At 48.1% G+C, this 115,343-nt stretch carries 102 protein-coding genes and 1 riboswitch (2 of these 103 only partly in view); of the genes, 22 read left to right on the top strand and 80 right to left on the bottom strand.

Going from position 1 to position 115,343, the window contains the following annotated elements; genetic code table 11:
- Positions 1-935 carry the 5' portion of a 23S rRNA (uracil(1939)-C(5))-methyltransferase RlmD gene (gene rlmD, locus ACKKE8_RS04285; RefSeq protein ID WP_409177064.1) on the bottom strand. 499 nt of this gene lie to the left of the window's left edge, so 935 of the gene's 1,434 nt are visible here — the first part of the coding sequence; its start codon is at positions 933-935; its stop codon lies beyond the left edge, outside the window.
- 118 nt (positions 936-1,053) lie between these two features.
- Positions 1,054-1,944: a diacylglycerol kinase gene (locus ACKKE8_RS04280; protein WP_409177063.1), complete on the bottom strand. Its 891-nt coding sequence runs from the start codon at positions 1,942-1,944 to the stop codon at positions 1,054-1,056.
- Between the two features lie 142 nt (positions 1,945-2,086).
- Between ACKKE8_RS04280 and ACKKE8_RS04275 the strand changes: the two genes are divergently transcribed.
- Positions 2,087-3,061, top strand: a complete 975-nt coding sequence (locus tag ACKKE8_RS04275; RefSeq protein WP_409177062.1) for an ROK family glucokinase — start codon at positions 2,087-2,089, stop codon at positions 3,059-3,061.
- Between the two features lie 69 nt (positions 3,062-3,130).
- Here the strand turns inward: ACKKE8_RS04275 and ACKKE8_RS04270 are convergent, their stop codons facing one another.
- The 5 genes from ACKKE8_RS04270 to ACKKE8_RS04250 all read right to left on the bottom strand — a co-directional run bounded on the left by ACKKE8_RS04270 (position 3,131) and on the right by ACKKE8_RS04250 (position 6,952).
- Entirely contained in the window at positions 3,131-4,033 is a 903-nt protein-coding gene (locus ACKKE8_RS04270) for a DMT family transporter (RefSeq protein WP_409177061.1), read from the bottom strand.
- A gap of 65 nt (positions 4,034-4,098) precedes the next feature.
- Entirely contained in the window at positions 4,099-5,280 is a 1,182-nt protein-coding gene (locus ACKKE8_RS04265; RefSeq protein ID WP_409177060.1) for an ABC transporter permease, read from the bottom strand.
- The gene (locus ACKKE8_RS04260) at positions 5,280-6,008 is read right to left on the bottom strand and encodes an ATP-binding cassette domain-containing protein (protein ID WP_409177059.1); all 729 of its coding nucleotides are present in this window, start codon (positions 6,006-6,008) and stop codon (positions 5,280-5,282) included. Before ACKKE8_RS04260 ends, ACKKE8_RS04265 begins: the two co-directional genes overlap by 1 nt.
- 28 nt (positions 6,009-6,036) lie before the next feature.
- The gene (locus ACKKE8_RS04255; protein WP_409177058.1) at positions 6,037-6,501 is read right to left on the bottom strand and encodes a hypothetical protein; all 465 of its coding nucleotides are present in this window, start codon (positions 6,499-6,501) and stop codon (positions 6,037-6,039) included.
- 112 nt (positions 6,502-6,613) lie between these two features.
- Positions 6,614-6,952: a hypothetical protein gene (locus ACKKE8_RS04250; protein ID WP_409177057.1), complete on the bottom strand. Its 339-nt coding sequence runs from the start codon at positions 6,950-6,952 to the stop codon at positions 6,614-6,616.
- A gap of 221 nt (positions 6,953-7,173) precedes the next feature.
- On the opposite strand from ACKKE8_RS04250, the gene ACKKE8_RS04245 reads away from it, so the two are divergent.
- Entirely contained in the window at positions 7,174-8,934 is a 1,761-nt protein-coding gene (locus ACKKE8_RS04245; protein ID WP_409177056.1) for an RNA polymerase sigma factor, read from the top strand.
- Between the two features lie 53 nt (positions 8,935-8,987).
- Here the strand turns inward: ACKKE8_RS04245 and ACKKE8_RS04240 are convergent, their stop codons facing one another.
- From ACKKE8_RS04240 to asd, 6 genes are all read right to left on the bottom strand, one after another.
- Positions 8,988-10,646, bottom strand: coding sequence for a YcdB/YcdC domain-containing protein (locus ACKKE8_RS04240; RefSeq protein ID WP_409177055.1), 1,659 nt, complete (start codon positions 10,644-10,646; stop codon positions 8,988-8,990).
- A 19-nt stretch (positions 10,647-10,665) separates the two neighbouring features.
- The gene (locus ACKKE8_RS04235) at positions 10,666-12,225 is read right to left on the bottom strand and encodes a YcdB/YcdC domain-containing protein (protein WP_409177054.1); all 1,560 of its coding nucleotides are present in this window, start codon (positions 12,223-12,225) and stop codon (positions 10,666-10,668) included.
- Between the two features lie 134 nt (positions 12,226-12,359).
- A complete protein-coding gene (gene gatB / locus ACKKE8_RS04230; protein ID WP_409177053.1) occupies positions 12,360-13,796 on the bottom strand; it encodes an Asp-tRNA(Asn)/Glu-tRNA(Gln) amidotransferase subunit GatB in 1,437 nt (478 codons plus the stop codon).
- 4 nt (positions 13,797-13,800) lie between these two features.
- A complete protein-coding gene (gene gatA / locus ACKKE8_RS04225) occupies positions 13,801-15,273 on the bottom strand; it encodes an Asp-tRNA(Asn)/Glu-tRNA(Gln) amidotransferase subunit GatA (RefSeq protein WP_048031142.1) in 1,473 nt (490 codons plus the stop codon).
- Positions 15,274-15,305: 32 nt separating this feature from the next.
- Entirely contained in the window at positions 15,306-15,596 is a 291-nt protein-coding gene (gene gatC / locus ACKKE8_RS04220) for an Asp-tRNA(Asn)/Glu-tRNA(Gln) amidotransferase subunit GatC (protein ID WP_007717539.1), read from the bottom strand.
- 711 nt (positions 15,597-16,307) lie between these two features.
- Positions 16,308-17,153: an archaetidylserine decarboxylase gene (gene asd, locus ACKKE8_RS04215; protein ID WP_409177052.1), complete on the bottom strand. Its 846-nt coding sequence runs from the start codon at positions 17,151-17,153 to the stop codon at positions 16,308-16,310.
- A 156-nt stretch (positions 17,154-17,309) separates the two neighbouring features.
- Between asd and ACKKE8_RS04210 the strand changes: the two genes are divergently transcribed.
- Positions 17,310-18,230: a diguanylate cyclase domain-containing protein gene (locus ACKKE8_RS04210; RefSeq protein WP_409177051.1), complete on the top strand. Its 921-nt coding sequence runs from the start codon at positions 17,310-17,312 to the stop codon at positions 18,228-18,230.
- Here ACKKE8_RS04210 and ACKKE8_RS04205 read toward each other — a convergent pair whose 3' ends face one another.
- The 7 genes from ACKKE8_RS04205 to ACKKE8_RS04175 form a co-directional block, all read right to left on the bottom strand.
- On the bottom strand, positions 18,231-19,034 hold the full coding sequence (locus tag ACKKE8_RS04205) for an MraY family glycosyltransferase (protein WP_409179067.1): 804 nt from the start codon (positions 19,032-19,034) through the stop codon (positions 18,231-18,233).
- A 258-nt stretch (positions 19,035-19,292) separates the two neighbouring features.
- Positions 19,293-20,840 (bottom strand): L-glutamate gamma-semialdehyde dehydrogenase, encoded by a 1,548-nt coding sequence (gene pruA, locus ACKKE8_RS04200; protein ID WP_409177050.1) that lies wholly within the window; start codon positions 20,838-20,840, stop codon positions 19,293-19,295.
- Positions 20,841-21,114: 274 nt separating this feature from the next.
- Positions 21,115-22,182: a CamS family sex pheromone protein gene (locus ACKKE8_RS04195; protein ID WP_409177049.1), complete on the bottom strand. Its 1,068-nt coding sequence runs from the start codon at positions 22,180-22,182 to the stop codon at positions 21,115-21,117.
- A gap of 41 nt (positions 22,183-22,223) precedes the next feature.
- A complete protein-coding gene (locus ACKKE8_RS04190; protein WP_409177048.1) occupies positions 22,224-23,150 on the bottom strand; it encodes a WD40/YVTN/BNR-like repeat-containing protein in 927 nt (308 codons plus the stop codon).
- 20 nt (positions 23,151-23,170) lie between these two features.
- On the bottom strand, positions 23,171-25,186 hold the full coding sequence (gene ligA / locus ACKKE8_RS04185; RefSeq protein WP_173610616.1) for an NAD-dependent DNA ligase LigA: 2,016 nt from the start codon (positions 25,184-25,186) through the stop codon (positions 23,171-23,173).
- A 47-nt stretch (positions 25,187-25,233) separates the two neighbouring features.
- On the bottom strand, positions 25,234-27,579 hold the full coding sequence (gene pcrA, locus ACKKE8_RS04180) for a DNA helicase PcrA (protein WP_409177047.1): 2,346 nt from the start codon (positions 27,577-27,579) through the stop codon (positions 25,234-25,236).
- 101 nt (positions 27,580-27,680) lie between these two features.
- Entirely contained in the window at positions 27,681-28,481 is an 801-nt protein-coding gene (locus ACKKE8_RS04175) for a VanW family protein (protein WP_409177046.1), read from the bottom strand.
- 195 nt (positions 28,482-28,676) lie between these two features.
- Here ACKKE8_RS04175 and ACKKE8_RS04170 point away from each other — a divergent pair, with 195 nt between their 5' ends.
- Positions 28,677-29,726 (top strand): DUF418 domain-containing protein, encoded by a 1,050-nt coding sequence (locus ACKKE8_RS04170; protein ID WP_409177045.1) that lies wholly within the window; start codon positions 28,677-28,679, stop codon positions 29,724-29,726.
- Between the two features lie 107 nt (positions 29,727-29,833).
- On the opposite strand, the gene mglC is transcribed toward ACKKE8_RS04170, so the two are convergent.
- The 9 genes from mglC to ACKKE8_RS04125 form a co-directional block, all read right to left on the bottom strand.
- Positions 29,834-30,853 carry a galactose/methyl galactoside ABC transporter permease MglC gene (gene mglC / locus ACKKE8_RS04165; protein WP_409177044.1) on the bottom strand — a complete coding sequence of 340 codons (1,020 nt, stop codon included), beginning with the start codon at positions 30,851-30,853 and terminating at the stop codon, positions 29,834-29,836.
- A gap of 18 nt (positions 30,854-30,871) precedes the next feature.
- Entirely contained in the window at positions 30,872-32,389 is a 1,518-nt protein-coding gene (locus ACKKE8_RS04160; protein WP_409177043.1) for a sugar ABC transporter ATP-binding protein, read from the bottom strand.
- Between the two features lie 83 nt (positions 32,390-32,472).
- A complete protein-coding gene (locus tag ACKKE8_RS04155; protein WP_409177042.1) occupies positions 32,473-33,519 on the bottom strand; it encodes a galactose ABC transporter substrate-binding protein in 1,047 nt (348 codons plus the stop codon).
- A gap of 125 nt (positions 33,520-33,644) precedes the next feature.
- Complete coding sequence (locus ACKKE8_RS04150; protein ID WP_409177041.1) at positions 33,645-34,631, bottom strand: substrate-binding domain-containing protein; 987 nt, start codon at positions 34,629-34,631, stop codon at positions 33,645-33,647.
- Positions 34,628-36,397 (bottom strand): histidine kinase, encoded by a 1,770-nt coding sequence (locus ACKKE8_RS04145; protein ID WP_409177040.1) that lies wholly within the window; start codon positions 36,395-36,397, stop codon positions 34,628-34,630. The genes ACKKE8_RS04150 and ACKKE8_RS04145 overlap by 4 nt, the downstream gene beginning before the upstream one ends.
- A gap of 3 nt (positions 36,398-36,400) precedes the next feature.
- Positions 36,401-38,005: a response regulator gene (locus tag ACKKE8_RS04140; RefSeq protein ID WP_409177039.1), complete on the bottom strand. Its 1,605-nt coding sequence runs from the start codon at positions 38,003-38,005 to the stop codon at positions 36,401-36,403.
- A gap of 69 nt (positions 38,006-38,074) precedes the next feature.
- Positions 38,075-38,560, bottom strand: a complete 486-nt coding sequence (locus ACKKE8_RS04135) for a tetratricopeptide repeat protein (protein ID WP_409177038.1) — start codon at positions 38,558-38,560, stop codon at positions 38,075-38,077.
- Positions 38,561-38,633: 73 nt separating this feature from the next.
- Positions 38,634-39,872 carry a PqqD family protein gene (locus tag ACKKE8_RS04130; protein WP_409177037.1) on the bottom strand — a complete coding sequence of 413 codons (1,239 nt, stop codon included), beginning with the start codon at positions 39,870-39,872 and terminating at the stop codon, positions 38,634-38,636.
- Positions 39,873-39,908: 36 nt separating this feature from the next.
- A complete protein-coding gene (locus ACKKE8_RS04125) occupies positions 39,909-41,063 on the bottom strand; it encodes a HesA/MoeB/ThiF family protein (RefSeq protein ID WP_409177036.1) in 1,155 nt (384 codons plus the stop codon).
- Positions 41,064-41,563: 500 nt separating this feature from the next.
- Between ACKKE8_RS04125 and ACKKE8_RS04120 the strand changes: the two genes are divergently transcribed.
- Together ACKKE8_RS04120 and ACKKE8_RS04115 are read left to right on the top strand one after the other, a co-directional pair.
- A complete protein-coding gene (locus ACKKE8_RS04120) occupies positions 41,564-42,121 on the top strand; it encodes an RNA polymerase sigma factor (protein WP_409177035.1) in 558 nt (185 codons plus the stop codon).
- Positions 42,118-43,824, top strand: coding sequence for a DUF4179 domain-containing protein (locus ACKKE8_RS04115; RefSeq protein ID WP_409177034.1), 1,707 nt, complete (start codon positions 42,118-42,120; stop codon positions 43,822-43,824). The genes ACKKE8_RS04120 and ACKKE8_RS04115 overlap by 4 nt, the downstream gene beginning before the upstream one ends.
- A gap of 66 nt (positions 43,825-43,890) precedes the next feature.
- On the opposite strand, the gene ACKKE8_RS04110 is transcribed toward ACKKE8_RS04115, so the two are convergent.
- The 3 genes from ACKKE8_RS04110 to ACKKE8_RS04100 all read right to left on the bottom strand — a co-directional run bounded on the left by ACKKE8_RS04110 (position 43,891) and on the right by ACKKE8_RS04100 (position 46,070).
- Positions 43,891-44,586, bottom strand: a complete 696-nt coding sequence (locus ACKKE8_RS04110) for a heptaprenylglyceryl phosphate synthase (RefSeq protein ID WP_409177033.1) — start codon at positions 44,584-44,586, stop codon at positions 43,891-43,893.
- Positions 44,587-44,603: 17 nt separating this feature from the next.
- Entirely contained in the window at positions 44,604-44,894 is a 291-nt protein-coding gene (locus ACKKE8_RS04105) for a YerC/YecD family TrpR-related protein (RefSeq protein ID WP_007717484.1), read from the bottom strand.
- 120 nt (positions 44,895-45,014) lie between these two features.
- Positions 45,015-46,070, bottom strand: a complete 1,056-nt coding sequence (locus ACKKE8_RS04100) for a DUF3048 domain-containing protein (protein WP_409177032.1) — start codon at positions 46,068-46,070, stop codon at positions 45,015-45,017.
- Between the two features lie 176 nt (positions 46,071-46,246).
- Here ACKKE8_RS04100 and ACKKE8_RS04095 point away from each other — a divergent pair, with 176 nt between their 5' ends.
- The 3 genes from ACKKE8_RS04095 (at position 46,247) to ACKKE8_RS04085 (ending at position 50,457) form a co-directional block, all read left to right on the top strand.
- On the top strand, positions 46,247-46,948 hold the full coding sequence (locus ACKKE8_RS04095) for a response regulator transcription factor (protein ID WP_409177031.1): 702 nt from the start codon (positions 46,247-46,249) through the stop codon (positions 46,946-46,948).
- Positions 46,945-48,354, top strand: coding sequence for an ATP-binding protein (locus tag ACKKE8_RS04090; protein ID WP_409177030.1), 1,410 nt, complete (start codon positions 46,945-46,947; stop codon positions 48,352-48,354). The genes ACKKE8_RS04095 and ACKKE8_RS04090 overlap by 4 nt, the downstream gene beginning before the upstream one ends.
- A gap of 603 nt (positions 48,355-48,957) precedes the next feature.
- Entirely contained in the window at positions 48,958-50,457 is a 1,500-nt protein-coding gene (locus tag ACKKE8_RS04085) for an IMP dehydrogenase (protein WP_409177029.1), read from the top strand.
- 46 nt (positions 50,458-50,503) lie between these two features.
- Here ACKKE8_RS04085 and ACKKE8_RS04080 read toward each other — a convergent pair whose 3' ends face one another.
- From ACKKE8_RS04080 to ACKKE8_RS04025, 12 genes are all read right to left on the bottom strand, one after another.
- Positions 50,504-51,595 (bottom strand): endospore germination permease, encoded by a 1,092-nt coding sequence (locus ACKKE8_RS04080; RefSeq protein ID WP_409177028.1) that lies wholly within the window; start codon positions 51,593-51,595, stop codon positions 50,504-50,506.
- 37 nt (positions 51,596-51,632) lie between these two features.
- Positions 51,633-51,866 (bottom strand): hypothetical protein, encoded by a 234-nt coding sequence (locus tag ACKKE8_RS04075; RefSeq protein ID WP_409177027.1) that lies wholly within the window; start codon positions 51,864-51,866, stop codon positions 51,633-51,635.
- A 68-nt stretch (positions 51,867-51,934) separates the two neighbouring features.
- Positions 51,935-53,137 carry a Ger(x)C family spore germination protein gene (locus tag ACKKE8_RS04070; protein WP_409177026.1) on the bottom strand — a complete coding sequence of 401 codons (1,203 nt, stop codon included), beginning with the start codon at positions 53,135-53,137 and terminating at the stop codon, positions 51,935-51,937.
- 50 nt (positions 53,138-53,187) lie between these two features.
- Positions 53,188-54,699, bottom strand: a complete 1,512-nt coding sequence (locus tag ACKKE8_RS04065) for a spore germination protein (protein ID WP_409177025.1) — start codon at positions 54,697-54,699, stop codon at positions 53,188-53,190.
- A 133-nt stretch (positions 54,700-54,832) separates the two neighbouring features.
- Positions 54,833-55,807, bottom strand: a complete 975-nt coding sequence (locus ACKKE8_RS04060; RefSeq protein ID WP_409177024.1) for an aldo/keto reductase — start codon at positions 55,805-55,807, stop codon at positions 54,833-54,835.
- Positions 55,808-55,922: 115 nt separating this feature from the next.
- Positions 55,923-56,282, bottom strand: a complete 360-nt coding sequence (locus ACKKE8_RS04055; protein ID WP_409177023.1) for a hypothetical protein — start codon at positions 56,280-56,282, stop codon at positions 55,923-55,925.
- 116 nt (positions 56,283-56,398) lie between these two features.
- Positions 56,399-56,608, bottom strand: a complete 210-nt coding sequence (locus tag ACKKE8_RS04050) for a hypothetical protein (RefSeq protein WP_409177022.1) — start codon at positions 56,606-56,608, stop codon at positions 56,399-56,401.
- A gap of 300 nt (positions 56,609-56,908) precedes the next feature.
- On the bottom strand, positions 56,909-58,045 hold the full coding sequence (locus ACKKE8_RS04045; RefSeq protein ID WP_409177021.1) for a M20 family metallopeptidase: 1,137 nt from the start codon (positions 58,043-58,045) through the stop codon (positions 56,909-56,911).
- 12 nt (positions 58,046-58,057) lie between these two features.
- Positions 58,058-58,858 carry an ABC transporter permease gene (locus ACKKE8_RS04040; RefSeq protein WP_409177020.1) on the bottom strand — a complete coding sequence of 267 codons (801 nt, stop codon included), beginning with the start codon at positions 58,856-58,858 and terminating at the stop codon, positions 58,058-58,060.
- Positions 58,855-59,697, bottom strand: a complete 843-nt coding sequence (locus ACKKE8_RS04035; protein WP_409177019.1) for an ABC transporter permease — start codon at positions 59,695-59,697, stop codon at positions 58,855-58,857. Before ACKKE8_RS04035 ends, ACKKE8_RS04040 begins: the two co-directional genes overlap by 4 nt.
- A 3-nt stretch (positions 59,698-59,700) precedes the next feature.
- Positions 59,701-60,795: an ABC transporter ATP-binding protein gene (locus ACKKE8_RS04030; protein WP_409177018.1), complete on the bottom strand. Its 1,095-nt coding sequence runs from the start codon at positions 60,793-60,795 to the stop codon at positions 59,701-59,703.
- Between the two features lie 8 nt (positions 60,796-60,803).
- On the bottom strand, positions 60,804-61,922 hold the full coding sequence (locus ACKKE8_RS04025) for an ABC transporter substrate-binding protein (RefSeq protein WP_409177017.1): 1,119 nt from the start codon (positions 61,920-61,922) through the stop codon (positions 60,804-60,806).
- Between the two features lie 201 nt (positions 61,923-62,123).
- On the opposite strand from ACKKE8_RS04025, the gene ACKKE8_RS04020 reads away from it, so the two are divergent.
- A complete protein-coding gene (locus ACKKE8_RS04020) occupies positions 62,124-62,885 on the top strand; it encodes an IclR family transcriptional regulator (RefSeq protein WP_409177016.1) in 762 nt (253 codons plus the stop codon).
- Positions 62,886-63,364: 479 nt separating this feature from the next.
- Here ACKKE8_RS04020 and ACKKE8_RS04015 read toward each other — a convergent pair whose 3' ends face one another.
- Complete coding sequence (locus ACKKE8_RS04015; protein ID WP_409177015.1) at positions 63,365-64,339, bottom strand: hypothetical protein; 975 nt, start codon at positions 64,337-64,339, stop codon at positions 63,365-63,367.
- A 52-nt stretch (positions 64,340-64,391) separates the two neighbouring features.
- Between ACKKE8_RS04015 and ACKKE8_RS04010 the strand changes: the two genes are divergently transcribed.
- The gene (locus ACKKE8_RS04010; protein WP_409177014.1) at positions 64,392-64,844 is read left to right on the top strand and encodes a hypothetical protein; all 453 of its coding nucleotides are present in this window, start codon (positions 64,392-64,394) and stop codon (positions 64,842-64,844) included.
- Positions 64,845-65,526: 682 nt separating this feature from the next.
- Here ACKKE8_RS04010 and ACKKE8_RS04005 read toward each other — a convergent pair.
- A complete protein-coding gene (locus ACKKE8_RS04005) occupies positions 65,527-67,425 on the bottom strand; it encodes a C1 family peptidase (protein WP_409177013.1) in 1,899 nt (632 codons plus the stop codon).
- Positions 67,426-68,301: 876 nt separating this feature from the next.
- Here ACKKE8_RS04005 and ACKKE8_RS04000 point away from each other — a divergent pair.
- On the top strand, positions 68,302-68,838 hold the full coding sequence (locus tag ACKKE8_RS04000; RefSeq protein ID WP_409177012.1) for a hypothetical protein: 537 nt from the start codon (positions 68,302-68,304) through the stop codon (positions 68,836-68,838).
- Between the two features lie 308 nt (positions 68,839-69,146).
- Here the strand turns inward: ACKKE8_RS04000 and ACKKE8_RS03995 are convergent, their stop codons facing one another.
- From ACKKE8_RS03995 to ACKKE8_RS03965, 7 genes are all read right to left on the bottom strand, one after another.
- Positions 69,147-70,610, bottom strand: a complete 1,464-nt coding sequence (locus ACKKE8_RS03995) for a PLP-dependent aminotransferase family protein (protein WP_409177011.1) — start codon at positions 70,608-70,610, stop codon at positions 69,147-69,149.
- Between the two features lie 82 nt (positions 70,611-70,692).
- Entirely contained in the window at positions 70,693-71,400 is a 708-nt protein-coding gene (locus ACKKE8_RS03990) for an ABC transporter ATP-binding protein (RefSeq protein ID WP_409177010.1), read from the bottom strand.
- A 14-nt stretch (positions 71,401-71,414) separates the two neighbouring features.
- Positions 71,415-72,191, bottom strand: a complete 777-nt coding sequence (locus ACKKE8_RS03985; protein WP_409177009.1) for an ABC transporter ATP-binding protein — start codon at positions 72,189-72,191, stop codon at positions 71,415-71,417.
- A gap of 21 nt (positions 72,192-72,212) precedes the next feature.
- Positions 72,213-73,496, bottom strand: coding sequence for a branched-chain amino acid ABC transporter permease (locus ACKKE8_RS03980; protein WP_409177008.1), 1,284 nt, complete (start codon positions 73,494-73,496; stop codon positions 72,213-72,215).
- 9 nt (positions 73,497-73,505) lie between these two features.
- On the bottom strand, positions 73,506-74,552 hold the full coding sequence (locus ACKKE8_RS03975; RefSeq protein WP_409177007.1) for a branched-chain amino acid ABC transporter permease: 1,047 nt from the start codon (positions 74,550-74,552) through the stop codon (positions 73,506-73,508).
- Between the two features lie 60 nt (positions 74,553-74,612).
- The gene (locus ACKKE8_RS03970; protein ID WP_409177006.1) at positions 74,613-75,848 is read right to left on the bottom strand and encodes a branched-chain amino acid ABC transporter substrate-binding protein; all 1,236 of its coding nucleotides are present in this window, start codon (positions 75,846-75,848) and stop codon (positions 74,613-74,615) included.
- Positions 75,849-76,099: 251 nt separating this feature from the next.
- Positions 76,100-77,857: an adenine deaminase C-terminal domain-containing protein gene (locus tag ACKKE8_RS03965; protein ID WP_409177005.1), complete on the bottom strand. Its 1,758-nt coding sequence runs from the start codon at positions 77,855-77,857 to the stop codon at positions 76,100-76,102.
- A 193-nt stretch (positions 77,858-78,050) separates the two neighbouring features.
- Here ACKKE8_RS03965 and ACKKE8_RS03960 point away from each other — a divergent pair, with 193 nt between their 5' ends.
- The 4 genes from ACKKE8_RS03960 (at position 78,051) to ACKKE8_RS03945 (ending at position 80,533) form a co-directional block, all read left to right on the top strand.
- The gene (locus ACKKE8_RS03960; protein ID WP_409177004.1) at positions 78,051-78,590 is read left to right on the top strand and encodes a DUF2892 domain-containing protein; all 540 of its coding nucleotides are present in this window, start codon (positions 78,051-78,053) and stop codon (positions 78,588-78,590) included.
- A gap of 18 nt (positions 78,591-78,608) precedes the next feature.
- Positions 78,609-78,743, top strand: a complete 135-nt coding sequence (locus ACKKE8_RS03955) for an EYxxD motif small membrane protein (RefSeq protein ID WP_409177003.1) — start codon at positions 78,609-78,611, stop codon at positions 78,741-78,743.
- Positions 78,744-78,929: 186 nt separating this feature from the next.
- Entirely contained in the window at positions 78,930-79,313 is a 384-nt protein-coding gene (locus ACKKE8_RS03950; RefSeq protein WP_409177002.1) for a MarR family winged helix-turn-helix transcriptional regulator, read from the top strand.
- Positions 79,314-79,324: 11 nt separating this feature from the next.
- Positions 79,325-80,533 (top strand): MFS transporter, encoded by a 1,209-nt coding sequence (locus tag ACKKE8_RS03945; RefSeq protein ID WP_409177001.1) that lies wholly within the window; start codon positions 79,325-79,327, stop codon positions 80,531-80,533.
- 233 nt (positions 80,534-80,766) lie between these two features.
- On the opposite strand, the gene ACKKE8_RS03940 is transcribed toward ACKKE8_RS03945, so the two are convergent.
- From ACKKE8_RS03940 to ACKKE8_RS03920, 5 genes are all read right to left on the bottom strand, one after another.
- On the bottom strand, positions 80,767-81,612 hold the full coding sequence (locus ACKKE8_RS03940; protein WP_409177000.1) for a hypothetical protein: 846 nt from the start codon (positions 81,610-81,612) through the stop codon (positions 80,767-80,769).
- 77 nt (positions 81,613-81,689) lie between these two features.
- A complete protein-coding gene (locus ACKKE8_RS03935) occupies positions 81,690-82,673 on the bottom strand; it encodes a hypothetical protein (RefSeq protein ID WP_409176999.1) in 984 nt (327 codons plus the stop codon).
- Between the two features lie 306 nt (positions 82,674-82,979).
- On the bottom strand, positions 82,980-84,257 hold the full coding sequence (gene purD / locus ACKKE8_RS03930) for a phosphoribosylamine--glycine ligase (protein WP_409176998.1): 1,278 nt from the start codon (positions 84,255-84,257) through the stop codon (positions 82,980-82,982).
- A 79-nt stretch (positions 84,258-84,336) separates the two neighbouring features.
- Entirely contained in the window at positions 84,337-85,887 is a 1,551-nt protein-coding gene (gene purH, locus ACKKE8_RS03925; protein ID WP_409176997.1) for a bifunctional phosphoribosylaminoimidazolecarboxamide formyltransferase/IMP cyclohydrolase, read from the bottom strand.
- Between the two features lie 181 nt (positions 85,888-86,068).
- Entirely contained in the window at positions 86,069-86,446 is a 378-nt protein-coding gene (locus ACKKE8_RS03920; protein ID WP_409176996.1) for a hypothetical protein, read from the bottom strand.
- A gap of 311 nt (positions 86,447-86,757) precedes the next feature.
- Positions 86,758-86,926, top strand: a riboswitch (M-box (ykoK) riboswitch).
- Positions 86,927-87,220: 294 nt separating this feature from the next.
- On the opposite strand from ACKKE8_RS03920, the gene ACKKE8_RS03915 reads away from it, so the two are divergent.
- Positions 87,221-88,156: a magnesium transporter CorA family protein gene (locus tag ACKKE8_RS03915; RefSeq protein ID WP_409176995.1), complete on the top strand. Its 936-nt coding sequence runs from the start codon at positions 87,221-87,223 to the stop codon at positions 88,154-88,156.
- Positions 88,157-88,217: 61 nt separating this feature from the next.
- Here ACKKE8_RS03915 and purN read toward each other — a convergent pair whose 3' ends face one another.
- The 7 genes from purN to purC are packed head-to-tail and all read right to left on the bottom strand — an operon-like array spanning position 88,218 to position 95,175.
- Entirely contained in the window at positions 88,218-88,826 is a 609-nt protein-coding gene (gene purN, locus ACKKE8_RS03910) for a phosphoribosylglycinamide formyltransferase (protein WP_409176994.1), read from the bottom strand.
- Entirely contained in the window at positions 88,820-89,860 is a 1,041-nt protein-coding gene (purM, locus tag ACKKE8_RS03905; protein WP_409176993.1) for a phosphoribosylformylglycinamidine cyclo-ligase, read from the bottom strand. The genes purN and purM overlap by 7 nt, the downstream gene beginning before the upstream one ends.
- A 30-nt stretch (positions 89,861-89,890) precedes the next feature.
- Positions 89,891-91,309 (bottom strand): amidophosphoribosyltransferase, encoded by a 1,419-nt coding sequence (gene purF / locus ACKKE8_RS03900; RefSeq protein WP_409176992.1) that lies wholly within the window; start codon positions 91,307-91,309, stop codon positions 89,891-89,893.
- Complete coding sequence (gene purL, locus ACKKE8_RS03895) at positions 91,294-93,537, bottom strand: phosphoribosylformylglycinamidine synthase subunit PurL (protein ID WP_409176991.1); 2,244 nt, start codon at positions 93,535-93,537, stop codon at positions 91,294-91,296. Before purL ends, purF begins: the two co-directional genes overlap by 16 nt.
- Positions 93,518-94,210, bottom strand: coding sequence for a phosphoribosylformylglycinamidine synthase subunit PurQ (gene purQ, locus ACKKE8_RS03890; protein ID WP_409176990.1), 693 nt, complete (start codon positions 94,208-94,210; stop codon positions 93,518-93,520). The genes purL and purQ overlap by 20 nt, the downstream gene beginning before the upstream one ends.
- A 4-nt stretch (positions 94,211-94,214) precedes the next feature.
- Complete coding sequence (gene purS / locus ACKKE8_RS03885; protein WP_007717324.1) at positions 94,215-94,463, bottom strand: phosphoribosylformylglycinamidine synthase subunit PurS; 249 nt, start codon at positions 94,461-94,463, stop codon at positions 94,215-94,217.
- Complete coding sequence (purC, locus tag ACKKE8_RS03880; RefSeq protein ID WP_012684340.1) at positions 94,456-95,175, bottom strand: phosphoribosylaminoimidazolesuccinocarboxamide synthase; 720 nt, start codon at positions 95,173-95,175, stop codon at positions 94,456-94,458. Before purC ends, purS begins: the two co-directional genes overlap by 8 nt.
- Before the next feature lie 291 nt (positions 95,176-95,466).
- Here purC and ACKKE8_RS03875 point away from each other — a divergent pair, with 291 nt between their 5' ends.
- Positions 95,467-96,666, top strand: a complete 1,200-nt coding sequence (locus ACKKE8_RS03875) for an iron-containing alcohol dehydrogenase (RefSeq protein ID WP_409176989.1) — start codon at positions 95,467-95,469, stop codon at positions 96,664-96,666.
- Positions 96,667-96,762: 96 nt separating this feature from the next.
- On the top strand, positions 96,763-97,878 hold the full coding sequence (locus ACKKE8_RS03870) for an aminopeptidase (protein ID WP_409176988.1): 1,116 nt from the start codon (positions 96,763-96,765) through the stop codon (positions 97,876-97,878).
- A gap of 39 nt (positions 97,879-97,917) precedes the next feature.
- On the opposite strand, the gene ACKKE8_RS03865 is transcribed toward ACKKE8_RS03870, so the two are convergent.
- The 5 genes from ACKKE8_RS03865 to ACKKE8_RS03845 are packed head-to-tail and all read right to left on the bottom strand — an operon-like array spanning position 97,918 to position 103,941.
- On the bottom strand, positions 97,918-99,024 hold the full coding sequence (locus tag ACKKE8_RS03865) for an ATP-binding protein (protein WP_409176987.1): 1,107 nt from the start codon (positions 99,022-99,024) through the stop codon (positions 97,918-97,920).
- A 42-nt stretch (positions 99,025-99,066) separates the two neighbouring features.
- A complete protein-coding gene (vanT, locus tag ACKKE8_RS03860) occupies positions 99,067-101,220 on the bottom strand; it encodes a serine racemase VanT catalytic subunit (RefSeq protein WP_409176986.1) in 2,154 nt (717 codons plus the stop codon).
- On the bottom strand, positions 101,207-102,004 hold the full coding sequence (locus ACKKE8_RS03855; RefSeq protein ID WP_409176985.1) for a M15 family metallopeptidase: 798 nt from the start codon (positions 102,002-102,004) through the stop codon (positions 101,207-101,209). Before ACKKE8_RS03855 ends, vanT begins: the two co-directional genes overlap by 14 nt.
- 3 nt (positions 102,005-102,007) lie before the next feature.
- On the bottom strand, positions 102,008-103,060 hold the full coding sequence (vanG, locus tag ACKKE8_RS03850; protein WP_409176984.1) for a D-alanine--D-serine ligase VanG: 1,053 nt from the start codon (positions 103,058-103,060) through the stop codon (positions 102,008-102,010).
- 5 nt (positions 103,061-103,065) lie between these two features.
- Complete coding sequence (locus ACKKE8_RS03845; RefSeq protein ID WP_409176983.1) at positions 103,066-103,941, bottom strand: D-alanyl-D-alanine carboxypeptidase family protein; 876 nt, start codon at positions 103,939-103,941, stop codon at positions 103,066-103,068.
- 143 nt (positions 103,942-104,084) lie between these two features.
- On the opposite strand from ACKKE8_RS03845, the gene ACKKE8_RS03840 reads away from it, so the two are divergent.
- Together ACKKE8_RS03840 and ACKKE8_RS03835 are read left to right on the top strand one after the other, a co-directional pair.
- Positions 104,085-105,032 (top strand): helix-turn-helix transcriptional regulator, encoded by a 948-nt coding sequence (locus ACKKE8_RS03840; RefSeq protein WP_409176982.1) that lies wholly within the window; start codon positions 104,085-104,087, stop codon positions 105,030-105,032.
- 65 nt (positions 105,033-105,097) lie between these two features.
- On the top strand, positions 105,098-105,619 hold the full coding sequence (locus tag ACKKE8_RS03835) for a DinB family protein (RefSeq protein WP_409176981.1): 522 nt from the start codon (positions 105,098-105,100) through the stop codon (positions 105,617-105,619).
- On the opposite strand, the gene ACKKE8_RS03830 is transcribed toward ACKKE8_RS03835, so the two are convergent.
- Positions 105,616-106,392: a DUF169 domain-containing protein gene (locus ACKKE8_RS03830; RefSeq protein WP_017249697.1), complete on the bottom strand. Its 777-nt coding sequence runs from the start codon at positions 106,390-106,392 to the stop codon at positions 105,616-105,618. The two genes, ACKKE8_RS03835 and ACKKE8_RS03830, sit on opposite strands and share 4 nt — an antisense overlap.
- A 207-nt stretch (positions 106,393-106,599) precedes the next feature.
- Between ACKKE8_RS03830 and ACKKE8_RS03825 the strand changes: the two genes are divergently transcribed.
- A complete protein-coding gene (locus ACKKE8_RS03825) occupies positions 106,600-107,160 on the top strand; it encodes a hypothetical protein (RefSeq protein ID WP_409176980.1) in 561 nt (186 codons plus the stop codon).
- A 79-nt stretch (positions 107,161-107,239) separates the two neighbouring features.
- Here the strand turns inward: ACKKE8_RS03825 and ACKKE8_RS03820 are convergent, their stop codons facing one another.
- From ACKKE8_RS03820 to ACKKE8_RS03780, 9 genes are all read right to left on the bottom strand, one after another.
- Positions 107,240-108,553 carry a VWA domain-containing protein gene (locus ACKKE8_RS03820; protein WP_409176979.1) on the bottom strand — a complete coding sequence of 438 codons (1,314 nt, stop codon included), beginning with the start codon at positions 108,551-108,553 and terminating at the stop codon, positions 107,240-107,242.
- A 122-nt stretch (positions 108,554-108,675) separates the two neighbouring features.
- The gene (locus tag ACKKE8_RS03815) at positions 108,676-109,350 is read right to left on the bottom strand and encodes a Tad domain-containing protein (RefSeq protein WP_409176978.1); all 675 of its coding nucleotides are present in this window, start codon (positions 109,348-109,350) and stop codon (positions 108,676-108,678) included.
- A complete protein-coding gene (locus ACKKE8_RS03810) occupies positions 109,351-109,752 on the bottom strand; it encodes a TadE/TadG family type IV pilus assembly protein (protein WP_056495069.1) in 402 nt (133 codons plus the stop codon).
- A gap of 34 nt (positions 109,753-109,786) precedes the next feature.
- Positions 109,787-110,509, bottom strand: a complete 723-nt coding sequence (locus ACKKE8_RS03805; protein WP_409176977.1) for a hypothetical protein — start codon at positions 110,507-110,509, stop codon at positions 109,787-109,789.
- A gap of 23 nt (positions 110,510-110,532) precedes the next feature.
- Complete coding sequence (locus ACKKE8_RS03800) at positions 110,533-111,387, bottom strand: hypothetical protein (protein WP_409176976.1); 855 nt, start codon at positions 111,385-111,387, stop codon at positions 110,533-110,535.
- Positions 111,388-111,402: 15 nt separating this feature from the next.
- Entirely contained in the window at positions 111,403-112,524 is a 1,122-nt protein-coding gene (locus ACKKE8_RS03795; RefSeq protein WP_409176975.1) for a hypothetical protein, read from the bottom strand.
- A gap of 30 nt (positions 112,525-112,554) precedes the next feature.
- Positions 112,555-113,988 carry a vWA domain-containing protein gene (locus ACKKE8_RS03790; protein ID WP_409176974.1) on the bottom strand — a complete coding sequence of 478 codons (1,434 nt, stop codon included), beginning with the start codon at positions 113,986-113,988 and terminating at the stop codon, positions 112,555-112,557.
- Between the two features lie 110 nt (positions 113,989-114,098).
- Positions 114,099-114,311 carry a hypothetical protein gene (locus tag ACKKE8_RS03785; RefSeq protein ID WP_016740291.1) on the bottom strand — a complete coding sequence of 71 codons (213 nt, stop codon included), beginning with the start codon at positions 114,309-114,311 and terminating at the stop codon, positions 114,099-114,101.
- A gap of 109 nt (positions 114,312-114,420) precedes the next feature.
- On the bottom strand, positions 114,421-115,343 hold the 3' portion of the coding sequence (locus ACKKE8_RS03780) for a type II secretion system F family protein (RefSeq protein ID WP_409176973.1). The gene runs 13 nt beyond the window's last position; only the last 923 of its 936 coding nucleotides appear in the window; its start codon lies beyond the right edge, outside the window — the gene reads right to left on this strand; the stop codon is at positions 114,421-114,423.

Here is a 115,343-nt window from a genome sequence, read left to right as displayed (position 1 = left end):
GGATTAACCTGATAAAACGAACGCGCCGAAATGGCAAACTTGATCGGACCGATATAATCGTAAATCACATCACTGCCCCAGAGCGTCACGGTCTTTTTGCCAAAAATAACGTTGGTCTTGTCCGGGTTGATGTTCTGCACGATACTCGTCACGCCAGCTACCTGTGCACGAATCGCTTCCACCAGCTGATCGCGTTGCGGAATCTGCTTCTCTGTCGTTACGAGCACGACCATGACTTCCCCCGTCTTGACTCCTACCTTCACAACCACATGACGCAGCAACCCTGTATGACGAGCCTCGTCATATGCCGTGATATCCAGCTTGGTCGCCGCCTGCTTCACGGCTGCCACTGCTTCATCATTCGCCTGATGCTGGATGAGACACTCGTTCATGTCGATGATCGAGTGGGATTTCTCCGCGTAAAAGCCGCCGACCAACGCCCCGTTTTCCTCGCCGATCGGTACTTGCGCCTTGTTGCGATAGCGCCATGGATCACTCATGCCGAGTGTCGGATGAACGGTAATGGCCCCTTCCCCTTCGACTTGGAAGCCGCCAATGCGGCGCAGGTTGTCCCGCACGATTTGCTGCTTGTGCCGCAGCTGCTCCTCGTAAGCGAGATGCTGCAACGAACAGCCTCCGCAACGGTCGTACAGCGGACAGGGCGGCTGGAAGCGGTGGGTACTCGCTTCTACTACTTCTGTCAGCTTGGCAAAGCCGAAGTTTTTCTTTACATGGTCGACGCGCGCATGTACTCGCTCTCCTGCAAGTGCACCATCCACGAACAGCGTATATCCTTCAATCCGGCCGACTCCTGCTCCTTCGTGGTTCAGTCCGGTTATCTCCACTTCCACGGTTTGTCCGACACGTACAGGGACGTCCAGCTCCACTTTGGCTGTCGGGTGCGGACCGCGCCGCTTCTTTGTTGTCTTCGCCACTATCTATTACTCCTTTTATCTTGCTCTATAGGTTTTCGTTTTCGCTCATGGAAGCATACAGGGATGCACAGCGAAAAGCGGCATCCCCACGGCTATTGCTATTCATTTTACTATCTTCTTACGGGACGAACAACTCGATATGCCCCGGCAACGCTTCCACCACGCAAGGCAGCTGTCCGCCCAGCTCTCCGTCCAGATTGAGCTGAACTGTCTCTTTACTCGGTGAAGTGGCTTTGATGTAATCTGCCTGGAAATACAGGATGTTCGGGTCCTTCAAGTGCTCGCCGCGAACTGCCTGTGTCGCCAAACGAATAAACTCTGCTATATTCAGCTTTTTCACGACGATGACATCCAGCTTGCCGTCTGACAAATCGGCTTCCGGAGCGATGTTGTCGAAGCCGCCTACGGATCGGCTATTGGCGATGAGGAACACCATGATTTCTTCATCCAACAGCACCTCTCTGCGGCTCTCCAGACGAACACGGATCGGGTGCAGCGACGGCAGCTTCTCCAACCCCTTGACGTAATACGCCATTTGACCAATCAGCGTTTTCAGCTTGCTCGGGACCTCATAGGTCAAATTGGTCAGCGAGCCGCCACCCGCGATGTTCATAAAATAGCGGTTGTTGATGCGCCCCAGGTCAATCCGTTTCTTTTTGCCCTTGGCGACAATCTCCGTTGCACGCGTGATCGATTTCGGTATACCGACCGCCCGGGCAAAATCATTGCTCGTTCCGCAGGGGATTATTCCAAGAGATGGACGTGCTTTATGCTCTGCCATCCCATTTACGACTTCATATATGGTTCCATCTCCACCAGCGGCCAGGATGACGTCAAAACCGCGAGCTACTGCACGAGCAGCTTCTTCTGTCGCATCATCTTCCCCTTTGGTCGCATAGCATGAAGTTTCATATCCGGCCGACTCCATTAAATCGAGGATTTCCGGCAATCGCCGACGCACGATCTCCCGGCCGGAGCTTGGATTGTAGATTAATCTGGCTCGTTTCAAGGCAGATCCCTTCTTCCTTCCCTCGCTCACGGGGGTACTCTCTTCCATCATATCCTGTATAGCCATTTTTGGGAATCGCTATGCTCCATATCGCGTGATAAGATAGAAAAAGATGGAAAACAAGGAGATAGGGGAGACGCTTGTGAAGAAGATCATCGTGGGAGTAGATGTGGGTGGCACTGCAATCAAGATGGCTTTGATTACGCCAGACGGCGAGCTGGTTACAAAAATGCAAGAACCTACGCCTGTTGCGGACGGCGAGGATGGCATTTTGCAAAAAATCGTAGACATGTCTCATGATCTTCTTGCACAGCATGACTATTCTCTTTCGCAAGTCTGCGGAATCGGTGTAGGAGTACCCGGCCCCGTCGATGGCGGGAAGGGAATCGTCTTTCAAGCAGTGAATCTTCACTGGCGCCAACCCGTTTTATTGAAGGAAAAATTGGAAGCCCTTACAGGTCTGCCAGTCGCGGTCGACAACGATGCCAATGTCGCAGCCCTCGGGGAAATGTGGCAAGGTGCAGGCCAAGGTGCACAAGACCTCGTTCTTATCACACTCGGCACAGGGGTAGGCGGAGGTGTTATCCTCAATGGAAAAGTCATTCACGGCATCAACGGAGTTGGCGGCGAAATCGGTCACATCACCATGACCCCTGATAGCGGTGCCCCCTGCAATTGCGGCAAAACAGGTTGTCTCGAAACATATACGTCTGCCACTGCTATCATTCGTGAAGGGCGATTTGCCGCTACAAACGGATCAAGCCCGGCGCTTGCCTCTGTACTAGCCACCAAAGGAAACATTGCCGCCAAGGATGTCCTCGAAGCAGCCGTAGCAGGAGACGCAGCGGCTCTCGCGATTATCGATCAAGTGGCACTCTATCTCGGTCTCGCTCTCTCTCATTTGGCGAATGTACTGAATCCCGCGAAGTTTATGATCGGTGGAGGCGTAGCTGCAGCAGGTGACTTCCTCTTTTCCCGAATTCGTGAATCATTCAAACGCTTTGTTCCGTTCACCTACGTTGTCGAGTCCACAGAGATCGTTCCTGCACAACTCGGCAATGATGCGGGTGTGTACGGTGCGGGCTGGTTAATCCGGTCACAAATGAACGAATCCTGATCCGCCATAAAAAGAATGGACGCTCCTGCACGTAAAGCCTCACAGCAAGAGCGTCTTTTTGGTATAGCTTTATGAAGAAGCCTGCCTGGGTGCCAGCTCTGGCTCCCCGCCTTTCCCCGAAACAATCAGCGCAGCACCGACGAGCACTGCGCATCCCCCCAACAATTGGAACAGGCTAAAAGCTTCGCCAAACAACATCGCCGAAAACCCAAACGTGACAACAGGCTCCAGCGTGCTTAGTACCGACGCTTTGGTTGACCCGATCAGTTGCAAGCCGCGGAAGAAAAAACTGATAGCGACCACCGTAGAAAAAACAACGATCCCCAGTAGCGCCCACCACCCTTGTACCGCAAAAGACAGATCGACACCTCCGTCTTTTAGCGTAAGGAAAAAGGTAGAAATCGTAGCAAACAGGGCTATGTACGCAGACGTTACATAGGACGAAACACCTTTTACCACTCGATTCCCCACCACAATATACACGGAATAAAACAACGCCGCAGCAAGCGCCAACAGCACGCCAATCGGCTGAATCCCACCAAATGACAAGCCAAGCACCAGTCCAAGACCGATGAGTGTAATCAGCATGGCGATGACAGTCTTTTTCGTCAATCGTTCCTTCTCGACAAAGTAGCTCAGTATGGCAACAAACACCGGAAATGTGTACAGCAGCAAGGCCGCCATTGAGGTCGGGATGTACTGTACCGCCGAGAAAAAGCTAAGAGATTGTAGTGTGTACAAAATCCCGCCGAGACAAACCATCGCGAGCACCTGTCTTTTATCCAAGCGAAGCGACTCCCTGCGCCAGAGCAACAAACCAAAAAACAGAGCAGTAGCCAATAAAAACCGCAAAAACAAAAGCGTAGAAACAGACACACCCGCTTGGTAGGCGTACACAGCAAAAATAGACATGACGCCAAAGCCAGCAGCCGATCCGAAAATATACAGCACACCTACATACAGCGGATTCACAACATTTCACCAGCTTTCTCGAAATGACAGCGACGAGTGACGAGACAGGACTGAAATCTTTACGATCAGTGCTTCAACCCCGCCCCTTCTCTGCGGAATATGCGAGACGCGAGAAAAATAGTGAAAACCACATAGACAAGCAAGGAGCCAATCCCCAGGAGGGCATGAATCGGGTCGACCTTGCCATAAAAGACTTCCTTGGACAGTGCGACACCGTTGAACACGGGCATCACGTAGTAATGCGCAGGGATGTCGACCGGACTGACTGGCATCAGCATATACGACGGAACCATCGCCAAAAATATGACAGCACTCATGTACGTCTGCCCCTCTTTAAAAGACTTGGCAATCGTACTCAAAACTAGCTCCAACCCTGCAAAAAGCGCCGCCAACAACAAAATAGTCACGATGAGCACCAACAAAGTGACAGGCGAGAAGAAGGCGAGTGTAAAATGATCTCCTTCCGTCCCCATTGGTCCCAGACGCATGGCCAGCGTGACAGAAATCAGAGACGCTACTGCCCCCATGGTACTCATGGTCATGACAGCCAACAGCTTTGCCGTGAGGATGTGCTGGGCTGCAATTGGTGCCGTCAACAGCGATTCGAGCGTTCCCCGCTCTTTCTCACCTGCGACGAGATCATTCGCTGCGGCCATTCCCGCGGATGCGAGTGAGACTACCAACATCAACGGAATGATGCCAGCCAGCATCCCTCCCGACTTCCTTTCCTCAGAGGCTGCATTTTGATAGGTGGAGACAATCGGCTGAATTGTCTGCTCAGACAAGCCCGCTTGGTTCAACCTTTTCGCTACAACCTCTTTGCTGTAAGCCTCTACTGTCTGCTCGATTAGCGTACGGGCATAGACAGACTTTTGATTGGTGGAGTCATAGGCAACTGATAGCTGCCCTGTTTTCCCCTCCGCAATCTCTTCATCGAAGCCCGTAGGAATCGTCAAAATGGCGCGCAGCTGACCTGCTTGCAGTGCTTGCTCCGGATTGGATGACTCCAGGATTTGAACGGCAGGATTTTTTTGCAAAGCCGTAATCAACAAGGATGATCCTTGAACGGCTAACGGAATGTACTCCCTCGCTTCTTTTTCCACATTGCTATAGGACGTTCCCAGCAAAAAGAAGACGAACGGAATGACGAGCAATGGCACCAGGAGCGTCCCCATCCACGCCTTGCGATCGCGAAACAAGTCCATCAGTTCTTTTTTCAATACGGTCCAAACGACATGCGAGCCCATCAGCCTTCGCTCCCTTCCACGACAGCCATGAAAATGTCGTCCAGATCCTCTGCCCCAAAATGCTCGCGCAACACATCCAAGCCCCCGGCGAACTGCAGCTTACCCTTGTGCATGAGCGCAACCCTTTTGCACAGCTTGTTGATCTCACCCATGTTGTGACTGGAAAACAGAATCGTCTTCCCCTCTTCTTGTAGCTTTCTGACCATTCTTCGAAAGATTGTGGCAGCCGTTACATCCAGTCCTGTTGTCGGTTCATCCAGCAAAATGACATCCGGATCGTGTACGAGCGTCCGGGCAATCGCTACCTTTTGCTTCATTCCCCGGGAAAAAGCCCCCACTCGCCGATCGATAAAATCGTCCATCTCAAGCATCCGGCTCAGACTGTGGATCCGCTCCTCAAGCCTCGCTTGCTCCAATCCGTATAGACGACCGAAGTACGCGATATTTTCCCGCGCTGTCAAACGGCTATAAAGACCCACATCTCCCCCGAACAAAATGCCGATTCTGCGGCGCACTTCAAGCGGTTGCTGTCGAACGGAAAAACCGCTAATCTCGATGTCTCCCTCGGTCGGGGTCAAAACCGTCGCCATCATGCGCATTGTCGTTGTCTTTCCCGCACCGTTTTCTCCGAGAAGTCCGTATACCTCGCCTGCCTCGACCCGAAACGATACATGCTGGACCGCTGCGATTTCCTTGAATCGCTTGCTAACATCCTTGACCTCAATCAACAGCAGCCCCTCCTCTCCCGTATTTTTACTAGAATCGTACCTTCAGCAAGTACGATGCCCGCTTTTCTCCCGTAAACGTCACCTGTACGACACCCGTCCGCCCGCGCAAAACCCTCGGTATAGCGCCAGTGACATGAAATTCCCGCCGCTTCTCATCGACTCGCGCGACAGACACGGAGCCTGGGGGCGAAAAGACCTTGTCGCCCTCCAGTGTGTAAAACGATAGAGTGATTTCTCCGGGTTGCCCGTGTGCCTCTCCCGAAAAACGGATGATCTCCATCATTCCTGACACTGCTGACACTCCCGTGAGATCAAACAGCGGGTGTCGCAGGTTCGCAAGCGTCTGTCCATTTTTCCAGTCCTGTAAAAACGCATCAAACTCCTGTACAGCAACCATCCACGCCGCCGAGGAAGTCGTAGGGACATGCGAAGGCATTGCACCAAAAACAAGCGCAAAAGACGTCATCACCAGTGGCAGCCAAATAGAAAACATGCTAATTCCCTCCAATAATTGGTTGCCCTTAGCATGCCCTATCAAAAGTTACCCGTATGTGTCTTTGGCGAATCAGAATCTTTTGACTTTGAACACTGTAACTCTCCTAATCCTACAGCGGATAACGCTCTTTCCACTTGGTCAGGGAAAAGCCTTCAAACAGCGCGACGAAAGACTCCGTATCGTTAATATAATGACGGGTTTCTTTTGCCTCTGGATGTTTTTCTAGATACAGAGTCGCTACCAAATGGCTAACAGGAACACCTTCTGCCTCTTGATCGTAAATGCCCCGCTCAGCAAGCACTTTGCCAAAATAACGCACATAGGTGACAGTTATTGTTTTTTCTTGACCATTTTCTTGCCACGTAGAAATGGAACGATCAAATGTATCAGACGGTGAACCACCTTTTCCAGGTGCCACACTTTCTCCTGCGACAGAAATGAGCTTCATGTACTTCCATCCTCCTTTTTCTTCCTGTACGTTCATTATAGGGGAGAGTGGAAATTGTTACAAATCCCCTTGCGTCATCGAAAACCCGCTGCGTTTATTTCTCTGTTACACTAAACAAAACAGTTAAAAAAACTCCGAAATTTTTTTGTATTCCGTGTCAGATAATCCGTGAACCAGAAGTCTACATAGTAAATCAACAATTATCACGAGGAGTTTTTGCGATGGAACACTTGGTTATCAAGCCTAAGACTCATGAGGAACAAGACCAGACAGACGACGAGACTTTGGTAGAGCAGGCAAAAGCCGGAGATCAGGAGGCGTTTAGCGAGCTGGTCAGGCGTCATCGCTCCAAAGTATACGGCTATGCACGGTCGTATACACAAGAAGCCTTTCTTGCCGAAGACATCGTACAAGATGCTCTCATTCGGGCCTTTTTGCACCTTGGAACACTAGTGGACAGCCGACGTTTCCTTCCTTGGCTGCATCGGATTGTACGCAATCAGGCGTACACCCGGCTTTCTAAGGGATCGCAAAAAAGGGAAACCGTCTTCTCGAGTCTGGGCAAACAAACGTATGAGCAGGAACCGACTGACTGGGAGGACCTGGATAGTATCCTGCACAGGCTGGGACGGTCTTGGTCATACGCTGCGCAGAACACCAATCCCGAAGAGGTCATGGTCCGGCGTGAACTGTTTGAGACGATCAGGAGCCTGTTGTACTGCCTCAATCCTCGAGAGAGACGCATTGTGGAATCTCATTTTTTTGATCATTTGGCCCCTCATGAGATCGCCCACATGTTCCAGATGTCCCAGGCGAATGTCTACCAAGTGCTATCGCGTTCTCGCAAAAAATTGATCCAGGAAAAAACTCGTGTCGTTGTTGATCAATACATGAAGACGAGAAAGGTTGCGGGGAGTATGAAACAAGCAGTATTGAATAAACCAGAAGCATTCACGATGCCTACTTGGGTTACTTGCGCAGCAGCATTATATGGTTTGGTAGAATCGACCGAACGCAAAATGTCTTTGCCGATGATCCTTGGCCTGAGCGGTCATGCCTTTCGCTTGACGATCGTTCCTGGAAATATCCATATTGCGGGTCCGACGATGTTTCACTTTCAGCGGGTCTTGCAGCAGAGTTTGAAAAACATCGGCTTTGAATCTCGTGCCGTCACCTCGTATCATCTTTCCTGCGAACCAAATATTAATGCCAATCAAGTAGAACCTTCGTTGCTCAGCCCAGAAGCACGCCAGAAGCGACAGCTGTCTGTCCTCCTGCCAGAAGCATTGGAGCTGGTTCATCGCTCCATCGACAAAGGGCATCCTGTGCTTGCTTGGGACCTGTTCATGCCAGAGTTCGGATTGATCTACGGCTATGATGATGAAGAAAGAGTCTTTTACGCAGGAGACAACTGCCGAAACGACAGTACCATTCCCTATGAAAACTTGGGGCGGGGTATCCTTGAGGAGTTGTTTGTCCTTGCCATCGACCGTGCGATTCCGATCGATCAACGCACGATGCTCACAAATGCCCTCCAATCTGCACTCGTTCATTATCGTGGAGAAGAACCGCAGGACGAGAGCTGCGCCAATGGTCTAGCCGCTTATGCTGCTTGGCAGGAAGCCTATGAAAAGGGAACGGTTGAGCCGAATGGCAACGCGTATACGACCGTGGTGTACGGGGATGCACGTCGCTACGCCTCTCTTTTCTGGAGCGAAATCGTTGATACGTGGACAGATTCCGTGTTTGATGAGGTTCGTCCACTGATGAAAGAAGCGGCTGGCTTGTACGGGGTGATTGCTGATGGCTTTGACACGTTAAGCAAGCTCTTCCCGTTCCCGGCTGGAGGCGAGCCGAATGATGCAGAGCAGGGTAAGCAGGCTATTGCGTTGTTGCAGGCGATTGAACAAAATGAACGTACTGCCGTATCGGTACTCGAACAGATACGAACGGTACTCACTAAGAACCACACGCGCGCATAGACGAGAAAAAATAAAGAACGCAGTCAGACAAGCTGCGTTCTTTTTTGTACGGATTATTCCTCGTATTGATGCCATTCAAGTGTGCCGTTTACAGCATCTACGTAAGGCCAGCCCTTGCTCTTGTCAATCGTATAGACAAGGGTGAGAAAAGGAGCTTGCTTGCCTTTGTAGGTTGGCCAGAAGTAGGACAGCTTTACAGGGAGATTTTTGGCTACGATTTCAGCAGCTTGTTGCTCCGTTACGGATGGCTTCAGGATGGGAAGAGTACCCTCTTTTTCCGGCAAATTCACAATGAAAGTCAATACTTGTCCACTCTCTATATCGACCACCATCCAATAGTGACGGTCGAACACAGGCAAACCATCGTGCAGTTCATGAAACACGAAGGTATACGTTCCTGTTCCTGTGTCCTCCTCCTCTTCACCCTCTCCTTCATTCAACTCGACCATCCAATCGGCCAATTTCGGCTGTTTATATGGATCAAATATCTCAACCTGCCATTCAATAGAGGATTTAGCGACATATGGCTCAATGGCGGAAATTGCTTTTTTCAAGGCTTCTTCTTTCGATAAGGGAACAGGCAAACTTTTTGTTTCCATCGAAATATTCGCACCGATGACCTCTCCCGTAGAAGCATCCACCGAAATGGATACTTCTTCATGCCCAAACTCATCGCTCCAGGAATGTATGAACTCACCATCAACTTCTCCTGTGCTGTATTCTGTGAACATCACCTTCGTATCTACGTCAAACAGGCTCGCCACGACTTTTTCTCCATCTGCCCTGCTTTTGACAATAAGCGGCTCTCCTTTTGGCGATAGCGTAAGCTTCCTCAGATTGGCAGGATTTCTTTTTCCATCCCCCGCAATCTCTGTTCCCTGAATGAAGTCAATCTGCTTTCCTGTCATGGCATCGATGTAAGGGGTATTCATCCATACATATTGCATGCCCGGCTTGGCATCTTTCCCTTCCAGCACATAGCCCAAATCAAGACGCTCAGGAGTGAAATACTGCTTTTTGAGAGTTTCTGGTGTCAGTGCCGTTTTCGGATCTGGTATCTTAGCCTCTTTCAAATCAAGTAGCTCAGTGGATACACCCAAGATATGACCAGCATAATCCGTCGTCACGTATATGCCCGTCCTATTCCCCAATATCTCCAGCCCATTTAGTACAATTGGATAATAAATGGTACGGTATATTCCTGAGGGATCAGTCAAACCTTCAGGGTCTACCTCTTCAACAACTTTGGATAATTGAGGGGAGCCTGTTTGTTTTCTTTTGTCTGCCCCTAATAACTCAAGCACTGCTTTTTCTGCCCGTTGCAAAATAACCTCGTCTGTCGCAATTTCCCCTTGCTTCCAAATATACAAACTAGCGTTATACGTGAACAACTCTCCTGTTTTGCTGTCAAAGACAACAGTGGCACCCATGTCATTGGATTCGGGACTTTCCAGATTGAAGTTTAACAGATTTTCATCCATTTCATTTTTCACAATCGTTCGTTTCGTCAATGCTTTCAATGCAGGCTCCAGTTTTTCTAAAGCAGCTACGATCTGAGTAGCCCGCTCCGGGAGCTTTTCCTCGCTTTTTGTAACAGATGCAATGTGGCTAGGATGGATTTCAGGACTTGCAGCCAAGGCTGTTCCACTTGTTCCTTGCAACATCATTGCTAATGTCAATGCGATTGCTGTACGTTTTCCATTTCGTTTCATTAAAACTCCTCCTTCTTTCTTAATCCTCGTACTCTCCCCATTTAAACGATCCGTTTACGGCATCTACAGTTGGCCAGCCTTTGCTGGTATCGAGTTTGTAAACGAGAATGGGTGCATTCTTCTCTCCTGATCTCGGCCAGATATAGGTCAACTTTACTGGTACCTGTTTGGAAACAATATCTGCTGCCTGTTGGGCTGTTACAGATGGTTTGAGCACAGGATATTTACGATCCTCTGCTGGAACTGATGCCACGAATTCAACGACTTGTCCCTTATTAGGATCAATTGCTACTCCGTAGGAATACTCCATGAGCGGTATCCCATTTTGTTTTTCGAGAAATAAAAATCCGTACTGCTCGTCCTCTTTCTTGATTCCCTCATACATTTCGACTTGCCACTCGGCTTTTTTAGCATAAGGTTCCAGGAACGTAATCGCCTTTTGCAAGGATTGCTCTTTTGTTAGGGGCACTGAGAGATTTTCGATATGTGCCCATTTTACGTATCCGCCGATATCGCCAGTCACTTCGTTCACCATAATAGAGGCGCGATTATAATCGTTAGTGTTCAACCAATTATACGTGATTTCACCCTGCTGTTCGTCTTTTCGATAGCTTGTATACAACTTCTTGGTATCAACCCCAAACAAGTTCTCTAAAATTTGCTGATCCGTTGCGCCTTTTGCAATGAATGGCTTCCCTTGGGGTTTCAAAGAAATGTCCTTGATATCAGATGTATGGAGTTTTCCATCCCCTTCTTCTGCTCTCCATTCCACTTCGATCTGCTTTCCCGTCAATGCATCAAAAACAGGCGACGTTCTCATGGTATATTCAATACCGGGTTTCCCATCTGTTCCTTCCCATACATAGCCATAACGAAGGCGTTCGGGTGTAAATATTTGCTTCTGAATCTCTTCTTTTGCCACAGCTTTTTTCGGATCAGCCACCTGTATACCCGTCAAATCTAGCGGTTGAAAAGATAGGCCCAACAAATGCCCGCCTGAATCCATGTCCACATCGATACCGTAGCGCGTTTCGTCTATTTCCAGACCATTTAGCAGAATCGGAAAATACACATTCGGGTATATAAACGACTCTTCTTCACCGTATACCGTTTTCGACAATTGTGGAGCATCCGTCATGCTTCTCTTCTTTTCTCCGAGCAACTCTTGCACAGCTTTCTCAGCTTTTTGCACGATGGCTTCGTCTGTTACTTTTTCATTCTCGTCCCAAATGAATTCAGAAGCCTCGTAACTAAGCAATTCACCGCTATGGCGATCAAAAATCAGATATGCACTCTTTTCTGTATCGTCAGGAAGACTCATAAACAAATCCACTTGGTTTTCATCGTAATCAGAACTAACGATTTCCCGGTATGTCAGAGTTTTTAAGGCAGGCTCCAGCTTCTCCAGCGCAGCGACAATCTCGACCGCGCGCGCAGGTAGCTTGACCTCGCCTTTGGATGGGGTTTCTGCATTTTTCAAGATCATTTCCGGGCTTGCAGCAAATGCCTGAGCACCCGTTCCCAACAACATGGTTGTTACTGCAAAAGCAGCCGTCGCACTCTTCCAATTCTGTGTCATGAACATTTCTCCTAATCAATTATGATGATAGCTACGCATTCTATCTTACTTTTTTTCCACTATTTAGCATAGCTTAGAGCACAAAAAAAACAGCACTCTCCCCATATAGAGAAAGTGCTGTCGTATGTTTTGCCCTACAGGCTGCTCAATACTTCCTGAATCAACTTGTTTACCATTCCCGGGTTTGCCTTACCTTTGGTCTGCTTCATAACCTGACCAACAAAGAAAGCAGCTGCTTTTTCGTTCCCGGCCTTGAAGTCTGCCACGGCTTGCGGGTTGGAATTGACCGCATCGACGACGACTTGACGCAGAGCGCCTTCATCGCTAATTTGGACAAGTCCTTTTTCTTCGACGATCTGCTTCGGCTCTTTGCCAGTCTCCACCATCTCTTTGAAGACGGTTTTGGCGATTTTGGAGGAAATGGTTCCGTCCTCGATCAGCTTGATCATCTCGCCCAAGCCTTTTGGTGTCATTTTCACATCAGCAAACACCAGATTGTTGGCGTTGAGGTGTGCCAACAGGTCAACCATCAGCCAGTTCGCTACTGACTTCGGCTCTGCTCCTGTTTTCACAGTCTCATCAAAGAAATCAGCCGTCTCCTTGGAGATTGTAATGACTCCGGCATCATCCTTAGACAAGCCAAACTCGTTCACATAGCGCGCCTGACGAGCATCTGGCAGCTCTGGAATGGTTGCGCGAACCGCTTCAATCCACTCCTCGGAAATCTGCATGCGAACCAGATCCGGGTCTGGGAAGTAACGATAGTCATGCGCTTCCTCTTTGGAACGCATCGTCAACGTCTTCTTGTTCGCTTCATCCCAACGGCGCGTTTCCTGAACGACCTTGCCACCGGAAGAAACTAACTCGGTCTGACGCAGTACTTCATACTCCAAGCCCATTTGTACGTTGCGGAAGGAGTTCATGTTTTTCAGCTCAGCCTTGGTTCCGAATTCTTCTTGACCATACGGGCGGATGGAAACGTTAGCATCGCAACGCAGGGAGCCTTGTTCCATGCGAACGTCAGATACTTCGGTGTACTGGATGATCGCTTTCAGCTTTTCCAGATACGCACGTGCTTCTTCCGGTGTGCGGATGTCTGGCTCAGAAACGATCTCGACGAGCGGTACCCCGACACGGTTAAAGTCTACCAGAGACTCTCCGCCAAAATCGCTGTGCGTCAGCTTGCCCGCATCCTCTTCCAGATGCAGACGAGTGATCCCAATGCGCTTCGTCTCACCGTTTACTTCGATGTCGATCCAGCCATTGTAGCCGATTGGTTGGTCAAACTGCGAGATTTGGTACGCTTTTGGCGAGTCTGGATAAAAGTAGTTCTTGCGGTCGAACTTGGTCTCGCGGGAAATCTCGCAGTTGAGGGCGAGTGCTGCTTTCATCGCGAATTCTACCGCTTGCTTGTTCGTTACAGGCAGTACACCTGGATGTCCCAAGCAGATCGGGCATGTATGTGTATTCGGCGGTGCACCAAATTCAGTCGGGCAGCCGCAAAAGATTTTACTGTTGGTCGATAGCTCGGCGTGAACCTCCAAGCCGATGACTGTTTCGTACTTGCTCATGCTCTTACCCCCTCACCCATTCCGGTTTGCGCCCGTAGAAGCCTGCGGTTTGCTCATACGCATGGGCTACACGCAATACGGTGGATTCGTCAAATGCACGACCTACGATCTGCAAACCGATCGGCAAACCGTTTTTGGAGAATCCGCACGGCACGCTGATTGCTGGCAGTCCAGCCAGGTTTACAGGAACGGTACAAATATCCTCCAGATACATTTTCACCGGATCATCTACGTTTTCGCCTACTTTGAAAGCCGTAGAAGGCGTGGTTGGGTGCAGGATGACATCGTAGTCAGCAAAAATGTTGTTGAAGTCCTGAATGATCAGGGTACGTACCTGTTGCGCCTTTTTGTAGTAAGCATCGTAATAACCAGAAGAGAGCGCGTAGGTTCCGAGCATGATGCGGCGCTTCACTTCTGGGCCAAATCCTTGGCTGCGGGATTCCTTGTACAGCTCGATCAGGTTTGCCGCATTGTCTGCGCGCACACCATAACGTACACCGTCAAAACGAGCCAGGTTGGACGAAGCTTCAGACGAAGACAAGAGGTAGTAAGCTGGCACGGCATATTCCGTGTGCGGCATGGAAACCTCGCTCCATGTAGCACCCATGCTCTCCAGCTGCTTCAATGCTGCCAGAACAGCATCGCGAACCTCAGGGTCAATCCCTTCTCCGATCAACTCTTTCGGTACCCCGATACGCAGTCCTTTTACATCTCCAGTCAATGCGGACAAGTAATCCGGTACGTCCACATTGGCAGAGGTAGAGTCGTATTCATCATGTCCCGCAATCGCTTGCAGCACATAGGCGGAATCCTCAACATTTTTCGTCACAGGTCCGATTTGATCCAGCGAGGACGCGAACGCAACCAGCCCGAAACGGGATACGCGTCCATACGTAGGCTTCAAGCCGACAACGCCACAAAAAGCAGCAGGCTGACGGATGGAGCCACCTGTATCAGAGCCAAGTGTGAAGTAAAAATGACGCGCAGCCATTGCCGCCGCTGAGCCACCGGAAGAGCCCCCCGGAACGTAGTCGGTGTTCCACGGGTTTTTCGCTGGGAAAAAGCCGGAATTTTCGTTGGAGCCGCCCATCGCAAACTCGTCCATGTTCAGCTTCGCAACAATGACTGCATCAGCATCCTTCACCTTTTTGGAAACAGTCCCGTCATGGACAGGATCGTAGTTCGCCAAAAATTTGCTCGCGCAAGTCGTGCGAACGTCTTTTGTAACCAGGTTGTCCTTCAGTCCGGCAGGCAAGCCGTAGAGAAGACCCAGCTCCTCATTTCCCTTGACCAGACGTTCGTCCAATTGACGGGCATGAGCCAAGGCTCCCTCTTCATCTACATGCAGGACGGATTTGATTTCTCCATCATGCTCCTTGATGCTAGCGATGGAAGCCTGCACCAGATCCGTTACCGAAATCTCTTTTGCGCGCAGGGCGCTATGTATCTCAGACAATCGCTTGTCAAACAGCGACACAGTGGGTTCCTCCCTTCTTGTTATCCAGTAGGTTATTCGAATACAGCCGGTACTTTAAACTGTCCGTCTTCGTGATCCGGTGCGTTTTTCAGCACGTCCTCACGCGGCAGGGACGGTCTGTTTACGTCTTCACGCATGACGTTTTTCACGTCTGTAGCATGACTGGTTGGCTCAATATTGGATGTATCGAGCTCATTCAGCTTGGCTGCAAAATCGAGAATCGCATTCAGGTCTTTTGTGTACCGCTCCGCTTCTTCCTCTGTGAGCTGCAAACGGGCCAAATTAGCTACGTGTTCTACTTCTTTGCGAGTAATGGCACTCATTCTTTCCACCTCCGAATCGTATCACATAACTTTGATCTTACTTGAAAACAGCAGGTTCAGTCAATTTTCACAGGGATTTCGGCATAGAAACAAATAATGTTTTCGGCAAAAAAATATTGATCGATTATTATCCAATAAAAACTTTGTCCGGCTGTTGTGGTGGGGAGGAAACAGGAGAAAACGCTCAGCTTCTTGTCCCACCCGCTGGGGGATTCACTGCCCGTCTCCATGCAAAAAGCGAAACCGCGTCCAAAGTAGTCCTTTCAGGATGTGTTTCAGAGGTGGACGCTTAAGAACGTGTTTCGCTTTTTGCATTCCGTCTCGGTCGGTGTACCAAAGATCTTCGCTGTTTTCTCCTGTTTCCTCTACGAGCTTTCCGTGTTAATCGTTTATTAAAGAATTGAAAGAATGAAGAACCTCATCAGTTACGCCAGAGAAGAATATTTCCAGACGTAGCGACTTGTGGAGTCCTACCGAGCGGAGAAGGGATTAGCGGGCAAAAGAAACGCAACCGTGCCCGCGCGACGTAGCGGCTACCACTTTTGCGTTTCCCCGCTAAGCCCTTCGGAGCGGACAGTCTCAGCCCTCAGCGGGACGGAGCCTGGAGCCTAGACTGGAAATATTCTTCTCCCCACCACAGCCACATCTTCATCTACTAAGAAAAACAAGTCCAAGGCATTTGCCCTGGACTGTGATCTCTTCTGTCGTTTGTTATTCTGCCTTCTTTTTCGCGAGCGCCTGCCCCATCAAGAGAGACTTTCCTTTTTCAACCCCTGTTGCCCATTCGAGCTCGTTGGACTCCAATAGCAAAATGACGGTGGATCCAAATTCGAACCAGCCCAGCTCCGCCCCTTTTTCATAACGAGGTGTCCCAGCAATCTTCTCATGGGTTTGGCGACCGTGCTTGATGTTCGTCGTAGCTGTGTTGTAGCAGACCTTCACGCTGCCTACAAACAAGGCTCCTACTTTTACCAAAGCCATATCGCCCAGGTTATCTGTTTTGATGTGAGTTACCAAGCGTTCATTGCGCGCAAACAAGCGGTCTACGTTTTCAATCCCGAGCTGGTTGACAGGATAGAGTCTGCCAGGCAAATAGCAGTAACAGCTCAAATCGCCCGTTACCGGCATATGAATCCGATGGTAGTCCCTTGGACTCAAATAAATTGTAATAAATTTACCACCGTAGTAACGCTTGGCCTCTTCCTCCGAACCGCCCACGAGCTCACTCACACTGAACTCTTTCCCCTTTGCTTGAATCAAGGTACCTTCGCAAATATCACCCAACTGCGAAACGGTTCCGTCTACCGGGCTGACGATAGTATCTGTGTCAGGTGCAATCGGTCTCGCTGTGGGCTTCAGGCGGCGGGAAAAGAACTCCTTCAGCGTGCGGTATTCCGAAGCTGGCTTTTCTATGATCGACGTATCAATCTGATAGTGCTTTATGTATCGTTGAATGGCTAATCGACTAAAGGGAGTAGCGGTAATTTTGCCCATAGTCCGTGACATCGCGTTTTGTGGCAAGCGATGAATGAGACCTGGGAGCAGCTTTTTGCCCATAAGAAATGCTCCTTCGTAAAACAACAATACCCTTACTTTACCACTTCTGCTAACAGCCAGTAAACCCCGCACTATTACCAGAGGTTCATCATTTTCTTCGACAGTCTTGCTATACTATAATCATTCTAACAAGCCAATTATCAGGAGATATCGGTTATGGTGAAGAAGCTCGATTTTACTACACTTGTCAGTCAACATGGTGATATCCTAACCAGTCTGTTCGACCATATGTCGGACATGTTCTTTCTCATGGCTGTCGAACAAGCTGCGGACGTGGAGTATCAGTTCCGCTATGTCTTGATGAATCCATCCGCTATGCACAATGCTCAATTGTGCGAGGAAGCATACGGAAAAACGTTTGAGGACGTGTATCCTTATGAAAAAGCCAGCTTATTGCAGCACATGTACACACAAGCAGTAAAAAGCGGGAGTCCGATCCACTTTACCGCCAATGGTGACATCATTGGAGAATCCATTCTTTCTCCTGTCTACGATAGCAACGGCGTATGCACGCATGTCTTTTCCATTACCCGGGATGTGACCGAGCGCACAAACCTGGAGTCACAGCTAGCCTATATGGCGTATCATGATGTGCTCACGGGATTACCGAACAGGCGCCTCCTCTCCGAAAAGCTCCAGCAAGCTCTACGTGCAGCCCAATCAAAAGAGGAGATGGTCGCTGCCCTCTATCTGGACTGTGACCGCTTTAAAGAAATCAACGATACGTGGGGTCATGACACCGGAGATTTGTTTTTGCAAATGCTGGCTACACGCCTCAAGTCATCCGTTCGAGATGGAGATATCGTCGCGCGTCTGGGTGGAGACGAGTTTGTCATCATTCTGACCGGCATTCACTCCGAACGTCAGGTTGAAAAAATTGCGAACCGTATCCTACTTGCGACTCAAGAGCCCTGGATGATCGAAGACCGGGTCATACCGTTTTCGACAAGCATCGGCATTGCCCTCTACCCAACATCTGCAAGCGAAGCCGAACAACTGTTGAGCAATGCAGACAAAGCACTTTATCAAGCCAAAAATACAGGGCGCAATCGATTCTTTTTCTTTGACCCCATTTGATTATTGACTGTAAAACAAAAACACTGCCAAGACGGAGAACAGCAAGCTCACCACATACAGAATGATGACCGTCTGCTTCGTAGACAACCCCCGGGACATGAGCCGATGATGAACATGTCGACGATCCGCTTGGTACATGGGGGAGCCTGCCAAAAGCCGACTGATCATGACCTGTACAGTGTCTATGACGGGCAAGCCTACTGCCAGCACAGTCACAACTAATGAAATGAGCGTAGCCCCTTTCATCGTTCCTTCCAACGAGATCACGCCGAGAGCGAATCCCAAAAACATCGATCCCGCGTCACCCATAAAAATTTTCGCCGGATAAAAATTAAAGCGTAGAAAAGCGAGTGCAGCACCTGCCAGTGCGACTGCCAATAATGCCGTTAATTCTTGACCTTTGAGCATCGACAAAAAGAACAAGGTCACCGCTGAGATCACGGTAGCACCAGCAGCGAGTCCGTCCACCCCATCCAAAAAATTCACCATATTGATCAAGCCGACGATCCACAGCACGGTCATCAGCAGGGAAACCAGGATTGGAAATGAGACATACATCCCATCCTCTCCCCCTAGCCACATAAAATTGATTCCCCGAAAGCGAATATCCATGAGGAATGTCAGCGTCGCTACCAATAACTGCACCATCAACTTCGGCAGTGCTGGAAACTCTTTTTTCTTCGACTTGTACGTATCGTCTACCCATCCAATGGCCACCAGCATGGCCCCTCCAACTGCCAAAACTGCAACGGTTTTTTGCGCCCCTGCAAAAAAAGTTGACACCAACAAGAGACCGGCGAACATCGCCAAACCACCAGATAATGGGATCGGTCTGCTATGTGCCTTTCTTCCTTTTGGCACATCTAGCAACTTTGTTTTCCAAGCCAGCCAATTTGCTACTGGCATCAGCAAATACACAACAAAAAACGAGGAGAGTCCTGACACGATATAAGTAAACAGCTACCCTCACCTGCTTTGCCCTTTCATTTTGTCTTTAGTGTGGACAAAATGGGAACAAAAAAGCCGCCCCTGTAAAAGAGGCAGCTTTTTTTATTACGTAGCTTACAGTTTTTCGGAAACCATTTTTGCTTGTGTGAAGAGCAGGAGGTAGTCTGGTCCACCCGCTTTGGAGTCTGTACCGGACATGTTGAAGCCTCCGAATGGATGTACGCCTACCAACGCGCCTGTGCACTTGCGGTTGAAGTACAGGTTACCTACGTGGAACTCTTCGCGAGCGCGCTCCAGGTTCTCACGGTTGCGGCTGATAACAGCGCCAGTCAAGCCGTACTCGGTGTTGTTCGCGATTTCCATTGCATGATCGAAATCGTTGGCTTTCGCGAACGCTACCACTGGGCCAAAGATTTCTTCTTGCATGATGCGAGCTTGTGGATCTACATCTGCAAATACAGTTGGCATGATGAAGTAGCCGGATTCTGGACCTTTTTCGCCACCTGCAACCAGTTTGCCTTCTGTTTTACCAATCTCGATGTACTCGAGGATTTTGTTGTATGCTTTCTCGTCAACCACAGGACCTGTGTAGAAATCGTTGGTTCTGATGTCGCCCACAGTCAGTTGTTTGGTCAGTTCTACTACGCGGCCAAGTACTTGATCGTACACGTCTTGGTGAACGATAGCACGGGAGCAAGCGGAACATTTTTGACCGGAGAAGCCGAATGCAGAAGCAACGATGGACTGTGCAGCCAACTCGATGTCGCAGTCGTTGTCAACCACGATGGAGTCTTTACCGCCCATTTCAGCAACCAGACGCTTCATCCATTTTTGACCTGGACGATGTTTCGCAGCCAGTTCGTTGATACGCAGACCTACGTCACGGGAACCTGTGAAGCTGATGAAACGAGTCAGGTTGTGCTCTACGAGGTAATCGCCGATTTGGCTACCGGAACCTGGTACGAAGTTCACAACACCAGCTGGTACGCCAGCGTCTTCGAGAATCTCCATGAATTTCGCAGCGATTACTGGAGTGGTAGAAGCAGGCTTCAATACGACAGTGTTACCCGCTACGAGAGCTGCTGTCGTCATACCAACCATGATCGCAAGAGGGAAATTCCAAGGCGGGATAACGATACCTACGCCGAGTGGAACGTAGTACAATTCGTTGTCCTCATCCGGGATACGAGGCAGGTCATGGCGCTGGGACAGCTTATCCATTTGACGGCCATAGTATTCCATGAAGTCGATTGCTTCTGCTGTGTCAGCGTCAGCCTCTGCCCAGCTTTTTCCTGCTTCTTTTACGAGCCAAGCAGAGAACTCATGCTTGCGGCGACGCATGATTGCTGCTGCTTTATAGAGATAGCGGGAACGTGCTTGTGCAGGCACCTTTTTCCATGTTTCGAAAGTGCTAGCAGCTGTTTGGATCGCTTTTTCAGCCAGTGCTTGGTCAGCCTGGGAAACAACGCCCACTACTTGTTCTTTATTAGAAGGGTTGAAGGAGCTGGATTTCTTTTCAGTTGTGATGCGTTCTCCGCCGATGATAAGCGGATACTCACGGCCAAGCTCACTTTCTACCTTAGCGAGCGCTTCTTCAAATGCCTTTTTATTTTCTGGCAGACTAAAATTGGTAAACGCCTCGTTTTTGAATTCCACTTGCATCTGTGACGCCTCCTTATCGATATCTTCCATGTTCGGATCACTCATAATACATATGCAAGGATCATACCAACAAAACAATTAAAGGCTCGACTCTATTAGTGTTTGCATTTTTGCAGAAAAATCACCGACAAGATTCAAGAAGTATCCTCGAACACTTTTGTACACATACCGTTCAACATTTCACACATTTGTTCAACCGTTATCTTTTGTGTACAAAAAAAGCACCCGACCTTTCACCTTCTCAGGCGATCATTCGGGTGCTTGTTGCTTTTCCTTATTGTCTGTAAATATGCATATACGGTTCACCACTTGTCGGTCGAATGTAGAGCGACAATGGTTTGTTCATCGACTGTACGTACATGTTGACATGGACGCTCTTATCGAATAGTTGGCTAATACTGCCCGCTGCAAATTGAGTAAACTGCAATACCTCTGTCCTGGAGTCATACTCTGCCGTAGCTGTGATTGTCATTTCCGTCATCCTGCCATCCATGAAGCGCCCCAGACCAGTCATCCCGATGTATTCACCAAAATAACCCTTGGACTGGCGCATGAGCTTATCGTACTGCAAGGACACCTCTGGGTACTTTTTCTCAGCCTCAGGGCTTGGGAATAGTAAAAATTCCTCTTCGATCGGCAGCCACTTGGATACCGTTGCTTCATTCGCCCCTACAGTTCCTGACATGATAAAGTGACCTGGCACCAGAGAAGAATTCGCCTCCGGTACTTGATACATCAAAACCAGGATCGGAACTTCCGGACTGGTGCCGCGTACAGACTGCACGATACGAGCTGCAACCTGCTGGCCTTTTGCTTGCAGTTCTTGTGTCGTGTACACCTTGTCCTGACCGGTTGCATCCTGATAGTTCGGAGAAAGCGACAAGCCCAATACCATACCAGCCAGGCTCTTATCCTTTTTGTTCAGGTAATCATGCTCCAATACGTGCACGAGAATTCCGTTTTTCTTTTTCCCATTGGCCCCAGCCGTCTTTTCCTGTGCGATCCACTGGGTGACTTGCTCCTTCTTGATCACTTGACCTTCTTGGAAATAATAATCGGACGTCGGAAATGTCTCCCGAGCAAACTCCATCAGGCCTAATTCAAGGTGACTGAAATCAATGCGATATTTCGTATCAGCAAGCATTCCTCGTGTCTGGTTTGGCTGGTACGGGGTAATGCTGCCGTAATAATCCTCGGATACTTCCACTACCTCCGACAAGGACGGTGTCGTAGGCTCAGGAGCTTTGTCCTTGCCCCCAGGTATCAACGAGCAGCCAGTCAATGCCATCACAAGAAGTACAGCTGTCAAGAACCTGCATCCTGTCAAAAACTTCACTTTCATAGATTACTCCTTTTCGTATCCAAGAGTGGGCGATGTACAAATCATTCGTTCCACTTGATCCATCGATTGTCTTCGAGCTTGTAGATCAATGCCGATTCGCCAATTCCCACCCATTTTGTATCCTCGCCACCTGAAGCAATGACAATCAGCTTTTCTGGTGAGCGTGCATCAAGCAAACGCCATTCGCCCTTAATTTTCTCATAGATACCTTTTTCGGTTGCGACAGCGAGAGTGCCAGTTCGTCTGTTAATGGCAAGCGAATAGATCTGCTGTGCTCCGGGAATCTCCTCTGTCTTCCACTGCCCCTCTTCATTATAGAGCAAGCTGAATTGGGCCGCTACATAGAGACGGTCTTGTTCGGGATCAAAGTCCATGGCAAATACTTCCTGATCCATCGGCTGCCACAGGCTCCAAGATTGGGCCTCGTCCGTCGATTGATAAATGCCTTCACCCGAGACAAAGGCAAACAGACGTACTTCGTCTCCTTGGCGATTCCCCACAAAGCTGCTGATATTAGCAGGCTCTGGCAACCCCTTGTTGACAGAAGCCCACTTTTTACCGCCATCTGTCGAATGAAGAACCCCATCAATCCCGCCGACAAATATTTGCTTCGTATCATCCGGGTCTACAAACCAACCTTCGATCGCATACTGCTCTAAATCTGCCGAGAGAGATCCCCACGATCCACCCCCAACAGAGCTATACAGCCCTGCATTGGTGCCCACCCATATTTGCTTAGCATCATCGGTCATCATCAGATTGTGAATGGTTGCTCCCTGCTCCAATACGTCCTGATAGGTCAAGTTCCCTTGTAGAGCAGCAGCTGTAACTGGTTGAGGATTCGTATTGGCTTGTTCACTGCCAGTACTGCTGCTACTTCCACAGCCAACCAATTGCAGCATGGCTATTACACCGATTCCCCATTTCAGGAAGCTATTCATGCTCTTCACGTCCCTTCCCTTACTCATCCGTTGTCGCCACCGTTTTCTTAGGCGTTGCTCTCCAATACTTGCAGGAAGCCTGCTTCGTCCATAACAGCCACGCCTAGTTTTTCTGCCTTCTCCAGCTTGGAGCCGGCTTTTTCGCCTGCAATCACCAGGTCTGTCTTCTTGCTGACGCTGCCTGTTACCTTGCCACCCAAGCGCGCAATCGCTTCCTCTGCTTCCTGCCGCGACATTTGCGTCAAGGTGCCGGTCAAAACGATTGTTTTGCCTGAGAATGGGAGGTCTTCGCCACTTTCAATGCGGATTCCTTTGTACTCCATGTTCACTCCGGCCGCTCGCAGTCTCTCAATAACTGCCTGAGCCTGCGGCTGTGCGAAGTAGTTCACGAGACTCGCAGCCATTTTCGGCCCAATCTCATCGATTTGCGTAATCTCTTCTTCGGATGCCTGCATAATGGCATCGATATTGCCAAAATGCTCTGCGAGAACACGTGCCGCCTTGGCTCCGACTAAGCGAATGCCAAGACCGAACAATACGCGCTCCAGCGAGTTCTCCTTGCTCGCTTCAATCGCTGCAAGCAAATTATCTACGGACTTTTCACCCATGCGCTCCATGCCCAGTAGAACATCACGCTGCTGGTGCAAATAATACAGGTCAGCGACACTGTGGATAATACCGTCGCGATACAGCTGGGCCACGACTTTTTCTCCCAAGCCATCAATGTTCATGGCTGTTCGGGATACGAAATGAATCATGCCTTCACGGATCAGTGCCGGACACATCGGATTGATGCAGCGCAGAGCCACTTCTTCCTCCAAGCGTACCAGCTCACTGCCGCATTCTGGGCAATGCGTTGGCATGGCGAACGGTACTTCATTTCCAGTACGACGCTCTGGCAAGACCGCGATAATCTCCGGGATAATGTCCCCTGCTTTTTTGACGACAACATGATCGCCGATAAGGAGACCTTTTTCCCGAATAATATCTTCGTTGTGCAAGGAAGCACGCTTCACGGTCGTACCTGCCAAGCTGACTGGCTTCAATAAAGCAGTCGGGGTAACATTCCCTGTACGCCCCACAGATACTTCAATACCTTCGAGAATCGTCACCGCTTCTTCGGCAGGGAACTTGTATGCGATGGCCCAACGCGGACTTTTCGCAGTAAATCCAAGCTCCTCCTGCTGCGCGTAGCTGTCTACCTTGATCACCATGCCGTCGATTTCATAAGGCAAATGTGGACGTTTCTCTGTCCAGCTGGCAATAAACGCAAGCAGTTCATCGACGTCGTCAAATACACGTCGCTCCTGGTTCACCATGAAGCCGAGCGTCTCCAGCAAATCAAGCCCTTCACTGTGCGATTCCACTGTCTCCCCTTGCAAATCACCAATGCCGTAAATAAACGTATCCAGTTGACGGGATGCGGCAATCTTCGGATCGAGCTGTCGGAGCGAGCCTGCTGCGGAATTTCGCGGATTGGCAAATAACGCTTCCCCACGCTCCTCGCGCTCTTTGTTCAGCTTTTCAAATGCTCCTTTGGACATGTAAGCCTCACCGCGAACCTCAAGGGTTAACGGCTTCGTCAGCCGCAAAGGAATGGAACGAATCGTTTTCAGGTTTTGTGTGATGTCTTCGCCTGTTGTTCCGTCTCCACGGGTAGCCCCGCGGACGAACAGCCCATTTTCATAATGAAGTGACACGGCCAGACCATCAATTTTCAGTTCAGCTACATATCGGACAGCCTGACTGCCAACAGCCTGACGTACCCGGCGGTCAAAATCCCTGATGTCCTCCTCATTAAAGGCGTTGCCGAGACTGAGCATCGGTGTCTTATGAACGACCTTTTCAAAGAAGGGCAGCGGTTCTCCCCCTACACGCAAGGAAGGAGAATCAGGTGACTGCAAATCAGGGAAGCTGGTTTCAAGCTCCTTTAGCTCCCGCATCAATTGATCGTATTCCTGGTCAGAAATCTCAGGTCGATCCTCTTCATGGTAAAGACGATTATGCCGCTCAATTCGTTTCGCTAATTCTTTAATTTTTGTTTCCGCCGTCAATCGATCCATTTCGTTCATCCTTTACATTTGCGATTGGCTGTATTTGCATTTGCACACTATCCCTTTTGAATAGGAGCGAACTTCGCTAATAGCTTTTTAATGCCAGTCGGGCTTGGGAAAGCAATGTCGAGCTCCATGTCGTCGCCCGTTCCTTTTACTTTGACGACCGTACCGTTGCCCCATTTGCCATGCGCCACTCTGTCGCCAACCTTCCAATCAACGCCTGCCCCTTGACCGTGACCAGGCAATTTTTCACCCGCGGGACGGGTAAACGTAGCAGGTGTACTGCTTGCGGTTCGCTGCCCCATGCCAAATTTCGAAGCAGAGCCTGCTTGTGAGGAGGACGCTCCAAACGGTCTTGCTCCCGTGTCACGTCCGAATGCACTGCCATCCCGCTGTCCAAATGCACTGCTGCGTCCGCCGCCGAAGCTTCGGTCTGCTGTCGCTGGATTTCCTTCCAACAGCTCAGCCGGAATTTCTTGCAGGAAGCGAGACGGCGCATTCACATTGGTCCGTCCAAACAACGTGCGCATACGGGCACATGTCATGTACAGACGTTCCTCCGCCCGTGTAATTCCCACGTAAGCCAGTCGGCGCTCTTCCTCCATCTCGGTATCGTCAAACAAAGAGCGGCTATGCGGGAAGACACCTTCCTCGCAACCGACCAGGAACACGACAGGGAACTCCAGCCCTTTGGCGCTGTGCAAGGTCATTAATACAACCTGCCCCTCTGCCGATACTTCCTCTTGGGTACCATCGTCTCCCAAGGAATCGATGTCTGCTACCAGTGCGAGGTCGGTCAGGAACGCAAGCAAGCTCTTGTCTTCATTTTTGCGCTCGAACTCTTGGGTTACGGACAGGAACTCCTCGATATTCTCCAGACGAGCCTGTGCTTCCAGTGTTTTTTCTTCTTTTAAAGAATCGCGGTATCCAGAGCGCTTTAGCACTTCTTCCACCAGCTCAGTCACACTCAAGTAATCGGTCATTTGCATCAAATTCGAGATGAGATCATTAAAGGACAGGATCGCATTCGTCGTGCGTGAAGGCAGCCCCATATAAGCCGTTTCCTGAATCGCTTGGAAAAGAGACTGACCATTTGCGTTTGCATACGCTTGTAGCTTATCTACTGTCGTATCCCCGATATTACGCTTTGGTACGTTGATGATGCGCTGCAAGCTGATATCGTCATCCGGATTGGAGATGAGACGCAAATAAGCCAAGATGTCCTTGATCTCTTTGCGATCGTAGAACTTGGTTCCGCCGACGATGGTGTACGGCATGTTCGACTTGATGAAAACTTCCTCGACCACACGAGACTGTGCATTCGTCCGATACAGGATCGCGAACTTGTCGTAGCGCTTGTACTCTGCCATATGCTTGCGAATCGTATCGACGATAAAATACGCCTCGTCGTGCTCGGAATCACCCTGGAAGCACATGATCTTGTCGCCGCCCGGATTCTCTGTCCAGAGCTTCTTTTCCTTGCGCAGCTTGTTGTTGGCAATAACCTGGTTCGCCGCCTGCAAAATTGTTTTGGTAGAGCGATAGTTTTGCTCGAGCTTAATAAGCTTGGCTTCGGGATAGTCTTTTTCAAAGTTTAAAATGATCGAGATGTCGGCACCGCGCCATTTATAAATACTTTGGTCAGCATCCCCCACGCAGCATACATTTCGATACTTATCTGCCAGCATGGAAATCAAAAGGTACTGAGCCCGGTTTGTATCCTGATACTCGTCAACGTGTATGTAACGGAATTTCTTTTGATAAAACTCCAATACTTCCGGTACTTCTTTAAACAGACGAACCGTCGTCATGATCAGATCGTCGAAGTCCAGCGACTGGTTGTTTCTCAGCTTTTTCTGATAAGCCGTGTAAACCTTGGCTGCCACTTGTGCAAATGGATCGCCAGCAAGACGCGTATAGGTTTCTGGATCGGTCAGCTCGTTTTTCGCTCCGCTGATCGCTGCCAAAATCGAACGCGGCTCATACTGTTTCGGATCGATGTTCAATTCTTTTAAACATTGCTTGACGACAGACAGCTGGTCACCGGCATCCAAAATGGAAAAGCTGCGATTGATGCCGAGTCGGTCGATATCCCTGCGCAAAATCCGCACACACAAGGAGTGAAACGTCGACAGCCATGCATCCTGCGCTGCCGCACCGCCAATAATGGCAGCCACACGGTTTTGCATCTCCCGCGCTGCTTTGTTGGTGAAGGTGATCGCCAAAATGCTCCAAGGCGCTACCTGTTTGGCACTAATCAAGTACGCGATACGCTGTGTCAGTACTTTGGTCTTGCCGCTACCCGCACCGGCCAAAATCAAGACGGGGCCTTCTGTTGTAAGAACTGCTTCCCGCTGCTCCGGGTTCAGGCCTGCTGTGATACGATCTGCAAAAGACATATGTATAAATCCACCTTTCCACGTTCCCTAGACGAAAGCATATGTTCCTATTTTCGCACAGATCGCAGTGGAGTTCCAGTTCGTATCCCGAACAGGAAACATCATCCTTCCGGCAGCAATGGCTCGTACATCAAATAAGCCCGATTCTGCGTCAGCCATTCTTGCTCCATCCATTCTCCTTCCTGCGTATAAACGTCTCGATACAATTCATTCTTCCGTTCATACCCTCCCCAAATCGAAGGATGGATCTCATGTTCTTTCTCGATAATGACATACGTCCGTGTCGGTGGCATGTCTGAACGCCATTCCCCTACCAAATGTGTATCGGTCAGGTAGACATGCAGTTGAAAGGGTTGAGTCGTCCGGTTGGCGATTTGCAAATCCAGATAGTTATAGAAACAAGTCGCTCCACTTCCGAACGGCTGTGTCCGATTCGAATCGGGAAAAACATCGTAGCTATGACGATGTCGTTCCGTCACTGTCAACGGCGTATGCAGGGTCATCCAGTACAGCAGATTGGAGAGCTGACAAAGCCCTCCGCCAATTCCGGCTGTGACGCGTCCCTGTGAGAGCAGCATGCCCTCTACATAGCCTTTGCTACGGGTCGGCTTGCCAATCTGCTTCCAGTACGAAAAGGTTTCTCCGGGATGGATGAGCAAACCGTTCAGTCGTGCAATCGCCAGACGCAAATTGATCACTTTGTTATGCTGCATCCACATTTCCACGTTCTGCAATGGGCGTAACAAAATCGTTTGATGAGAATAATGGACATAACGCAACAAATCGCTTCTTTTCTCATGAGCGAACCTCGTTTGACCAAATGTCCATTGTACATACCTTTTCCAACGAAAATAGGCCATACCTGCTGCCAGACGCCACTTTCCCCGTGCGATCGGTTTCATTGTGCACCCCGACTTCCTGATTATTACAATAGACGCAGGAATTTAGGATGAAGTTGCGGTCGAATACGGGAGATCCCCTCACTTCTTACACTTTTGTAAGCGAGACGTAAGCAAATGCCATTTCTCCTCCATCCCCGGATGAGCTAGGATAGGAAAAGTGCGCGATCGGACGACGAACAACGAGAGAAGGAAGTGATGGGATTGAAAGAAAACGCACCTACCATGAACCAACGAATTCATACATTAGATACCGTACGGGGCTTCGCCTTAATGGGCATTCTCCTCGTCAACATCGTGGCATTGCTGTATGCGCAAACACCTGAAATAGGAAGTGTGGACCACTGGCTGTTCCAGTTTTTCAATTTCTTTGTGGAATCTCGCTTCTTCGTGATCTTTTCCTTCTTGTTTGGCGTGGGCTTCTATATTTTTATCAGTCGAGCTAAAGCAAAAGGGGCCAATAGTACCGTTTTGTTCATTCGGCGTCTGATTGCACTGCTCGCTCTTGGCTTTGTTCATAAAATGTTCCACCCTGGCGAAGCACTCTTCATCTACGCCATTTTCGGCTTGATCTTACTGCCTTTTTATCGTTTGAAGGCGCGAACCAATCTGATCATCGGCCTTATTCTGTCGATAGCTGTCTGCGCTACCGGCTTCAAGCCACTTTTGGTGCTCCCATTGTTTATTTTGGGACTTGCTGTCGGGCAGTACGGGGTCTTTCAGGACATTCCGAGATTTTTGCCTGTGATTAAAAAAGTGCAGGGAGTGACCTTCGTCCTTTCGTTAATTGGCTTGTTCATACAATACCGACTGACTCCAGCTGATCCAACAATGGGTGGAGCGAATCTGGTTGTAGACGATACCGTGTCTGAAGATGCACTTCAGCAGTTGATGAACTACACGATTGCCTTGACCTCCACAGGACTTGTCATGGCTGCCTTTTACACGACGACCTTGATTCGGCTGCTGCAAAATAAAACCGTCCTGACCATCCTCTCTCCGCTGACCAGCTATGGGCGCATGGCTTTGACAAACTACGTCGGACAAACCGTACTGATCCTTGTGGGAAGCTATTTGTTTGATTGGTTCGGCAATCTCGGCTACCTGCAAACGACACTGATCTGCCTCGGTATCTACGTAGTGCAAATAGTAGTTAGTGTACTCTGGCTGTCTGTCTTCCGCATGGGGCCACTTGAGTGGGTATGGCGATTATTCACGTATATGAAAATCACACCGCTGCGAAAATAAACAAGCAAAGACCCCAGAAAAGCTGCCTGACAGCTGAACTGGGGTACGGAAAACATTCCGACAATACGCGGTCGCTCATCCTTGAGCAATCCTCGAAAAAGGTTTTCTTATTTTTTCGCCAAGTATTTGCGAATGTCAAAAGCAACGGCTGCTACAATGATGAGTCCTTTGATGATGAGCTGCCAGTATGGGTTGACTCCGATAAACGTAAGTCCGTAGTTGATGACGCCAAAAATAAGGACACCAGCAAGCACACCTGGAACGGTACCAATTCCGCCAGACGTCGAGACTCCACCTACCACACAGGCTGCAATGGCGTCCAGCTCGTACATGTTGCCGTAGTTGTTCGTCGCGCCACCTGTCCGGGCTGCCTCCAGAACGCCTCCGAGTCCATACAAGGCACCAGCAATGGCATAGATAATCATGAGGTTGAAAGCGACGTTGATCCCGGAAACAGTTGCGGCCTGCATGTTGCCTCCGATGGCGTACATGTTTTTCCCTAACCGCGTTTTGTTGAAGATCACCCAAACGATGAACGCAACCATGATTGCAATGATGACAATATACGGGATTGAATATGGGCCACTCGGGCCGATGTACCCTGTCCCAAGCTGATTGAAGTCACTGCGCAGTCCAGCAATTGGCTGAGATTGATTGGGCTCCATATCAAAATAGATAGAGTTAAACCCATATACAATGACCATCATACCCAGCGTGGCGATAAAAGGGGGCACACTGAAGCGCGACACAATGATGCCATTGATCAGACCAACCAGCAAGCCCGCAGCAATTGCAATGAGAATGGGGATAAGCAACGGCAAATCGGGTAAATCCGGGAAAAACCTCCGCGGATAGTCTTGGGTTTGCAGCATCGAGGCGGAGATGACGGCCGTCAATCCAACCACTCGCCCCGCGGAAAGATCGGTTCCACCTGTAATCAAAACAAACGCGGCACCCAAGGCAATAATGGCGCGAGTGGAGGATTGCATCAAAATATCCCGAAGCGTAGTAATGGAAAGAAAATTGGGATCGTAAATCGCTATTCCCGCTATCAACAAAACCAGAACGATATAGATGGCATTTTGCGTAACAAAGCCTTGCACCTGTTTAGCAGACAACTGAGACATACCTGTTCCCCTCCTTTCTCACGCAAGATGTTTGGTAGCCAGCCGCATGATCTCTTCTTCGTTTGCCGCTGTACCTGACAAAAAACCGGAGAGCTTTCCTTCGCACATGACCATGATCCGATCTGACATTCCAAGCAACTCCGGCATTTCCGATGAAATCATGATGATGCCTTTTCCCTGACTCGCCAACTCGGCGATGATGGTATAGATTTCGTATTTGGCGCCGACATCGACTCCACGTGTAGGTTCGTCCAGCAATAAAATATCCGGGTCAGTCAAAAGCCACCGCGCCAGTAAAACCTTTTGTTGATTGCCTCCTGACAGGTTTTTAATCAGTGCTTTCATTGAGGGTGTCTTGACGCGGAGCATCTCGATGCTGCGGCTGACATCCGCTCTTCGCTTACGCTCATTGAGGAGCAGAAAAGGCGTTTGGTAACTGGCCAAATTCGCAATGACCGTATTTTCCAAAATCGATAAGACAGGAATGATGCCGGTGACTCGCCGCTCCTCCGTCAAGAGCGCCATTTTGTACTTCTTCGCATCCTTCGGTGATTTGATCCGTACCTCCTGACCGTTGATAAATACCTTTCCTGCTGACACCGCACGCAGTCCAAACAATGCCTCAATCAGCTCTGTTCGTTGTGCGCCCACGAGGCCGCCTATGCCCAAGATTTCGCCTTTGCGTAATTCAAACGACACGTGCTGAAATGACTGGGAAAAGGGAGAGCTCAGTCCCTCTACCTTCAAAATCGGTTCCCCTGGCGTATTGGATCGACTCGGGAAACGCTGCGTCAGATCCCGTCCGACCATTTTGGAGATAATCAGGTCTGTCGTCAGCTCAGCTGCCCGCCATGTTCCAATGAGCTTGCCATCGCGCATGATCGTCACGTCATCCGCAATCCGTAAAATTTCTTCCATCTTGTGTGAAATATAGATGATGGCGACACCCCTGCTCTTCAGTTCGCGGATGATCGCAAATAGCTGCTCTACCTCGTTTCCCGTCAGTGAAGACGTCGGTTCGTCCATAATAATCACTTTGGATTGGTAGGAGACAGCTTTGGCAATTTCAAGCGACTGTACCTTGGATACAGACAAATCACGGACGACAGCGTGCGGATTCAGGTCCATTCCCAGATCAGCAAACAGCTTCTGTGTATCCAAAAGCATTTTTTTCTCATCCACAAACGGAAAAGGACCGATTCTTTTGACCGGAAAACGTCCTAGCCATATGTTTTCCATGACATTGCGAAAGGGCACCGGATGCAGCTCTTGATGAATCATAGAGATGCCATGTGCCAGCGCGTCCTTTGAGCTGCTCATCGTCACCTGCTCATTGTTTAACACGATTTCTCCCGCATCTGGCCGATAAATTCCGAAGAGACACTTCATCAGGGTCGATTTGCCTGCTCCATTCTCTCCCATCAAGGCATGGACTGTTCCAGGACGGACTTTTAGCGTGACATCATCGAGTGCCTTGACCCCTGGAAATTCTTTATGAATGTGGTTCATTTCCAACAAAAACGCATGCTGGCCCATGCGAATGCCCTCCTTTTTGCAAAATCATCCCCATCACCGAAACAGGAGAGTCGGATTCGTCTCTTCACCGACTCTCCTGCTTTTTATTGCGCGTCGTTCATGTTTTCCTTGGTGATTTTTTTGTAGGGCACCCACACGTACTTGCCGTCCGTAATGTCAAAGCCTGTGGAATCTTTTGTTGGCGTTTCGCCCTTCGCCAATGATGCCGCGATGCTAAGGGTGGCTTTTCCTTGGTTATTCGCATCGTTAAGGACCGTTCCGAGCAAGGTTCCCGCCTCCAGCTCCTTCAGTGCAGGCGCTGTGGCATCCACGCCAACAACGGGCATATACTTGCCATTCGCAAAATAGCCAGATGCCTTCAGCGCTTCGATTGCACCCAGCGCCATATCGTCGTTGTTGGCAAGAACGGCTTCGATCTTGTCACCGGAAGCTGCGAGGAAGGCTGCCATCTTTTCCTGCCCTTTTACGCGATCCCACATGGCCGTATCTTCCGCGACCTTCTCTACTTTAATCCCTGCATCTTCAATCGCCTTTACCGAAAACTTCGTCCGCAGCTCAGCATCCTGATGTCCCGGCTCGCCTTTTAACATGACATATTGGAGAACGCCATCCTTGTTTTTGTCTGCTTCCGGATTTGCCTTCCAGTAATCGACGATCAGCTCCCCAGAGATCGTGCCGGATTCCTCCGCTTTTGCTCCCACGTAGTAGACTTTATCCCACTTCTGCATATCCTCTGGCATCGGCTCACGGTTAAAGAAGACGACAGGAATATTGGCTTGCTTCGCCTTGTCGATAAGGACGCCAGCAGCTGTGCGATCCACCGGATTGATGGCGAGGGCATTTACCTTTTTGTTAATGAACAAATCCACTTTGTCATTTTGCGTAGGCTGGGCATTTTGGCTGTCTACAATGTCCACCTCCGCTTTGCCCTCCGCGGCCTTAGAAATCGCATTGCGTACTCCTGTCATGAACGTATCATCGAACTTGTAGATGGCAACTCCGATTTTGGGATTCCCCGCAGGAGTCGATCCTCCCCCCGACGCTGTAGGCTGCGAACCGCCTGTTTGTGAGCATCCAACCACCGAGAACGTAACAGCGGCCACCAGTGTAGTGGCAATCAGCTTTCTCATTCGATAATCCCCCTTTATCCCCTATGTTTACATCTGATATACACCAAATGTAAGCGTTTTCCTAAATGTGTTCCATCGAAAATCCTGCGCATTTCTATCAAAATTCTCATCTGTTTTTCGGTGGCCTATTTAACGAAGGGGAAGAGCAGCTTTTGATTCTCCGACCAGAACATATTCTCCCGATCGATTACTTTTGTTCCAGTGTCGACCAGACTTGGCACTGCTTCTTTGTTGCTCGCTTCGACTGCGTACTTGACGCCGAGATATCCCATCGATAGCGGCTTCTGGATGATCGTCGCGGAAATGATTCCTTCCTGCAAATACTCCAGCACTTCCGACGGACTGTCGATTGCTACGATTTTGACTTTGTCCCGCAGTCCACTGTTTTCCATTTCCTCTGCCACACCGATTGCTGTACTGGCATCGAGTGCAATTACACCTTTCAACTGCGGATGCTTGCGGATCAGTTCGCGCGTCCACTCACCGATCTGCTTTTTATCCAAGGGAATATTGTCGTTGGCAACCAGCTCAACCTGCGTTTCCCGTGGGAGCAAATCGAGGACGCCCTGTTCTCTTCGTTTGGCATTTGCTTTTGACCGATCTGTGCCGAGCAATGCAATTTGTCCCTTTTTTTCGATCAGGTACACCATTTTTTCGAATGCCTTCATGCCCATATCGTAGTTATCTGTCCCAATGTAGCTTTTAACAGCTGAATCTTTTCCGACTGTGTCGAGTACAAGGATCGGGATGGCCCGCTCTCTTGTCAGCTTGATGGCTTCTCGCAAAACTTGTTCGTCACTAGGTGCCACCACGATTGTCTCGGAGCCATCTGCGATTGCCTGCTGCACCAGTTCCATTTGCCTCTGGGCATCCTCCTCATAGTCCGGCGCGTAAAAATTCAGGTTTCGCTCATATTCCTTGGCAGCCATCTCCGCCCCGAGCTTAACCGTTCGCCAATAATCGCCGTGCTTCATACGGACGATCAGCGCCACTGTCTTTTTCTTGTCTACTTCCACATCCGTAAGCGGAGCACTACACGAGTAAAAAAGCGTCACCGCTACCAAAACGAACAGTCCGCATACGCTAAATCGTTTCACCGCTGCTGTCCTCATAAACGATCTCGCTCCTCTGCAAGCTGGCACGGAATCCATACACGCACAACGGTCCCCTCTTCCTGTTCGCTCGCGATTTCCAAACCGTACTCTTCACCGAAGGTCAAGCGGATGCGCTCTTGCACGTTTTGAATCCCAACGCCCGAGCCTTCTTCGCTTTTGTAAAAGCCAGCTTTTACTTGTGCAAGAACATCAGGGGACATGCCCAAGCCATTGTCGCTTACCTGAAGTAACACCTTACCGTCGATGAGTGCTGCAAATATGCGAATCCGGCCCGGATCAGCCAAATGCTCAATCCCGTGGTAGATGGCGTTTTCCACAATCGGCTGGAGCAGTAACTTCAGCGTCAGACAGTTGAGCACTTTATCTTCATTTTCATCCTCGACCACGATTTCGTACTCAAATTTTTGCTTGTACCTCATTTTTTGAATAATGAGATAATGCCGTACATGTTCCAGCTCCTCCCGCACCGTGATAATGTTCTTGCCTCTGCTCAGGCTAATCCGAAACAGCTTTGACAACGAAGTAATCGTGGTGATGACATCCTCATTTTTTCCGTTGCCGACCATTCTGACCACAGAGTTCAACGTATTGTACAGAAAATGCGGATTGATCTGTGCCTGTAGCACCTCCAGCTCGCTTTTTCGTTTGGCTTCCTGTTCCTGAATGATCTGGTGCATCAATTCCCTGACCTTCGCGACCATCAGATGAAAACGCAAGGAAAGCTGTTCGACCTCATGGCTTCCCCGGATCGGTTCACTCTCTGAAAAGTCGCCCTGCTCCACCTTTTCCATGGATCGCTCCAGCAGCTTGATCGGTCGTGATATCTTCGCAGAGAGATAGTGCAGCACGAACAACACAATGACAATCACAAAGATGAGCAGCCAGAAAATGAAGCGACTGATTTCTTTTTTGGTCGTCACGATCTCGTCCATGTAGGAAACCCCAATGATTTTCCAGCCTAGCTGATCGATCGTCTTGATGGTAATCAAGCGCGTTTCGTCCTGTGTCTCTTCTACATAGCTGCCGTAGGAATGCTTCAGCGGCAAGGAACGGTTTTCATTTTTCAATCCGGCGTAAATCAATTGCTGCTGCGGATGGTAGACGATGTTCCCAACCAAATCGATGATGTAGACGTACCCCTTTTTTCCCAAGCCCACTCTTTGGCACAGGTCATCGATCTCTTTGAAATTCACATCGACTAAAAGTACGGCAGGAATTGCCCCGTCAGGTCCGTGGAGAAGAATTTCCCGACTCATCGAGACGACCCAGGTGTACTCCCCTTTAAACAAGTTCTGGATATGCGGGAGCGAAAAAGACAGGTTCGTCGGGTCCTCGATCGCCTTTTGGAACCAGCTCTGTTCCGTCAAACGAGTGTCTCTCCTCAGTACTTTGGAAGGAGTTGTGGCCAATAACGTTCCGTCTCGTGTAAAAACCGCGATGGAGACGATGTCCTTTCTCGTTTCTACGATTGTCTCCAGCTGTTCGCTCAGCTTGTCTGCCGTGAGTCCCTTGCTTCTTCGGATCTTGTCATCGACGAGTTCGAAAATTTGCGTCATCCCATTCAAATAGCTGTCCAGATTGTATTTCACCTGTTCCAGGATTTGCTGTGTATGCAGATAGGCGTTTTGCTCTGCCGTCTGCGCAAATTTTCCGTACAGCATCACCCCGACAAACAGCATGACGAGTACCGTCACGAGTGTAAAGGAAGTGGTAATGATAAATTGAATGCCTTTGACCTTGATCACCGCGAGCAATCGTTTCATGGGTTATCCTTCCTGCTCGCTCTGACTTCGGTACTCTTTGGCGGACATGCCTGCATACTTGCGAAAGCTGAAGCTAAAATAATTGGGATCGGTATATCCTACTTTTTCCGCGATTTCAAAGGACTTCAAATCGGTCGTCCGCAAAAGCTCCTTGGCCTTTTCCATGCGTAATGACAGGAGATAGGACACAAAGGTGGTTTTCGTCTCTTTCTTGAAAATACCGCTAAAATAACCGAGGCTGATGTGCAGATGATCGCACACCTTGTGGATGGATATGTCGGGAGAATGATAATGCGTGTGGGTGTAGTCCAATGCCTGGGTGATCAATCTCCTGTACGTCGTTTGCCGTCCGCTTGCGATACTCGCCATGATGCGCTCACAAATTTCTGTGATCTGTTCTCGGGCATCCTCCATACTGGTAAAAGTCGTCATAACCTGCAAGAGATAGCGTTGCCCACCAAACAGTTGATCCATGTCAACTTCGGCACGGTGGGCAGTCTTCAAGATGGTCGTCATAATCTCCAACAAATAAATCCGGTAGTCCTCAATGGATACGGGGACACGCGCCACTTGATCAAACAATTCATCAATCACGTTCCGGAGCTCCGCACTCGTCCCCATTTTGATGCACCGAACCAACTCATGCTCTCTTCTCTCATCGAGGCGTATCTGCTCACTCGCTTGCTTTTCCACGTCATTGATCACAATCATCCTGTTGCAGCCAAGGATGCTTTTGTAATCGAGTGCCTGCATGGCGTCCTCATACGAGTAGGGGAGTGCCGCAACATCTATTACGACGTTGCCAATTCCGATTGTTACCGTGATGCTCATATATTTTTCAATCGTACGCCTGATTTCTTCTGCGATGTTTTGTGTTCGCACTTCGATTCGCTGTGTGTCGTCCTCTTTTGTTCGCATGAGCAGCACGACCTGATCTTCATGGAGAAAAACGATGCCCGCCTGTTTGCCTGCGTTCAACTGCTCTTCCGCGATATTTTTCACAGCAAAAAGAAACAGCTGCTGCTCCTCCTGCTTGGACTGGTCTACACAAATGACAGCCACGAGATATTCGGGACTCCTGAGCTCTATTCCGTATTCGCAGGCTTTTGAAAAAACATCGTTCTGTACGAGCTGACGACTCAACAAAGATGATAAAAAAACCTCCCGCAACACCGGCAAGCTTTTTCGATAGCTATCGCGCAGCAGCTGAACATTTTCCCGATGGGCCGCCTCTTCGTCCATCCGTCGCTTGACCTTGTCCAGCGCTTCCATCAGCTCACTCGCGGAAAACGGCTTGAGCACATATTCATCAATTTGCAGCTTCACGGCCTTTTGCGCGTACTCGAACTCATCAAACCCAGTCAGGATAATGATGCGAATGGCAGGGTAATCGCGCCCGATGGACTCCGCCAGCTGAAGTCCGTTCATAAAGGGCATCTTGATGTCGGTTACAACGACGTCCGGTCGCAGTCTCTCGACCAGTTCCAATGCCTCTCTGCCATTTTCTGCTTTGGCAACCACCTCGTATCCGTGGCTATGCCAGTCAATTTCTTGGCTAACCCCTTCTCTTACATCTTCTTCGTCATCTACCAATATCAGCTTATACATAGGCACCTCCCGCTGTTGTACTTGTACAACGGGAGGCGATTGTTTTCCTGCCAATGGAATGGTAAGGCGCTACCACGTCTTATTCAGATCATCTGCATAGAACAGAATCGCTTTTTGATAGGCCAAAATCGTAGGATCGCTTGAGGTTTCTGCGAGGTTTTTCAGGAGGAGATTCATGGCTTCGTGGTGCTTCCCGAGATTGTAATAGGCCATGGAAAGAAAAATCGGAAAGGAACGGTCGCAGGGGAACTGTTGCATCCCCTTCGCGAGCGTATCTGCTGCCTTCTCGTATTGTCCCAGCGTGCGATACGTACTGCCCAGACCGAGTAATGCCCCTTGCAGGTCGTCTTCGACGGACAGTCCGAGCTCAATCGCTTTTTCGTAAAAGGGAACGGCTTCCTTCTCCAATCCGGCTGCGTCGTGGCACCACGCACATTGATATTGGGCGACAGGATCAGTCGGGGATTGGCTGACGAGCTGAAGGGCAAGCTGGATCGCTTCGTCCAGATGCCCTTCTTTTCGCAGATGGATGATATTTTGGATCATCTGGTTCATGTGAGCACTTCCTTTGCCTCGGTATCTCTCTTCCCCCTAGCGTAACAGGGCAGCTTGGCAAGGTGAAGCCAAATTACGTGCCCTGCAAGGATTTTGTCCGCTCTCTTTCACTTCTCCTTTGTCGGTACGCTCTCATCCACGACCAGCCCAAAATGAGAAACGGAACCAGAACCAACAGGATCAACAGGATGCCGTCCCAAAACTCCCACGAGTGAAGCGAAGCATTTTTCATGTCGTCGGCGATGATCCAAATGAAATCAAGCGCCATGCGCAGCTGATACTGGACAAAGAACCAGATGCCCCACACCGATCCAATCAAGTAGACCCAGCTATACCAGCGGATGACTCTTTTCTCATGGTCGGCTACGTACTCCCATTCCTCCTGCTCATCCTGCGTCAAGGAACGGAATTTCCCCTTTAAAAACAGGCGTGTATTCACCATCAAATTGGAGCATTGGAACTTGGTTGCCAACACGTAATACAAGTCGGTCTGCATGAAAACCATGAACTGAAAGGCCAAAGCCATGAGCAGGATCACATTCAGCATACGAATGAATGCTTCCATGAAGGGCACAAGCGTCAGCCAGCCTTGATCGTTGGCAAACAACAGAATCACACCGATTCCCATAAACATCGCATCCCAGGACATTCCCGCCAAAAACGCCCTGTATCTGCGCTGTGGCTCAACGAGAACAATATTGGACATATTCGTCTCTGCTACGGCAAAAACAAGTCGATGCCCCAAACCGATACGACTGCCGATCCCCAATGATCGGGCCCCCAACAAGTGGGCCATCTCATGGAAAAATAGAAAAACCCAAGTGGCCACGAAAGAAACCACAACCGAAACCGTCACGGAAGAAGAAACAAAAATATCGGAATAGACCGGGATATACTTGCCCGTAAACAAACAAATCAAAAGACCTGTGAAAAATAAGATACCGTATAATCCAAAGGCAACACGGTTAAAGAAAAACTGACCGGTACCCTGCTTGATCCAAGAGAAATGATCCACAACCGGTACTGGCTCGTTGACAACTTCTCCATCTGCCATGTGCACAAATTGATAGGAACCAATTAAATCCTGCGCAAAATCAAGCACATCCACTGGTTCGCCCAACCGTTCTTCCATGATCGTCGCGACTTCATTGATGCTCTTCCCTTCATCCAGCATATCGATGATCTCGACACCAATGGCCGGAAGCACAATGAAATTGCTGATATCCGTTCGTCCAATGAGGATCTCTTCCTCGTTTTCCGCCCGACGCGCTAGCGGGTGCATCTTGAGAATGCTATCTCCTGAGATGTTCAATTGACAGACACCTTCCTCTCTTACAGGAACGACTCCTTACTTTACGAGCACTTCATTTCTCTTGATATGAAAAATCGGCTCCGTTCCGCTGCCCTTGCCACAAGTCGGGCATTCAGCTTCATTACGCTCCCACTCAAAAAACACACTCTTTTCCAACGTGTTGAAATCGAAAATGATAAATTTGCCCGCCGATTGTACCGGAGCGATTCCTGTCAAATACCTGATAGCATCGGAAGCCATCATTCCCGTTATCATCATGGTGTTGGGTGCAATGGTGGCGGTAGGCAGAATAAAGTTGGTATCGAGCAGCCTTTGGATCAACTGCGGATAGTCCTCGATCTGTCTGGAACGATGCAAATGCATGCAGTCGATACAGCCTGTCTTGCCCGGTTCTACCATGAAGAACTGACCTTCGATGAGGTTGAATCCCCCAGCAATGAACGGGATTTGCAGCTTGGTGCAGGCATGATTCACCCATCTCTGCAAAAAGAAAAAGGGCTGATCGGCTGCGAGCATCACGAGGTCACTTCCGGCAATAGCCCGTTCCACGTCTTCGCTGGACTTGATTTGCATCGTCTCCGTTTCAATCAATACCTCAGAATGAAGCCTTCCGATGAAATCACGTGCCGCTTCCACCTTCAGGCGACCAATATCATGCTCGTTAAAGACCATTTGTCTGTTCAAATTGCTGAGCTCTACTCTATCAAAATCCACGAGCTTGATATGCTGGATTCCCGCTCCTACCAGATTGACCAGTAGTGTAGAGCCAAAGGCACCCATTCCCAGTATCGTCACTTTTTTACTACATACCTGTTCCTGTAGCTCGCTTGGGCTTTGATTGAGATCGGTAAACAAGGAGAAGTAGCGGATATTCGCTTTATATCTTTCCTTTTGTTCTGAAGTCAGAACGGAAGCCTCTTCCTTCGCCTGATCCATCAGGAAGCCCAATCCACTCAGTGATTCCACTGCTTCCGATATTTCTTCATACGTAATTTCGGGGTAATCCACAACCACTAATGTATGTATTTCACCGACAGTACGAGTGCCATCCATCATTTTGATCATCTTGCGGATGGACCCATTCTCGTCTTCCAATTCGAAAGTATAGCCAGGAGCCTCTCCCAAGCGGATCATTTGCTCTGTCACTTCATAAATGGGATGCACTGGTTTAAATAAAGGACGACGTTCCATACAAAACACCTCCCAATAATGGGGTTCGCTAACCCGGCTCATTTTAGATGAAAAAAGGGAATAGCTCGTGTGCTATTCCCCCGCTTCTTAAGAGAATTAAGCTGCTACTGCAGTAGTGCGAACGCTTTCAACTTTTTTCGCTTGGATTTTCATGGATAGTTCCTCCTCTCTATGATCGAAAATTAAGACAAGTTCATTATATTTCATAAATTTACAGAAATCTACAAATATTAGCAATAAATTATATATTTTGGTAATATTCGACTATTTATTTCGTAAGCAATAGGATTTTCCTTCCATTTTCTATCAAAAATCTTAAAGTTCCTTCTTTTTGGGAAAAGGTTTCTATTCTTTTTGGAAAACCACCCTGATTTTGGGACACTTTCATTTTGGGATTCGTAGTACTAGGATGTAATAGGGAAATTTCACCAAGATCACTTTTGTTTGATCAAAAAAGGAAAAGCTGCGCAGCGAGCCTTTTTTGCTTAGGGGGAGCACTAATGGAGGAAGATCGAGTGATCATCGGGCGGGTCTTGCAAGGAAACAAAGACGCCTACTCCGAGATCATTTCCAGATACCACGGAAAAGTAAGTTCCATTCTCCGTAAAATGCTGGGACATACACCGGATGCACAAGATATCGTGCAGGAAATTTTCATCAAGACGTATTACCATTTACCAGAATATAAAACAAACTACGATTTTTCTGCATGGTTATACCGGATAGCAGCCAACCACTGTCTGGACGAGCTGCGTAAGCGCAAACGAAAGCAGCAGCTCACCGCAAGCGAAGAGATAGAACCAGTGGATAGCCATACACCGGAGGTTGCCTTTCTGAATAAAGAGGGTCAGCGCTTGTTGCGTCAAAGGATGATGTCCGTCGAAGAAAAGTATCGGATCGTCCTCGAAATGCGCTACTTCGAATCATTGAGTTGTGAAGAAATCAGTCATCGATTGTCGATTCCGTCGAGTACTGTGCGGACGCGCCTGTCTCGTGGAAAAGACAAGCTCAGGGAAGCAATCGGGCATGCAGGGCAAGGGGGGGACTTTCATCTATGAAATGTTTAGATAAAGGACAAATTGCTTTGTATCTATACGACCTTCTTGAGCCAGAGGAAGCCGAGGTCATAGCAGCCCATTTGGAAGGATGCCGTTATTGCCAGTTGAAGTTAAAGCAGGAGCTGGACGAGCTGGAAGATCCGGAAGAATCGCTAGCGACAGACGAGCCATTCGAAGCTGTCATCCATGACATCATGGCGAGTCTTCCCCCTTACCCCATACACGTTCTGAAACGATCAGAGAGACAAAACAGACAGAAGAAAATCGATTGGAAAAAAAGGAGCCTGGATATCGTGAAAAAAGCCACCATCGCCGTAGCAGGAATGGCAGCAGTCGTCTATTTTGGAACCCTTACCTCACCGTCTTTTGCGACTTATGTAAGTGACTTGTATGCCGCTACCATAAAATCACAGCCGCAGCAGACGGAGAGTAGCTTGTTTACAGCAGAAGCGTCCGAAGACGCCCTCATCCAGCGCGGACTTCAAGAAGGATATAACAAGAAGCTTGATTTGAAAGCCACCGACAACGGAATGACCCTGGAAGTAAAAGAAGTCATGGCAGACACGAGGGATGTCCGGATTATTTTCGGATTCAAGGATAAGAACGGTAAGCAGCTTGAAAAGTTGTTCCGGAATTTCCCTCTGGGAGCTGAAGATAAACTGGACGAAACCTATGAAATCAAAATCACAGACGAAGATGGAAACGTTCTTGAGACAATTGATAAGTACCATCTTAAGTATAACAAGAAGGAAAGCATCGGCGAAAAAGATGAGTACTTGATGGTCAGCCGACCGATTAGCAGATATTTTACAGATGTCAGCAAGATTCCTGACAAACTGAACATCGAGCTTAGCATCAAGAAGCTGGACAAAGTTGACGGAAATTGGAGCGTAACCATTCCTGTTGATATTTCCAAAGCAAAAAAAGAAACAAAAATTGTTCCCATCAACGAGCAGTATACCGCTCCCAATGGCGAAGTGATTAATCTGAAGCAAGTAACGGTGACACCTGGACAGACTGAATTCGTTATCGAGAATACAGAAGGAAGTGGTAGTTCCCCATCCTTAACTTATGAAGTTGTGGACGACAAAGGAGCTGTGCTCGCAGCCTGGAGCAATCTTGATCTAACGAGTGAATTTGGGGAAGAGCCGAATCCATTTTTCAAAAATGTTAGCAGGGAGTATTTCGTTCGTGCAACCGACGACAAAGATATTCACTTCATCACCTTTCATTCCTTGCCGGCGGATAAAAATCTAACCTTTAGAGTGGGCGATAATTACGATCAGATTCCTTCGAATTTTAAGCAAAAGCTGTCCACTGAGACACTGAAGACCGCGCCTGTCACGATAAAGCACGATGGAAGTACGCTAACCTTCTCAAACTTTGCTTCAGAAGAGATAACAAAAACAAACCCAATCACGTCTGAAAAACATAAAATGCTACGTAGTATTTTACAGTTTGAAGCAACTTTGGCACCAAGTGTGGCCTACTTAGATGACTTTCAGGGTGTTGATGACAAGGGGAAAGAGTACCGTTTCTATTTCTTCGGCTCAACAACAAAAGATGAAAAGGGCAATTTTATCATGAAAGGTACACTCCAAAAAGATATGGACGTAATCCCGAAAGAGCTGACGTTTACCTTCGAGGAGCAAGTGAACGTAAAGAAAGACATGGACTGGAGCGTAGCTATTCCGTTGAAGTAGTACCGCAAAAATGAAAATCACCTCTCCCGATGAAACTGTAACAGCTCACGGGAGAGGTGGTCTTTTTTAGTTTTGGGTTCCTTTTATAGCCTTCACAGTAGCCAATGCAGCAGCAAGATCCTCATAGATGACATTCCCTACGACAACCGTATCTGCAATGGCGGCCATTTCTGCGGCCTGCTCTGGAGTACGAATCCCGCCGCCATAAAAGAGGTGGGCTTCGCCCGCGCCTGCTTTGGCAGCCTTCACGATTGCCGGATCGCCATATGTACCGCTGTACTCCATGTAGACAATCGGCAAACGGCAAATGTTCGTCGCTACCTGTGCGTACGCTTTGGCCTGCGCGGCATCCGCAATCGGACGTGCTTTCGTCAGCTGTGCTACGCCCGCTTCTGGATTGGCGATGATATATCCTTCTGTAATGATCTCATCCCAATGAATATAAGCGCCAAACGCTTGAAGCCCCGATACATGCGGAGCAAAAATCCAGTCTGGATCGCCAGCATTCAATACAAGCGGGATCAAGTACGAATCAAATCCCGGCACAACCGCATCCAGCGAGGAAATCTCCAAGACAGCCGGCACTGCGTAACGACGCAATCGCGACATCAATTCGAGCGTATTGTCATAGGTCACACCGTACGTGCCGCCTACAATGATCGCATCTGTTCCGGACTCGCAAATCGCCTCCAAGGCCTCGTTATCGATTGTTTTATCCGGGTCTAGTTTAAATGTATGGCGCCAGCCACGATAGTCAATCAACGTTGCCTGCCTCCTAGCTATTTTCCGATCCGCTCGAGCGCCATCTGGTATCCGTCATTTCCATAGTTCAAACAGCGTTTGACGCGGGAAATGGTCGCCGTACTTGCGCCGGTCTCTGCTTCAATCTGATTGTAAGTAAAGCCTTTGCGGAGCATTCTCGCTACTTCCAGGCGCTGTGCGAGCGACTGCATTTCGTTCACTGTGCACAGATCGTCAAAAAATTGATAGCACTCTTCCATCGTTTCCAGGGAAAGAACTGCTTCAAACAACTGTTCGAGCCCTTTTCCTTTTAATTTTTCCAATTGCATGTCTGTCACCTCTGTTATATAGTCCGTCTTTTCGAGCGGTTTCTCACTGTACAATTTTTAAGCACTAAAGCTTCAACAATTATCTTAGAAGAAACCGCCTTCATCCGCAAGCCCTAATCCTTACTGGAACTTGAGCGACTTCGACAGACCCGGTGAGGTCGGCAATATAGCCACCCATGTATTTCCTGACAAAAGCGGTGCTTCTTGCGTCAAAGCGGCGTCCTCATAGGCACGGATGACACCATTGCTGCGCTTCCATTTGACCTTCCGCGCTTTTCCTTGCTGGAATAAATAACCGTCCCCCGGACCGATTACATCGACGGATAGACGCCCTTCTTTATCCAGCACGCGGTGTTTGGCAGAGATGACCAACAGATTGGTCGTGGATAACTGTTTCTTGTCGCTCAAGTCCAAATGCGGCTTGCCTGCCGTGAAGCGCATGTATTTCTTTTGCTCGGAATCATATGTAAAAGCAGCTTTATTCAATGAGTGGAACGTCAGATCTACCTGTGTAGCAGGCTCGCCTTCCTTGATCTCGGTATCCTCCGGCAGGAACGTAAAGTGAGGTACCTCTGCCGTCTGACGCATCCCTTTATCCTGCATCGCTTTTTCCAGGAGTTCTGGCTTGGTGTACAGGTTATGCGGCATTTTGCGGAATTTTTCTCGCCAAAAGTACTGGCCGTTCGGGATTTCATCCAGATGGCTGAGGTCTTTTCGCGCCAAGGTTTCCAGCGCATCCGGACTGCCTCCCGCGTGAACGAGGACAGCATCAAAGCCGTTCCCGATCTGGATAAAATAAGGGCGGATACTGCGGACAGGTCCAATTACTTCCGGTTTTTGGCTTTGGAATATCGCAAGAAAGCGGGTCATTTCCCCTTCGGACAATACCTCATAAATCATGTCCGCTTTGTTGACGCCTGTTTGTGGACGGGCGGGCGGCGCGTTGTTGATCATTACCATGATCGGGCGTTTGCTTCCCAGGTTTTCATGACTGCCAAGTCCTGTCATCGGTGCCTTATACGCATACTCGATAGGCTGATTCGTTTCCGGTGGCGTCTGCACAATCGGATCAGGCATTTGCGGACTAGGTTGGGTATCCACCGGCTTTTGAGCGCATGCCGTCGTTAAGAGCATGAAGGCTAGTACCATGAGAGACGATTTGACTGTTCGTTTCATATGAATCGCTCCTTTCCATCTCTCGTTGTCTTTTTTTCCCTGTTTCTTTTTCCAGAAGGATACAGGGGAATCCTGCTTCCACACGTTTTCCACGATTCTCATACGTCCGTGCCACACATCTTGTTTTTGGCTATGCTACAATAATGAAAAACAGATGCAAAGCGAGGCCGAAATCTATGAATACCCCCTACCTCGTCTATCTGGTGGACGATGAAACGAATCTGTTGGAGCTGCTGCAATCGTATTTGCAAAGTGCCGGATTGCAGGTAAAAGCGTTTTCTAGTGGCAAGGATGTCTTGCCGTTACTTGATGAAGAAATACAGCCACATTTGTGGATATTGGACATCATGATGCCCGACATCGACGGCTATGAGCTCTTGCGTCTCATTCGTGAAAAATCAAATGTGCCGATCATCTTCATTTCCGCTCGCGATCAGGATGTCGATAAAATCATCGGACTGGAACTGGGCAGCGACGACTACTTGGCGAAGCCATTTCTTCCTCGTGAGCTGGTCATCCGTGCGAAAAAGCTGCTACAGCGCACCTATGAGAAGCCTGGTGCCTCTTCTTCCTCTACCCAAACTTTCCAAGATTGGGTAACGGTTGATCCTTATATGATCTCAGAAAAAGGCAGACAAGTAAAAGAAGGCGACGAGCTCATTGATTTAACCACAAAAGAATTCGAGCTCATCGTCTACCTTTTGCACAATCAAGGCTTGGCCTTAAATCGCGAGCAGATTCTGACCTCTATCTGGGGAGAAGACTACATCGGCTCAGACAGGGCTGTCGATGACTTGGTGAAGCGCATCCGCAAGAAAATGCCCAAGTTTCCATTGGAGACGGTCTATGGCTTCGGCTACCGAATGACAAGAATATGAGCAAATTCCGACTGAAAAACCTGCCGATCTCCAGGCAAATCCTCATTTTGTTCATGATTCTGACAAGCGTCCTTGGGGTTGGCCTTGGCATCGGGTATCCACTGGCTGTCAAACAGTATCTGGTATCCAACACTTACACGCTCTTGGAAGAAGAGTTTTACACATTATCTCAGCATATCTCCTTCAATGAGCATAATGAGCTGCTGCCTGTTCCGGCTGCGGCCCCTTACTTTTTACAGCTCTTGCTCCAACGTTATGAGTACTCATTTGATATGATCGTCTATGCTGAAAACGGACGAGAGCTGGGCAGCCGAAGCAATGGCCGCATTCCGTACGAGGATGCCAAGGAGTTGTTCCAACAAGCAGCCTCGTATCCAAGCAACAAGCTCCAGCATGGTTCGCTGGACCGTGGAGCCGAGAGTTATTTGTTCGTCAGCAAAAAAATGGATTACCACGGCTTCCCCTACTACATGGTGCTCTTCTCCAAGGAACAGGAGCTCAACCAGATCAACTCGATTTTGACACGTCAGTTTTTGTTCGTTTTTGGTCTGCTGCTGCTCGTAAGCTGGTTGTTGGCCGTGTGGTTTAGCGGGTATTTGAGCAGGCCGCTGCGTACACTTGAAGAGCTGTGTAAAAAAATCGCTCGTCGTCAGTTCGATATTCCGCTTGCGATGGATCGCGGAGATGAGATCGGACAGCTCGCCCGCTCATTCGATATGATGAAAAACCAACTGAAGGAATACGACGAATCGCAGCAGCATTTTGTCCAAAATATTTCCCATGAGCTCAAAACACCGATCATGGCGATTCAAGGATACACGCAAGGACTCATAGAAGGCGTCTTCCAAGGCCCTCAGGCTGAAAAAGGGCTTTCCATCATCATGGAGGAGAGCAAGCGCCTCGAAAAGGTCGTCGGACAGCTCTTGTATATCACGAAGATCGAGTCTGTCTCTCAGATGATGCAAGTCGACCGCGTCGACCTGTCAGAGATGATGCACCTGTTGAAGCAGCGACTCTCCGTGCTGAATCCGCAAATCGAGTGGGAGTTAAATCTGGCAGCCGACTTGATCGTGGAGGGAGACGGCGAGCAATTGAGCACTGCGTTCGTCAATATCATGGAAAATCAACTGCGCTACGCCAAAAGCCGACTTACCATCACAGGAAGACACGCGGGAAAAAGCGTCGTTGTCGCGATTTCCAATGATGGGCCACCTATTGAAGAGGCGCTGCTGCCGAATTTGTTCCAGCGCTTCCGCAAAGGAAAGTCGGGAAAGCATGGGCTTGGACTCGCGATTGCCCGTGCCGTTTTGGAAGCACATAAAGGAACGATCGATGCTCGCAACGATCCTGATGGGCCATGCTTTACGATGATCGTACCCGTTGAGTTTAAAGGCCGATTGAACTGATAGGAGGGGACACTTGTCCTCTCTTTTTCTATTCTAAAGGAGAAATTCGATAAAAGCGTAGGAAGATACCGTGACAAAACCAAGCTTCTCATACACGTGTACCGCCGTGGGATTATCCGCAAAAAGCCGGCTACGGCCATTGGCTCCTCCTCCTTCCGAAAAGAGCGCGATGTGTGGCGACTATATTCGGAATCTGTACGCGCGACAGGAGAGGCTCTGCTAATGCAATCACGCCCTTTTGTGAGCATCGGCTCCACCTCGTAATTTTCCTCCTCCTCTACCACATGAAGAGACAACCCGTGAAACGGCATCCCTTTTAAGTAGTATCCGATGGCGGTTACTTCTCCTTGAACGCTGTCCGTTACGACGACGCTCCTATCCGTTCGGGAAGTACATGTTCCTGAAAAATACACGAATCTTCTAACTAAATTTACTGCAAAAGCTGGCGATGTTCATGACCTGTTCGCAATTTTAGCAAAGAAATCACTCCTTCTATCGATTCCCTATTGACGTTGTCGTGCTTCACGGTTAACATGGTAAAAATTTCTCTAATAAAGAGGCAGTTCAAAAATCGAGACCAACTTCACCTAGGAGGAGAGAATCGTGGCTTTTTATTACACAGAACCATCTCGGACGTTTAATGAGTTTTTGTTGTTGCCAAATCTCACCACAAAAGAATGCACTCCGAACAATGTGGACTTATCCACTCCGATTACCAAGTATAAAAAAGGTGAAAAGCCTGCCATCACACTAAACATACCGTTCTCATCCGCAGTCATGCAAGCAGTTTCCGACCATCATATGGCGGTCGCATTGGCTAGATGTGGCGGTATTTCGTTTATTTTTGGTTCCCAGTCCATCGAAAGCCAGGCAACCATGGTTCGCAAAGCAAAAGGCTACAAGGCTGGTTTCGTCGTTAGCCGCTCCAACCTGACACCAAGACATACGCTGAAAGACATTTTGGAATTGAAAGAGGCGACAGGCCACTCCACCGTTGCCATTACGGAAGATGGTACGGCAAAAGGCAAGCTGCTCGGAATCGTAACGGGTCGCGATTATCGCATCAGCCGCGACTCTCAGGACAAACTCGTCAGCGACATCATGACACCATTCTCGAAGCTGATCTATGGCAAATCCGGCATCACGCTCTCCGAAGCCAACGACCTGATCTGGGAGCACAAGCTTAACTGCTTGCCAATCGTAGACGAAAATCAAAATCTCGACTTCCTCGTTTTCCGCAAGGACTACGATTCCCGCAAAAACAATCCGCTGTCCCTCTTGGACGCGAACAAGAGCTATATCGTAGGTGCCGGTATCAATACAAAGGACTACAAGGAGCGCGTCCCTGCGTTGGTGGAAGCAGGCGTTGATATTCTGGTCATCGACTCCTCCGACGGCTTCAGCGAATGGCAGCGCGAGACCGTTCAATTTGTAAAAGAAAACTTCAATGTTCCGATCGGTGCAGGTAACGTCGTCGATAAGGAAGGCTTCCGCTACCTCGTGGAATCGGGCGCAGATTTCATAAAAGTAGGGATTGGCGGCGGCTCCATCTGCATTACCCGCGAACAAAAAGGAATCGGGCGTGGTCAAGCCTCTTCCCTCATTGAAGTGGCAGCAGCTCGCGACGAGTACTTCAAGGAAACAGGCATTTACGTTCCGCTCTGCTCCGACGGCGGAATCGTACACGATTACCACGTGACACTGGCTTTGGCTATGGGTGCGGACTTTGTCATGCTGGGACGTTACTTCGCTCGCTTCGACGAAAGCCCGACCAAAAAAGTGAAAATCGGCAACAACTTCGTGAAAGAATACTGGGGAGAAGGCTCCAACCGCGCTCGCAACTGGCAACGCTATGACACTGGCGGCAAAAGCAGTCTCGTCTTTGAAGAAGGCGTAGACTCCTACGTACCATACGCGGGAAGCCTGCGCGAGAACATGGACCGTACCTTGAGCAAAATCAAATCGACCATGTGCAATTGCGGGTCGCTCTCCATCTCAGAGCTTCAGCAAAAAGCGCGAATCACCGTCATCTCTGCTACCAGCTTGGTAGAAGGCGGCGCACATGACGTTATCTTGAAAGAAAGCAGCATGGCTGCTGAGTAAGACAATCGACGGTAGTCACAAAAAAACCAGTCTGCAGCTTACAGTGCTAGCAGATTGGTTTTTTTCTTAGGGCCCCCACACTCAGTAAGAGAACGGGCAAGAACAAACCGTACGTCAAGGAATAAGGCATCCAAATTTCTGAAACGAAAGTATCAAAATAAGAGCGGTTAGGCATCGTCGCCAATGCCACCACAATCAAGATCATCCCCAGTGGCAGAGTCAATTGGCGGTAATCCCGCAACCCCACTGTATATGCGATTCCACAGCTCGCCGCATAATAGCAAACGGTAATTTTGACAAAGAGCGTAATAAACCAGATGACGGCCATCAACACTTCGATTCGCTCAAAAAAATTGCCGATACTGATTTTTTGTGCAAGTGTGTAGCTTGGGTAGGCGAGCAGTACGGTAATATCAGCACCCAAGACCAAGATTGCCACAGCGATAATCATCGTTAGGAATAAATTAGAAAAAAGGCTTCCCAAGATATACGCTTTGGCTGCACGCGCTGGCCGCTTTACCAAGGGAAACATCACGATCAGAATGACTGTTTCCAGCAAATAACCCATGTACCGGAAGTTCCCCCCAAAAACAGGCGCCATGCCATGCGCAAAGACAGGCTTCACATTTTCTATTTTGATTTGGGGGGAGATAAATACGATCAAGACAAAGAACAACAACAGAAAATACGGAAACAACAGCTCACTTACCCGAGAAAAGACTTCTACTCCACTGCGAACCCCGATGACGATGATCACTGTAAAAAGGACAAGAATAATTTCAATGGGGGTCTCCTGCATAATCTGTGTCGTGACAAAATCGCCAATCTCCATCAGCATGAGCGAAGCGTCGATGAAGAAATATGTGATAAACAGGATAGCCACCACTTTCCCCATCCATTTTCCCAATATATCCTCGCTGTACTGAAAGATCGACTTGTTCGGGTAGCGCATGCTAAGCGAAACATACAGATAGGTTAAAAGAAAGCCTTCCCCCCACCCTATGAGGGCGGAGATCCACGCATCTTGCTTGGCAGCGGTAGCAGTAAGGGAAGGAACGTACAAAATCGCGTCGCCAATCGCAAAAAGCGTCACGAGTATCATGAATTGCCTTGCGCTAATATGACCGTTGTCTATCAATTCCTCTCGCTCCCCCGCCTCGCTGCTGGCTACTGATTCATTCCACAGTTCCAAAAATGAAGTCGCTGAATGGTTTATAGACAAATGTGATCCAGTCCAACGGGTTCGGAATATTCGCCTCAAGCGATTCGGCTATGCCAAGTCCCGTTCCAACTACAAGGAAAATGAAGAAAACCAGCATTTCCTTTTTCATCGCGTTCCTTCTCAAATAAGGCACCTCAATAAGGGCAATGAGTAGGCTGATCAGCAAAATCAGTATGATGATCCACATGCTGTGCAGTGCACCTACTTTTTCGCAGGATTACTTTTACCATTTCCATAGATGGAAAAAGTTATGCTCTACTCCTTTTTCATGAAAGGAATAAACGAATTGCCTACTTTTCCTGTCCGCCTGAGCTTCACGTCTGTTTTGATTTTCACTTTCAGGTTGGAGAATTGAGAATCCCAATCCTCTTTCACCTTTTCCCACCCTTTGGGGTCATTTTGGTAGATCGACTGCCCAAATCCAAAAACATCTGAGTGATATTGCTTTTGCGCTTTATGAACGGCACTTACGATTTTTTCTCTGATCCTCTTTTCCACATCCTCCTCCAATTTGTACATGGTTTGGGGATTGGACAAATCTTTCGGACACGCCACCTCGCCTACATTCCCTTCTGCCGAAACACTCACTTCTATTTGCGGCTTGCCATTCTTCACCTTCCCGTTGACCGTTGTTTTGCTCCGAATAATCTCAATGACGATTTTTTTGTTTTTGTCGCACGGAATCTCTTCTATCGTACTGTCCACTCTGTCAGTGATATAGCTGAATCCGATGCTTTCCACTTCGTTAAACCACCCCAGCAGCTTATCTTTTTTGAAGACCCCAATGTCCTCGTACTTCAACAGATTGGGCGGGGTAACATTTTGGGAGTTCAAATCGGATGTACCCGGTTGTACCTTGCCTTTCATCGTAGCACCTACCAGAATCGGCTCTATGCCTTCTCGGAGCAAATCAGCAATAACTTCATCCAATTGCATGGAGACAATCGACCCCCAGGCTTTCTCTCCCGTTTCCAAGCTTTTATAGAGCTTCGTCGCCGGGATTTTTTCCAAAGGGTCAATCATGCTGAGGATTTGAAGCGCTGTTGTATCCTTCGCCAGAATGACATAAAAATCGGGTCGAACCTCATGATCGCGAAATAACAAGTCCAGCGCTTCTTTTATCCCATCTCTTGCTACCTGCTCCCCCAAAACCAGCACCTGGATATGGGAAAAATAAAGCCTTCTGGGCGTTTCCGTTGTCATTCTCCGGATTCCCTCAAAAATGCTCGATCCCCGCATACTGTAAGTAGCAACGGCTGATTGGCTGATCTTCCCGCTTTCTTTTGACGCTACCGCTCCAGGATTGACGATTTGGGCGGAAACCACGTATTCCCCATCAATCTTGTCGATACCTGTTCCCATGACAATAGCCAAATCATTCAACTCTCTGCGGTTCCAGCAGCCTGTCAACAAAACAAGAATCACGATTGCCATCAGACACATACCTTTTCGTTTCATGCCGTCTCCACCTCGGCTATCCATTTATCATCACAAGCACGATGCTCGCGCTATGTCTTGCTATTTCGTTCTCTAACGCTGTTTTTCTGGCGCAAAAAATGGGGACGCGTATGCATCATCCAGATCGGAATCCGAAGCAGCGTATCCTTTTGATCAGACAGATTCACAGGGGCAAGCGGAGCCATATACGGGACACCAAACGAGCGCAAGGTGCACAGGTGAATGCACAAGGCAATCATCCCCACAAATATGCCGATAAAACCAAAGCTGGCGGCAAGTGCTATCAAGCCGAACCGCAACAGTCGAATCGGAATGGACATGGAAAAGGAAGGGAAGACAAAGCTGGTGATAGCCGTAATGGAAACGACGATGACGGTAGCGGGTGAAACCAGTCCTGCCTGCACGGCAGCTTCCCCCAACACGAGTGCTCCCACGATGGAAATTGCGGACCCAACCGCCCTCGGCATGCGTACCCCTGCCTCTCGCAGCATTTCAAAAGTAAACTCCATTAACATCGCCTCGACTGCAGCAGGGAATGGCACGCCTTCACGTTGGGCAGCAATGCTCATGATCAGGTTAGTTTGCAGCATTTCCTGATGAAAGGTAGTAATGGCAACATAAATAGATGGACCAAGCAAAGCGATAAAGAAAGAAATAAGCCGCAAAATACGCAGGATCCCAAAATCCGCACGCATGTAATAGTCCTCTGGAGACTGGAAGAATTGGACAAAGACCGCTGGTACCAACAAAACAATCGGTGTACCGTCCACCAGAATGGCGACGCGCCCTTCCAGTAGCCCAGCTGCAACCGAGTCTGGACGCTCTGTATTGTAGATGGTCGGAAACGGAGTAAAGGTATGATCCTGAATCAATTCTTCGATGTTACCGCTCTCCAAAATACCGTCGATCTTGATCTGCCCAAGCCGCTCTCTCACTTCTGCCACTACGCTGTCCTGCACCACTCCTTTTACATACATCATGGCGACTTTGGTTTGAGTCATCTCCCCAATCTGCACGGTCTCCAACCATAGATTGCGATTATTGATCCGGCGGCGCACCAAAGCCGTATTGGTCCGCAGGTTTTCTGAAAACGCTTCTCTGGAACCGCGGACCACCGTTTGCACGGAAGCCTCCTGAACACCACGATCTTCCCACTGTTTTGTATTGACGATAAAGCCGTACGTATATCCCTCTACCAAAATGACGGTATCCCCCGTCAGTATCGCATCAAACAAATGGTCAAAGTCATATACCTCTTCCACTCCACCGATCGTAAGTAGGAAATCCTTCATTAGTATCAATGGCCTTACTTCGCAATCAGCTTCCGTTGGGATGTCCATTTTTTTTGCATGGAGCATGAGAGACTCCATAAAGCCGCTAATCATATTTTTGTCGACCAGACCCTCGGTGTATAAAATCCCCACCTGCATTTGATCGACAGCCTCCAAACGAACTTGGCGCGTCACAAGATCCGTGCTGTTGCCGAGCTCTCGCTTCACCTTTTCCAGATTTTCGTCCAACGAGCAAAGAAAGGGCGCAGCTTGTTTTACTGAATGGCTCATTTCAAATCACTCTTTTTCCAGTTCGGGATATGTTTACTATCCCTCATGGCTCTGGGGTCTATGCTGAACACAAAAAAGCCCCCTTAAAGGAGGCTTTGGGACTGGCTGTATTAATCGACAACTGTTACGATTGTTATGGCAAACGATAGACGGCAAATGGTTCCCCATTTCGGTACGTGTCACTCAATCGGTCCAGCTCTGCCAGAGTCGATTCATCCAACGTCAAAGCTGTACTTTGCAAATTATCCGTAAGCTGCTCTACACTGGTCGCGCCCACGATCACCGAAGAGACAGCCGGCTTGTGCATGAGCCAAGCCAAGGACAGCACACTGGAGGATACACCAGCCTCCGCCGCTACCTGACTGATTTTACGTCCAAACTCCAGCTTGTCTTCGCTCAGCAACCGGACGAAACGCGGCTCCTTGTCCGCCCGCGAACCAACTGGGGCCTGTTCTGCAGAGGTATATTTGCCTGTTAAAATTCCGCCAGCAAGCGGGAAGTACGGAATGATCCCCACCCCCTGATCAAGACAAAGTGGTACCAGTTCACGCTCCGGTGTCCGATCTGCCAGCGAGTAGCTAACCTGTGTCGATACGTAACGATTCAAACCTTCCCGCTGACTAATGCCAATTGCCTTCATCAATTCCCACGCCGCATAGTTGGAAGCCCCGATGTAACGCACCTTTCCAGATCGAACCATGTCATCTAGTGCGCGGAGTGTTTCTTCCAAAGGCGTCTCTGGATCAAACGTATGAATTTGATATAAGTCCACATAATCGGTGCGCAAACGCTTCAAGCTGTTTTCCAGCTCCAGCATCAGGTGGTAACGCGATGAGCCTCTCTGATTCGGTCCTTCGCCTTTTACCAAACCAGCCTTCGTTGCCAAAACGACCTCGTGCCGCTTCCCTGAAAGCGCCATCCCGATGATTCGCTCCGATTCTGTTTGCGTGTAAATATTTGCCGTATCAATAAAGGTAATCCCTTTTTCGATTCCGGTATGAATGATGTTTACAGACGTTTGCTCATCTGCACGCCCTCCGAATGAGTTCGTGCCTAATCCCAATGCTGATACCTTCAATCCACTGCCACCGAGTCGGTAGTATTTCATCTTGTGATCGACCTCTTTTCATAATAGGAGTGCTCTTCCATTATCTCCTATTTGGGTGGAAATTTCATGGGCTCCCAATACTAGCGCATGATTCAAATTTGAAATACTCTAGTATCTAATTGTTTTCCAAGTCTCTTTGTGCTAAATCAAGAGCAACAGCTATTTTAATTTGATTTATTTTACTAAGTCCTTTGCTATAATCTTGCAAGGACAGTCTTCCAACAATAGGTTTTGCGTCAAGGTTATACCGATCCAACTCAATTGCCGCAATAGTATCCGTATTAACAAGGATAGTATAAAGGTCTTCTCCTTGCTCAGGTGTTTGCCCTATGAGATATGCTGTCCTCATTTCGGGAAATGACATCTGTAGTACAGATAAAAGTCTTGCATTTAATCTTTCTTGGAATAATGATGTGTGTAACTTAGTTAGTTGAATTCTAAAATCTTGTTCTGTTTTACTTCCTTTAAGTTTCATATAGCGACCTCACAATACATTAAGAAGCTTACTCCTACTTTTCGTTCCTAGTGGGAGTAAGCATTGGAAGTATATGTAGGATTTGGTTTTCTGGTTGTATTCAGAGCTATCTGAAACTATTCATCAGCAATCCAGACAGGCTCATTTAGTTTCTTAGCACTTGATAACATCTTGCAAAGATCTACAAGTAGTTCCTTTGCCACCTCTTTTAAAGAGGCCGTTCTTATTTTTTTCAGTTGCTCTAATACCATATCTATGTCTGGAATTTCCCAAGGTTGCTCCCACCAAGGGTCCTCAACATTGTGTAATAGGCAAAACCAGTCCAACCGTCTTCCTCTGGCTCTATCTGTCTCATAATTTCATCCAAATATCCGTCTCAAATTCGTAATATATATGTATCGCCATTGGACAGATATCTTATAAATTACATCTCACCCTCACCTTTAAAACCTTCATATGTACCGCTGGGTGTTAATACCTTCAATTTTATATATACATTCTCCTCCCTATGTGAAGGGTCTATATAGATGGAAGAGCTCATTATCCAATCTATATACAAAAAGCACCCCCCAGATGCATCATCACACGCATCAGGCAGGTGCTTCTTCTATTTCTCTATATTCTCTCTACACTTCCTCTATCAACCGCGCCAACAAGGCAGCCCGCGTCGATATTTCTCCCAGTTCGATCCATTCATCCGGCGAGTGGGCGTAGCCACCCTTCACACCAAGTCCATCCAGTGTCGGGACTCCACAAGCAGCAGCGAAATTACCATCGCTAACTCCACCTGTACCCGACTCTTCCAAATCCATCCCTAGTTCATTGATGCTAATCGATTGTGCAAGGGAAAATAATTTGCCTGTCTCTTCGGTTCGCTCCATCGGCGGTCGGCGAATGCCTCCCTTTACGCTGATGTTTGTACCGGCGAGCACTGGCGTGAGTTCACTCATTACCTTCTCAATGCGTAATGCCTCTTCCATCGAGATAAACCTCACGTCTACTTCTGCTTCTGCAGAGTCGGCTACTACATTGGAGCCAATCCCACCCTTGATGACGCCCACATTGACGGTCGTTCCTTTCTCGTAATCGGTCAAGGCATGCAGAAATTGCACCTGTCTCGCCAGCTCTTCAATAGCAGAGACACCTTTTTGATGATCGACGCCAGCGTGTGAGGAAATACCGCTGACTGCCACGGTAAAATAGGCGCTTCCCTTCCGCCATGTTTTGAGAGCACCGCTCGGTTCGGTTGGCGGCTCCAACACAAAGCTCGCCACCGAACGCGCGGCTTCTTCTTCTACCAGTCGGCGAGAAGTTGGGCTGCCGATCTCCTCGTCACTGTTTAGCAATAACACAATTTTTTTATCTGCAGGCAGGCGATCCAGCTTCACCAATGCCCGCATCGCAAACATTGCTTGCAAAACGCCCGCTTTCATATCGTATACGCCCGGCCCGTACGCTTTCTCATCCCGTATAGCAAATGGTCGGCGAGCCGCCTCTCCTTCTAGCCATACGGTATCGTAGTGACCGATGATGAGGATTTGCTTTTCCCCGTTGCCCAGCGTACAACGCACCTGATCGCCATAAGTCTTATTCGGGATCAGCTCTGCTACGCCGCCTGTCAGCCGTTGAAACTGCAGGGCGAACCAGCCCGCCATGCGGTCGCCCAGCTGTTTGTCACGAGAGGGCGAGTCCATGTTGACTGCCTCTTCGAGTAGCTCTAGATAGTGGGACATATTCTCTTGTACATACGTGTGGATTGACATAGTGCCTCTTCCTTAGTGAGATTGTGAATTGAGTCCGAACAGGCGATCTAGTCCGTACACTTTTTCCAACAAGACGATGAACACCAGACTCAGCAGGATGACCACCGAGGAAATCGAAGCCACCAACGGGTCGAGTGTTTCCTGCATATAGGTGAAAATCGCCAGTGGCAGCGTCGTCGTATCCGGTGCCACCAAGAATAAGGAAACCGTCACATTGTCAAACGACGTCAAGAACGAAAAGATCATCCCCGACGCGATGGCCGGACGCAACAGTGGCAACGTAATATCCCAGAACACCCGAAACGGATGGGCACCCAGCATGTACCCCGCTTTTTCCAACGTATAATCGAACGAGCTAAGCCCTGTGAGCACCAGCCTTACGACATACGGAATCGAGATCAGCATGTGCGCCAGCAAAAGCCCCGTAAACGTCCCCGCGATACCAATTCTTGTGAAAAACAGCAGCGCGGAAATCCCGATAATGAGCGAAGGAACGGTAAGCGGTGAAAGCATCAATGCGTTGATGATGCCGCTCCCACGAAACTTGTATTTGGACAGTGCGAATGCAGCCAATGTCCCTATGAGAGTCGCCAAAATTGCTGTAACCAATGCTAGCTTAAGACTAAACCACAGCGAATCGATGAACTCCGGTCGATCCAAAATCATTTCATACCACTGCCACGAAAACCCTTCCGGCGGAAACCCGAGATATCCTGCTGCGGTAAAGGAGCTCGGGATGATGACCAGAAACGGCAGATTGACCAAAACGAGCACAAAGAACGTGATGAGTCCGAGTACGTTTATTTTTTTCATGACGCAAACACCTCTTTATACCGCTTGGTTTCAATCAGCTTCGTATACAAAGTCACCAATAGAATCGTGCTGCCCAGAAGCAGGAAGGCAAGTGCCGCACCCAAAGGCCAGTTCAGTGTCGCCATGATTTGCTCATAGGCGATGACAGGCAAGACCTTCACGGACGTTCCCCCCATCAAGGCAGGTGTTACAAAAGCACTCATCGACAAGCTGAACACCAGTGTCGTACCGGCAATCATCCCCGGCAAGCACAGGGGCAGAGTCACACTAAAAAACGTACGTGCGCGGGAAGCCCCCAAAATCGATGCCGCCTTATTCAGGGACGGATCGATGGCATACAAGCTGGTTGCAATCGCCAGAACCATGTAGGCAATAAAGGAATCTGTCAGACCGATCACAATACCGAGCTCGTTGTACAACAGCCGCAATGGTTGATCGATCAACCCCAGACTGATCAACGTTTCATTGATCCACCCTTTTTCCCCTAAAACTACTACCCATCCGAAGTTGCGAATAACAACACTGATGAGGTGAGGGGCCAAAATCAGCATCGTGACGATTCCACGCATTTTCCCTGTAGCCTGCGCCATGTACATCGCTACAGGAAATCCAAGCAAGAGGCACGCCAGTACCGTCCAGAGACTCACGCGAATCGTCCGCCAAAGAATCTCCAAGTAGTACGGATCTTGTACAAATAATAAATAATTGTGCAAAGAGAACGCCTGATTCTCATCCTGAAAGCTGAGCAAAAGCATCATCAGCATCGGGAGGATGAATACTCCTAGCAGCAAAATCATCGCAGGTGCTGTCAACAATGTAACCGAGAGACGCTTGCTCATCCGTCATCCCCTTCCTGCGGGCATGACCAGTACGTCGTCCGCGTTCCATTGACAGTAAACCGTTTGACCTTCTTGGCGGTCCACCGAACTATCGGTCATTTGGACTTTTACCGAAAGCGTATGCTCCCCGACCTTGACCTCACATTCTGTGTATGACCCCAGGAAGGAGGCAAGCTGCAAATGACCTTTTACCCGATTCGCTTCCTCACTGACTGCTGTATCGGTCAGCTTGATTTTCTCTGGTCGGATAAAAATGATCACTTTTTCATGAAGTGCCACGGTTCGCTGTTGCTTTGCCGCCTTCACGAGCATTCCACCAGTCGTCCGCAGCGTGAGTACATCCCCGTCAATTCCAATGACTTCCCCTTCCAAACGGTTCGTCTTACCGATGAAGGTATGTACGAATTCAGATGCGGGCTGATTGTAAATCTCCAGCGGTGTACCGATTTGCTCCACGAATCCGTGATTCATGACCACGATGCGATCAGAGAGCGCTAGCGCCTCTTCTTGGTCATGTGTAACGAAAATAGTCGTAACGCCGATTTCGTGATGTAAGCGCTTTAACTCATCGCGCAGCTCTTCACGAAGTTTGGCATCCAAGTTACTGAGCGGCTCATCCAAAAGCAGGAGCGACGGCTCAATAACAAGCGCCCGTGCAATCGCAATCCGCTGACGTTGTCCGCCAGAGAGCTGTTTCGGGTAGCGGTCAGCTACGTTTGGCAGCTTGACCAGCCCAAGTACACGATTCACACGCTCTTGCATTTCTTGCTTGTTCACTTTGCGCAATTTCAAGCCGTAGGCGATGTTTTCCGCCACAGTCATATGCGGGAACAGCGAGTACGTCTGAAACACCATTCCCAGTTCCCGTTTGTACGGAGGCACGCCATTCATTCGCTGCCCCTTGATCAAGAGGTCTCCGCCATCCGGGTCCAAAAAACCAGCAATCATATTCAAGGTCGTGGTCTTACCGCAACCAGATGGGCCGAGGAACGAGATGAATTCGCCTTGCTCCACCTGCAGGTTGAAGTTTTGAACCACGACATTACTTTGAAATTTTTTCATGATGCCGCGCAGTTCAACGTCAATCACCTTGGTCACGTGAATACCTACTTTCCTGTTTTAGGTGCGATTTCTTTGTTAAAGCGATCCAGCCAAGGAGATGTTTCCTTGCTCACTACGCTATAGTCGAAGTTGACAACCTTTGTACGATCGAATTCCAATGTTTTTGCTACATCGTCTGGCAGCTTCACAGATGTTGCCGGATTGTAGTACAGCTTCGTTGCGTACATCGTTTGAATTTCATCTGTCAAAAGGAAATCGACGAATGCTTTAGCGGCTTTTGGACTCTTCGAACCTTTTACCAGCGTAGCTACGTTCGGAACGATGTTTCCGCCTTCTTCAGGGAAAACAAATTCCAATGGTACGCCTGCTTCTTTTTGAGTCAAGCTACGCGCCATTGTCCAAGTGGTGTACGCTGCGCTCTTGTTTTGCAGATTTTGCTGAAGCTGTGCTGCACTCTTCGCAAAGGTCGGCATGTATCCTGCAATCGTTTCCATTTGTTTAAAGCCCTGTTCCATATTTTTCTCGGACCCGCCATTTGCGTACGCCAGCATGATCATCGCAGAGCGTCCGAAGTTGCTTGCTACGTCTGTCATCGTGATGTAGCCTTTCACTTCAGGCTTCGCCAGGTCATTCCAGGACTTCGGTACAGGCAAGCCTTTTTCTTTTACCAGATCCGCATTGTAGGAAATCCCCATCGGCGTGAAGTTTACGACTACACCGCTATCCTCCGTCACACGCAAATCTTCCGGTACGTTTTTCATGTTCGGGATATCTGTTGCAGACACGTTTTCCCACAAGCCTTCTTGACGACCTTTCTCTTGCTCGCCGCCCTCAACGATAGTCAAGTCGATTTGTGGAGCATTTTTCTGTGCCTTAACCTTCGCTACGATGTCCGTAGAAACCCCGGAAACATAGGTCAGCTTTACATTCGGATACTTCTCGTTAAACTTCTTGAAGACTTCATCCTTCATCATCTTTTCAACGGTCGCGCCGTTTCCAGCTACTACGAGAGTGTCTTCCAGCTGAGCTTGTGCTTCGGTGCCGCTATTGTTGCCAGCAGCCGGTGCAGGAGCAGATGTTTGCGGCGTAGAGGAGCCACATCCAGCCAGCAAGGAACCAGTCAAAGCGAAAATGGACAAGACGGATAATGCCTTTTTCTTCATGTAAGTTCGACCCCCGATTGTCTGTATTATTCACGAATAGAGAACAACGTTTCCTATTCGAGAACGATAATGTTATACTAGCATAAAGATACTGACTATTCAAGGTAGTCATAATAGCATCATCATTGCCCGAATTGCGAGATTGTCAGCATTGTTTCTTACACGTAAAATAAGGCTAATGTAAGCAAAGGAGACGTTTGTATGGACCAAGTATTGTCTTCTGTTCGAAATGGCTGTCGGCTGTTAAAAATATTTCTCGATTCGCCAAAGGAACTCGGGGTAACGGAGCTCAGCAAAAAGCTCCAGCTGTCTAAGGGAGCCGTTCACAAGCTCCTGTCCACGCTGGAGTCTGAAGGCTTTATCCGCCAAAATGAAAAAACCAAGCAGTATACGCTTGGCTACACGCTTTTGGAGCTGGGCACGAAGGTGCTCACGAATCACGATATCGTTGATTTTTCCAAACCGTTCTTAGACCAGCTTGTCTCTCGGACAAACGAATTGGCGGTCTTATGTGTACAAGATTCCAAGGATGCGATTTATGTAGCCAAAGAGGATTCGCTTCATCCTGTTCGGTTTACCGTAGAATCCTTCCGGCGTTTTCCCCTTTACTCTACCTCCGCCGCCAGGGTTTTGCTCGCCTATCAGCCAGAGGAGTTTCAGGATGAGATTTTGCAGGAACATCCGCTGAAAAGCTACACGCCTCATTCGTACACGTCGGTCGAGCAAATCAAAGAGGACTTGGTGACGATCCGCGAGCGAGGCTATGAAATCAGCTCGAATCGACGCAACACAGGCGTAACCGGAATCGCTGCCCCGATTTTTGATTCAACTGGACACGTAACTGCATCCGTCAGTGTCATCGGTCCTTCTGATCGCGTGATGCCGAAAAAAGAAGAGATTTTACAAGAAACGTTAGCGACGGTACGTGCGATGTCGGCACAGTTAGGGTATCGAATGTCTTGAAATTTGCTTGAGTGGCATGAAAAAACCTCCTGTTCATCAGTCTGCTCTCTGATGACAGGAGGTTTCTCTTTATGTTGACTCACCCAGCACCCGCTGTAGATGAAAGCCCCCGACGCACAGCGGACTCCTGCGCATCCTCGCTGTTCAATGCAAGACCGTAGCGTAGAGACCAAAATCGGCCAGTCCATGATTTCTTGGGAGTTCAAACTTGATTGCGGCAAATCCCGCTTCATTGGGAGAGTAGCGAATAGGGCTACTGGCGATGTATGAAGTTCCGAGGTCGGTAATTTCGCGAGCGAAATTCAAGACGATTTTGCTATTCGACTTTCCCTTTTCCTCGGAACGCCGTCTTACCGCATCTTTACTTAAAACAAAGAAGACATTATCGATATTTCGACATGTCTTCTTTGTTTTAAGTGATATGCAATTAATTAATTTTAATCGTTATACTAAACGTCAGATACAGTAAGTACTAATGATTAATCGCGAATTCGCTCTGAGGTGTGTCCTGTAATTTTTTGTACATCATCTTCGTATTCAAATGCAATACTTCCACCTAAAGGAATTGAGACAGCACCTGACCAATGTATTTTGTACTGTGTATGCAGATAATGGCTAAATACATCATATCTCTCTCCGCCCCAAGAGGAACCCTCAGGTTCTACATCGACTTTCATATAGCCTCTTATATTTTTTATATACTGTCTTTTATTATTATTTAAACTAGGGAAGTTCACGTTAAATGCGTAACCACCTGCGTCCCGCAAATCTGCTTTACTATCGGTCTTACTATCAGAGTACCACTCATTAATAGGATCTCCATACTTATCATATTCACCGTTGAATCCATATAAACGATATTTCAGAGAAAAATCCTCAGTACCAGGCATTAGTCGACCATTTTCGCTAACACCAATGGCAAGAATGTCGTCATAGAGTTTTGCTGCTGTAAATCCATAGTTTGAACTATTATCTGCGAACTCGAAACGAGCAGAAGCTTTTGCATCCCAGTCCACTTCGTCATAAATGAACCATGTCTCCAAAGTAATATAATCATGACTATCCTCAACATCGTGTCCTCGCGTCGAAATTACACCAGATTCCGCATCTTTTTCTTTCTCTTCGTTGGCCTCTTGGTTTTCTTTTACCTTTCTAACAAACTCTTTTTTTGTAAGTTCCTCGACTGCAACGTCGCCACTTGCTTCAGTTGTTAGCTCAAAGTATTCTTCTTTTTTACTTACTACTGGTTTTTGCATAGATAAATAATCTTGAACAAATCCATCCTCTATTAAATCCTCTATGTGTTGATCAGAGAATTTAAAGACTTCCTTTAGTTTATTCATTTCTTCTTGACTCAAATTGTCATTAGATTTGGCCAAAATTATAGTAGGACTCATAAAAAATATAGATGTAAGCAACACTGCCGACATGGCCATTTTTGCTTTTTTTAACATTTATTACACTCCTTGTTATATAATTAAAAGAAAACGAAAAGGTGAGGTTACATTGAAATTTAGTAAAAAATACTTTGTCTCTACATTAATTGCTGCATTAGTAGTAACTAATATTCTAACGATTTGGGGATTGGTAAAAAGTAAAGGTAATTTAGAACTTTACCAAGAACGCATTGATGTTGATTTTCAAAGAAGTTTAAAGTCTATCGCTACATCATTAAGGCAAAGCACTGATTGGGATACAAAATTTAAATTAGCGCTTTCACACGCTAGTAAAGTTCAAATCCTTGTAGATAGTACCTCATTTACTGTAGGTACAACTGAAGAAGCCAAGAACGTACTTAGTTACGGATACATGCTAGAAAACTACTTTCAAAATTCTCAACATGCGACGATCGATGATAATCCCCAAGAATTAGAAGAGTTTATTAAATGCATCGAAGCATTATCTTCTAACCCCTCAAATAGTGAATCCGCCAAAAGACTAATTTCACTTATGAAATAGATGAAATTTCACCTCCAATACAAAATGTGGTAAAAAATACCATCAACACCCCTTTTTTATCACATTTTGTATATTATTGTCAATTTTATAGATTAATGTAAAATTATATATTTTTTTAACGTGCTACTTTCTAACTTCTAATATAGATGTAATCCATTAATAACTATTTAGAATCTTCCACGGGATGACTTTAAACTGAATGATCAGCAACTGTTGGAATACCTTGCTATTCCAGACCAGATACCGAGGCCCATCCATTGAGTGGACATTTACTTTCAGAGGCCCCTCAGCCCGATCACCATAAATATCTTCTGGATACATATAGTTGGTCAACTCTTGGATAAACTCTTCCAATTGATCAGAAATGAAAATGTTTGGCCTGTTGTTGCCAGTCTTCACTTTGAACAGAGTGGAGACAGCCCGTATGCCTTCTTATAAGTACTTATGAGCTGCTTTCACTAGCGGGCAAACCATTAGTCAGTAAGCATTGGCATGTCCTGCTGTTCAAATGACTGAAAAGCAGAGGCTTTATTGTTATGGAGTATCTTTCAGAATTTAATGCTACTAGAGCTGCAATGGCTGTGGGCTTCAACAGGTTTGTTATACAAATAGAAAAAGAGCCCAAGATTAATTGGGCTCAGAAATAAAAGTATTAAATATTTAAAAACTAAAAAACTGTTTATTACTTCCAACTAACAACAATATTATCGATCGCCGAAGCCCATGCACTTAAAGTAGAAGAAGCTCGGATTTCAATAGTCTGGTAACCTGTACCAAGATTGATTGTTTGTGTTCTCCATTGGGAGCCGGATTCAGTAAACGTGTGTTTCAAAGCTCCATTAACGAAAACTTGAGTATGATAAACGCCACTACCTCCGAAAACCATTCCTTTATGGTCAAGCTTCAAAGTTCTTGAGGTAGCACCAGATGGAATATCTACATTTAGTGTTACACTTTTTGAAGCAGTTGAATCAACAATTACAGAAATATAACCTACAGAAGAATCATATTCCCATCCACCAAGTGATAGATTCAATCGCGGATCAAAACTACTATCTGAAAAGTCCTCCACAATGGTAGTTGGCGTTACTCCCCCACTATTATTTGTCGTACTATAAGCATATGCTGATTGAGGTCCTGTTCCAAAACTATTTACGCCAGCAACCTTATAATAATACGTTGTGTTTGAAGATAGCCCGGTATTTGTGTATGGAGAGGTTACACCAGATGCAACTAGTGAGTACGTCCCAGACGGTGATGTGCTACGGTATACATTGTAGCTTGTTGCACCGGATGCTGACATCGAGAGTGTGAGACTATTTGAAGTACTACTAGTAATTGATACACTTGCATTTCCTGGAACCGCTCCTCCGCCTCCCGAACCTACACTGACAGTTACTCCAGTTCCGCGAACTACAACGCAGTCAATATATGCGGCATCATCGTAAGCATCGCCTGTGGCATCTTTACTGTACTCAAATGTTACTTCTGACGTGCCTATCGGAAGCTTGTAAGTGTACCATTGTGATACAGTGTCCTGGCCAGACAAATATCTGATTCCCGTTCCTCCAACAGACACAGTAAAATAGTCTTTTAGATACTCAGTTGACAATTTGAAGAAAAACGAAAGGTACGCATTAGTCGTAGAGGATGGTACGGTTACCTTGAATGACGTCTTTGCATTTTGGGAATGCGTAATATCTTTGTTCGTATACGCGTATGATCCATTCAATGCGTTTTTTGCAGTTCGTACCCAATCGCCGGAAAACGGAATCGTCATAGAGTCGTCTTCAAAGTCCTCATGGAATACTGCACCCGGGTTAGATTCTAACGAGATCGTTACAAACTCGTTATGATAGACCTTTTCAAATTCAGCGAAGGGATACCATGCGTAACCACTATCACCCCAAGTTGTTCCCCAAGAATTGCGAATCAACCAAGAGCCACCCGCAATACTGTCATCATAACCTACAATTACGACAGCATGTGCCCCTCGATAACCAGTTCCGTCATGCGGTCCGACAATCCCCCCAACCGGTGCGTTAAAATTACCGTAGACATCCAGACCCGCAAGAACTGGATTTCCGTCCACTAATGACTGTTTAATGATTGATCGGTAATTAGATGGAGTCATACGATTTACAGTTTTCAGCAAACGTGTTAACGCATCACTCATTTGTCCAGCAGTGAGTGTTTCAGAGAATTTATATCCTTCGGAACTCGAAGGATATTGTCTTAAAACTTCGGTACATATACCACGGGCTTTCATTTTTTCAGCAGCTGACTCTAACCATGCACCTTCGCTACCTAAGGTCGGATGATGCGCCATCGACTCCGATAAGTCTATCGTCACACCGTTGTATCTTTTCAAGTAATACTCTACGAGTGCACATGTAGAGAAAGCTACACAAGTGTTCCAATCTCCCTGAGCTTTAATCGCAGTAAAATAACTTCTCAAATTGAGTGATGCAGGAAGCGCGGCAGCGTTAATTGTAAAAACTTGTGTAGAATCAAAAGCTGTAACTTTTTCAGTACCGCTACGTTTAATTAACCCCAACCCACGATTTTCAAAATTACTCACAAAACCCTCTCCCTTAACTGGTTTTTGTTTGCTCTCCGATCCATGAGGATCAAGTTAAACCCGATCCCCCTGGCAACAGAGTAGCGGACCCTGTATGCACCTAGACAACGGAAAATAGCCACCCGTTTGTCCGAGTGGCTATTTTCCTATTTGCTTGTCTCCATTTTATCAAAGAGTCTTATTCGCTCGCTGAAATCGCCTAGAGTGTAAACTTTTGTAACTAACTGTAAGCCTAGCAAATTCATCCTATTGAGTTTTTGAAAATAAAAAAGCACCGCATATCCGGGAAGTATTTTTCGACTGTAAAGATTTCCACGGTAGCTTTCATTGAGGAGTAGGTTTTTAATAGCTCACGTACTTTCTATAAATCCAATTGAGCGCTCATCTTTCCAATTTCCTATCGTGGAAAGCCCGTGAAATAATTAGTTTTGGCGAACGTATATATGCGGTAACGGGTTTGAAAACAAAGGCCATCAGGTGTTCATGCTGCTGTAGATAGTAATTCCTATAGCCGAGCTGAATTAACTCACGATTGAGTCTCGCTGCATCTTCGAAACTTACTTAGAAATACTGATGCTTGGTCCTCCTTCCGTACATAACCATAGAAGAAGAAATGTGGAACAAAAAAAGAAACAAATGGGAGCAGACAAGCCGCGCCATCTTGAGAACCTTATTTTATGCAAATGATCTGTCACACCTAGAAAACTAACTCTGTAAGACTAATGCTCCACTTTGGAGCATCGGTTCCATGTACTTCACTCTTGCTAAAATATTATGTAAAATTTTGCTTCTTGAGGCGAAACGGTCTAGTTAGTTTTTCGTCATACTAATTGTGAATCGTATTACATGCAAATCGAAAGGAAATGACACCCCATTATGAGAAAAACATCTTTGTTGCTTTCTTCTTTGCTATTCTGTTCATTGTTTGTTACTGACGCTCATGCAGGTTCACCCCAAGGAGCGGTTGCACCTGTTCCTCCCCAAGTACTTGTTCCAATAAATAGCAAGGATAAACAAGGAAATACCATTGAAAAATCAATGGCATATGTGAAAACGTTACAAGTGAAAAATGGAAAACTAGTTGTCTCTCTTGACTATATTCAATGGTTTTTCGGTGAGGCAGCAGTAAAAGCTTATCGTCAAGATCATCCATTAGAAAAAGAGGACTATCCAATGCCTTATTACATTCGTAATAACAGTCCCAAAATTAGAACGTTTGAAGTATCTCCAAAGGCTTCCTTTACTCTTCAAACCAACTCTACAAAAGATGACAATTTCCATTGGAATGAATCAGTAAACACCGATACTTTTAAAAAGTTCGTGCTATCCAAAGGAATTCCTTATCAGCTACCATTCCACATTGAAGTAACGAATGGAGTCATCACAAAAATTACAGAACAGTACGTCCCCTAAGTATTAACAGCGCTCCCTTTTTGGGATGCTGCTTCATTTTTTCTTTTTTGTTTAACTAGGATAGTCTAATCCATAGGAAACGTGTGGTTAACCTTTACACCCTAACTAATTAGTAAAATACAATGAACCTCTCACTAGTTAATAACAACTTCGGTATGGTATCATTTCGTAAATACTATTTCTGGAGGTGTTCTCGTGTTTAAAAAGTTCCAGAAATACACACATAACACGATCATGTCACTGTCTTTTTTAGTCGATTGGTTAACTTAAACGCATCTTTCCTTCACCCGATCCCTTGGATTGGGTATTTATTTGCCTTCCTCGCCCATATCCTTGTGCAAATATGGCTCCCATACACGTTTCAACAAACGAATGCCACCCTCTATCTCCTCGATGGTCTGCCCCCCGAATCCGAACTGAAAAGCAGGCAGTCCATTTTCCTGTGGATGAATCCATTTGTGTGCGGTTGGATAGACACGTACCCCTGATGCAGCCGCAATTTGCCTCAACTGTTGCGGAGTGCTCTCACTTTTCACTTCTACCGTCACGGACAGCCCGGCATCCTGGCCCTTGACCCGGATGTACGCCCCAAAGTGTTCCTGCAAGCACTGAAGCAGCGCCCCATGCTTTTTGCGGTAAAGCGTGCGCATCTTGCGAATATGCCGCTCCCAATCGCCATTTTTCATGAACAAGGCCAGCGTTTCCTGATGAATACGCGATGCCGACTGGTCAAAATCCGCCAATTTCTCCTGAAACACCGCCAATAACGTTTGTGGCAAAACCATATAGCTCATCCGAATCGACGGCAGCAACGCCTTGGAGAACGTCCCCAAATAAATGACGCGTCCCTGCGTATCCAACCCTTGAAGCGAAGGAATCGGCTTGCCATGATAGCGAAACTCACCATCGTAGTCGTCCTCCATGATGTAGCTTCCTGTCTGATACGCCCAGTTTAGCAGCTTCAGCCGTTTGGCATACGGCATGACAATTCCAGACGGGTCCTGATGAGACGGAGTGATATAAACCAGCTGCGCTCCACTCTCACTGAGCGCATCCACATCAATCCCATCCTCCGCCAGCCTGATCGGGCGCACATCATAGCCCAAATGGGAAAACACGGCACGTACACCGTGATAGCCCGGCTCTTCCATCGCAACAGCCTGCCCACGTGTCCCGAATAAGAACCCCAATAAGCTGATCATCACCTGCGTTCCCGCACCGATCACAATTTGTTCCGGCGTAGCTTGTACACCGCGAGCACGTCCGAGATAGCGTGCGAGCTCCTCCCGCAGCTGTGGCTCGCCTTGTTGGTCGCCGTAGTAGAGCACATGCTTGTTTTCTTCCTGCATGCATTGGTTGGTGTACTTGCGCCAACGGTCAAAAGGAAAATGCTCGGCATCTACGCGCGCTTGGTGAAAATCATATTGGATCGAGACTGGTGAGGGCGTAGGTGGAGGCGTTTGGACGTGAACCGTTTTAACTGGTTGCTGCCCTTTTCCTGTGGGTATAGGCACTGGCCCATCCCAGTCCACATCGACCACATAAAATCCGCTGCGCTCCCGACTCTCGATGTAGCCTTCTGCCATGAGCTGGTGATAGGCACTCTCGACAGTCGTTTTACTCACATGCAAAAATCCGCTCAATGCCCGAACAGAAGGCAGACGCGTCCCGGAGATCAAGCGTCTCCCTTGGATCTCTGTACAAAAATAGCGATAAAGCTGTAGATAGAGAGGCTCGCTCCCTTCTACAAAGCGGGGACTAATATCTAGCAAACTCCATCCTCCTCGCTGACGAAATGAAAAACCGACGGAGACAAAAATCCCCATCGGTACTCACGTTTCTATTACACCAATATTACGCCAAATACGCCTCTCTTACCTGCGGATTCATCAATAATGTCTGGGCGTCGTCTTTCAAAATAATTTCGCCTGTCTGAATCACATAACCGCGATGCGCGACAGACAGCGCCTGATTCGCATTTTGCTCGACCAAGAGAATCGTCATGCCTTCCTTGTTCAGCTCCGTAACGATGTCAAAAATCTGCTCCACCAAAATCGGTGCCAATCCCATCGACGGTTCATCGAGCATGAGAATTTTGGGCTTCATCATCAGTCCACGAGCAATCGCCAGCATTTGCTGCTCGCCCCCGGACATCGTGCCACCTTTTTGACTAACCCGTTCTTTCAGTCGTGGAAAGTAAGCAAAGGCACGCTCGATTCCTTCTTCGATCACTTTTTTATCAGATACACTGAAGGCACCCATCTCCAAATTCTCGCGTACGGTCAGCTTTGGAAAAATACGGCGACCTTCCGGAACGTGGGCGATTCCTGCTAAGGCAATATCATGGGTACGCATCTGCGTAATGTCTTTGCCATTAAAGATGACTTTTCCTTCTTTGGCACGGGTCTGCGCACATATCGTTTTCAACGTGGTCGATTTACCTGCCCCGTTGGAACCGATCAGCGTCACCACTTCGCCCTCGTTTACCGTCATGCTCAATCCTTTTAATGCGTGGATGCCGCCGTAATACGTATGAACGTTAGTCAGCTCTAGCAATGCCATCGATTTTCCTCCTTCTACGACACGTCCGACGCACTTTTTCCGAGATAGGCCTCAATGACGTTAGGGTTGTTGCGGATTTGTTCGGGTGTTCCTTCTGCAATTTTTCTCCCGTAATCCAGCACGTGAATGTATTCGCTAAGTCCCATGACCAGCTTCATATCATGCTCGATCAAGATAATCGTCAAATCGAGCTCTTTTTTCAGCCGACGAATAAAATCCGTCATCTCAACCGTCTCGCGAGGGTTCATCCCTGCCGCCGGTTCATCGAGCAAAATGATTTGCGGATTGGTCGCCATCGCCCGGGCAATTTCCAATCGGCGTTGCAATCCGTAAGGCAGACTCCCTGCTGCTTCATTGGCAATATGTGAGATCCCGACATACTCCATGAGCTGATAAGCCTCGACGCGCGTCCGCTCTTCCTCCTGGCGTACACGTTTGGAGTTGAACAGGATTCCGAGAATTCCAGCCGATAAGCGGCTATGCACACCTACCATGACATTTTCCAATGCCGTCATTTCTTTGAACAGACGAATGTTTTGAAAAGTACGGGTGATACCGCGACTTGCGATCTGATCAGGACGAAGCTTCTTGATGCTTTTGCCATTCAGCAGGATCTCTCCCTCATCTGGCTCGTAAAATCCGGTAATCATATTGAAAAAAGTCGTTTTTCCGGCTCCATTCGGACCGATGACCGCCGTAATGCTTCCTTTTTCGATTGCAATCGAAACGTCTTGATTGGCTACCAAGCCACCAAAGCGCTTCGTTAAATTTTTTGCCTCTAACAATGCCATGCTCATTTCCCTCCTCGTCCGCTATGACTGTTTTCCAGAAGTCAATTGGGACAGTCTTCCGAGAATCCCCAGCTTTTCTTTGCCAAACTCGCTATTTTTGATCGCATCGAGATCGTTTTTCTTCCGTTTGGCCGGAATCAAACCGTTAGGGCGATACAAGGCAACGAGAATGAGCATAATTCCGAAAATGAGTCGCTGGAACTTGGATGGGTCCAGCTGGTTCGGCAAACTGATGATCCCCGCATTTTGCAGACCGTGCAGGAAGTTGGAGAATTCTTTTAACAGCTGTACCTGCAAGATTGTGACAAAAGCGGCACCAAGCACAACGCCTGGAATGCTGCCACTACCACCCAGAATAACCATGACCAATATCCCGATCGATTCCATCAGCGTAAAGGAAGTCGGATCGATAAACGTCTGTTTGGCCGCAAAGATAACACCGACGACACCTGCGAAGGAAGCACCCAATGCAAATGCAGCCAGCTTGGTATTCAACAAGGAAATCCCCATGGACTGGGCAGCCAGCTCGTCCTCACGTACCGCAATCCATGCACGTCCCAAACGGGAATGCTCAAAGCGTATATTCGCCAAAACGATAAAGGCAATCACAAACAGCACGATGAAGTAAAAGTAAAACGGCGTCCCCATTTTGATCCCAAACAACTCAGGAGACGGAATCGGCGTGATTCCCTGCGGACCGTTCGTGATGTTGATGGGCTTGTCCAGGTTGTTGAAAACAATACGAATGATTTCACCAAAGCCCAAGGTCACGATCGCGAGGTAATCCCCTTTTACTCTGAGAACTGGCAATCCTAGCAATATTCCGAAAACAGCAGCCACAATCAAGCCGACTATGAGAAATGGCCAAAACCACTCGCCGGAGAGCGGGAACAGATTCCCTGCAATAAACTCATTCGCTTGCGAGGTCGAGAAAATCGCGTACGCATACGCCCCTGCTGCAAAAAATGCGACGTAACCCAAGTCAAGCAGACCTGCAAAGCCTACTACGATATTCAAGCCCAAAGCCATCGCTACGTAGATGCCTACCTGTGAAGCTACTTCCATATAGTATCGGTTTTCACCCGCTACCAACGGAATGATCAGGAGGAGAACGATAGCGCCAATCACCATTTTGATCGTCTTGGAGGTATTGGTGTAATAGACAAGCACAATGGAAGAAAGAATGCCGAGAAAAGCGATGACCGATTTATCCATGAGGTACAACGCGGCAGAAAAAGCTACAATCCAGATCAACGTGAATACGAGCGGAATGCCTTTAAACGATTTCCAAGCGAAATTTGCCATTTATTTCACCTACACTTTCTCTTTTACAGCTTCGCCAAACAGTCCTTCCGGCTTGAAAAGAAGCACGAGAATTAAAATACTGAACGCAAACACGTCTTTGTACTCTGCACCAAAGGCTCCGTTGGTCAACGGCCCCATAAAGGCACCGGACAAGGATTCGAGAAGACCGAGGAGTACACCACCGATCATCGCACCACGCAGGTTCCCAATCCCACCGAGTACGGCAGCTGTAAATGCTTTTAGACCAAGAATAAAACCGATATACGGATCGATCGTCCCGTAGTTTTGCGCAAACAGAACACCTGTAGCGCCACCCAGGCTGGAGCCAATCAAAAACGTAAGCATGATTACTTTGTTTACATTTATGGTCATCAGCGAAGCCGTACTCTGGTCTTGTGCGACGGCGCGCATGGCGATTCCCCACTTTGTTTTATTCACAAACAACGTCAACGCAATCATCATGACGATCGCAATTACAATTACGATCAATCCTTTTGTTGGAATCGTAGCTATACTTCCTAATGGAATCGAACCTGTAAAAAGAGCGGGACTGTTCAAATAAAACTCATTCCGAGCCAGTGCTTCTGTAAATCGTACGAGGTCCTGCAGCAAAAACGATACGCCAATCGCCGAAATCAACGGCACAAGACGAGGTGCTCCGCGTAATGGTCGATAGGCAATCCTCTCAATTCCTACCCCCAAAGCACCAGTTAATACCATGGCAATTATGAGTGTTATGAAAAGTGCGACAAATGAATTCATACCTTCAAGTGCCCCTAGCGCATCAGAGATCAATAATACCTCTGTACCGATAAAGGCTCCGACCATGAAAATGTCTCCATGGGCAAAGTTGATAATTTCCAAAATCCCGTAAACCATTGTGTAACCTAAAGCCACGACTGCGTACATAAATCCAAGTGTCAATCCGTCCACCAACACCTGAGGCAAAATGTTGATCATGCTTTCCCATCCCTCATTTCTCTTGTAAACTTGTACAAATTTTCTGCATTCATTCCGTTGACTGGACTTGTTTTCTCGTGGAAAAGGGGCCAACACCGGCGTGCAGCCCCTATCCTGATATGAGGCATGGGAGTGTGTGCGCGTTGTGTGGTGTGATTACTCGGCCTTGCCTACGAAAATGGATTTGTCCTTGTCAAACTTGTAAATGAATACATCTGCATTTGTGTTGTCACCTTTTTCATCAAAGGTAACCTTGGTAAATTGACCCTGAAAATCTTTGGTTTTGTGAACTGCATCGAGGACTTGCTCGCGGGTTGGTTTTTTGCCTCCGTTCGCTTTGGTAGCTTCCAAAACACCATTGAGGATGACGTTCATGGAGTCGAAACCGTAGACGGAATAGGTTTCCAGAGGCTTGCTTGTGGCTTTTTTGTACTCTTCAGCCCATTTCTTGCCCTCTTCGGTTTGCGTTACGTCCCCTGCTACTGACGTAAAGACTACACCTTCGACAGCATCACCGGCTATTTTTATCATATCAGAAGAATCCAAGCCGTCGCCACCCATAAAATAACCCTTAAATCCTTTTTCACGAGCTTGCTTGACCAAAATTCCACCTTCTGGATAAAGACCGCCGAAAAAGATGATGTCCGGTTTTTTCACCGTTACCTGGTTAAGTACCGCGCTGTAGTCCTTTTCGCCCTGGGTAATGCCCTCGAAGCCAAGGATTTGGACTCCGTCCTTTTCGAATTGCATCTTCACTTGATCGCTCAGACCTTGGCCGTATGCTGTCTTATCATGGATAATATAGGCCGTTTTTACACCAAGTGTATTTTTTGCATAAAGAGCAGCCTTTGGTCCTTGTGCGTCATCGCGAGCACAAATTCGATGGACGGTTTTCTTGCCTTCCTCCGTGAGCTTCACCCCTGTATTTGCCGGGGATACCATGACCAGCTTGCCTTCCTCGTACTTCACAGACGATGGAATGGCAACACCTGTGTTATAGTGCCCAACTACACCGTACACATCGGGATCAGAGATAAGCATCTCCGCATTGGATACCCCAATTTTCGGGTCGCCTTGATCATCCTGAGGGAAAAGCTGGAGGTCAAAGCCAAGTGCTTTAAACTCTTCCTTGCGCTGTTGGAGAGCGTAACCTGCGCCAGTCTTAATCGCATCTCCAATAGCGGAATTGCTCCCGGACAGAGGGGATTGTGTGGCAATTTTGATGAGACCACCCTCGGTCGTTCCTCCACCACTGTTGCCTGGAGCTGGTTGACTTTGTCCCCCGCTTGCGTTACTTCCGCCGCTTGAATTACTGTTTCCTGCGCAACCTGTTAATGCCATACTCGCAGCCAATACCGCAGATAAAACCCCGACATAAGAACGCTTTTTCATTCAGAATGAATCCCCCTTTTATCATTCTTTGTTCTTGTTACCCAGTCCATCTACCTTGTTAGCCAGGTTGCGACTTTCATAAATAATGACTCTTCGGGGATAAAGATAGATGAGGCTTGGTTGTTTTTATTTTAAAATAAATCTGATAATTTACAAGAAGTAAAATATATTTTTTATACATATATCATTGATGCACAAACGATCCGTTGTACAAAAATCGTCGAGACGTGTTTCATTCAAAAAAAACTTCCTCAAGGTAGAGGAAGTGCCAGAACGACGATTTGCCCACTCTTAACGTCGACAATGCCTGTTGCCGTTAGACGTGCATACGGCAAGTGGGTAGCCGTAAAAAACAAAATCGAATAAATCGGATCGAGATGGACATGTCCTTTGGAACGGAGATGATTTACCAAATTTTCACCCATGCTGATTACTTCCTCCATCGGTGCTGACGCGAACTTTCCAGCAAGAGGCAATGGGCATTCGCAGACGATTTTTCCTTCATCGATCAGGACGACCCCGCCTTTTATTTCCCGAATACGCTCGAGCGCTTGCGCCATCGCTTGGGGATCGCGTCCGATTACGATCCAATCGCCAGACGCGGAATAAGTGCTGGCCAGCCCTTCGAGATGCTCACCGAAGCCGTGAAGCACTGCCATTGTTCGGTTGCCCCCAGACGCATCAATAACGGCGATCAATGCCAACTGCGGATCATGTTGCAAGGATATGTATCCATCCTGATCAACGGGCATGTCTTCTAGTGACAACCGCGTGATAACGGCATTCAGCATCTGTAACACAGGGGCCTTACCATCTTTATCTGGCCGTAGGCGGAACCAATCGGGATTTGCTCGCTTTGCCAAGGGATCTTGCAATCGTAACGAAGCTTCATCCCATTGTGGCTGAACCGTTGGAACAAGCAAGATTCCGTTTTCTGCTGCCAGTTGCCCATTGGCGATTACCATACGAGGAGTCGGTTGATCCTTTGCCGTCAACAACAGCATATCCGCGATTCGGCCCGGCGCAATTCCTCCGATCTCCGCGTCCAGCCCGTAATAGACAGCCGGGTTCAGCGTCGCCATGACATACGCTTCCTCTGGCGGCATCCCCGCTTCGATGGCCACACGTATCGTGCTATTCATGAACCCGTCACGATGCATCGGCGGCGTGCTTCCATCCGATGTCAGCATCATCCGTGATGACCATGGCTCCCCCAACTCCAGCCATCCCTTCACCAGCTCCGGCAGATCGGGGCGAATGGAGGAATGGCGCAGTGTCGCATACATGCCTAAACGGATACGCGACAGCAAATCTGCTGCATGGATGGCCTCATGACAAGCTGTTACACCGGCTGCTGCGGCAATGTTCAACGTCTCGTGAGAAGCTCCCGGATGATGCCCCTCCATCCTTTTGCCCAAGTCCCGCGCATGCTTCAAACCAAAAAGCAGCGTCTCATCCTCTTGTAAAACACCGCCCCAATTCGTCAACTCCCCACCCTGGATCACGCGTGGATGCTCCAGCATTTGCGCCAACCTTTCCTTGGTGAACGCTGGATGAGCTTTCCCTGTCTGCGGATCGAGTCTGCCCCAGAAAAATTGCTTTACCGGATGAGCTGCCAGAGAATCCATAATCGCTGCCGTTTGCGAAAAAGGAAGATGCATGAGCATCAGTGAGTCCGACACCAATCCAGTCGTTCCCGTTTGCAGAGCAAAGTCAGCCAACGTGTAAGGGTTATACCATTGAAACGGATGCGCATGTGGCTCGATATAACCCGGCACGAGATATTGCCCAGCCCCCTCCATGATCACAGTCTGGTCATCGACCAACGGCTCTTTTTCTCCTACATAAGCAATTCGTTCTCCTGCCACTACGACGTGATGCTCTTGCCATTCTTTTGTGTACACATTGAGAACACTTGCGCCTTTTATCCAGAGGCTTGCCGGTGCCTGACGTCTGCTCACGCGAATCATGTTCAAGTAATCACGATCTGATATGGCTCGTACGCGCATCTTTTCTTCTCTCCTTGCTGGTCTGCCGATGTTTTTTGAAAATGAACGAGCGTTCATCGATCTCTACAGCTTCGCCGCCCATTATTCATTCCCCTGCAATCTTGGTGATGGTAGTAACAATTCCCACGGGTGTCTTGTCGCCCTTTATTACACACTAGGGAATAGACGTAATTGCGACAGGAGGACAACTCTCATGCATAAAAACGTAGGTAGAACTGATGCCATGCTTCGCATGACTGGCGGTCTGTTAGGCTTGGCATACGGCATCGGAAGAATGAGTCGTCGCCCATACAATGCTCCATGGCTGCTCATGGCTTTTTCAGCCATGAAAGTAGCAGAAGGGGCTACGCGCTTTTGTCCGATGTACGCAGCGATGGGCATCAATACGACAAAAGGGAATGGCATGCAGGGCATGATGGATCAGCTCAAGAAAAAAGGCGTTCAGATGGCGGTCAATCAGTTCACGCGCTCCATGAATATTGCGCCCATCAAAGACTCGAACAACAGCCAAGATGATGTGAGCAATACTCCATCAACAACCAATAAGGCAAACATCCAGTATTCTACCAGCCCACAATTTTCAGCGAACCAAGAGAAACAACCAATCAACAATCAGCAAAACACGAAGCTTACCCCCGAGGATCAACTCCTCGAAAAGGCGGCAAGAGAAATCATCTCATTTCGCTCCCAAGAAAATAACAACAGCAATACACGCTACCCCACGTACACGTAAGGAGAGGAGGCACTGCATATGCTTGTCGGCTCCCAGATGTATGAATGGATGTCGCATAACTTCTTTGTCATTGCCATGATCATTGGCGTCATTGGCGTGATGGGTTATTACTTCTTTCGGTCGTCGCGAAAAAGAGGAAGATATCGCCAATAATGGATAGGAAGACGAAAAGCCCGTTACATTCGATGAAAATGTAACGGGCTTTTTCCATTTACATATTTACTTGTTGTGCATATAATTGTCATTGCAAGTAATTTCGAACGAAAGAGGGTCATTCCCCTGATCGATCATTGGCAAAAAGAACCGGTTGGATTTCTCATTGGAAACACATACCGGAGAATGATTCATTATGTCTCCCTTTTTTTAAAGGAGTTTGATTTGACCACGGAGCAGTTTGCCGTCCTTTATCGGCTACGAGAAGAAGAGGGTATCAATCAAAAAGAGTTGGCTCAGCGCTCAGCCAAGGATCAGCCTTCCATGACACGCATTTTAGATACACTCGCCAAAAAAGGCTTTATCGAAAAGACATTGAGCGAACAAGACCGCCGCGCCTACATCATTACCCTTTCCCCGAAAGGACGGGAATGGATTGAGCAGGCGATTCCCATAGAGGCTCGTGCCGTTGCAGACATATTGGAAGGGATTTCTCCTGAAAAGCTGGCCTTCTTGCGGGAAATCTTGCTGGAGATTAACCAAAACATCAATAGAAAAACGACAGACTAGGAGTGACAGCATTGGGAGAGAGTAGAGAGAGACTGTGGACGAGAGATTTTGTCCTGTTAACTGTATGCAATTTGTTGTTGTTTCTCACCGTTCAAATGCAGACCCCTACATTCCCTGCCTACGTGAAGGAAGCTTATCAGGCCAATGATTTTGTCGTCAGTCTGGTCATTAGCTTGTTTTCACTTGCAGCAGTGGTCGCAAGGGTGTTTACTGGGGAAGCGTTGAAAACGAAAAACAGTAAGGTTCTGGCTATCTTGGCACTTGGATTCGTCGCGATTTTTAGCGCAGGCTATTACTGGGCAGGAAGCATTATTTTCTTTCTTCTGTTGCGAATCTTGGTCGGCATCGGCTTTGGGATGGGCAGCACGACGTTTCCGACGATTGTCTCCAATGTGATTCCTGCCAAACGGATCGGCGAAGGCATGGGGTATTTCGGCTTATCGACCAGCTTGGCTATGGCGCTCGGCCCGATGATTGGACTTGGCCTGTTGAACTCGTTTGGGTTTGGCTGGATGCTCATGGTTCTCGTGTTGCTGGTTGCCATTATTTTTCCGTTGATGCATTTTATCCGCGCCTACAATCAGCTTCCTGTGTCGACCGTGAACGCACAAACTGTCACAGGGATTCGCCGATTTTATGATAAAAAGCTGCTGCTTCCAGCTGGACTGAATTTTTGTCTGTCCATTACGTATGGCGGGATTCTCAGCTTTTTGGCCTTGTACGGAAAAGAAGCCCACATTGAGAATGTCGGCTGGTTTTTCCTGACGAATGCACTGGCAATGGTGTTGATTCGTCCTTTTTCCGGCAAGCTGTATGATCGCAAAGGGCACATTGCCGTCCTGCCTCCCGGTGCGATCTTCGTCGGGGTCAGCCTCTTGCTCCTGTCCCTAACAACGACAGAGTCCTTGCTTCTCGTCTCTGCTGCCTTCTACGGGCTTGGCTATGGCATGATTCAGCCGTCTATCCAGGCGTGGATGGTGAAGGTCGTCACACCTGAGCAACGCGGCATGGCGAACGGACTGTTCTTTAATTCCATCGATCTGGGTATCGCGGTCGGCTCTGTGCTTCTCGGTGTCATCGCGACACATTCGAGCTACTCTGTCATGTACCGCTGGTCGGCAGTGTGCTTGCTGCTGTTCCTCATCGTTTATTTCCTTTCGCAGCTGGCTGCGGCCAAGGCGAAAAAAGCGGCGATTGCGAGTGAAAACGTGGGCATGTAGTATAAGCTTATTATCCTAGTCTTGCCGTATGGCTTAGTGTAGCGAGCGTTTGTCTGGCATGTTGGACGACGAGCATTTGGACCCGCTCTTGTCCTCCTGCTATCCGGACATTCATCGTCAACGACACCAAGCCATGCAAGATGGCTCATACTAAAACAACTGTATTTTCCATAAAAAAAGATGCTCCCTATATAGATATTTCTTCAAGGGAGCAACTCCTTCTCGCTCAAAATCTATGGACTAGTGATCAGAAAACATTTGTAGCCTTCCGCATCTGGCTCATGTTGAAAAATAATCGTCCAGTTCAAAGTGGAGTCAAAAATATATAAATCAAAAGTAAATCGTGTATATGATTCTAATAATCGTTTGGTACCCAACTTGAATACTTTATTTCGGGTAAAGTCTCTCCCAACCAAACTAGCAGAGTCCCAGAAAAATAATACTTCTTTTTTGTCATCAAGATAATCATTTACTTCTGAGATGGTTAACCCTGTGGCTCTCTCTCTCTGAAGAAATTGCCACAAATAACCTTTGTCTAGCTTGACGTACCGTTTATAAAAAAAATTGCTTACACAATCACCGCTGACGTTAAAGAATGTATGAATGTACTTCTCTCTTAATTGGGTTGACACTTCATTAGTAAGGACAGGTATGCTACGAATGTTCAATACATCTTCTTTGTTCTCAACTGGTCGATAAAAATGCATACCATTTAGGGAACCATTTCTTATATTAAAGGTTCTAAATTCAATCCGATCAATAGTCTCATAATTCGTCATTGCAAACATATCATGTTCATAATCTGATTGACTCATATGAATTAAAGCATATGTGCCAGAGGGAATATTCACCACCATACAATTTTCGGGAACACGAGTGATTGTATTTACTCTTATTCCAATCACAACATTTTCTGATTCTTGGTCCCATACCTCATAAAATATAGGACACTCAACACTACTTGCAATTTCTGAGAATAATGGATCGGGTGATTCAATAAAACCCTCCCAATCGAATTCATCGTCTAACGCTTTGCCCACAACAAAAAAAGTTTCAAGTTCAATAACTCTTAATTTCATTATATCTCCTCGTTTTTAGCGATCATAGCAAGTAAGGGCGTAACAAAAATATGTTACGCCACATAAAGAATATTTGCCTACCAAGAAAAGAAATGATGACCTCTCACTCTTTTCCATTCACCGTCAATCTTCTTTATTAAATGGAAATGAGGAAGATTAGCAATCATGAGCCTTCCCTCACCATCTATAAAATGAGGATCTTCATAAACTTTTCTATAGTTCGTTTGAGTGACTACATTTTCGGCATCTTTTCTGCTTACGCTAAACGTATCTTTTCCCCTTGTAGCTTCTAATTGAGCCTGTCTGAGAGTTAGTGGTTCTTCTACAAATATTCCACCATCGGAATTTAATTTAGCTGCAAAATGTTTTACTTTTTTCTTTTTTATTTGATATTCAACTTCTTCACTCATTGTAACACTTTTAGTCACAACTTTAATAAAGGCTCTACCAAAATATTCGCCTATTTCCTTAGCAAGGGCTCCTTGGTTTGCAACATAATCACCTACAAATTCACCTGTTATTACCGCTCCTGTAACAAGAGCTATAAAATCCCCAACAGGTATTGGGCCATCAATCGCAGCAATAACTCCCAATGCTGCTAAGCGTTTAAGTAACTGTTTCTCGGTTATTTTAATCCCAATCTCTTCTAATACTGTTAGAGCGTGGCTCGTCGTTATACTTCTGATCTCCACCTCTTCTGGGAATTCATTGTGGATCTGATAGTAATCATAATATTCTTTAGCAAGCGCATCTATACGCTCAAAGTCCCTCTGTAAATCTTCTTGATCTATATCCATCATATTATTATCGTTGTTCTCAGACTGCGTTGTCTTATCTGCATACTCATCAACAATTGAAACAATCTCTTCAAACAAGTAATCTTCGTTATCCCCCAAATATTCTTTTAACTTATTACTCAATTCTCTGGAATCTTCTGTACCCTCTTCTGACAATATGTCTATATATTGCTCAATTTCACTTCGCTGCATATAGGCGTCTTTCTCGTCGCTCGTCTTTGCAAAAATACTAGTAGCATTTCCGAATAACAATGCGATGACCATAAAAACTGTTATCCATCTTTGATTCTTAAACATAAATTCAGTTGATACTACATTTTGTAGTATTCAACCTTCCACCCCCTGCATTTAAATTATTTTGTTGGTAAATAAACCGAATATTACCATACATATATTTATACTACATTCTCTATCTTCGGTAAATAAACTTTGTATTTTTTGGAAAATTAAGGTAATATAAGCAAGAAGTTTAAATCAATAAAATTTGACGCTAATGTGAACTCACTTGTCTTTCAAAAAAAAAACTGTTCCCTGGTTGAAATTCCTACCAAGAAACAGTTTCTTTTGCTGTTACGACTTTTGCTGATACTTCATCGCTCGTGCCGCAATATCCGTACGGTACTGCGCCCCATCAAATGAGATCCCTTGCACCTTCGCATACGCTGTCTCACGCGCTTGCGCCAAATCCGCTCCGGTTGCCACGACGCCAAGCACACGGCCACCGCTCGTAACGATGCCTTCCTCCGTTTCCTTCGTACCTGCGTGAAACACCGTAGCTCCCTCGTTTGCCTGACCCAGCCCGTGAATCAACGCACCCTTTGGATATTCTCCCGGATAACCCGGCGCTGCCATGACGACACAGACAGCACTTCCTTTTTGCCATGTCACATCGACTGCATCGAGCTCGCCATTGACCGTTCCGACAAAAATATCGAGCAAATCTGTTTCGAGCAACGGCAAGAGCACCTGTGTCTCTGGATCGCCAAAACGCGCATTGAACTCCACGACTTTCGGACCTTGCTCCGTAATCATCAGACCTGTGTAGAGAATGCCTTTGAACGGAATACCATCCTTGGCCATCCCTGACGCCATCGGCTGGACAATCGTTTTGACGATCTCGTCCACCAGCTCAGCAGACATTTGCGGTACCGGGGCGTATGTTCCCATGCCACCTGTATTGGGGCCGCGGTCATCATTGAAAATTCGCTTATGATCCTGAGAAGTAATCATCGGCTTTACCGTCTCTCCATCGACGAAAGACAACAGCGACAGCTCTTCGCCGAACATGCACTCCTCAATGACCACGCGCGCTCCCGCTTCACCAAAGACGCTTTCCTGCATGATCTGACGGAGTGCCTCTTCCGCTTCCTCCACCGTTTCTGCGACAACGACCCCTTTCCCCGCTGCCAAGCCGTCCGCTTTGACAACGATAGGAGCTCCCTGCTCTCTCACGTACGCACTCGCCGATTCGTAATCCAGGAACGATTCATAGGCGGACGTCGGAATCTCGTAGCGTTTCATTAAACTTTTCGCAAAAGACTTGCTGCCCTCGATCATTGCCGCTTTTTGGTTCGGGCCATAGACCGGCAGATTGCGCTCTTGGAAAAAGTCCACAATCCCCGCCAGCAAAGGATCTTCCGGGCCAACGACAGTCAGATCAATTCCCTCATCTTTGACGAATTGAGCCAGTGCAGCAAAATCGAAAACGCCAATCGGCACGTTTTGAGCGATTTGAGCGGTGCCCCCATTTCCTGGCGCACAGTATACCTTTGTCACTTTAGAGCTCTGCAACAGCTTCCAGGCAATCGTGTGTTCTCGACCGCCGCCGCCGATCACTAATATTTTCATCGTATTTCCTCCTGTGTGAGAGGTAATCCACTCTTTAGTACGTGTAAAAAAAGCGAACGTTACTCCCGAATAGCCTCTTTTAGTGCTTGAAATGACGCGTGCCGGTAAAGATCATCGCAATGCCCGCTCGATTGCAAGCATCAATCGATTCTTGATCGCGAATGGAGCCGCCTGGCTGGATGATGGCGGTAATCCCTGCTTTGGCTGCCGCTTCCACGGTATCTCCCATCGGGAAATATGCATCCGAAGCCATAACCGCGCCACTTGCCAATGCACCTGCCTGCTCAATGGCGATTTTTGCTGCCCCAACGCGGTTCATCTGACCTGCCCCCACGCCGATAGTCATATTGTCTTTTGCCAAGAGAATCGCATTCGATTTAACGTGCTTAACGACCTTCCAAGCGAATTTCAGCTGTGCCAGTTCCTCTTCCGAAGGCTTGCGGTCTGTAACCACTTGAATCTCGCTTTCTTCGAGCTGTTTGTAGTCGAAGTCTTGAATGAGTGCCCCGCCTGCAACAGGAGCCACGCGGAACAGATTGTCCACTTTTTTGGCTGGTTCATTCAGTGCAGGGATACGCAAGAGACGCAGGTTCTTTTTCTCAGCCAGAACAGCCAACGCCTCTTCGGTGAAGTCTGGTGCAATGATAATTTCCAAGAAAATCTCTTTCATCGCGAGTGCGGTGTCACGATCTATCGGGCGGTTTGCAGCAACGATCCCACCGAAAATAGAGACAGGGTCTGCTTCGTACGCTTTTTGGTAAGCAACGCGAATATCAGTGCCGATCCCTACCCCACAAGGGTTGGAGTGCTTGATCGCAACGACAGCAGGTTCAGCGAATTCGCGTACAATCGCCAACGCTGCATCTGCGTCATTGATGTTGTTGTAGGAAAGCTCTTTTCCTTGCAGTTGACTCGCATTCCCGATGCTCAACTGATCCGATAACGGCTCACGGTAAAATGCCGCACGTTGATGTGGATTTTCTCCATAGCGTAAATCCTGTGCTTTCTCGTAAGTCACCGTGTAGCTCTCAGGCAACAGTTCGCCCACCTGCTCACTCAAATAGCGAGAGATCAAGGCATCATAAGCAGCTGTATGACGGAAAACTTTTGCAGCCAGCTTGCGACGGGTTTCTAGCGTAGTATCGCCATTTGCTTCAATTTCTTCTGCTACTTTTTCATAATCGGCTGCATCGACCACCACACTGACGAACGCGTGATTTTTCGCAGCAGAACGCAGCATCGTTGGTCCACCAATATCAATATTCTCAATGGCATCTTCATATGTCACGTCTGGCTTCGCTATCGTTTCCTTGAAAGGATAAAGATTCACGACAACCATATCAATGGTTTCAATCCCAAGGTCTTTTAGTTGCTGCACATGCGCTTCACTGTCCCTTACAGCCAAGAGGCCGCTGTGGATATTGGGATGCAACGTTTTGACGCGACCGTCCAAAATTTCTGGAAATCCAGTCACTTCAGAAATGCCAATGACGGGAACTCCCTCTGCTTTTAAGAGAGAAGCCGTACCCCCGGTAGAGATGATTTGTACCCCGGCGGCTACCAATCGACGGGCAAACGGAATTAATCCTGTCTTGTCAGAAACGCTGATCAACGCTTTTTTCACACTCACGGATAGAACCTCCTGAATTTTAGTGAAAACATGGGTAACTATTGACCAAAACACGAACATTACTTATATATTATAAATTAATTGTACGCTATTATCAACAACTTCGTCAGGAAAACAAACGCAGCCGCCCATGCCTGTTCGGCACTTGCGACTGCATACACCTGCATTTGCTTTGATGAAGTTATCGTTTTTTCTTGCCTTTGCCTGATAGCTTTTTGATGCGATCTGATAGTGCGACTGTTTTGCTTTTGGCCGTCGCCCTGATTGGCTTGATCGGCTTCTTCGACTTGCGGCTCTTCGCCTTTACTTCTTTGGGTATTAAGTTCCCTAACTCTTCCATGGAGATGGATTGGCCGTCCTTTACACGATCCCTGACGCGCTCTTTCGTCTCCTCTGGAACTTCGAATCCCATGTTTCCCAGCTCATCGAGCAGCGCATCTACATTGGCTCCGCCCTTCGGCATTTTTTCCGCTAGCTTCATAATATCGTTAAGCGTCCATTGCCGCCCTGTTTTTTGGCTTAGCTTATCGAGCAAGTTCGAAACAAAATCTCCGCTCAAGTCGGCCCCTCCCTTTGTGGGAATATCCCTCTGTTACTGTATGTCACGAGAACCAATTTGGTTTGTCATGATTCGCGGAGGATGGAAAGCTGCCAAACAATTCGGCATGTCCGAACACGGCAGAAGCAACTATCAGTTTTTTTGCCCCGAAATAAATGTTGCTCTCGCCATGGCAAACATCGCAGCAAAATAGGGTGAGTCGGTCATAGTTAGAAGCCGACACCGTATGAAAGGACATGAATAACATGCATGTAGGACGAGAAAACTGATTGACAAATACTGGTGACAGGAATACGATGACAAAGTCAATCATTCATCCTCGTTAGGTGAGGCTCCTATACAAACATAGGCCACTGCCCGGAAATATCGAAAGATGCCAATGGGTAGAACAGGAACTGCCGAACTAAGGCTTTTCTTAAGGTGGCTAAGGAATGTTTCCTTTACGTTGTATAGTGCCAAAGCTCTGGTAGGGGGAGAAAAAGTGGTGTTATTTTGTGCACTTTTCTAACCCTCTAGATTCCTGCTAGAGGGTTTTTATTTTCGAAAGGGGGGAACGTTTTTATGGACAGTAGTCCAAGTTGCGGAATGAATAACGGCAATCAAGATTGTGTACGGAGAATTTTCCGGCCTTGTGGCGCTGCGGCATGTTCCCCATACCTTATTTGACATTCTCCCTTTTAATGGGACGAGTGTATGTAAGTATCTTTATGTAGACATGCTTGCGCAACATGGTCGTATCCCTCCGATCCTTATTTGCGAAAGGATGAGAGAGCCATGTTGAACATTTACAAAACGAATACCATGGGAAAAATAGAAGAACTGCATCAATTTGAAAAAGGCTGCTGGATCCATTTGACCGATCCTTCTGAGCAAGAAAAGCAACAAGTCGTCAGGGAGTTGTCGATTGACCTTCATTTTTTGCAGGATGCCCTTGATGACGAAGAAATCGGACGGATCGACAAGGACGGAAACCGCGTGATGCTCTACGTGGACATCCCGATCTCCACGAAGGAAGGGATGAAGGACCACTATACGACGGTTCCGCTGGGAATCATGGTGATGGAAGATTATATCTTAACCGTTTGCCTGGTAGAAACGGCTGTCATGAATGAGTTCGTCCAAGGGAAAGTGAAAAGCTTTCACACGCACATGCGAAACCGGTTTGTCTTACAAATTTTATCGAATACGTCGCATGATTATTTGCATTACTTGAAAAAAATCAACAAACAGACAGAAACGCTGGAAAAATCGTTGCGACAATCGACGAAAAACAATGAACTGCTTACCTTGCTAGAATTGCAGAAAAGCCTCGTTTATTTTTCGACGTCCCTGGAAACGAACAGTCTGTTGATCTCCCTGCTTCGGAGCGGCAGTTATTTGAAAATGTACGAAGAAGATAAGGAACTGCTGGAAGAAGTAAAAATCGAAACCAAGCAGGCTATCAAAATGACGGAAATCTATACCGCCATTTTAGGGAACATCATGAATGGCTTTGGCTCCGTCATCTCCAACAATCTCAATCGCGTATTGAAGCTGTTAACCGCCATTACCATTGTCATCACGTTACCTATGGTGATCGGCACCTTTTACGGGATGAACGTCGCGCTTCCTTTTCAGGATCATCCGCACGCATTCACGATCATTATGATCATGTCCACCACCATTACGTCCGTAACAGCCCTCCTGTTCTGGAGGAAGAAGTATTTCTAAAAACGGATGGCAAAAAAACCGACATCGTAAAAGGATGTCGGTTTCATTTTTATCTCTCGATTTACCTCAGCTGGACAAGTCTGCCTTCCAGCTTCACTCTCTCTTCTGCTAAATAGCCAATGACCTTCACCAACAGCTCATGCTCCACAGCATGGATGCGAGCCGCCAAAGTCTCAGCCGTATCTGCATCTTGAACCGCTACGGGAATCTGGGCAATGATCGGCCCTGTATCCAGACCGGCATCAACCAGATGTACCGTTACCCCCGTTATCTTTACCCCGTAAGCGAGTGCCTGACCAATCGCGTCTTTTCCTGGGAAAGCAGGCAAAAGCGACGGATGCAGATTGATGATTTTTCCTTCGTAGGATGACAAAAGAGTGTCGCCCACCAACCGCATGTAGCCTGCCAGCACAACCAGCGATATATCGCGTTTGTGGAGCTGCGCCACTATTTCCTGCTCAAAAGCAGCCTTGTCTGCATACTCCTTCGGTTGAAAAACAAAGGCGTCGATCCCTAAACGCTCTGCCCGTTCCAAAACCTTGGCGCCGGGCTTGTCGCACACGAGCAAGGCAACTTCTACACCTGTGAGCCTACCGTCCTGTACAGCCTGCACGATCGCTTCAAAGTTGGAGCCGCTGCCTGAGGCGAAAATGGCCAGCTTTCTCACCATTCCACCCCGTTGTATACGACTTTGCGCTCTCCCGCTTGAATATGTCCGATCAAATACGCCTGTTCTCCCAGCTCTTGCAGCTTTTCCATCACACTCACTGTGTCTTCTGGCTTCACGACAAGCATCATGCCAATACCCATGTTGAACGTTTTGTACATATCCGGGTAAGAGATGTTACCAGTCTCTTGTACCAGCTCAAAGATCGGCAGCACTGGCCAGGAACCAACGTTGATCACAGCCTGCATTCCTTCTGGAAGCACGCGTGGAATGTTTTCAGTAAAACCGCCGCCTGTGATGTGTGCCAGAGCTTTCACTTCATGTGACTCAAGAACGGATAGCACTTGCTTCACGTAAATCCGGGTCGGTGTCAGCAGCTCTTCGCCGAGCTTTTTGCCCAATACGTCAACATGATCATGCAGGGACATACCTTTGTCTGCCAAAAGAACCTTGCGAACGAGCGAGAAACCGTTGCTGTGTACGCCGCTGGAAGCCAGACCGATTAGTACATCGCCAGCTGCCACGGACGCTCCCGTAATCATTTTGCTCTCGTCCACGACACCTACGGTAAAGCCTGCAATGTCGTATTCGCCTTCTGCGTACATGCCAGGCATCTCGGCAGTCTCCCCGCCAATCAGCGAGCAGCCGGACTGGGAGCAGCCTTCCGCGATCCCTTTGACAATCGCTTCGATTTTTTCCGGAATGACCTTATCTACTGCCAGATAATCGAGGAAAAAGAGCGGCTCTGCCCCTTGAACCACTACGTCATTGACGCACATAGCGACAGCATCGATGCCGATTGTATCGTGTTTGTCCATGGCAAAAGCGAGCTTCAGCTTGGTTCCTACCCCATCTGTGCCAGAAACGAGAATCGGTTTCTCGTATTTTTTGGTATCGAGGCGAAACAGCGCTCCGAACCCGCCCAAATCAGTCAAAACTTCGGGGCGGAACGTCCGCTTCACATGCTTTTTCATGCGTTCGACGGCTTCGTTGCCCGCATCAATGTCTACGCCAGCTTGTTTATATGCTTCACTCATTGTTTCTCCCCCTAGCAAGAGGTGCTTGTATTAGCATTTGAGCGCAGGTAGCGCTTCTTCGAATTCAATCTCAGTCGGATATTCTCCGTTAAAGCATGCGAGGCAGTGTCCTCTATTAGGAGCCGAATCGGTGCGGCCAATTGCATCGATCATTCCTTCAACAGACAAGAACGACAGCGAATCAGCCTCAATGATTTGACGAATTTCCTCTACGGATTTGGTCGACGCAATCAGTTCCTCACGCGACGAGGTGTCGATGCCGTAAAAGCAAGAATTCATAACAGGCGGAGAGCTGATACGCACATGCACTTCTTTGGCGCCAGCCTCACGCAGCATGCGGACGATCCGATTACTCGTCGTACCGCGAACAATGGAGTCGTCAATCATGACTACACGCTTGCCTTCCACTACTTTGCGAACCGCAGACAGCTTGAGATAGACAGCGCGCTCGCGCAGCTCCTGACTCGGCTGAATGAAGGTACGGCCGACATAGCGATTTTTAATCAAGCCGATTTCGTACGGAATTCCTGTCGCTTCCGCAAATCCGATAGCAGCAGAGATACTCGAATCCGGTACACCTGTGACGACATCAGCATCAATCGCGGATTCCAATGCCAGTTGCTTGCCCAGACGTTTGCGCGCCATGTGGACGTTGATTCCGTCGATATCGCTGTCTGGTCTCGCAAAGTAAATGTATTCAAACGTACAAATCGAACGCTGTGTCGTTTCCGTAAACTTGCTTTCTGTAATACCATTTTTATCGATGACAATGAGCTCACCCGGCTGCACATCACGCCAATACTGTGCGCCGATGATATCAAATGCGCAGGTCTCGGAAGCGACAGTGATCGCATCTCCGAGTCGTCCCAATGACAGCGGACGCAAACCATTCGGATCAAGGGCAATCACGAGCTGATTTTCGTTCATGACGAGAAGCGCATATGCTCCCTTGATGTATTGCAGGGCGTCCTTTACCGCTCCCGGCAAATCCTTGCACGCAGAACGAGCGATCAGATGGGCGATCACTTCTGTGTCACTGGTCGTCTGGAAAATGGAGCCTTTTGCTTCCAGCTCTTTTCTAAGCACGGCGGCATTCACGAGATTCCCGTTGTGGGCAACTGCCATGCTCCCTTGTGCATAGCGGAAAAAGAGCGGCTGGGCATTTTCAATCTTGCTCGAACCAGCAGTCGTATAACGGGTATGACCAATCGCGATATGACCGCTGAACTTCTCCAGATCGCCCTTGCCAAAAGCCTCTGACACGAGACCCATTCCGCGGTGCTTATACCATTTCTCGCCGTCGGAGGCGCAGATACCTGCGCTCTCCTGACCGCGATGTTGAAGGGCGTGCAGACCCAGATAGGTCAATTGGGATGCTTCTTTGTGGTTGTAGATGCCAAAGACGCCGCATTCTTCGTTCAATTTGTCCCAGATTACCCGATCAAACATGGAATCGCATCCTTCCAGGCTGCTTTCACCTCTTGAGTCGAAGCGTTGATCGCTTCTGTACCGTTCACGTTCACTACCAGACGATCGCCGCCAACTGTACCGATGGTTTGGGCAGATACGCCATGTTCACCTGCCAATGCGAGAATCACCGCCGCTTGCTCCCCAGAAGCACTGAGCAAGATGCGAGATTGAGATTCACTGAACAAGAGCACGTCAGCACGCAGCTCGGACGCAAGAGCCACCTGCGCACCGAAGCCTTTGCCGAAGCAAGATTCAGCCAGTGCGACACCCAGACCACCTTCGGACAGATCGTGTGCGGAGTTCACCAGACCTTGGCGAATCGCTGTGAGAACCAGCTTTTGCACCGCCGCTTCCTTGGTCAGATCGATTTGTGGAGGACGTCCGGAAATGCTGCCGGTTGCCATCTTTTGATACTCACTGCCGCCAAGCTCAGCGAAGGTCTCGCCCAACAGGATGATCGCATCGCCTTCGTTTTTGAAATCTTGGGTCGTAATATGGTCAACATCGGTGATCAAGCCGACCATTCCCACCGTTGGGGTTGGATAGATCGCGTCACCGCTTCGTTCATTGTAAAAGGATACGTTTCCGCCGATGACCGGAGCATCGAGTGCTACGCACGCTTCGCTCATGCCCTCGCACGATTTTTCAAATTGCCAGAACACCTCAGGCTTTTCCGGACTTCCGAAGTTCAGGCAGTCTGTAATTGCCAGCGGCTCTGCACCGGAGCAGACAACGTTGCGTGCAGATTCTGCCACCGCAATGGCACCGCCCACTTTTGGATCGAGGTATACATAGCGACCATTGCAATCTGTACTCATGGCAAGAGCCTTGCGAGTACCGCGCACCATGACAACAGCAGCGTCAGAACCAGGCTTTACAGCTGTGTTTGCACGCACGATGTGATCGTATTGCTCGTATACCCACGCTTTATTCGCCACTGTTGGCTGAGCCAGCAAGCTTTTCAGCGTAACGTTCAGATCTTTCGGTTCTTCGATGTCTGCCAACACATCAACATTCGCGTTTGCTTCGTAGTAAGCTGGCACCGCAGATGGACGATGGTAAACAGGCGCATCATCTGCCAAGCTGTCTACCGGCACTTCGGCTACTACTTCACCTTGATGCAACAGGCGCAGCTTACTGTCTTCCGTTACTTTACCCACTACAGCGGATGCCAAGCCCCATTTGTCAAAAATCGCGATGGCTTCTGCCTCTTTGCCTTTTTCCACAACGACGAGCATACGCTCCTGCGATTCAGACAGCATCATTTCGTATGCAGACATGCCCGCTTCGCGCTGTGGCACCAGGTCCAGATTCATCTCGATTCCGTTCCCTGCCTTGGATGCCATCTCGGAGCTGGAGCTCGTCAAGCCAGCCGCTCCCATGTCCTGAATCCCGACGACGATACCCGTGTCGATCAACTCCAGGCACGCTTCCAGCAGGAGCTTTTCCATGAATGGATCGCCGACTTGTACCGCCGGGCGTTTTTTCTCCGACTCTTCCGTGAGCTCCTCAGACGCAAAGGTCGCCCCGTGAATACCGTCACGCCCTGTGCTTGCACCAACGTAGATAACAGGGTTGCCGATACCGGACGCTACCCCTTTTTGAATCTTCTCGTGGTCGATCAACCCGACACACATGGCGTTGACAAGCGGATTGCCTTCATACGTAGGGTCGAAATTCACTTCGCCACCCACAGTCGGAATCCCGATGCAGTTCCCGTAGCCTGCAATACCTGCAACTACGTTTTCAAACAAGTATTTGACACGAGGAGATTTGAGCTCCCCGAATCGAAGCGAGTTGAGCAGCGCAATCGGACGCGCGCCCATTGAGAATACGTCACGGATGATACCGCCCACACCAGTCGCAGCCCCTTGGTACGGCTCGATCGCTGATGGGTGGTTATGGCTTTCGATTTTGAAAACAACCGCCTGATTGTCACCGATGTCGACAATACCCGCACCTTCCCCTGGTCCTTGCAAAACGCGAGGTCCTTTTGTCGGGAAGCGGCGCAGAACAGGCTTGGAGTTTTTGTAGGAGCAGTGCTCCGACCACATGACACTGTAGAGACCAGTCTCGGTCCAGTTCGGCTTGCGGCCGAGAATTTCTACGACACGCTGATATTCTTCGTCAGTCAGACCGATTTCTTTGTATAGTTTTTGATCGGCAATTTGTTCGGCTGTCGGTTCTTTATGCGTGAGTTGTGACACTGTTCTGTTCCCTCCAAGTCTTCAGGATCGAGGTAAACATGCGGCGTCCATCATCGGAAGTCATCCAAGAGTGAACGGCACGCTCCGGGTGAGGCATCATGCCAAGTACGTTTCCACGTTCGTTGCAAATGCCCGCGATGTCTTCCAGTGAACCATTTGGATTCTCGCCATGATAGCGGAAAACGATCTGCTTGTTCGCTTTAAGCTTCGCCAGCGTTTCTTCATCACAGTAGTAATTTCCTTCGCCGTGCGCGATCGGAATTTGGATGACTTCCCCTGCCGTGAAATCACGGGTAAAGGAGGTATCGTTGTTTTCCACACGCAATTCGGACAGCTTGCAACGGAATTTCAGTGAACGGTTGCGCAAGAGTGCTCCTGGCAACAGCCCGACTTCGGTCAGGATTTGGAAGCCGTTGCAGATTCCCATGATTAGCTTGCCTTCTTCTGCGGCCTTCACCACTTGCTCCATAACGGGTGAAAAACGAGCGACTGCACCACAGCGCAGATAATCTCCATAAGAGAATCCACCTGGCAAGAGAATCGCATCATATTTAGAAAGATCCGTATCGGAATGCCATACGTAATCCACAGGCACTCCCATTACGTCTTCAACTGCGTTAAACAAATCAATGTCGGCGTTCGAGCCTGGAAAGACGATAACGGCTACTCGCATATCTTTAGCCCTCCACGATATCAAAGCGATAGTCTTCTACCACCGTATTGGCCAACAGCTTTTCGCACATTTCACGTACACGCTCTTCTGCTTGCGCACGGTCAGAAGTGTTCAATTCCAGCTCCATGTACTTCCCGATACGCGCATTGTTTACTTCATCAAAACCCAAGGTGTGCAGAGCACCTTTTACAGCGTGTCCTTGTGGGTCCAAAACACTCTCGCGCAATGTTACATAAACAACAGCTTTAAACATGTACGTCTCCTCCTAGTCTCGTAAGCATTTCTTTGTAAGCTTCCTCCACATTGCCCAAATCGCGGCGGAAGCGGTCTTTGTCGAGCTTTTCATTCGTTACCGAATCCCAGAAACGGCATGTATCCGGGGATATTTCATCGGCGAGGAGAATCTCCCCGTCCGCTGTTTTTCCGAATTCCAGTTTGAAATCGACCAAGGTAATGTTGCGCTCGCGCAGGTAAGGCACGAGGACCTCGTTTACAGCAAGACCCATGCGCTCCAATGTCGCTTGGTCACTCTCGCTCGCAATCCCCAACACTTTGATATGGGAGGCATTCACCAATGGATCTCCCAGTGCGTCATCCTTGTAGTAAAACTCGACAACTGGCTGCGGGAGCACAGTCCCTTCTTCCATGCCAAGACGTTTGGCCAATGAGCCTGCTGCGATATTACGAACGACTACCTCCAAAGGGATAATCTCCACTTTGCGAACAACTTGCTCTGTGGCGGACAGCAGACGGACAAAATGGTTGTCGATGCCCCGCTCCTTCAGCATGGTGAAAAAGATTGCCGTAATGCGGTTGTTCAGCTCACCTTTTCCGGTGATTTGCGCCCGTTTCTCTCCATTGAATGCTGTTGCGTCGTCTTTGTACTCTACCCAGTACTGATCAGGCAAAGATGTCCGATAAATACGTTTTGCCTTACCCTCGTAGAGTTGTTCCTGTTTTTCCACCGTAGGAGTCACCTTCCCAGTCAAAAAGGTTGAGTTTTGGTTAATTCACGAACGTTTCAACTACATTAAAACACAAACATACGCATTTATCAACGAAAAATGCTGGAATAGACTTCGACAAATGTTCGGGATTTACACTATATTTTCCTTCTCAACCTCACTAACATTCGCAAACTCATTATCCAAACTAGCTCATATGCACATAGAGCCCACCCACGGGGCAGGTTCTTTTCTTTTGTTTATGATAAACTTGTCAGTGGTACAACCAATACGTGAAAGAAGGAATTTCAGATGTTTCCATTTGAAGTGTCTTTTCCTACCAAAATTTACTTTGGCATGGGCGAACTGGAACGTTTGGGCCAAGAAGCAAAATCGATGGGCCAAAAAGCATTGCTCGTCACAGGCGGCAATGCGGCCAAACGTACAGGTCTTTTAGACCGCGCCAAGGCTCTGTTGCAGGAAGCTCAAGTGGCGTATATTGTTTTTGACAAAATCGAACCGAATCCACGTACGGCAACGGTTGATGCTGGAGCTGCTCTTGCTCGTGAGCAGCAGTGTGACTTCATCCTGGCTATCGGTGGCGGCTCCGTGATGGATGCCTCCAAAGCGATTGCGGCAGCAGCCGTTTCCGGGCGCCCGATTTACGATTACATGCGGGGAAATCCGATCGGCTCTGGTCAATTGTTGGTACCCGTTCAGGAAGCACTGCCGATCATGACCGTCCCGACAGTAGCCGCTACAGGTTCGGAAGCAAACCATATCAGCGTCCTGACGCATTGGGACACGCATGAAAAATCTTCGATCAACGGTCCAGCACTTTACCCGAAGATTGCCATTCTTGACCCGTCTATCACCTTTACCGTTCCGGCACGCGTCACAGCGGAATCTTGCGCTGATATCTTTTCCCATCTGTTTGAAAACTATTTAATCAGTGCGGAAGGAACCCACGTTCAGGACGGTATTTCCGAAACACTCATTCGCCTCGTCGTCGAGCACTCCATCACAGCGATCCAGCAACCAGACCATGCAGAAGCACGATCCACCCTTTTGTGGGCGAGCACGCTGGGCATCAGTCCATTCGCTGCTGGCGGTCGTGGTGCTGGTATGCCGTTGCACGGAATTGAACATCCGCTGAGCGGGATCTACGATATGTCGCACGGTCGTGGACTAGCGATTCTGTCCCTTCCTTATTTCGAACAGGTGATTTTGCAAGACCGCCCCGAGAGACTAGCCCGTATGGGACGTCATTGCTTTGGCGTTACCGTAGAGGACGAGGGCGAAGCAGCACGAGCAACGATTGAAGCCGTTCGCCGTTGGTATGGTCGCATGGGAATCACAGAACGTCTGTCTGACTTCGGCGTGACCCAACAATCGCTGGCACAAATGGCGGAAGAAGCCGTTCGCATCGGTGGACGCGGAATCGGCTATCTGCCTAGCTCACGAAAATTGAATGAATCCGATGTGATCGCGATCTACGAGGCTTGCCTGTAATTGAAGCATCAAACACACTGGCGAGCCTTCGTTCAGTTGTGTAATAATACAAATTAATCATTAATCAAAATTATTTTACTACGGAGGTTACTACCTATGGCAGATCCACGCATTAATGAACTGGCAAGCCGTCTCGTCCGTTACTCGCTGAATTTGCAAAAAGGCGAAAAAGTTCTGATCGAAAATACAGGCCTGCAACCTGAACTCGTTCGTGCACTTGTGCGTGAATCATTTGCAGTTGGGGCTCTGCCTTTGGTCACCTTGAAAGATCAGGAAGTCATGCGTGCACTCTATCAAGGCACGAGCGAAGAACACATGGCCCTGATGGCAAAATACGAGTATGACCGGATGAAAGATATGGACGCTTACATCGCCATCCGCGCTTACGACAACATCAACGAGTATGCCGACGTACCGGAAGACAAAATGGGCATTTATGCTCGCGTCCTGTATCAACCTGTACATACGAACGAGCGCGTTCCGAACAAACGCTGGGTTGTACTGCGCTACCCGAACAAGTCGATGGCGCAACTGTCCAAAATGAGTCTCGAGGGCTTTGAGGACTTCTACTTCTCTGTCTGCAATCTCGATTACGCGAAAATGTCCGCTGCCATGACCCCGTTGAAAGAGCTGATGGAGCGCACTGATCGTGTACGCATCGTCGGTCCAAAAACAGACCTGCGCTTCTCCATTAAAGGAATCAATGCCATCAAATGCGACGGCAAACGCAATATCCCGGATGGCGAAGTATACACCGCTCCTGTGCGCGATTCCGTGGAAGGAACCATTTTCTACAACGCGGCATCGATCTACAACGGCATTACCTTCAATGATGTTCAGTTCACTTTCAAAGAAGGCAAAATCGTAGAAGCGACCAGCTCCAATACCAAAGCATTGAACGACATCCTCGACACTGACGAGGGCGCACGCTATATCGGAGAATTCGCGATCGGCTTCAACCCGCACATCCTCCACCCGATGCTGGACATCCTGTTTGACGAGAAAATCGCGGGCAGCTTCCACTTCACGCCAGGAAATGCTTACACAGTAGCAGACAACGGCAACCGCTCCTCCATTCACTGGGACTTGGTCCAAATCCAACGCCCTGAATACGGCGGCGGCGAAATCTGGTTTGACGACGTGCTGATCAGAAAAGACGGCCGCTTCGTGTTGCCAGAGCTGGAAGGCCTGAACCCGGAGAATTTGATTTAAACGAAATGAATGAAAAAATGGGTTAGGGAATGAGGTTCCCTAGCCCTTTTCTATGCTTCCGTTTGGCAACCGCACCTCAAAACATGTACGAATCAGATCACTTTGAACAGAAATCGTTCCCCGATGCTTCTCGACGATATTTTTCGCAATAAACAGGCCGAGTCCTGTGCCTCCCCCTTGATGAGTTCGCGCTTTGTCGCCCGTAAAAAACATGTCAAAAATATGCGGCAGCGCCTCCTCAGGTATCTGGTCACCGTAATTCATGATTTGCACAACCACTTCATCGCCCTCACGATAAGCGTTCAAATCGATAAATTGGCCATCGCCTCCATAGCGTATCGCGTTGGTCAGGATGTTCTCAAATACGCGCGCCAGCAGCTCCCCATCTCCCACAATCACTAATTCAGCAGCAATCGTACACCGCGCGACCAGCTCATTTTTCTCAAAGGAAGGATACATTTCATCATTTAACTGGACAAGCAATTCACTCAAATCAATGACCTTTTTCTCGATGTTGACCATGCCGTAATTCATTCTTGTAATTTCGAAGAGCTCATCAATCAGCTTTTCCAATCGTTGCGACTTGGTAAAAGCAATCATCGCATAATGCCGCATCTGTTCTTGTGACAACTGCTCGTCTCTCAAAATTAAATCCAGATAACCCAGAACGGATGTCAGTGGTGTGCGTAAATCGTGCGCCAGATTCAAAACAAGCTGATCCTTGCTGCTTTCCGCAAAGTCTCCTCTTTCTACCGCCTTTTGCAGCATTTCACTTGCCAGATTGATATCCTTGGCGATATCTGCGAACTCATCATTGGATGAAATTTGGACATGCCGGGTAAAGTCTCCACTCGCGAGATAATGAATGCCTGTTGAAATCTCCCGAAAATAGCCCGCATACCGTTTTGTCAGGAGATAGAAAAAGAAGATCGCAATGGGTGTAAAGAAAATCAAAAAGAAATTGATATCCCCCATCTCCCTAATAAAACGGCGAACCTGAGCCAATGGATCTTCGTACCTGACCTCCGCCCGATAGTAAAATTGGAGCACTTTATAGAGCAGATACGTTACGATGCTGGACAGAAGCATGCCAAGCCCAAAAAGCTCAATCATTTTGGAACGAAAGCTACGTCTCTTCTTCGCCATGGAAAAAACAAACCACTCCCTATACTGGTTTTCGTCTGGAGATCAATCATGATAGACTCTTTGAACACGTTCTCCTAAACGGCTTACCAGCTCGTTCGTAATAGTATTACTCTGTTGGGCCATCTCCTCGGCAGTGATGCCCTCTTCTTGATCTCTGCCGATAAAGACCACAACATCCCCTATTTGCACCTCTTCCATATCTGTAATATCCACAATAAGTTGATCCATGCAGACAAAGCCAATAATCGGTAGCCTTTTTCCTCTAATCAAGCAGGTAGCGTCCGCTTGAGACAGCATACGCGGAACCCCATCTGCATATCCGATGGATACGATGGCAATCTTACTGTCTTTCTGCGCTGTGTGGGCGCGTCCATAGCCAACGGAGGCTCCTTTTTCCACCTGCTTCACCTGCACGACTCTTGCTTTCAGTGATAACACCGGTCGTAGGTCGACGCTTGCTTTTACCTTGTCTCCCTGCTTGCTCAACATTCCGTAGAGAGCAATCCCAATCCGAGCATAATCGTATTGCAGTTCCCCGTAATTGAGCACGCCATAACTGCTTTGGACGTGCAGCTTCTGTGGATCGATGCCCTTTTCTTTCAACTGTTCGATCACTTTCTGGAAACGAGCAATTTGATTTTTCGTGTATGCGATGTCCGAAGCTTCCAAACTGTCAGCCACACTCAGATGCGTAAAGGTGCCGCATACCTGCAAATTTTTATATCGATACATGGCCGCAATTTTTTCTGTGTGTTCCCAAGATTCCCCGAGTCTCCCCATCCCAGTGTCGATCTTGATATGAACAGGGATTTTCACGTTGTAGCCATTCAGTTTTTGGGCATATTCGTCATCTACTACGGTTTGCGTCAGTCTGAAACGGGCGATTTGGCGTATCCGTCGTTCATCGGTATAGCCAAGCACCAGAATCTCCCCTTTTACGCCCTTCTTCCGGAGCTCGATTCCTTCATCGATTGTGGCAACTGCGAAGTGATCAATCCCGAGCTTGTTTAAATACCTCGCGACTTGCCATCCTCCATGACCATATGCCTGCGCCTTCACGACTGCCATTACCGCACAATCCTTCGGGAGAACCCGCTGGATTTCCCTTACATTATGTTGGAGATGAGGAAGATGGATATCCGCCCATGCTCGTCCTGTTTGATCCGGTTTCCCACCTCGAAAGCGCTGGATCACCTTCATCACTATCACAGAAAGAACAAACGATAGCACTGTGACCAGCATAAAATGCACCAAGCTGTTTTCTACAAGCAGCTGTGTCAATCCCGTTACTTTGGCCGCTCCGCGAATGAGCACAATACACAGGGGATGCAGGACATAGACATACAGACTCAGCTTTCGTAAGTTTGGACGATTTCTGCCTTTCCAGAACAACAGAAGTTGAAAAAGAAAATACATGCACGGTATCAAAAAAATATACATACTGTCATGGCGTTGCAGCTGATAAACGTGCAAAAGCAAGCCTTCCATTACCAGCATGCTTCCGAACAAACCAAGTCCGATGGCATACGGTGCGACCTTTTTCTTTTTCCGTCTGCGGGTAGTGGCAATCATCCCTCCCATGACTACAAAAACTGGGGCAAAAAATATACCGTTCCGTGTGTAATCAAACAGGGTAAACATTGATTGATAGATTCTATCCACATACGGATTCATCTGTGCAAATCCAAAATAGCTGTCTCCCAACAGCCCGATGCCATACAGCAGCATGGTCACCCAAAACGTTTTCCATACGGATAGTCTTGTGTACAAAATGGTACTGATACACACCCCCAGCATGATGCCAGGGAAATACCACAAATGATACAGGGTCCCGTTAAAAAGGAGGTCTTTTACCACCGAAAACACGGTCAATTGATCCGTAAAATACCCTGCGTACGCATTCACCGGCAGATAGAGAAGGATCGAAAGCAAATAGAGCTTTCCTACTTTCCATAAAAACTGCTTCAGCAAGTTCGCATTTTTGTTGCGATCTGTACTAAGCTTTTGCAAGAAGAAAAATCCTGTGCACATAAAGAAAAACGGAACCGCCACCCTGGCTATTGTGCGTGTCAGTGTAAAGTCAGCCCATTCGCTTATGGACAGCAGGGGAGAAGTATGGATTGCGATGACAAGAATCGCTGCGATAATTCGGAATTGATCCAGCCCGCCATACTGCTTTTGACTATCCACGCTCATTACTTGCCTCCTGATGAAACACCGTAATGATAAATCCATCCACGTTGTTACCCGATATTTCGTATCTCTCACCAGCCACAACCGGGATGTGCGTAACGGTATCGGTAGCTTTTACATAGTAGATTTCAATACTCTCCTCATCCACTAGCAAATGCTCCTGATGGAATTCGTAGTTTTTCACATACTCCATATACTCTTCCAGACAAAGCTGAAGCTTTTCCATTAAAACGGCATGCGGATAACCCACATATCGAAAATGCCAAGGCTCATCCGAAATCCCTGTCAGCTGTTCCTTATCTTTGTCGTAGCGTTTGATAAACCCAACTTGACTGGCACGTTGGCGAAACATTCGGCATACGCCATGATCGGGAAAAGAAGGGCAGATAAAATCGATCTCTTCCTTCTTTTCCCCTACATCAATCGCAAGCCCTGTCTGATGTTCACTTTCATTCGGACGTGCGACAAATTTACTGGTAAACACCTGTCCATTTTCCAGCAAGGATTGATCATAGATATCCTTTTGTTCGGCCTTGCTGCGAAAGCCACTAACTGGCACGATTGTCTGCTCTGCGTTACAGGCTTTCAGCAGCTTGGCAAACATCTTCGCAGCCGTGTTTTCCAACATGATATTGTTGTGTGCTCCGTCAATCAGCCGCATGCGGTTTAGCAGGATGCTGTCATCTGTTTGCCAGCGGATCGGGTACTGGCGATTCACCAAAATTAGATGGCCGTGATGCAAATTTTCGCTGTTTAAAGAAATCGTCGAGACGTGAGGTTGTGTCATCGATTAGTCCTCCTCCAACGCTAGCATAATCAACGTATCAAGAAGCTCTTTATAGGAAATTCCCGCTGCACGCAGCATACTTGGATATCTGCTTTTCGAGGTAAAGCCAGGGATGGTATTTACTTCGTTAAACACAATGTCTCCGTCTGGAGTGACAAACATATCCACACGAGCAAAACCACGACAGCCTAAAACCTGATAGAGATGGGTCGCTGTTTGCTTGATTTTTGCAGCGAGTTCTTCGTCAATTCTTGCTGGGACATGGATGTGGGCAGTCTCCAATGAATACTTTTCCGTATAATTGAAAAAGCCTTGGAGCAACTCGATCTCATCCACTTCTCCCACAAGGAACTCACGATTTCCAAGTACCGCACAGCCTACCTCAAATCCCTCGATGTTTTCCTCGATGACTACTTTGTCATCATGCAAAAGGGCGTTTTCTATACCAAAAATCAATTCTTGCGTGTTGTATGCTTTTGTAATTCCAATCGAAGACCCTGCCTTTGCAGGCTTGACATACAAAGGGAATCCCAGTTCTTCGGTGGTAGATTGAACCGTTGCAAGAGCAGTATTTTGATAAACGGTAACGGATCTGGGCGTTTTTACACCGGAGCTTGCCGCCAGCGTGTGAGCGATATCCTTGTCCATACAAATCGCAGAGGATAGAGTCTGACAACCGACAAACGGAATTCCGGCGAGCTCTAATAGCCCTTGTACCGTTCCATCCTCTCCGTTTTTGCCATGCAAAATGGGGAACACCACATCAACCTTCGTGATCGACATGGCACCGTTCTCCTGTGTAACAATTCCCCGCATCTGTCTGCAAGGAGCGAGAAAGGCAGGCACACACTTCTCACTTTGATGCCAACTGTCATTCCGAATGCTTTCAATGTTGCCGGTATATCGCAGCCATTGTCCTTCCCTCGTAATCCCTAGCAAAATAATCTCGTACTTTTCCTGACACAAACTCTCCAGCACCGAGCTCGTAGATTTAAGAGATACTTCATACTCCGAGGAACATCCCCCAAACAATATCGCCACAGTCAATTTCTTCATAAGTTTCACTCCTCCTGATCTTTGTCCACGTAGCTTGTTACAATGACGCCACCCATGTTGTCACCCGAAATCTCATAGTTGCTAGTAATCGGTACTTTGATCGTCATCTCTTGATCGGCAGGGTAGTAGTTAATTTCGTAGATCTTCCCATCGTTTGTCACGGAGATACTTCTTTTATCTTTTAGGTAATCCAAATACTCTTCCAGCGAAAAGTTATTCTCCTTCATGATCGCGCTATGCGGCAGGCCGACATACCGGAAATGCCACGGCTCGTATGCCGTTCCCGTGATGGCTATTTTGTCTTTTGGATAACGCAAAATAAAACCGTATTTCCACGAGTTATCCTCCAGCCATTTGCCTTCAGGGGCATGCTCCATTTTCATTTGCGTCGATCCTATATCAAGAGCGGAACCTACATTATGTTCGCTGTAGCCGCTTGGCATCGCGTACTCTGGTCCCATTTCTTCATACAGCTTCTCTTGTTCTGCCATGCCTCGATAGCCGCTGTTCAGGATAAAGTGACTCACGTTATCTCGCTGCGCAGCTTCGACCATCTCTAAAAATACTTTGGCTACACGCTCTGACACTTCGATTCTGTGATCGAGCAAACGATAGCCTTGTAACAGTTCTTCATGCTCAGATAACCGAACCACATCGCTTTTTACCCCTGCCTCATGAACCGGATAGTCTTTGTTGACCAAAAGAAGGTCTCCCTGATAAATTTGGTCTTTTGCTATTTGTAGCGATTGGTACTCCACACCGGTGGCCTCTCTCAACGTTTCCATATGTCCCCCAACATCAGGTGGTCCATCTGTTATTTTTTGAAAAACGATATATCCAAACAGCAATAAAATGACAAGCCAAAAAACCCTCTTTTTCATTCACAGTTCCTCCTTTACTTACACCTGTAGGATAGGGAAAACTGTTAAAATAAAAAGTAGGGTAAATATAAAATAATTTTAAAGATGTCCATTCATTTTTATAAAGTTGCTAGCTGGATAGAGAGGGGGGTCAGCAGCATAGCATGAACAAAACAGACCGTTTGTTGGCAATCGTTCTGGAGCTGCAGCGAAAAGGTACGTTGCGCGCAGAGGATTTGGCCGCGACCTTCGAGACGAGCGTCCGGACGATTTATCGTGATATGCAGGCATTGAGCGAAGCAGGCGTCCCCATCGTCGGGGCACCCGGTCAGGGCTATTCGTTAATGGAAGGGTATTTTCTGCCGCCCGTCAGCTTTTCGGTAGAAGAAGCCGTTGCACTCTTGATCGGAGCAGACTTGGTCGAGCAAGCATTTGACCAAAACTTTGGCATTAGCGCAAGAGCTGTACAGCGCAAAGTAGAAGCGATCCTGTCAGCGGATGTAGGCGAACAAGCCAGCCGTATCCGTTCAACCTTTCGCCTCGTAAGCCCCAGAGCAAACAATCTGCACGAGCAGGAAAAGGCGCATGCACAACTCCTCCACGATGCGATCATCAATGAGCGGAAGGTGCGTTTCCGCTATCGGAGGGGCACACCGGGACTCGATGACGATCGTGAAACAGTGCGTGACGTTGCTCCATATGGTCTGGTGCTGGTTCGTGGTTCTTGGATACTTCTCGCTCATTGCGATCTGCGACAGGATATTCGTCGATTCCGCCTGTCACGTATGAGCGGCCTGATCGTATTGGAAGACCGCTTTATCCTCCCTGACCATTTCCATTTTGATGATTACAAGCCTCTCGACGATCGGTCTCTGGAGGTGCAGATCGTCATCAGCGCAGCTATCGCTGATCGGGTAAAAGAATCGGGCAATTTTTTTATAGAAGAGATTACAGAGCATCCGGACGGCTTTCTCGTCAGATTGCGCGTCAGACAAATCGAAGAAATATTGTCTTGGGTACTTGGGTTGGGGGCAGATGCGGTTGTTCTTACGCCTGAATCCTTGCGTAGCCGAATGCGCGAAGAAGCCAAAAAATTATTCGAACGCTACTGACATACTGCTGTCAGTAGCGTTTTACTATGATAAAAACAAGAAAACCAAGAGGAGCTGATTCGCCCATGAATACAAAAGAAATCGTGAACAAATTTGAAGACGTGACAAACCACTACTTGCATGAATTAGAAGGCTTCACCATGGAACAACTCTTGCAAAAACCAAGTGAAGAGGAATGGTCGATCGGTCAAATGTACCTTCACTTGATCCAATCTGCCCGGTATTTTCAACTGGGAAGTATCGAGAAGTGTAGACAAGGTGGTCCTGCTGTCACCGAAGCAGGTACCGAAAAATCCGAGATCGGGCAGACCATATTTGCTCAAGGCTCCTTGCCTCCCGTTCGCGTGAAAGTCCCTGCCTCCCCGGAGTACACACCTGCACAACCAGAGAGCAAGGAGCAATTGCGTGATGGACTCATCAGCGTGCTCACACAAATGAAAGAGCTGGAACCGACTCTGGACGAAATTCCTGCGCATCACACGGTGGCTCACCCAGCCTTCGGTCCGCTGACGGCAAAGGAATGGTTTGCCGTCGTAGAAATGCACTATCGTCATCACCTGCTCCAGCTCAACCGACTGAAGGGTTAGTTTTTTTCTCCAAACATACCCGCAAGCTTTTGATAAGTTGGCGGAAATTCTGCCTGATAGCGCAAGAAGGACGGGATCGGATAGCGGATTCCGCCTTTTTGCGTTCCCACTAATCCCTCCACCAGCTCGGCGGCATCGCGAAAATGAAAGCTGAAGGCCATCTCGTGATCCTGTGTCTGGGCAAACAATCTGTCGCCATAACACGGTACGATCACTTGCGGCTGTCCAGTCTGGATCGGCTTGATTGCGATGTCCGCACAATCGGCCCGACTGGAAAAGGTGGAAGGAATCGATCCACCGCGCTTGTACAGCATCCCCGCCACCAATCGCATGACTTGTGCCGCATTGCCGTAAATCACGACGACATCTGGCTCGATCTCTGCCCGCTCCAGCGGAAATGATACGTAGTAGCCGCTTTCTTCTGCTGAAAATTTCGGGACATCCAGCTCGCTTTTCGCCCCATTTTCCAATGAATCTGTATACATCCCACAGGCGAGATGACCCTCTGTATAAAACGCCGGCTGCTCTTCATAGCCAAAAGCCACCTGCGCGATCGGACAGGACAGATCGGCTCCATTCATCGCGATACTCCAGCCATAACGTCGTGAAAAACCGACAGCCTGGCAAATGGTAATCGGATAACCCAGATCACGAACAGGTCGCTTTGCCTTTGACGGCAGAGCGGCTTCTTCTTTTCGGATGCTAACTCCTACAGGAAAGGTCTCGGTCCTCACATACATTTGAAGCGCTTGATTTAGCTCGATGGCGTTCATTCCATTTTCCCCCTCGTTTTTCACTTACACTATTCATACTCCGAATTTTTCGTCTTTTTTGCCCAAAGTCCTGTCACTCCCTCCATTTTTCTCAAAGCTTACAACATCGTAAGGTAATGGAAAGGTTAATCGATAGGGAGTCAAAACAATCCCTGTTAGGATAAAAAAAGACTACACGGATTACTTGGGATGGCTGGAGGGTTCACAATGAAAAAGTTCGCATGGCTGGGCACGGCGCTTCTCGTCTTTCTGTTAATGGGATGCTCCTCCAGCTCACCAGATGCAGTGCAAGGGCTCGAAAAAGAAGAAGCGGCGCAAATCGCTGCAGCCGCTGTTAGACAATATTATCAGATGGATGTTGATACGACTGATCGGGAAATCACATTGGAGGACCCAACCAATTCGGTATACAGAGGAGTCCCTGTTCACGCCATACTGAAACGCGAACCTGTGAGTGGCGATGTCCATGGCTTTCACGCCATCATCGAACCGAGGTCAAAGCAAATTCTTTCTCTATCGATTGACGTTATTGGAATAAACGGAGAAATGGCGACAAAAACGATGACAGAAGCAGATTTGGAAAAGACGGCATCAGATTTCATCCGCTCGAAAAACCTGCTTGCGACGAACGACTTCCAATTGGTTAAAGCTTCTGACGCTCATTCCAATGACGCCAAGCGTTACTTTTATTACACAGATGGCCTAAATGATGTGGCAATCGGAGTGGACCCAGGCCTGCAGCAGGTCGTTACGTTCACATATGATTGACGCACCCTAACCCTTTACATTTACAGTGGGTTCTTCGTTGCGACCGCAATCGCTTTTGTAACGAAAGAACCCATTGCTGTTAGTTTCCGCTGTATTTATCCTCAATTTCCTCTCTCATTTCCTGATAAGTCTCGGTTGTGAGACTCACCAAGTAATTGGTAAGCTCCTCCTTGGACTGTGTAGCCAACGCTTCTCTTTCTTGCCTTTTCCCACTAAGGTACTCTCTCGCTTCATTGCCAATCTTGCCACTCACAGACAAATGCTCGATCGCCATTCCGATGTTCAGGCTCTCCCGCCAGTTTTTCTCGTACCAGTCCCGGTCATAAGCATCCACCCATTTTTTGCGGTCGATCAGCACAGCATCTGCTTCTGTCAAAGCATCCCGTTTCCACTGCTCCCACTTCTGGGCAATTTCTTTCGCACGTTCCAGCTCTTGCTTGAACTGCTCGCGGTTCGTCACATTTGCATACAGACCTTCTGACGCGTGGGCAATTTCCTTCAATTGCTTCTGCCCTTCTGCATTCACGTCAAAGCCAATGACGTTCAACAACGGCATAATTTTGGACTGGGACAATTCCTTGGCTACTTCCACCGGATTGCCATCGCACGTCTCGATACCGTCACTGACTAGGTAGATGACATTCGTATTTTTATCCGCTTCGAATCCCGCCAGATCCTCCTGAGCTAGACGCAAGGAGTGCGCAATGGATGTCCAGCCCGTCGGCTCAAACATGGCAAGTGCTTGCTCAAGACCTTTCGCATCGTAGGCTTGCAATGGATAGACCATCTCACTGCTGCCGCATGAGAGCTGTTTATGCTCATCTGCATTGCTTCCCTTATGTCCATACACGCGCAGCGAGATTCTCGCCTCTTCTGGCAGTGCTTCCGCGAATTCCTGGATCGCTTCCTTGGCAAGCTGCATTTTCGTTTTGTCCCCAATTTTCCCAGCCATGCTGCCGCTTGCATCCAGGATGATTTCTACGTTGAAATTTTCCCGAAACTGAAAGCGGGCGTCCTCGATGTCCGGACTCCCATACGAAGCCATTCTCCAGCGGTCCACAACCATTTGAGGACTGAGGTAATCCTCGGCAAACAAGGTGAGCAATTGATTCCAGTACAAATCCAAGTAAGCATCATTCATCCCGTCGACCAAGGTAGGCATTTTATCCAAAACCTGTATGATCTCAGCTCGATGCGGATAAGCTGCGTGGAAAAATTGTGTGCCAGCGAGTGGTCCGGGCTGGGAAGCAATCAATTCCTGTGTCGTCTGCGGCCATTGATTTTGCCTGATCCCTGTACCCGCTCCTATTGCACCCAGTGAACAACCAGAAAGCAGCAGCATGATCATGATGCTGTTGATCAAGAGCGACATCCGCATTTTCGTGTTACGCATTCGGTCATATCCTCCTTGCCTTGTTGCCTTGTTGATCAGATCGCCGCGTTTTTCTTTCGGATGAACGCCATGAACAGGCAGGACAGCGGCAGGAAAACCCCATAGATGATCACCAACCATCATCATCCAAGAATGGGGATATTGATGTAAAACCAGTCATTTACTTCATCAATAAAACCGATCCGTCTGCTTTCGCCCGTCTGGTAGATTTGCTCAGAGTAAGCAGGAATAAAGTCAAAGCCCATCGATTCCGATTCGTACTTTACAGAAGTTGTTACTTCAATCCGATTGTCACTGTTGAACAATTTGACGGACGAGCCGCTGAGCGTTGCATTGTTATCCGATAGCACTTTTGCCACTACTCCAGGAATTTCTGCAGTTGCCTTCCTCAACCCTAGAATTACATATCCCTGCAACTCAACATTGCCTGGCAATGCGCGGCTCAATACCGAGTCAATCGCGCCGTATTCAATCTCGCTATGTGACCAATCGGGGTGCGATGCTCTCAGCGAGCTCTCAGCAGCTGTTAGTCTTGGCGTGAGATAATCATAGTCAGAATTCCGAGCCGGTGACGCATCATACATGTCAATTGCCCGCTCCATCTCATCATAAATATCCTTCACCGCCGCAATACTCGCCTGCTGCGCACTGTTCGACGCCTGCTCCTTGTCTACAAAAATGGTCGAAAAGTTGAAAAGCGCAACAAACACCAGCATGAACATAAACCAGTAAATCGTCAGGGTGAAGATCGTCATATTTCCACGTTCATTTTGCAAGTGACGCAGTATACGTACCATCTAGTTCATCACCCTGCTTTTCATTTCCCGATCAAAGGAGATATATCGGTCTTCCTTTTTGATATATAGCCAATCAGGAAGAAACCCCAGCTCCATCTGCACGCCGACCTTGGCGGTAAAATATCCGCTGCCTTCCCATGTGATACCGCCTCCATTGTAGGAAATGTAGCCTCCAGCAGCATCCACCACGTTCTTCGCAGCTTGCATGGCTTCTCCCGAATTACCCGTTATGGCGTACACCTTAGCCGCCTCATTTGCTGCCGACTGAGAGATGATTACGCCGTAGACGCCCACAAGAAACTGCCAGCAAATCAGCATGATCAGAAAGACGAACGGCAGTATGGCGATAAACTCTACGGTGACCGAGCCCTTTTCATTGGAAACGATCTTCTTCAGGCGCATTCTTCGCTCATCTCCTCTCGAACTTATTTGCAAGCTACCTTTCATCAAGCAGCAATCCCCCTGCCACAGCCGCTTCCGCTCCTGCTGCCTCGTCCTTCCATTTATTCACGTACATCATGAACATGACCGCAAAAAACGGGAGAACAATCACATTGAGCAAAAGCTCGATAAACATAACCGCCCCAAAGGTCGCCGTAATAGACGTGACGAGGAACAAGCCCGCCAAACTGATTAGCCATTCCACCACGCTCACCATTAGCAACAGGCCAAAGATTTGGAAAAAATGCTTTTTGCCCATTTCCATGGCAGCTCGCCAGCAACGCCAAGCCGATTGTTTTTTCAGCACCACAAAAAACGGCGTCAGATAGAACAAGATCAACAGAATCAACCCGGGTATCATGAACAGCATCATTCCTGTAGAGACAAGAAAGCTAAACACGATCCCAAATACGAATACGGAAAAGCTGTGTTCAAAAAAAGTCCGAAATGCCTTTCGAATCGGACGCTCATCGCCGTTCAGATCACTTTGGACATACTGGGCAAAAGGGATCTGGAGGATCAGCAAAAACAGAAGAAGTAAAAACAGATTGAAAAAGCTTGCTACGAATTTGGCGCCCGTGATCGCGGCAATCAGATTCAGGTAATTCAGCGTAAAGTTGTGGATGATAAAAAATGGAACCACGAGCACGGCGGACAAGAGCAGCAAGGATTCGATGTTCCGTGCATAAAAACGGATGCTCTCTTTGAAGGGATGCATATGAGTATCTCTCACCTTTCCTGTTAAGGGTTTCGCAGCTTATCCATCAGCCCGTTTTCCAAAATGGCCATATTAAGCTTATCGTGGGCTTTCCGCAACTGTTCAACCGAATGGAAAGACTCATGTTTCCCTGTCGTATGCGTCTCAAAGCTTTTCACGGATTCATCGGCAATATTTCGCAGTGTTTTGTCTTTGTATACAGAGAGCAAGTCGCTCAGTTTTTTTCGTTTCTGCTCCTGTACCCGATCCAGTTCTACTCGATTGGATTGGAAAAACTGGTAAAGCCGATCCACCGAGTCTTTGATCAGCACCTGCTTGCGAATGCGATCATACAAAATGTAGTCGGATTCAAATAACACATCCCGTAATGCCGTTTCTTCTCCCGCAATGACGTAATTGCGAGCGAAGAATTGATTGAGCAAATCCATCCCTCGATCATAAATGGCACGCAGCTGGTCCCGGCTTTCCAGCATGGTTTTGCAAACGTCGATTAGCTTCTCTGCATCTTGCCGAAGCACAGTGTCCATCTTATCTAGGTAGCTAGGTAAAAGCGCCCTCAGATACTCGTATTTTTGCTCGTACATCTCGATCGGTTTATCCTTATCGATGGCCAGATTGTTCTTAATCTTGCGCCCTGCATGTGCATGCACCAAAAACAGTTTCACGATGGGCTCTGCTTCATTGCGGCGAACCACTTCACCATCCGGTCGCAGCACCAAGTACCCGACAGCGTCTTTTTTCCCCCATTTCCAGTACGCTACATGGTAGTAATATTCTCCGTCTACGTAGGCCGGGTAATTATACAGCTCTGTCCTCTCTAAAAAACGCTTATTCCGCTCGATCTGAGCCTGAACCTGTGGTGTATTCACGACTTTCATAAGCAAGGACCTCCGTTACGCAAATAAGGATTTTACCCATCCAACAGCTTTTCCGACCCCATCCCGGATTCCACGGGTAATCGCTCCTCCGGCTAGCTTGTCAGCGTACTTCACGAGTTTGCTCAATCCCCACAAAACCGCACCAGTGACAACAAGCACACCGCCTACCGCCTGCCCACCTGGTATGACGGAAGCAATGACCCCTGCATCCATCAGCACACTACCGACATTACCGACGCCATCCACAAATTTCTCATTTTGTGTAGCTTCATTCTGGCTCGGATCAAACGCCATGCCAAAACTGCCGACCGTATCCATGATGTCAAACGGAAGGCTGATCGCTGCTACGCCCACATTTAAGCCTTTTACGATTCCCGGCATTCTAACGCCGGATGGATTTGCCGAATTCGTCAGCTGACCGCCTTGGAAAATATCCCGAAAGCTGTTATTCGGCAATTGCGCCAACACAAATTGATAGTTGGCCCACGCGTTCATCCCGTCGAGTGAATCGACACCCAAGCCTGTTACAGTACCTACATACGGCGTATTCTTGAAGGCTAGATCAAGGCCTTTTATTGCCAGGTCTCCCAGTAACATGCCTTTGCCCCGAAGTCCCGTCGCCATATCTACTTCGCCGTTCATAAGCAAATCAGCGCTGTATGCCAGCGTTCCGCCCATGACGTCCTTGAACGTCCATTTGACTGCACCGTATTCAAGCGTCTCCGTCATCGTCTTCGAACCGTCAGAGTTTGCGCCGGGTGGCTGCATTTCTATATTCGTAGTCGGGGCGGTTGCGTTTGGAGCTTGCGGGTTCGGTTGATTGACATTCGGCGCTTGCAGGTCCGGTTGATTGACGTTTGGAGCCTGCAGATTTGGCTGCTGCCAGTTCGGCGCCTGCATGTTCGGTGCCTGCATATTCGGTGCCTGCACATTCGGCTGCTCCCAGTTCGGCGCCTGCACATTCGGCTGTTCCCAGTCTGGCGCCTGCATGTTCGGTTGCTGCCAATTTGGCGCATTGTAATTCGGCGCTTGCAGGTTAACAGATGATGCCAGAGCCGCAATCGGAAGCAGATTCATCAAAAGAATCAGAAAAGCAAAGGTAGCCGCTGCAATTGGGCTTCTAATCCAATTCCTCACTTCACAAACCTCCTTTTGGAGATTTCGACTTTAGTTTGTTTTCGTATTCTGCGCAAACTTCTTGTTGATCGCATTCACGGTTTCCTTATAGGACTTATCGTTCAAGGAATCCAGAAAGTCCTCCAATTCGTCCGCCTTTTTCTTGGCTATATCCTTCTGTTCGTCCTTCATGGTTCGGAGACGATTGGCAAGTTCATCCGGAATCATGTCATCCGCACCCATGGTCGTAATGGCAGAATTCATATTGTAGCTTTCATCGCCAGCAATGATTCTCCAGTCTGCTGCGAACGAACTGATGTCTGTCTTACGTGATATGCGCGTGTCAAAAGCCTGATAGGACGCATCTGCTTTCCACTTTTTCCATTTGTCTGCAATCTCTTTCCCACGATTGAATTCTTCCTGTAGTTCTTTTTGATCCTGAATCAGTACGTAGCGACCTCCTGCTGCCTTGGCAACTTCTTTTAGCTGTTGCTGCCCTGGACCGTCCACGCCAAAACCAATTACGTTAATAATCGGAGTAATCGCTGATTGGGAAAGTTGTTTTGCTGCTTCGGCGGGGTTTCCGCCGCATGTTTCGATACCGTCGCTAACCAGGTAAATCATATTGGTGTTTTTGTCCCCTGAAAATTTGCTCAAATCCTTCATTGCTTCCTGCAAGGAGTAGGCAATCGGGGTATATCCCGCAGGCTGAAACTGATTCAAGGAACTCTGCAGTTTTTCTTTGTTGTAAGGCTGCATTCCGTATACCAAATCACTGCTGCCGCAGGAGAGCGCTTTATCCGACTCTTTCCCGCTGCCCTTATGTCCGTATACGCGCAGAGCCACATTGGCCTGTGGCGGCAATGATTCAGCAAAGGCTTTGATTGCATCTTTGGCAGCATCCATCCTTGTCTTGCCGTTCGCCATTGCACCCATGCTGCCACTTGCGTCAAGAATAATCTCCACATTGTAGTTTTCCTTGTACTGGTAGCGAGGATCTTCGATTTCCGGACTTCCGAAATAATCCATCTTCATATCATCAATAATTTGTTGCGGATCGGGATAGCTCTCCGCGAACAAACCTAAGAGGGCAAGGTAATACAGATTCGCGATTTCTTCGTCTGGATTTTCAATATAAGGCAATTTCTTCAATTCTGTTTCTATCTCTTCCTTGTTGTCGTCATACGACTTCCCCGCAAAAAGCCCAGGAGGAGTGTTCAAAAAATCCTCTGTTGTTTCCCGTTTTAGCAGGGGGCCAGCCTTTACCATTGCCTCCAACGCTTTTATTTTTTCTTCTCTGCTCATCTCGGTGTTCGTTTTACCAGTCTTGTCTGGAGGCTGTTGTGTTTCTGTGCCTGATGGAACAGAGGGTGGCTGCCCATCCGTGGTCTGTGGAGTTTCCGGTTGATTTCCTGCCTCTTCTGAACACGCCGTTAGCAGGCTAAAAAGGAGGATGGCCGCAATAATTCCCTTCACAAGTCTCATCGACTGCTACCTCCTGCTTCCTACAGATTTACTATGTATGTGTGGAGGTGAAGGAAAGCCCTTCACCGCCAACTTTTCCAATGTTTGTAACCAAACCGCATTCACTCAGATTACTTCCCATCCAAGTCTCCGATGATATTGCCAAGCGTTTCACCAATCGATTTTCCCACACCGTCAGGATTACCTTTGAAGTAAGTGATTACTGCTCCAAACACGGCGATCACCACACCTGCCAGCGCGATCCATTCAATGGCTTGAGCACCTTTCTGATTTTGCAGGGCTCCTTGGACTTTTACATACAGTTTTTGCATCATGGTTTTCATAAAAAATCTTCTCCCCTCATGGTTAAAATGAATTTGATAAGACACATTGTTCACATTACTCATCCCATCTTTGTGACGGGCATCACCTCCCATAAAGTCAAAACATACATTATGGCATGATGCCAGAGAACAAATCGAGGTTCTCTAAAATATTCAATACCATCAAACCGCCAATCAGGATAATCGCTGTAGGAGTCACGACAAACGTGGTGATCAGGGTTACTTTCGGCGACGCCTTGGCCGCCTTTTCCTTGATCAGCTCTTTACGGATTCTTCGCATGTTTTCGGCCTGTGCCTTGAACGTGACGGCAATCGGTACTCCCAGGCGCATCCCCTGAATGAGCGCTTTGATCAGCATTTGAAACTCTGGATTATCGTTGCGTCGAAGCAGTTGTTCATACGCCTTTTCCCTCTGTACACCCAGATCCAGCTCTTGATTGAAACGGGAAAACTCTTCCCGAATCGGTCCGTCAAAAAACTTGATGACTTCGCGCAATGCCTGATCGAGACTTACCCCCGCTTGCAGGGTGACGCTTACGGTGTCGAGAAATTCCGGCAGGTCATAACGAAGCTGATTTTGACGATCCCGGGCTTTGTTCTTCAGCAGAAGGATGGGCAGAAAGTATCCAACCAACGGCCATGCGATCAGGCCCAGATGCGACAAGGGAAAGCCAAGAATGAAAAACAGCGTGCCGGCAATGATGCCGAGCAAAGCCATGAATATTTTGACTCCTTGAAATTGGGCAACTGTCAAATCTAACGGGCGTCCAGCCTTCAGGAGCCAGTCCTCAACCTCATGTGACTCACTAAAAAAGTTGATGCGCTGACCCATGACCGCATAGTCGTCTCCATACCGAAGCAGGCGTTTGACCAGGCGTTCGGATGAAGTTTCCTTCTTGCGCACTCCGTAGTTTTTGTGTCCGGTCACCTCATGGACATGTGTGAGCAGTTTTTGCTTCTCGATGGAGTAGCGATACCACTCCTTCAGACAGATGGAGAACAGCAAGAGAAACAAGAACACGCATGTAATTA

The sequence above is a fragment of the Brevibacillus fortis genome, from assembly GCF_046196545.1.
Taxonomy (GTDB): Bacteria; Bacillota; Bacilli; order Brevibacillales; family Brevibacillaceae; genus Brevibacillus; species Brevibacillus fortis_A.
The sequence above is the reverse complement of the archived record's forward strand: the minus strand, read 5'-3'. Positions and strand labels throughout refer to the sequence as shown.

What these genes read in the sequence shown, in the direction of transcription:
- ACKKE8_RS04265 (WP_409177060.1), bottom strand. Translation starts at nt 5,280, where the DNA reads ATGGGCTCGCATGTCGTTTGGACCGTATTGAAAAAAGAACTGATGGAC.
- ACKKE8_RS04255 (WP_409177058.1), bottom strand. Translation starts at nt 6,501, where the DNA reads ATGTTTTCTATTTGGCTGCCACTGGTGATGACGTCTTTTGCGCTTGTT.
- ACKKE8_RS04250 (WP_409177057.1), bottom strand. Translation starts at nt 6,952, where the DNA reads ATGAAGCTCATTTCTGTCGCAGGAGAAAGTGTGGCACCTGGAAAAGGT.
- ACKKE8_RS04245 (WP_409177056.1), top strand. Translation starts at nt 7,174, where the DNA reads ATGGAACACTTGGTTATCAAGCCTAAGACTCATGAGGAACAAGACCAG.
- ACKKE8_RS04240 (WP_409177055.1), bottom strand. Translation starts at nt 10,646, where the DNA reads ATGAAACGAAATGGAAAACGTACAGCAATCGCATTGACATTAGCAATG.
- ACKKE8_RS04235 (WP_409177054.1), bottom strand. Translation starts at nt 12,225, where the DNA reads ATGACACAGAATTGGAAGAGTGCGACGGCTGCTTTTGCAGTAACAACC.
- gatB (WP_409177053.1), bottom strand. Translation starts at nt 13,796, where the DNA reads ATGAGCAAGTACGAAACAGTCATCGGCTTGGAGGTTCACGCCGAGCTA.
- gatC (WP_007717539.1), bottom strand. Translation starts at nt 15,596, where the DNA reads ATGAGTGCCATTACTCGCAAAGAAGTAGAACACGTAGCTAATTTGGCC.
- asd (WP_409177052.1), bottom strand. Translation starts at nt 17,153, where the DNA reads ATGGGCAAAAAGCTGCTCCCAGGTCTCATTCATCGCTTGCCACAAAAC.
- ACKKE8_RS04210 (WP_409177051.1), top strand. Translation starts at nt 17,310, where the DNA reads ATGGTGAAGAAGCTCGATTTTACTACACTTGTCAGTCAACATGGTGAT.
- ACKKE8_RS04205 (WP_409179067.1), bottom strand. Translation starts at nt 19,034, where the DNA reads ATGTTCGCCGGTCTCTTGTTGGTGTCAACTTTTTTTGCAGGGGCGCAA.
- pruA (WP_409177050.1), bottom strand. Translation starts at nt 20,840, where the DNA reads ATGCAAGTGGAATTCAAAAACGAGGCGTTTACCAATTTTAGTCTGCCA.
- ACKKE8_RS04195 (WP_409177049.1), bottom strand. Translation starts at nt 22,182, where the DNA reads ATGAAAGTGAAGTTTTTGACAGGATGCAGGTTCTTGACAGCTGTACTT.
- ACKKE8_RS04190 (WP_409177048.1), bottom strand. Translation starts at nt 23,150, where the DNA reads ATGAGTAAGGGAAGGGACGTGAAGAGCATGAATAGCTTCCTGAAATGG.
- ligA (WP_173610616.1), bottom strand. Translation starts at nt 25,186, where the DNA reads ATGGATCGATTGACGGCGGAAACAAAAATTAAAGAATTAGCGAAACGA.
- pcrA (WP_409177047.1), bottom strand. Translation starts at nt 27,579, where the DNA reads ATGTCTTTTGCAGATCGTATCACAGCAGGCCTGAACCCGGAGCAGCGG.
- ACKKE8_RS04175 (WP_409177046.1), bottom strand. Translation starts at nt 28,481, where the DNA reads ATGAAACCGATCGCACGGGGAAAGTGGCGTCTGGCAGCAGGTATGGCC.
- ACKKE8_RS04170 (WP_409177045.1), top strand. Translation starts at nt 28,677, where the DNA reads ATGGGATTGAAAGAAAACGCACCTACCATGAACCAACGAATTCATACA.
- mglC (WP_409177044.1), bottom strand. Translation starts at nt 30,853, where the DNA reads ATGTCTCAGTTGTCTGCTAAACAGGTGCAAGGCTTTGTTACGCAAAAT.
- ACKKE8_RS04160 (WP_409177043.1), bottom strand. Translation starts at nt 32,389, where the DNA reads ATGGGCCAGCATGCGTTTTTGTTGGAAATGAACCACATTCATAAAGAA.
- ACKKE8_RS04155 (WP_409177042.1), bottom strand. Translation starts at nt 33,519, where the DNA reads ATGAGAAAGCTGATTGCCACTACACTGGTGGCCGCTGTTACGTTCTCG.
- ACKKE8_RS04150 (WP_409177041.1), bottom strand. Translation starts at nt 34,631, where the DNA reads ATGAGGACAGCAGCGGTGAAACGATTTAGCGTATGCGGACTGTTCGTT.
- ACKKE8_RS04145 (WP_409177040.1), bottom strand. Translation starts at nt 36,397, where the DNA reads ATGAAACGATTGCTCGCGGTGATCAAGGTCAAAGGCATTCAATTTATC.
- ACKKE8_RS04140 (WP_409177039.1), bottom strand. Translation starts at nt 38,005, where the DNA reads ATGTATAAGCTGATATTGGTAGATGACGAAGAAGATGTAAGAGAAGGG.
- ACKKE8_RS04135 (WP_409177038.1), bottom strand. Translation starts at nt 38,560, where the DNA reads ATGAACCAGATGATCCAAAATATCATCCATCTGCGAAAAGAAGGGCAT.
- ACKKE8_RS04125 (WP_409177036.1), bottom strand. Translation starts at nt 41,063, where the DNA reads ATGGAACGTCGTCCTTTATTTAAACCAGTGCATCCCATTTATGAAGTG.
- ACKKE8_RS04120 (WP_409177035.1), top strand. Translation starts at nt 41,564, where the DNA reads ATGGAGGAAGATCGAGTGATCATCGGGCGGGTCTTGCAAGGAAACAAA.
- ACKKE8_RS04115 (WP_409177034.1), top strand. Translation starts at nt 42,118, where the DNA reads ATGAAATGTTTAGATAAAGGACAAATTGCTTTGTATCTATACGACCTT.
- ACKKE8_RS04105 (WP_007717484.1), bottom strand. Translation starts at nt 44,894, where the DNA reads ATGCAATTGGAAAAATTAAAAGGAAAAGGGCTCGAACAGTTGTTTGAA.
- ACKKE8_RS04100 (WP_409177032.1), bottom strand. Translation starts at nt 46,070, where the DNA reads ATGAAACGAACAGTCAAATCGTCTCTCATGGTACTAGCCTTCATGCTC.
- ACKKE8_RS04095 (WP_409177031.1), top strand. Translation starts at nt 46,247, where the DNA reads ATGAATACCCCCTACCTCGTCTATCTGGTGGACGATGAAACGAATCTG.
- ACKKE8_RS04090 (WP_409177030.1), top strand. Translation starts at nt 46,945, where the DNA reads ATGAGCAAATTCCGACTGAAAAACCTGCCGATCTCCAGGCAAATCCTC.
- ACKKE8_RS04075 (WP_409177027.1), bottom strand. Translation starts at nt 51,866, where the DNA reads ATGTGGATCATCATACTGATTTTGCTGATCAGCCTACTCATTGCCCTT.
- ACKKE8_RS04070 (WP_409177026.1), bottom strand. Translation starts at nt 53,137, where the DNA reads ATGAAACGAAAAGGTATGTGTCTGATGGCAATCGTGATTCTTGTTTTG.
- ACKKE8_RS04065 (WP_409177025.1), bottom strand. Translation starts at nt 54,699, where the DNA reads ATGAGCCATTCAGTAAAACAAGCTGCGCCCTTTCTTTGCTCGTTGGAC.
- ACKKE8_RS04060 (WP_409177024.1), bottom strand. Translation starts at nt 55,807, where the DNA reads ATGAAATACTACCGACTCGGTGGCAGTGGATTGAAGGTATCAGCATTG.
- ACKKE8_RS04055 (WP_409177023.1), bottom strand. Translation starts at nt 56,282, where the DNA reads ATGAAACTTAAAGGAAGTAAAACAGAACAAGATTTTAGAATTCAACTA.
- ACKKE8_RS04045 (WP_409177021.1), bottom strand. Translation starts at nt 58,045, where the DNA reads ATGTCAATCCACACGTATGTACAAGAGAATATGTCCCACTATCTAGAG.
- ACKKE8_RS04040 (WP_409177020.1), bottom strand. Translation starts at nt 58,858, where the DNA reads ATGAAAAAAATAAACGTACTCGGACTCATCACGTTCTTTGTGCTCGTT.
- ACKKE8_RS04035 (WP_409177019.1), bottom strand. Translation starts at nt 59,697, where the DNA reads ATGAGCAAGCGTCTCTCGGTTACATTGTTGACAGCACCTGCGATGATT.
- ACKKE8_RS04025 (WP_409177017.1), bottom strand. Translation starts at nt 61,922, where the DNA reads ATGAAGAAAAAGGCATTATCCGTCTTGTCCATTTTCGCTTTGACTGGT.
- ACKKE8_RS04020 (WP_409177016.1), top strand. Translation starts at nt 62,124, where the DNA reads ATGGACCAAGTATTGTCTTCTGTTCGAAATGGCTGTCGGCTGTTAAAA.
- ACKKE8_RS04015 (WP_409177015.1), bottom strand. Translation starts at nt 64,339, where the DNA reads ATGTTAAAAAAAGCAAAAATGGCCATGTCGGCAGTGTTGCTTACATCT.
- ACKKE8_RS04000 (WP_409177012.1), top strand. Translation starts at nt 68,302, where the DNA reads ATGAGAAAAACATCTTTGTTGCTTTCTTCTTTGCTATTCTGTTCATTG.
- ACKKE8_RS03990 (WP_409177010.1), bottom strand. Translation starts at nt 71,400, where the DNA reads ATGGCATTGCTAGAGCTGACTAACGTTCATACGTATTACGGCGGCATC.
- ACKKE8_RS03985 (WP_409177009.1), bottom strand. Translation starts at nt 72,191, where the DNA reads ATGGCATTGTTAGAGGCAAAAAATTTAACGAAGCGCTTTGGTGGCTTG.
- ACKKE8_RS03980 (WP_409177008.1), bottom strand. Translation starts at nt 73,496, where the DNA reads ATGGCAAATTTCGCTTGGAAATCGTTTAAAGGCATTCCGCTCGTATTC.
- ACKKE8_RS03970 (WP_409177006.1), bottom strand. Translation starts at nt 75,848, where the DNA reads ATGAAAAAGCGTTCTTATGTCGGGGTTTTATCTGCGGTATTGGCTGCG.
- ACKKE8_RS03965 (WP_409177005.1), bottom strand. Translation starts at nt 77,857, where the DNA reads ATGCGCGTACGAGCCATATCAGATCGTGATTACTTGAACATGATTCGC.
- ACKKE8_RS03960 (WP_409177004.1), top strand. Translation starts at nt 78,051, where the DNA reads ATGCATAAAAACGTAGGTAGAACTGATGCCATGCTTCGCATGACTGGC.
- ACKKE8_RS03955 (WP_409177003.1), top strand. Translation starts at nt 78,609, where the DNA reads ATGCTTGTCGGCTCCCAGATGTATGAATGGATGTCGCATAACTTCTTT.
- ACKKE8_RS03950 (WP_409177002.1), top strand. Translation starts at nt 78,930, where the DNA reads ATGATTCATTATGTCTCCCTTTTTTTAAAGGAGTTTGATTTGACCACG.
- ACKKE8_RS03940 (WP_409177000.1), bottom strand. Translation starts at nt 81,612, where the DNA reads ATGAAATTAAGAGTTATTGAACTTGAAACTTTTTTTGTTGTGGGCAAA.
- ACKKE8_RS03935 (WP_409176999.1), bottom strand. Translation starts at nt 82,673, where the DNA reads ATGGTCATCGCATTGTTATTCGGAAATGCTACTAGTATTTTTGCAAAG.
- purD (WP_409176998.1), bottom strand. Translation starts at nt 84,257, where the DNA reads ATGAAAATATTAGTGATCGGCGGCGGCGGTCGAGAACACACGATTGCC.
- ACKKE8_RS03915 (WP_409176995.1), top strand. Translation starts at nt 87,221, where the DNA reads ATGTTGAACATTTACAAAACGAATACCATGGGAAAAATAGAAGAACTG.
- purN (WP_409176994.1), bottom strand. Translation starts at nt 88,826, where the DNA reads ATGGTGAGAAAGCTGGCCATTTTCGCCTCAGGCAGCGGCTCCAACTTT.
- purM (WP_409176993.1), bottom strand. Translation starts at nt 89,860, where the DNA reads ATGAGTGAAGCATATAAACAAGCTGGCGTAGACATTGATGCGGGCAAC.
- purF (WP_409176992.1), bottom strand. Translation starts at nt 91,309, where the DNA reads ATGTTTGATCGGGTAATCTGGGACAAATTGAACGAAGAATGCGGCGTC.
- purQ (WP_409176990.1), bottom strand. Translation starts at nt 94,210, where the DNA reads ATGCGAGTAGCCGTTATCGTCTTTCCAGGCTCGAACGCCGACATTGAT.
- purS (WP_007717324.1), bottom strand. Translation starts at nt 94,463, where the DNA reads ATGTTTAAAGCTGTTGTTTATGTAACATTGCGCGAGAGTGTTTTGGAC.
- ACKKE8_RS03875 (WP_409176989.1), top strand. Translation starts at nt 95,467, where the DNA reads ATGTTTCCATTTGAAGTGTCTTTTCCTACCAAAATTTACTTTGGCATG.
- ACKKE8_RS03870 (WP_409176988.1), top strand. Translation starts at nt 96,763, where the DNA reads ATGGCAGATCCACGCATTAATGAACTGGCAAGCCGTCTCGTCCGTTAC.
- ACKKE8_RS03865 (WP_409176987.1), bottom strand. Translation starts at nt 99,024, where the DNA reads ATGGCGAAGAAGAGACGTAGCTTTCGTTCCAAAATGATTGAGCTTTTT.
- vanT (WP_409176986.1), bottom strand. Translation starts at nt 101,220, where the DNA reads ATGAGCGTGGATAGTCAAAAGCAGTATGGCGGGCTGGATCAATTCCGA.
- ACKKE8_RS03855 (WP_409176985.1), bottom strand. Translation starts at nt 102,004, where the DNA reads ATGACACAACCTCACGTCTCGACGATTTCTTTAAACAGCGAAAATTTG.
- vanG (WP_409176984.1), bottom strand. Translation starts at nt 103,060, where the DNA reads ATGAAGAAATTGACTGTGGCGATATTGTTTGGGGGATGTTCCTCGGAG.
- ACKKE8_RS03845 (WP_409176983.1), bottom strand. Translation starts at nt 103,941, where the DNA reads ATGAAAAAGAGGGTTTTTTGGCTTGTCATTTTATTGCTGTTTGGATAT.
- ACKKE8_RS03840 (WP_409176982.1), top strand. Translation starts at nt 104,085, where the DNA reads ATGAACAAAACAGACCGTTTGTTGGCAATCGTTCTGGAGCTGCAGCGA.
- ACKKE8_RS03835 (WP_409176981.1), top strand. Translation starts at nt 105,098, where the DNA reads ATGAATACAAAAGAAATCGTGAACAAATTTGAAGACGTGACAAACCAC.
- ACKKE8_RS03830 (WP_017249697.1), bottom strand. Translation starts at nt 106,392, where the DNA reads ATGAACGCCATCGAGCTAAATCAAGCGCTTCAAATGTATGTGAGGACC.
- ACKKE8_RS03825 (WP_409176980.1), top strand. Translation starts at nt 106,600, where the DNA reads ATGAAAAAGTTCGCATGGCTGGGCACGGCGCTTCTCGTCTTTCTGTTA.
- ACKKE8_RS03820 (WP_409176979.1), bottom strand. Translation starts at nt 108,553, where the DNA reads ATGCGTAACACGAAAATGCGGATGTCGCTCTTGATCAACAGCATCATG.
- ACKKE8_RS03815 (WP_409176978.1), bottom strand. Translation starts at nt 109,350, where the DNA reads ATGGTACGTATACTGCGTCACTTGCAAAATGAACGTGGAAATATGACG.
- ACKKE8_RS03810 (WP_056495069.1), bottom strand. Translation starts at nt 109,752, where the DNA reads ATGCGCCTGAAGAAGATCGTTTCCAATGAAAAGGGCTCGGTCACCGTA.
- ACKKE8_RS03805 (WP_409176977.1), bottom strand. Translation starts at nt 110,509, where the DNA reads ATGCATCCCTTCAAAGAGAGCATCCGTTTTTATGCACGGAACATCGAA.
- ACKKE8_RS03800 (WP_409176976.1), bottom strand. Translation starts at nt 111,387, where the DNA reads ATGAAAGTCGTGAATACACCACAGGTTCAGGCTCAGATCGAGCGGAAT.
- ACKKE8_RS03790 (WP_409176974.1), bottom strand. Translation starts at nt 113,988, where the DNA reads ATGAGACTTGTGAAGGGAATTATTGCGGCCATCCTCCTTTTTAGCCTG.
- ACKKE8_RS03785 (WP_016740291.1), bottom strand. Translation starts at nt 114,311, where the DNA reads ATGAAAACCATGATGCAAAAACTGTATGTAAAAGTCCAAGGAGCCCTG.